This window comes from Saccharopolyspora karakumensis (assembly GCF_004349225.1).
GTDB lineage: Bacteria > Actinomycetota > Actinomycetes > Mycobacteriales > Pseudonocardiaceae > Saccharopolyspora > Saccharopolyspora endophytica.
Map to the genome: position 1 here is coordinate 1 of NZ_SMLA01000017.1, position 106,423 is coordinate 106,423.

The following is a 106,423-nucleotide window of genomic DNA, read 5'->3' on the forward strand; positions in this document are numbered from 1 at the left end:
GTGCTGGTCAGGGGTGGTGCCTGGACCGGGGGTGCTCCTGGGTCGTGGCCCCTGAGGACCTCGATCCGCTCCGAGCCCGGTCGGGACATCACCCAGCTCGATCCGGTGAGCTGCTTGGCGTAGTGCTTCAGCGGGGCGAGCTTGCTGGACGCCTCGTCGTAGTCGGCGACCGTCTGCGTCGTGCACACCAGCGTGGCCAGCGAGACGGTGATCTCCACGTCGCCCGCGGTGCGGGACGTGCCCAGCACCGAGTCGGCCAGCGTGACCAGGTCGTCCAGGTCGGCGACCAGCAGGAAGTCGTCACCGCCCACGTGACCGACCTGCACCGACGTCAGCGCCGCCGCCGCGTCGGTGAGGCTGCGCCCGATCGAGCGGATCACGTCGTCACCGGCGGAGAACCCGGCCGTGTCGTTGACGGCCTTGAACCCGTCGATGTCCAGCCAGCTCACCGCGAAGATCTCCCCGGCGGCGATCCGCCGGGCCACGTCGCGGGCGATCGCGTCGCTGCCCGGCAGGCGGGTCAGCGGGTTGAGCGCGGCGGCCTCCTCGACCTTCATCTCCGCCATGCCGCGGATCAGGTCACCGGCCCGGACCGCCCCCAGGCAGCGCCCGGCCTCGTCGACCACGATCGCGTCGTCGTACATCCGGTACTGGTCGGAGCGGGTGACCATGCTCAGCGCTTCCATCGCGGTGGTGCCGGTGTTGACCACTCGCGGCTCGTCGGCCAGCCGCGAGGCCGGGCGCTTGGCGTGCAGCGCGTGCCCGTACGGGCCGGTCACCGCCAGCAGGAAGCGGTTCCGGTCGATGGTGTGCCTCGGCCGGTTGTGCTCGTCGACCAGCACGACACCGCTGATCTCGGTGTGGTCGGCCAGCACCTCGCGCACCTTGTCGGCGGTGACGTCCATGGACAGCACCGTCGCGGGCGAGAGGAACTCCGTCACGCGCGGGCCGCTGGCCAGGGTGCTGACCGTCGGCGAGTGCGGGTCGGTGACCTCGGCGGCCACGCCCGGAACGGTGCTCGTCGTCGGAGGCCTGCGGCCGGCCGGCGCGAGCAGGTTGCCCTGCACCAGGCGCACGCCGTTGCGCCGCAGCGCGTTGAGCTGGCGGTCGCTCTCGACGCCCTCGGCGACCAGCTGGCTCTCGGTGGCCTCGCACAGGTGGCGCACGGACTCGACGACGGCGACCCGGGCCGGATCGTCGGGCAGGCCCTGCACGACCCCCCGGTCGAGCTTGATGGTGGCCGGGCCGATGTCACCGATCATCGTCAGCGGGATGTCGCCCTCACCGACCCCGTCGAGGGCGATCTGGAAGCCCTCCGAACGCAGCTTGCCGATGCCCTCCAGCAGCTGATCCGGGTCGATTCGAGCGAACGGCGGCCCGATCTCGAGAGTGATCTCCTGCTCGCGCCTGCCGACCTCGCGCAGCTTCTCGCGCAGCAGCCCCAGCCGGTCGTGGTCGTGGACCACGGTGCCCCCGAAGAGGTTCACGTGCAGGGGGAGCAGTGATTCGTGCTCCGCCGCTGCGTGCACGGCGTTCACCGCCAAGTCCACATCGAGCTCGGTGAGCCGGCGAAGGCGTGCCGCCTCTCGGAAGAGGTCTTGGACGTGCGCGCCTGCCGGCCGGGCCAACGCCTCGATCGCGACGATGGCACCGGTCTTGATGTTGATCAATGGCTGGAACGCGAAGCGCACTTCGTCCACCAGCGCGAGCACGGAGTCGATATTGCCCCGACTCATGCTTCTCCAGCGACCGTGTTCACGATCTGTTCACCGACATCTCAGCTCCTCCTCGTCGGCGGAGCGCCGCCATTCCCGCCGACCAACTTAGCGTGCTTGAGCAGCACGTAACATCAGCCGGACGAACGGCGCGTGGCACCGGGCACCTCATTCCGAGTCTGCCTGATCACACTGCGTAGACAACGGCCAGAGCCTATCGGGTAAAGGCCTGCACGCAGCGTGAACGTTGTGTGAATAGGGCGACTCGAAAAACGGGATTGTGATTTGCGCGTCCCGCGTTCGGCGCAAAAGCGGATGCCAATTCACCGCTTATTCATCGTGAAATTGATGCAGATCAACTTCCGCCGAGACCGTGTTTCGCAGCTGGATGCCCGAACGACATCCCGCCCAGCACGATCCTACGGCGCACGCTCCACGGAACCCGGGCGAACTGCGCCGACATGGCGCGCGCCGTGCCCGCCGAGGTGCCCTCACCCGACAGGAACTCGATCCGGTGCGCCTCGGGCAGCTCGAAGAACGCCTCGAAGAACTCCGGCACCAGCTCCGGCGGCAACGACAGCAGGGCGCGCAACGACCGCTGCCGCAGGACGTGCGCGGCCAGCACGTCCGGCGGCCACAGCACCTGCCAGCCCGCCCGCGCTGCGGTGGCAGGACCCGGCTTCACGCCTGCCAGGCCGCCGGAGAGCGCTGCCGCCAGCCAGGGGGCGCGGCGCAGCGCCCGCGCCACGCTGAACCCGCTGGCCGGGTGCACGAATCCGGCCGCGGCGCCGAACGGCACGACCCGGCCGGGACGGGGCAGCGGATCGTCGACCGGGAACCGCACCCGTTCCTCGCCCAGCCGCGACTCGGGGTCGATCCCGGCGTCTTCCAGGCGGCCGGCGAGCCTGCGCCGCAGCAGGGCCAGCGGCAGCGCGGGACGACGGGCGAGGGAGGTCTCCTCCAGCAGCACCCGGTCGGGTCCCAGCCGCACCGCGTACAGGAACGTCGGCCAGCCGCCCCGGGTGCGCGGCGCCGAACGCCAGTCCATGAACACGCCCTCGCCGGGGCCGCAGAAGGTCTCGGCCGTGGCCGAGTCGACGACCCAGCCCACCGCGGTCTGCTGCGCAGGCGGGTGCGCCGGTCGTCCGCCGGAGAGCGTTCGCGCAGGTCCGGTGGCATCGACGACCACCCCTGCCGCGAGCCGCCTGCCGTCCTTGAGGATCAGCGTGGAGCCCGTCGGGCCGTGCTCGGCGGCGACCGCGCGGCCGGTCACCTCGGTGACGTCGGCGCGCCACAGGTGCTTCCACAGCGCCGTGTTGTCCAGCACCGCGTAGGGCCGCCGCCACACGTGGGAGCTCGTGCCGTGCAGGTGAACGCGGTCCATCACCGTCGACAGCGCGGCGACGTCGGGCGGCAGCTCGTCGGCCCAGGACCCGAAGGTGCTCGCCCAGCCGCTGCGCGGCGCCGGATCGACCAGCGCCACCGCCAAACCGGCATCGCTGCAGGCCGAGGCGGCGGCCCGACCAGCAGGCCCGCCTCCGACGACCACGACATCCGCCACCCGATCATCAGATCACGCCCGCCCTGGGGCCCGCGTGGTGGCCGCCGATACCTTGACCGCATGGAGGAAGTGCAACCACGCGCCGCCCGCCGCAGCGATCGCACCGGGCACACCGTGCCGGGTGACCTGGCCGCGAGCCCGTTCCGCGCGGACCGCGACAGGATCTCCGCCTCTGCCTTCTTCGCGCGGCTCGGCGGCGTCACGCAGGTCGTCAGCCCGTCCGGATCAGGCCTGCTGCTGCACAACCGGCTCACCCACAGCCTCAAGGTCGCCCAGGTCGCCCGCGCCATCGCCGAGCGCCTGCTGGCCGACCCCGTCACCCGGGCCGAGCTCGACGAGCTAGGCGGATGCGACCTGGACGTCGTCGAGGCCGCCGGGCTCGGCCACGACCTCGGGCACCCGCCGTTCGGGCACCTCGGGGAGAGCGTGCTGGACCGGCTCGCGCGCGAGCGCTTCGCGCTGCCCGACGGCTTCGAGGGCAACGCCCAGACCTACCGCGTGGTCACCCGCATCGACGTGCGCGGTGTGGAGGGCAAGGGCCTGGACCTGACCGCCGCCGTGCGCTCGGCGCTGCTGAAGTACCCGTGGACCAGGAACTCGCCGGTTCCCCGCCAGGCGACCGAACTGCCTCGCGGCGCGTCGGAGCCCGCCGGGGCACCGGGCACCGGTGCGGCGAAGTTCTCCGCCTACAGCACCGAGCTCGACGACCTGCTCGACGCGCGCCTGCCGTTCGAGAAGGTCGTGCCGGACTGGCAGCAGACCGTCGAGGCGTCGATCATGGACACCGCCGACGACATCGCCTACGCGATCCACGACCTGGAGGACTTCCACCGCGTCGGCATCCTGCAGTTCACGTCCGTGCACCACGAGCTGCAGGAATGGCTCGGCCACAGCGTGGAGTTCGCCGCAGAGGACCACGTCGCCCCCGGCGACTCGCGGCCCGGCGCCTCGCTGGAGCTGCTGCGCCGCCGCCTGCACGCCAAGGACGGATGGATCGCCGACGACGAGGTGTTCAACGACGCGGTGAAGAAGGTGCGCACCGAATTGGCGGTCGACCTGCTGGAGGTGCCCTTCGACCGCTCCCAGCAGGCGGAGCAGGCCGTGGCCAGGTTCTCCGCGGACTGGACCCGTCGACTGGTGGAGGGCATCCGCGTCGACCGGACGGTCCAGGCCCGCTCCGGCCACGTGGCGCTCGCGCCCGAGCAGTGGCACGAGGTGCAGGTGCTCAAGTTCGTGCACCGGCACTTCGTGCTGCAACGCCCGGACCTCGCCCTGCACCAGCGCGGCCAGGACAGGCTGATCAGCAACCTCGTCGAAGCCCTCGACGAGTGGCTGATCGACGAGGTCGAGGTGGCTCCGCACCGGCTGCGCGACCTGTTCGGCCTGGCCCGCGAGGAGTTCGACGAGCTGCCGCGCGAGATGCTTCCCGAGGGCGCCGACCTGACGACGTTGGCGCGAGGCCGCGCGGTGGTCGACTTCATCGCCTCGCTCACCGACGACCAGGCCGCCGCGCTGCTCGAAGCCCTGTCGGGACGCACCACGCAGCTGTGGAACGACACCTTCGTCTTGTAGTCCTGGTTTGCCCGGCGTGCGGGTGGCGCAACCGCGGCGGTGCCGGCTGCGAGAGTGGTCGGGACAGCTCGCGGCTGCGCCGCTTGCGGTCGATGTGGAACGGAGCTGAGTTGAGCAGGGTTCGCGAACTCGCCGGCGGCGGCCGCGCGGTGGAGGTGGCACCGGGCCGGGTCGCCGGGTGGTTCGAGCGCTTCGCCATCTCCCACGGTGGTGCTGCGAGCACGCTGCTGGAACCGCGAACGGTGCTGGTCACCGCCACCGACGGCGCCACGGCGACGGTGCACGTGCCCTTCGGTCCGCTTCCGGCGCCGCACGGCGAACACCCAGGCCTGGTGGTGTCGTCGCTGGTGGAGCACGTATCGGCGTCCCGCCGGGTCGGCCTGGTGCTGGTGCGGTTGGGCGCGCACAGCATCGGTGTCGCCGTCGACGGCGTCGTGCGGACCTCCACCACCGACCGGCACCTCGTGCACGGCCGGAACAAGGCGGGCGGCTGGTCCCAGCAGCGCTTCGCGCGCCGCCGCGAGGGGCAGTCGGCGCGCTCGCTGGCCTCGGCCGCCGACGCGGTCGCCAAGGCCCTGCTGCCGGTGGCCGCCGAGCTCGACGCGCTCGTCCTCGGCGGCGACCGGCAGGCGCTGCAGGCGTTGCGCGAGGACACCCGGCTGACCGCGCTGTTCGACCGCGCTGAGCAGCGCGTCCTCGACGTGCCCGAACCGCGCCGCGCAATCCTCGACGAAGCCGCCAAGCGGGCGGTCGCGGTCGAGATCGAGGTCCGGGACCCGCAGTGAGGTTGAACGCAGGCGAAATCCGCTGGATCCCGACCGGTAGACTCGACTCCGTGGTCAGCAAGCGAATCCTGGTGCGTTCCCGCGCCACTCCGCGCGTCGATTAGCTCCGCGCCCGCACGCCCACCCGTTCGTCGCCGGTGGGCGCACTCATGCCACGCAGACCACCTATTACCCGGAGTTCTCCTTGATCTCAGCCACTGGCCTGGAACTGCGCGCCGGTTCCCGCATCCTGCTCGCCGACGCCACCCTGCGCGTCCAGCCCGGCGACCGAGTAGGCCTGGTCGGCCGCAACGGAGCGGGCAAGACCACGACGTTGAAGGTCCTCGCCGGTGAGGGGCAGCCGCACGCCGGCGACCTCACCCGCCGGGGCGAGATCGGGTACCTGCCGCAGGACCCGCGTGAAGGCGATCTGACCGTGACCGCCCAGGACCGGGTGCTCTCGGCGCGCGGCCTCGACAAGCTGCTGCGCGACATGGAGAAGGCGCAGACCGCGATGGCCGAGCTCGTCGACGAGAAGGAACGCGACAAGGCCATCAACCGGTACGGCCGCCTGGAGGAGCGCTTCGGCGCCCGCGGCGGGTACGCGGCCGAGAGCGAAGCCGGCCGCATCTGCAGCAACCTGGGGCTTCCGGGCAGGGTGCTCAACCAGCCGCTGAGCACGCTCTCCGGTGGTCAGCGCCGCCGCGTCGAGCTCGCGCGCATCCTGTTCGCCGCGTCCGAGGCCGGTCCCGGTGGCCGTTCGGCGACGACGCTGCTGCTCGACGAGCCCACGAACCACCTCGACGCCGACTCCATCAACTGGCTGCGCGACTTCCTGAAGAACCACGACGGCGGACTCGTCGTCATCAGCCACGACATCGATCTGCTGTCGGCCGTGGTCAACAAGGTGTGGTTCCTCGACGCCATCCGCGGCGAGGCCGACGTCTACAACATGGACTGGACCCGCTACCAGGACGCCCGCGCCGCCGACGAGAAGCGGCGCCGCCGGGAGCGCGCCAACGCCGAGAAGAAGGCGTCCGCGCTGATGACGCAGGCCGACAAGATGCGGGCCAAGGCCACCAAGGCCGTCGCCGCGCAGAACATGGCCAAGCGCGCCGAGAAGCTGCTGGCCTCCGCCGAGGCCGAACAGGCCCAGGAGAAGGTCGCCAAGATCCGCTTCCCGGACCCCGCCTCGTGCGGCAAGACGCCGCTGACCGCCGACGGCCTGTCCAAGTCCTACGGCTCGCTGGAGATCTTCAGCGGGGTGGACCTGGCCGTGGACCGCGGATCCAAGGTCGTCGTGCTCGGCCTCAACGGTGCGGGCAAGACCACGCTGCTGCGATTGCTCGGTGGCCAGGAAGAAGCCGACTCCGGTGCCGTCGTCCCAGGTCACGGCCTGCGCATCGGTTACTTCGCCCAGGAGCACGAAACCCTCGACCACGACGCCACGGTCTGGGAGAACGTGCGCTCGGCCGCGCCCGACGCCCCCGAGCAGCAGCTGCGCAACCTGCTGGGCACGTTCCTGTTCCAGGGCGAGCAGCTGCAGCAACCGGCGGGCACCCTCTCCGGCGGCGAGAAGACCCGGCTCGCTCTGGCGGGGCTGGTCTCCAGCCAGGCCAACGTGCTTCTGCTGGACGAGCCGACGAACAACCTCGACCCCGCCAGCCGCGAGCAGGTGCTCGACGCGCTGCGCAGCTTCAGCGGCGCGGTCGTGCTGGTCACGCACGATCCCGGCGCGGTGGAAGCGCTGGAGCCCGAACGGGTCATCCTGCTGCCGGACGGCACCGAGGACCACTGGTCAGCCGAATACCTGGATCTGGTCCAGTTGGCGTAGCGCTCCGTATACCACCACGGCGGGCTACTACGGATGGATTAGTGCATTCCGGTGATCGCCGCGTGCCCATCTCGACCGATGGCCGATCTTTTTTCCATGATCGCCTGGCGTTCGGGCCTTTCCTGTTCGATCATTGCGCTGACAGGGGTCGCGAGGCCCGACCTGCTCAGAGGGAAGGCGGGGACACCGTGGCTGAGCTGAAGAAGGGCGCGCGCATTACGGGAAGCGCGCGCGACAAGCTGGCCAGTGATCTGAGAAAGAAGTACGAGAAGGGGGCGAGCATCCGCGCACTGGCGGAGTCGACCGGTCGGTCCTACGGCTTCGTGCACCGGGTTCTGAGCGAATCAGGCGTGCAGTTGCGTGGTCGTGGCGGCGCGACGCGGTCCAAGAAGAAGTGAACTCGACGGCCGGCCGTTCCCGGTCGTGCCGTCAAGCCTGGAGGTCCGCTTGGCGGAGTCGGTAGTGGACGCCGACCTGTTGGATCGTGGCGGTGTGGGGCTCACGATCCACGGGCGGCGTGCCACCATCACGCTGGACCGCCCGGACAAGCTCAACGCGCAAACCCCGCACACCTGGCAGGCGCTGCGGGAAATCGGCCGGTCGTTGAGCGCGGAGATCCGGGTTGTCGTGCTGCGCGGAGCCGGCCGGGCTTTCTCGGCCGGACTGGACCGGAGGATGTTCAGCCCGGAAGGGGTTGACGGCGCTCCGGGCCTGGCGGCGCTGGCCGAGCGCCCCACCGAGCAGTCCGATGCCGAGATCGCCGGCTACCAGCAGGCGTTCAGCTGGTTGCGGGAACCGGAACGGGTCACGATCGCTGCCGTGCGGGGTCATGCGATCGGAGCCGGGTTCCAGCTGGCGCTCGCCTGCGACATGAGGGTGCTGGCCACCGACGCGCGGCTGCGGATGGCCGAGACCGGGCTCGGGTTGGTGCCCGATCTCGGCGGGACGCTGCCTCTGGTGCGCGCGGTCGGTTACGCGCGCGCGGTGGAGATCTGCGTGACCGGGCGTGAGGTCACCGCCGAGGAAGCGATGCGGATCGGCCTGGCCAACCAGGTCGTCGACCCGGACGGGCTGGACGCCGCGGTCGACGCCCTGGTCGAGTCGGTGTCGGCTCCGCCGGAGGGCGCGGTCCGCGAGACGTTGTCGCTGCTGGCGCTGGCCGACGAGGCCGTTGATCCGGAGCAGCAGCTCGCGGCCGAGCGGGCCGCGCAGCTGCGCCGCATCACCGAGCTCGCCCAGCAGCTCGGCGTGGTCCGATGATCACCCGTTGCTGATCATCGACTCGTAATAGCGCTCTGCGCTGCAACACCCCCGCGTGCCCTCGCACCACCGCTGTGGTGTCGGGGATACGATCTTGCTCAACTCGAGCGAGATCTAGGGGATGCATGACGCAGCGAGGAAACCGTCGGGAACTGCTCGCCGATGCCGCCATCGAGGTGCTCGCGCGTGACGGCGGCCGCGGGCTGACCCATCGCGCGATCGACCGCGAGGCGCGGGTCCCGGAGGGCACCACCAAGAACTACTACCCGACGCGCAACGCCCTGTTCGAGGCCATTGCGCACTACCTCGCCGAACGGCACGTCGCCGCGCTCGAAGCGCTCTGCGCCCACATCCCCGAGGACGTGTGCCCCGACGACATCACAGCGCTGTACGCGGCGATGCTGAGCCGCATGTCGGGCAACGCCCGCTCCCAGTTCCTCGCGCTGTTCGAGCTGCACCTGGAAGCCGTCCGCAACCCCGAGGTGCGCGCCGCGCTCGGCGAGATCAGCCGGGCCAGCGTCGACACGGCCGTCCAGCTGCACGCCGCGGTCGGTCGCCGGATCGGCAGGCGCGGCGCGGGTCTGCTCGACGCGGGCATGCTCGGCGTGGCGTTGTCGACCCTCAGCCTGCCGGGTGAACTCGTCGGCGACCTCGGGCTCGACGACGCCGAGGGGCTCACCCGCGCGTTGCTGACCCTCGGCGCCACCCGCGACGAACAGGCGCTGGAAGTGCTGCGCGATTGGGCGGGTTGATCCGTTCGGAGATCAACCGGATGCGCTGCGGGACCGAGAGATGACTCGCGGTAGCCTCACTGTGAACGAGCTGCGCCTGGGGTGCCCTCGCTGGTACCCGTGATCGAAGTGGATGCAGGGAAGGCATGTCGAATCCAGCACAGGACGAGCCCGACCCGCACGCACCGCTGGAACCGCCCGCGGTGGTTTTCGCGCGTCTGACCGATGTCCCGGTCGATGCCCTGGACAAGCTGATCGAAGACACCCGCGCCGTCTACGACGACCTCAACAAGGTCCTCGGCCACCCGTACTGGGGTGACCTGGTGTACCACCAGGGGGCAGCGATGAGGGCGTTGACCGAGGCCAAGACCTGCCTGGAAGGTCTGCGGGCCGAGGCCGTCGGTGCCCGCAACACCGAACTCGGCGTCACCGTCACCACCGCGGTCATCGACGGCGAGCGGCACTACGCCCAGAACGAGGACGACAAGGCCGAACTCGTCGACAAGCTGCTGCGCTCGCCCGGTGAGGGCGCCGGGCACATCTACGTCTGGGACCGGCCGCACGCCGACCCCGAAGCGCCCGGTCCGTACGAGCAGATCCGGATCGTCACCGATGCCGAGAGCGAGCTCGGGGTCCTCAACTTCACCGAAGAGGACGTCGAAGGCGACATGATCTCCTGGCACACCTGCAACCCGCAGCCGTCGGGGGACGCGCCAGCGCTGCCCTTCGACGCGGGCAGCACGCTGAAGTTCCCGCGCAACGCCGTGCTGTCGTTCCGCGAACTCCGCGCCGCGCTGGACGAATTCACCCGGACCGGCGCCAAGCCGGAATGCGTGCAGTGGCAACCGGCCCGGTGGGGTGACCTGTAAACCGAGTTCTCGCGGTCGTTCTCCGCCGGTGCGGGTAGCGGAACTCGTGCGGCGCGACGTGCCCGAACGCGCGATCGCGCCGCCCTCGCGGGTCCGCCCGCCGACCGGGTCGACCGCCCGCTCTGCGGCGTTCGGGTCACGGTTTCGTGCCCGCGCGTGACGCGGGTTCGCGACAACCCGCGGTTAAGCATTGACTAACAGCAGGAAAAGGTGGTTCCTTCTTTCCATTCGCGCGAGGATGAAGGGGGCCACACGTGCGTAGACGACTCGTCGCGCTGGGGGCCGCGTTGCTGGTCGGCTCGTTGCTGCCCGCACCGGCGTCGGCACAGGAGAACGGGGACCGTCCGCAGGGCGCCACGCTGCGCGTCGGACTGCAGCAGCAGATCGACTCGCTCAACCCGTTCCTGGGTTACACGTTGGCCGCCACGGACATCTTCCGGGCGATCTACCCGACTCTGACCACCTACAGCACCCAGGACTTCGGCGTGGAACCGGAGCTGGCGGAGCGGTGGGAGTCCACACCGGACAAGCTCACCTGGACCTTCCACATCCTGCCCGGGGTCACGTGGTCCGACGGTCAGCCGGTGACCGCCCGGGACGCCGCCTACACCTACAACCGGATGATGACCGACCCCGCCGCGGCCACCGCCAACGGCAACTTCGTGGAGAACTTCGAGCAGGTCTCCGCCCCGGACGACTCCACGCTGGTCATCCGCACCAAGACGCCGCAGGCCACGATGCTGGCCATCGATGCGCCGATCGTGCCCGAACACGTGTGGTCCAAGGTCGCCGACGTCGAGAACTTCGCCAACGACCAGATGCCGGTCGTCGGCAGCGGTCCCTACGTGCTCACCGGTTACCGGCCGGAGCAGGACGTCACGCTCACCGCCAACCCGAACTTCTGGCGGGGCGCGCCGAAGGTCTCCGAGGTGCAGTTCACCCAGTTCAAGAACAGCGACGCCGCCGTGCAGGCGCTGCGCAAGGGCGACCTCGACGTGGTCCAGAAGCTCACCCCCGCGCAGTTCGACGCGCTGGCGGGCGAGCCCGACATCAAGCAGGTCAAGGGCCAGGGCCGCCGGTTCTACGAGATGATCCTCAACCCCGGCGCCACCAACAGCGAGAACCAGCCGATCGGCAGCGGGCACCCCGCGCTCGCCGACGTCCGGGTCCGCCAGGCCATCGATCTCGCCATCGACCGGAAGGCCCTCGTCGACCGGGTTCTCGGCGGCTACGGGCAGGTCGGCGGGGGATACCTGCCGCCCATCTTCGGCGACTACCACTGGACACCGCCGCAGCCGCGCGAGTTCGACCCGGCCGCCGCGAACCGCGAGCTCGACGAGGCCGGGTACACCCGCGGGTCCGACGGCATCCGCCGCACGCCGCAGGGCGAACCGCTGAACTTCGACTTCGTGCTGCACGGTGACGAAGCCGCCGACTCGCAGGTCGGCGAGTTCGTCAAGCGCTGGCTCGCCGACCTGGGCATCAACGTCGAGCTGCAGCCCGTGTCGGACAACCAGCTCAACGACCGCACCACCGCCGGTGACTTCGACATGGTCATCAGCGGCTGGTCGGCCAATCCCGACCCGGACTACGTGCTGCGCCTGCAGACCTGCGGCGCCCGCCCGACGCCCGACGGCAACGGCACCCCGGACACGCTTCAGTGCGACCCCGCCTACGACGAGCTGTACGGCAAGCAGCTCGCCGAGTTCGACCCGGCCAAGCGAGTCGACCTGGTCAAGCAGCTGCAGTCCCGGTTCTACGACCAGGCGACAGGGCTGGTGCTGTACTACGCCAACTCGCTGGAGGCTTACCGCACCGACCGGTACAACGGTTTCACGATGCAGCCGGCGGCCGAAGGCGTGATCACCGGCCAGCAGGGCTACTGGGGCTACTACGGCGCCGAGCCCACCGACAAGGCGATCAACGGCTCCGGAGGCACGAACTACACCGCCGTCGCCTGGGGTCTCGGCGGCCTCGTCGTGGTGATCGTGCTGGTGGGAGTGGTGGTCGTCGTGCGGCGTCGCGCCACCGCGGACGACCGGGAGTGACCACGTGTCGGATCTGCTGACCACTGTGGACGACCAGGAACCGGCCACCGGCAACGGTGGCCGGCTCCTGCGCTACGTCGGCGGCAAGATCGGCGGCGGGCTGGTGAGCCTGCTGCTGGTCGCCGTGCTCGGCTTCTTCCTGTTCCGCGTGATGCCCGGAGACCCGGTGCGCACCATGACCCGCGGCGCTCCGATGACGGCGCAGCAGATCGCGGACCTGCGCGAACGGCTCGGTCTCGACCAGCCGCTGTGGAAGCAGTTCCTGGACTTCCTCGGCAACCTGCTGCGCGGTGACCTCGGCACCTCCTACACCTACACCCGGCCGGTGGGCGAGCTGATCCTGCAGCGCATCGGCCCGACCGTGCTGCTGGTCGGCACCGCCACGGTGCTGGCCATCGTGCTCGGCCTGTGGATGGGTTCGCGCGCGGCCTGGAAGCACGGCGGCGCGTTCGACAAGACCACCAGCTCGGTGGCGCTGGCGCTGTGGTCGGTGCCGACGTTCTGGCTGGGCCTGATCGTGCTGATGGCCTTCGGCGTCGGAGTCGGCCCGATCCCGGGACTGTTCCCGGTCGGCGGCATCTCCGACCCCGACACACCACCCGAACTCCTGCCGCAGGTCCTCGACGTCGCGCACCACATGGTGCTGCCGGTGCTGACGATGCTCGCGGTCATCTACGCCGAATACCTGATGGTGATGCGCTCCTCGCTGCTGGAGGAGATGGGCGAGGACTACCTGACCACCGCCCGCGCCAAGGGGCTTCGCGAGGACCTGGTCCGCAGCAGGCACGCCGTGCCCAACGCCCTGCTGCCCACCGTGACGCTGATCTTCCTGCGGCTGGGACTGGTGGTCGCCGGTGCCATCACGGTGGAGACGGTGTTCTCCTGGCCCGGCCTGGGGCTGCTGACCTACGAAGCTCTGCGGGTGCCCGACCTGCCGCTGCTGCAGGGCATCTTCATCGTGCTGGCGGGAAGCGTGGTGGTCATGAACGTGCTGGCAGACCTGCTCTACCGGGTCATCGATCCGCGGGTGCGTGAGTCATGACCGCCCCCACCGCATCCCAGGTCGTGCGCGCCCGGCGGAAGGCGAGCCTCGTCGAGGGCTGGCGGGTCTTCCGCGCCGACCGCGCCGGCCTGGTGGGCCTGGTGCTGCTGGCAGCGATCGTGCTGCTGGCACTGCTGGCGCCGCTGCTCACCGACTCCACCGGGCTGGACGTCACCCGCGCGACCGGTGCCGCGCTGCAGGCGCCCAGCGCCGAATACCCCTTGGGCACCGACGAATCCGGACGATCCGTGCTGCTGCTGACCTGGTGGGGCGCTCGCGTCTCGCTGGTGGTCGGGTTGTCGGCGGCGATCCTGTCGGTGCTCATCGGCGCCCTGGTCGGCGTGGCGGCAGCGCACTTCGGCGGCTGGACCTCGCGAATCCTGCTGCGGTTCACCGACTTCTTCCTGGTGCTGCCCTCGCTGGTGCTGGCCATCGCGCTGTCGACGGTGCTCGAGCGCGGGCTGTGGACGATCGTGCTCGCCATCGGCGTCACCTCCTGGCCGCACACGGCCCGGGTGGTGCGCGCCCAGACGCTGACCATCGAGGCCCGCCCCTACATCGAACGCTCCCGCGCGCTCGGGGCCGGGCACGGGCACGTGATCTTCAAGCACGTGCTGCCCGCCGTGCTGCCGCTGGTGTTCGCGAACACCACCCTGTCGGTGGCCAGTTCGATCATCTCCGAATCCACGCTGTCCTTCCTCGGGCTGGGCGACCCCAGCCGGGTTTCCTGGGGCACGATGCTGAAGTCGGCGATGGACACCGGCGCGGTCACCGGCGGCGCCTGGTGGTACCTGCTGCCACCCGGCCTGGGAATCGTGTTGGTGGTGCTCGGTTTCACGCTGTGCGGCCGGGCGCTGGAAGCGGTGTTCAACCCGAGGCTGCGGGGGCGACGTTGAGTCCGATTCTGCAACTGCGCGACGTGTCGATCACCTACGGCGGCGCGGACGCACCCGCCGTGTCCGGGGTGAACCTGAGCCTGGAAGCGGGCGAAACCCTCGGCCTGGCCGGGGAATCGGGCTGCGGCAAGACGAGCGTGGCGATGTCGGTGCTGCGGTTGCTGCCGCGCACCGCCCGCGTCGACGGCGAGGTGCTGCTCGACGGCGAGGACGTCCGCGAGATGAGCTTCGGCCGGTTGCGCGCGGTCCGCTGGGCCGGTGCCTCGGTGGTGTTCCAGGGGGCGATGCACGCGCTGAACCCGGTGCGCACCATCGGCGAGCAGATCGCCGAGCCGATCCGGCTGCACGGCGGCAAGGGCGATCTGAGCGAGCGGGTCGCCGAGCTGCTCGCCCAGGTCGAACTGCCCGCCGACCGCGCGGGCGCCTATCCGCACGAGCTCTCCGGTGGGCAGAAGCAGCGCGTCATGATCGCCATGGCGCTGGCCTGCGAACCGCGGCTGGTCATCGCCGACGAACCCACCACGGCGCTGGACGTCGTGGTACAGGCGCAGGTGCTGGACCTGCTCAAGCGCCTGGTCGCCGAACGCGGCATCGCACTGGTCATGATCAGTCACGACCTGTCGGTGCTGTCGACGACCTGCTCGCGGCTGGCGGTGATGTACCGGGGCGAGGTCGTCGAGCACGGGCCGACCGAGCAGGTCATGAGCCGGCCGCAGCACGAGCACAGCAGGGCTCTGGCAGATGCGTTCCCGACGGTGGGTGACCCGAGGTTCCGCCTCACCGAGGGCGGTTGCGCTGGTGAGTCGCTGCTGTCCGCCGACGGTGTCGCGGTGACCTTCCGCAGCCGCTCCGGTCAGGCCGTGCGCGCGGTGCGCGGGGTGGACCTCGCGGTCGGCGCCAACGAGATCGTGGCGCTGGTCGGGCAGTCCGGCTCCGGCAAGACCACGCTGGCGCGCACGTTGCTCGGCCTGCAGCGCCCCACCGGCGGTGCGGTCCGGTTCAACGGTGTTCCGCTGCCCACCGGGGCTGCCGCGTTGCGCGACTACCGGCGCAAGGTGCAGCTGGTCCTGCAGGACCCCACAGGTGCCCTCAACCCGCGGCACACCGTCTACGAGGCGGTGGCCGAGGGGCTGCGGATCCACGGCATCACCGACGACGAGGTCGGCCGGGTGTCCGCCGCTCTGGAAGCCGCGGAACTGCGACCGGCGGAGAAGTTCTTCTCCCGCTTCCCGCAGGAGCTCTCGGGCGGTCAGCGCCAGCGCGTCGTCATCGCTGGTGCTCTGGTGCTCGAGCCGGAGGTCCTCATCGCCGACGAGCCGGTCGCGTCGCTGGACGCCACGGTGCGCGGCGAGATCCTCTCGCTGCTGCTTCGGCTGCGCGTGGACAAGGGCCTGTCGACGCTGGTCATCACCCACGACCTCGGTCTCGCCTGGAACATCGCCGACCGCGTCGCGGTCATGTACCGGGGCGAGATCGTCGAGCTCGGCACCGTCGAGCAGGTCCTGCTCGACCCGCAGCACGACTACACCAAGACGCTCCTCGCAGCGGTGCCGACCACGACACGACGCGTGGCGTGAGAACTCCCCGGGCTCGCTCCGCGCGGCGGAACCTGATGCGGTCGGCACCTGGAGCAGCGGCTACCGCCGCTGCTGGTCGAAGCTGTCGATGATCGCCGGCCGGTCGGGGTGGTCGACGCGGACCACGAGGTCGGCCAGCCCGGTGGGATCGACCTCCTCCGCGTAGCGCTCGAACGCGGGCAGCGTCCAGCGCTGGTCCTCCGGAGTGCTGCGGTGGAGCGCGGCGTCGGAGAGCCACAAGTGCACGACGAGGTCGAAGTCGAGCCCGACGCCCTGCAGCAGCGGTCCGTCCACGATGGCCACACCTCGTTCCGGCAGCGCCACGCGGTTCAGGCGAGGGGAGCGGTCCGCCTCCGGATCCCAGAGCGCGGGCAGCACCTGCCCGGTGCCGTTCGCGGCCAGCGGTGTGAGGACCTCGCGGGCCAGCCCCGTGGTGTCGAACCAGGACAGGTAGTAGGAATCCGGGTCGTGGTGGCCGTGCTCCAGGCGTACCGAGGCCGGGCGAAGGTAGTCCGTCGCACGCACCCGGACCGCTGCGCGGCCGCGTTCCCTCAGCGGGGAGACCAGGCGATCGGCGAGATCACCGGTGCCCGCGGCCGGAGCACCGTCGACGGCCACCCGGCCCCACCGTCCCGCGAGGGCGTCAACGCGCTCCACCACCTCGTCGACCAGGGCTTGCGGGGAGATCGGCCGGACACGCACAACCCGAAGCTATCAAGCGCGGTCCCGGACTCGTGCTCAGCGCAGCGCCGGCTGGAGGATGGAGAGGCGTTGGGCGTCGGCGTCGAGTTCCGCCGCGACGCCGAGGGGAACCGTGCGCTGGGCTTCGCAGTGGCCGAAACCCAGCTCCCAGAGGATTGGTACTCCGAGGCCGCCCAGCAGGTTCTCCAGCATCGCGTACACCTCGCCCACCGGGCCGCAGTCGGTCCACGAGCCCAGTGCGATCCCGGTGGCGCCCTGGAAGAAACCCGCCCGGAGGAGCTGGATCAGGAAGCGGTCGAGCCGGTAGGGCTCCTCGGTGACGTCCTCCAGCAGGGCGATGCCGCGTTCCGGAGGTCGCGCCGCCACGCCCGCTCCCAGCGAACCCGCGAGCAGGCTCAGGTTGCCGCCGTAGGTCACGCCCAGCGCGCGGCCGGGAACCATGGTCTGCGCGCTGCGACCGGTCAGTATGGTCACGCCCTGCGGCTCGAACAGGGTGCGCCGCAGGTGGCCGCGCGCCTTCTCGTCGTGCGCGAAGGCCTTGGTCGCCACCATCGGGGCGAAGATCGTGACCAGCCCCAGCTCGGCGGCGAAGACCTCGTGCAGCGCGGTGACGTCGCTGGAACCGACCAGGACCTTCGGGCCCGCCTTGGCCAGCTCGGCGAAGTCCAAGTGGTCGATCATGCGGAGGCAGCCGTAGCCGCCGCGGGCGCAGAACACCGCCGAGACCTGCGGGTCGCACCACGCTTCCTGCAGGTCGGCGGCCCGGTCCGCGTCGGTGCCCGCCAGGTAGTCCAGGCGGGGGTGGCGGTCCAGGACGTGCTTGCCGACGCGGACGTCGAGCTCCCAGGCGCGCAGCTGGGCGAGCCCTGCTTCCAGCAGCTCCTCGGGCACCGGTCCGGCCGGGGCGACCAGCGCCACCGTGTCACCCCGCTGCAGCCTCGGCGGCCGGGTCAGTTCGCGCATGCTCATCGGCGTGCTCCATCCGAGTCCGTTCGAACACCCCTGATCTTGCCGCGAGCGTATCGGCAGTCAGTGCGCCGCGCCGCAGTTCACCTACAGCGAACACGGCGGGAACGTCGTCCCGCCGGGACTGTTCGTCGCAGGTCACCGCGTTGTGCCGAAAGGTGATGTACAAAACGGGGGCCAGCCGCGCAGGACGCGCACTCGGTGGCCTAATGTCGGAGGGGTCATGGCTCGTGTCATCCACGTCTTCCGCCAACCCGACCGATTCGTCGCCGGAACGGTCGGGGAACCCGGTGAGCGCACCTTCTACCTGCAGGCGTCCGAGGACGTCCGCACGGTGAGCGTGCAATTGGAAAAGCAACAGGTCTCGGTACTCGCCGAGCGGATCGGCGCGCTCCTCGACGAGGTGCAGCGCCGGTTCGACGCTGACCTGCCCGGTCACACGCCCGAGGACCTCGTCGACACCGAACCGCTCGCGGTGCCGGTCGACGAGGAGTTCCGCGTCGGCACGATGGGGCTGGGCTGGGACGCCGAGTCCGAGGCCGTCGTCGTCGAACTGCTCGCGGTCACCGAAGAGGAGATCGACGAGTCCGTGGTGCTCGACGACACCGAGGAGGGGCCCGACGCGCTGCGCGTGTTCCTCAGCCCGGTGCACGCCCGGGCCTTCGCCGAACGCGCCGAACGGGTCATCAACGCCGGCCGCAAGCCCTGCCCGCTGTGCAGCGAACCGCTCGACCCGGCCGGGCACATCTGTCCCCGCCAGAACGGCTACCGCCGCTCGGAAGAGGTCTGAGGCACGTGGCCGTCGAGGAGCCCGCGAACTGCGAGCTGCTGCGGCACGGGGATCTGGAGATCCAGGGCCGCCTCGTGGAGGCGTCCAACGCGACGCTGCTCTGCTCGGTCGAGCTCGACGGCGTCTCCGAAGAGTGCGTCTACAAGCCGGTGCGCGGCGAGCGCCCGCTGTGGGACTTCCCGGACGGCACGCTGGCCGGCCGCGAGGTGTCGGCCTACCTGCTGTCGGAGGCCACCGGCTGGGACCTGATCCCGCCGACGCTGCTGCGCAACGGGCCGTTCGGGCCTGGCATGGTGCAGCTGTGGATCGACGAGGTCACCGACGAGGACGCGCAGCTGGTCGACATCACGCACCCGAGCGAAGTGCGCGAGGGCTGGCGGCAGGTGCTGCGGGCGCAGGACCCCGACGGTGATCCGGTGGTGCTCGCCCACGCCGACCACGAGCAGCTGCGACGGCTGGCCGTGCTCGACATCGTGATCAACAACGCCGATCGCAAGGGCGGCCACATCCTGCGGGCCCCCGACGGCCGCGTGCTCGGCGTCGACCACGGCATCAGCCTCAACACCGACGACAAGCTGCGCACCGTGCTGTGGGGCTGGATCGGCGAGGCCGTTCCGGAAGCCGAGCTCGAGCGGCTTGGCGAGGTCCGCGCCCTCATGGAGGGCGACCTCGCCGAACGGCTCTCCGAACACCTCACGTTCAAGGAAGTGCAGGCGATCAGCACCCGAATCGACCGGTTCCTCGACGCAGGAGTCTTCCCAGAACCCTCCGGAGACTGGCCCGCGATACCCTGGCCTGCCTTCTAATCCGTGGTCGTTCTGCGTGGCGGTAGTCGCTGCCTCAGGTGCGGGACTCCGCTGGCACCGCTGCGGGTTCTGACACGTCTTCTGGCGAGCACGCCGCGTGGACATACATCAGTCGTGGCGCACGGAGTCCAGAAGGCCGTGTCAGGTTCCGCCACTCGCACCCCTGAGCAAAGCAACCACTGGAAATGACGTTCCTCAGTCCACCAAGGCTTGGTAGACGAGTTGGTGCAGGTAGGGCCTGATCGGGTGGGTGCTGGAGGGCATCAGCTGGGTCAGGAACAGGACCGTGAGGTCTTCGGCCGGGTCGACCCAGAAGGCCGTGCTGGCCAGGCCTCCCCAGGCGAATTCGCCCTTCGAGCTGAGCACCTTGGCCGCGAGCGGGTCATCGACCACCGAGAACCCGAGGCCGAAGCCCTTGCCCGCGTTGGCGACCTCGGAGAACGAGCCCATGGCCAGCGTCTCCAGGTCGGCGCCGCCGGGCAGGTGGTTGCGGGTCATGAAGTCGACCGTGCGCGCGCCGAGCAGCCGCACGCCGTCCAGTTCCCCGCGACGCAGCAGCATCTGCGTGAAGCGGTGGTAGTCCCGGGCGGAGGAGAACAGCCCGCCGCCCCCGGAGGGCGCCTTGGGCGGCTGGAACGCGGTGTCGTACATCTGCTCGTGCTTGGGGTGCAGCCGCGCCTTGCCCTGCGGGTCGGCCGCGTACAGCGAGGCCAGCCGGTCGGCGTCGGAAGCGGCGACCTGGAAGCCGGTGTCGGCCATGCCCAGCGGATCCAGGATGCGGGTGCGGAAGAACTCATCGAGGGGCTGCCCGGACGCGACCTCCACGACCCGGCCCAGCACGTCGGTGGCCACCGAGTAGTTCCAGCGGGTGCCCGGGTCGAACAGCAGCGGGATCTCGGCCCACGCGTCGCAGCACGCCGCCAGGTCGAGGTCGGGGGCCATGCCGAACTCGAATCCGGCCCGGCGGTGCAGCTCGTCGAGCGGGTGCAGGTAGTTGAACGCGTAGGTGAGGCCCGCGGTGTGGGTGAGCAGGTGCCAGATCCGCATCGGCTCGGTGGCCGGCCGGGTCTGCGGGTTGCGCGCCGACCCACCGGTGTAGACGCTCAGGTCGGCGAACGACGGGATGAAGTCGCTGACCGGATCGGTGAGCTCGAAAGCGCCTTCCTCGTAGAGCATCATGGCCGCGACCGAGGTGATCGGCTTGGTCATCGAGTAGATGCGGAAGAGCGTGTCCGTCTCAACCGGTTTGCCGCTTTCGACGTCGCGCATGCCGTGCGTGGACAGGTGCGCGATCTTGCCCCGGCGCGCGACGAGCGCCAGCCAGCCGGGCAGCTTGCCCGTCGTGACGTAGTTCTCGAAGTGCTGATCGATCCGCTGCAGCCGGGCCGGGTCGAAGCCGACCTCGCCGGGATCCACCTCGATTTCCAAAGCCACCAGGGCCTCCTACCGCGTTGTGCGACATGACGTTACCTGGAGTTTTCTACTCCTCCGGTCCAACATTCGAAATCCTGGGCGCAGTGGCGGCGTTCACGTTTCCTGCGGAGTAGCGTCGTAGGCGTGACGAATCCGACCCCACCTCCAGGGCTGCCCCGCACGGCGGGGGAGCTGCGGAACAGCGGCCACGAACCTCGCAGCATCAAGGCGGAGATGCGCGCGAACCTGCTGACCTCGCTGCGCTCCGGGCAGGCCCTCTGGCCCGGCATCGTCGGTTTCGACCGGACCGTCCTGCCGCAGCTGGAACGCGCCCTGATCGCAGGGCACGACGTGGTGCTGCTCGGTGAGCGCGGCCAGGGCAAGACCCGGCTGCTGCGCGGTCTGCACGCGTTGCTGGACGAATGGACCCCGGTCATCGAGGGTTCCGAGCTGGGCGAGCATCCGCTGCAGCCGATCACGCCCGCGTCGCTGCGCCGCGCAGCCGAACTGGGCGACGAGCTGCCGGTGACCTGGCGGCACCGCGATGATCGCTACGTCGAGAAGCTGGCCACTCCGGACACCTCGGTCGGTGACCTGGTCGGCGACGTCGACCCGGTCAAGGTCGCCGAGGGGCGGTCGCTGGGCGACCCCGAGACCATCCACTATGGACTCGTGCCGCGTGCGCACCGCGGCATCGTGACGGTCAACGAGCTCCCTGACCTGGCCGAGCGGATCCAGGTCGCGCTGCTGAACGTGATGGAGGAGCGCGACATCCAGATCCGCGGCTACAGCTTGCGGCTGCCGCTGGACGTACTGCTGGTCGCCACCGCGAACCCCGAGGACTACACCAACCGCGGGCGCATCATCACCCCGCTCAAGGACCGCTTCGGTGCCGAGATCCGCACGCACTACCCGATGGAGATCGACGACGAGGTGTCGTTGATGCGCCAGGAGGCGGACCTGCCCGCCGAGGTCGGTGACCACCTGCTGGAGGTGCTGGCCCGATTCGTGGACCACCTGCGCGAATCCAGCGCGGTGGACCAGCGCTCGGGCGTTTCCGCTCGATTCGCCATCGCCGCGGCCGAGACCGTCGCTGCCGCCGCCCTGCACCGGTCGGCGCTGACCGGGGAGGAGCCGGCCGTAGCGCGACCGGTCGACCTCGCGGCGGTGCCCGCCGTGCTGCGCGGCAAGATCGAGTTCGAGGCCGGTGAGGAGGGCCGCGAGGACGAGCTGCTGGGCTACCTGCTGCGCCGGTCCGTCGCCGACACCGCGCGGGGGCTGTTCGCAGGACTGGACCTGCAGTCGCTGGCCGATGCCGTGGTGGACGGCCACCCGGTGGCCACCGGCGAGCAGATCGCGGGCAAGGACGTGCTCACCGCGCTCCCGGAACTCCCGGTGCTGCACCAGGTCGCCGAACGCGCCGGTGTGCGCGCGGGGGACCCGCCCGGTCGCATCGCCAGCGCGGTGGAGCTGGCCCTGGAATCGCTGTACCTGGCCAAGCGGCTGGGCAAGGACTCCGACGACGACCGCTCGGTGTACAGCTGATGAGTCCCCGCTACCGGTACTCGGCGTGGCACGGCGGGCCGGACCCGTTGCAGCCACCGGTCGACCTGCGCGAGGCGCTCGACCAGATCGGCCGCGACGTGATGGAAGGCGCTTCTCCGCGCTCGGCGCTGGAGGAGCTGCTGCGCACCGGCACCCGGGATTCGGCGGGCCTGGACGAGCTGACCCGCCGGTTGTGGCAGCGCCGCAGCGAGATGCAGCGCAGGCACCGGCTGGACGGCACGATCTCCGAGGTCCGCAGGATGCTGGACCGCGCCCTGGAGCAGGAGCGGCTGGCGCTGTCGGCCGACACGAGCGAGGATGCCCGGTTCCGCGAACTGCAGTTGAGCGCCCTGCCGCCGGACGTGGCCGGTCAGGTCCACGAGCTGTCCGAGTACGACTGGCGTTCCTCCGAGGCCCGCGAGACCTTCGAGGAGATCCGGCAGATGCTGGGCACCGAAGTCTTCGAACAGCGCTTCGAGGGCATGAAGGAGGCCATGCAGCAGGTCTCGCCGGAGGACGTCGAGCGGGTGCGCGCGATGCTCGACGACCTGTCGAACCTGCTCGCCGCGCACGCCCGCGGCGATGAGGACATCCAGGCGAAGTTCGACGAGTTCATGGCTCGGCACGGCGAGTTCTTCCCGGAGAACCCGCGTGATGTCGACGAGCTGATCGATGCCCTGGCGGCCCGGTCGGCGGCCGCGCAGCGGATGCTCAACTCGATGAGCGAGCAGCAGCGCGACGAGCTGATGGCCTTGACCCAGCAGGCTTTCGGCGATCCCCGCATCGCGCAGGTGTTGCAGCAGATCGACCGCCAGCTGCAGGGGCTGCGCCCCGGCGAGGACTGGAACGGCCGGGCCCGCTTCCGCGGCGACCAGCCGATGGGCATGGCCGAGGCCACCGCGGCGATGGCCGAGCTGGGCGAGATGGATCGACTGGCCGAGCAGCTGGGCCAGTCCTACCCGGGTGCGAGCTTGGAGGACATCGACCTGGAGGCCCTCCAGCGGCAGCTCGGCCCGCAGGCCGTGGTCGACGCCCAGCGCCTGTCCGACATCGAGCGCCAGCTGCGCGATCAGGGGCTGCTGCAGCGCGCTCCGGACGGCAGCCTGCGGTTGAGCCCCCGCGCGATGCGCAGGCTCGGCGAGAACGCCCTGCGAACGGTCGTCTCGCAGCTGCGGACCCGCAAGGGAGAGCGCGACACCGACCGCGCAGGCGCTGCCGGGGAGCTGACGGGTACGACCCGGCCGTGGACCTACGGCGACGCGGAGCCGTGGGACGCGGTCCGCACGGTCCGCAACGCGGTGCTGCGCCGCGCGGCCGAGGGCGAGAGCTCACCGATGCTCGACCTCTCCGACCTGGAGGTCTCCGAGACCGAGCAGCGCTCCCGCTCGGCGGTGGTGCTGTGCGTGGACACCTCGTGGTCGATGGTGCAGGACGGCCGGTGGGTGCCGATGAAGCGCACCGCCCTGGCGCTGCACCACCTGGTCGCGACGCGGTTCCGCTCGGACGCCCTGCAGCTGGTCACCTTCGGTCGCTACGCGTCCACCGTGGACGTCGGCGAGCTCGCGGCCCTGGAAGGCGTGTGGGAGCAGGGCACGAACCTGCACCACGCGCTGCTGCTGGCCGGCCGGCACCTGCGCAGGCACTCGGACGCGCAGCCGGTGGTGCTGGTGATCACCGACGGCGAACCGACCGCGCACCTGGAACCCGATGGCGAAGCGGTGTTCCAGTACCCGCCGAGCCCGCACACGCTCAGCGTCACGTTGTCCGAAGTGGACGCGTTGCAGCGGTTGGGCACCACCCTGAGCGTGTTCATGCTGGGGGAGGACCCCAGCCTCGCCGCGTTCGTCGACGTCGTCGCCAAGCGCGGCGGAGGCCGGGTCCTCGCCCCGGAAGCCGACGGGCTCGGTGCGGCGGTGGTCGGCGACTACCTCCGCACCAAGCGCCGTCGTTGAGCGGTCGCTGGTTTTCCCACTCTGGAGTTATCAAAGAACAAGCGCCGCTAGGGCATGTTGGGGCGACCGGCGGCATCGGCCACCGGTTGTCGAACACCGGCCGCGATCAGGCTGGCTCCGGTTCTCCGTCGTTTCGTCGTGGGACGAGGCGCCGGATCGTCGCTCGGGCGTTTCTGGGCTGGGGCGTCCTTTTCGAACTCATGTTTCAATGGTGCACCCAGCGATTCGAAAACGCGAGCGAATCGCCATCGCACGATCCGGTGATCGTCGGTGAAAGCCGCTGCGATCCAGCGCTGTTCACGGGCTGCGGCGGGAGCGGCTGGGAAGTGAGAGCCGAGTGCGACCGGCCTTTCCTCCCGCGGCCCGCGCCCGCCGCAGGTGATCACCGCGAGCGAGTGGCCGGCGGGAAGTTCCCACCGGCCACCGAGAAGCGGTGCCTCAGCCCGCGAACGACCTGATCACCTCCGGGTTCGCGTCGGCCCACTTCTTCGCCGCCGCCTGCTCCTGGCCCTTGGCCGCGCTGTTGATCTCGTTCTCCAGGCTCGCCAGCTGCTGGTCGGTGAGCTTGAACTTCTTGACCATGTCGGTGACCTCGGGGAAGTCCTGGCTGAAGCCCTTGCGCCCGATGGCGTGGATCTGCTCGGCCGCGCCCATCGCGCCCAACGGGTCCTGCAGGTCCTTGATGGGGTAGCGGGCGTAGGCCCAGTGCGGGTGCCACAGCGTCACGACGATCGGCTTCCGCTCGTCGGTCGCCTTCTGCAAGGCGGCGAGCATCGCCGTGGTCGAGGAGGTCTGCAAGGTGAACTCGCCCTGCAGGCCGTACGCCGGCAGCGCCTCCTTGGTGGTGCGGCTCAGCCCGGCGCCGGGGTCGATCCCGGTGACGGTCCCGCCCAGCTCGGCGCCCTTGCCCTTGAGATCGGCGATCGAGTTGACGTCGGTCATGTAGTTGGGCACGGCGATGTTGAGCGTGGCCTGGTCGTACCACACACCCAGGTCCTCCAGCTGCGGGCCGTACTGCTTCCAGTAGTCCTCGTGCGTGGCCGGCAGCCACCCGTCCAGGAACAGGTCCGGGTTGCCCTGCGCCAGACCGGCGTAGATGGGGCCCGCTTCCAGCTCGGTCGCCTTGACCGCGTACCCGCGGCGTTCGAGGAGTTCCTTGTAGAGGTAGGTGACCGCGATGTCCTCGTCCCACGCGATGTACCCGATGTTGATCTGCTTGGCCTCTTGCCCTGTCTGCGCCTCCCGCCCGCCGCAACCGGCGGCCAGGGACAACGTCGCGGCCACCGCGGCCAACAGCGCCAAGAGCCGTCTGGTCCTGCTGTGCGACATCATCAACCTGCCCTTCTGGTCAAGGCCGGGGCTCATCCGGTCTTGGCCGCCTTCCGCTCCGCCCGCGCGACCGGCGAGCGGTCCGACAGCACCGCGGTGATCCGGTCCAGGTAGACGGCGAGGATCACCACCGACAAACCGGCCTCGAAACCCTGTCCCAGCTGGACCCGGGTGACGGCCTCGTAGATGTTGGTGCCCAGTCCGGGAGCCCCGACCATGCCCGCGATGACCACCATCGACAGCGACAGCATGATCACCTGGTTGATGCCGGCCATGATCGACGGCATCGCCAGCGGCAGCTGGATCCCGGTGAGGATCTGACCGGTTCGCGCGCCGAACGCCTCACCCGCTTCCACGACCTCGGAGTCGACCTGGCGGATGCCGAGCTCGGTGAGCCGGACTCCCGGCGGCAGCGAGAAGATCACCGTCGCCACCACGCCGGGCACGACCCCGATGTTGAAGAACACGATGACCGGCACCAGGTACACGAACGCGGGCAAGGTCTGCATCAGGTCCAGCACCGGCCGCACGACATGGCTGACCTTCTGGTTGCGCGCGGCCAGGATCCCGATCGGGATGCCGATCAGCACCGCCAGCGCGCTGGAGACCAGCACCAACCCCAGGGTCTCCATCGCCGGGTCGAACTCCTCGATGCTGGCGATCAGGCCGAACCCGATGAGGCTGAACAGGGCGAAGCGCCAGCTGCGCAACCACCACGCCAGCGCGGTGAACACCAGCACCATGACCAGGTCCGGCAGCCAGGTCAGCGCGGCGGTCAGGCCGGCGACAGCACCGCTGACCACCAGCTCGATGAAGTCGAAGACCGGGCCGATGTTGTTGTTCAGCCACTCCACGACGGCCTGGAACGCGTCGCCGAGCGGCACCCTGGGCAGCTGGGCGAGCAGAACCGGATCAAGCATCGGAGGACTCCTCCCGGTGGCTCAGCGCCGCGAACACCGCGCCGGGGGTGACCACTCCCAGCGGCCGCCGCTCCTCGTCGACCACCAGCAGCGGTTCGGCGCGGTCGCTCATCGGCGCGAACAGGTCCTTCAGCGGGGTCGTCCCGGGGACTTCGACGGCTCCGTCGGCAGGCGTGGCGTTCGGGTCGGCGATGGCGGCCGCGGTGAGCACGCGGCTGCGGTCGACGTCCTGGACGAACTCGGCCACGTAGTCGTCGGCCGGCGCGCGCAGGATCTCCTCGGAGGTGCCGATCTGCACGATCCGGCCCGCGCGCATCACCGCGATCCGGTCGCCCAGCCGCATCGCCTCGTTGAGGTCGTGGGTGATGAAGATGATGGTCTTGGCCAGTTGCGCGTTGAGCTCCAGCAGCTGGTCCTGCATCTCGCGCTTGATCAGCGGGTCCAGGGCGCTGAACGCCTCGTCCATCAGCAGCACGTCGGTGCCGGTGGCCAGCGCGCGGGCCAGCCCGACGCGCTGGCGCATCCCGCCGGAGAGCTGCTGCGGGTACCGCTGCTCCCAGCCCTGGAGCCCGACCAGTCGCAGCGCCTCGCCCGCGCGCTCGGTGATCTCCCGCTCGTCGGTGCCCCGCACGCGCAGGCCGTAGCCGGCGTTGTCGAGCACCGTGCGGTGCGGGAACAGCGCGAAGTGCTGGAAGACCATGCTCATCTTCTGCTGCCGCACGGTGCGCAGGTCGCGGGTGCTCATCGCGGTGACGTCGACGTCGTCGACGAACACCGCGCCGTCGGTGGGCGCGAGCAGCCCGTTGACCATGCGGATGAGCGTCGACTTGCCCGAACCGGACAGGCCCATCACCACGAAGGTCTCGCCCTCGGCGACGGAGAAGGTGGCGTCCACGACGGCGGCCGTCGCCCCTCCGGCCACGAGATCGGCCGGATCGGAGCCCTGCTTCAGGAGCCGGACCTTCTCGGCCGGTTGCGGCCCGAAAATCTTGTACAGCCGTTCCACGCGTACCGAACTCACCGATCGCCTCCAGCGTTCGGGATCGGCGAAAAACGTCGATTCCGCTTGTGCCGCGCTCTGCTTCCCAGGTTCCCTCGTGGGGCTCGTGTTGCCCGCTTGACCTGGAAAAATCGGCTACTTCAGAAAAGATAGACCCATTTGCAGCCAGGCGTGCGGGTGGCCGCGGGAAGCGAATCCGAGGAATCGTTCCAGCTGGTCGAAACCCGGCGGGACCGGGAGGAGGAAACGGAATGGCGGTATTTCCGGGGAAGATCTGCTCCCCGGGGCGTCCCAGCATGTGACACGGGTGATGCCCCGGATGGAGGCGGCGCCTCGTCCCGGACGTTTAAGGTCGGATACATGCAACCCTGGTCATCGGTTTCCGTCCCCGAGGTGGAAGGCACCCCACGTCCACTTCAGCTGTTCGACACGTCCGCCGCTGAGATCAGGCCCACCGAGCCCGGGCCCGAAGCGCGGATGTACGTCTGCGGCATCACCCCGTACGACGCCACCCACCTCGGCCACGCCGCGACCTACCTGGCGTTCGACCTGATCCACCGGGTGTGGCTGGACAACGGTCACCAGGTCCACTACGTGCAGAACGTCACCGACATCGACGACCCGCTGCTGGAGCGGGCCGAGCGGGACAACGAGGACTGGGTCGTCCTCGCGATGCGCGAGACCGCGCTGTTCCGGGAGGACATGGAGGCGCTGCGGGTTCTGCCGCCCGCGGACTTCATCGGTGCCGTGGAGTCCATCCCGGAGATCGTCGAGGCCGTGGGGAAGCTGCTGGCCTCCGGTGCCGCCTACCGGGCCGATGACGCCGAGTACCCGGACATCTACTTCCGGCACCAGGCCACCGGCCGGTTCGGCTCCGAGTCGAACTACGACGAGGCCACCATGAACACCTTCTTCGCCGAGCGCGGCGGAGACCCGGACCGGCCGGGCAAGGAGCACCCGCTGGACGCGCTGCTGTGGCGGATGGCCCGGCCGGGCGAGCCGTCCTGGGACTCCGAGCTGGGTGCGGGCCGTCCCGGCTGGCACCTGGAGTGCTCGGTGATCGCGCTGAACCGTCTCGGTCTCGGGTTCGACGTGCAGGGCGGCGGCTCGGACCTGATCTTCCCGCACCACGAGTTCAGCGCCGCGCACGCCGAAGCGCTCTCCGGCGACTTCCCGTTCGCCAAGCACTACGTGCACTCCGGCATGATCGGGCTGGACGGCGAGAAGATGTCCAAGTCGCGCGGGAACCTGGTGTTCGTCTCGCGGCTGCGGGGGGACCGGGTGGATCCGATGGCGATCCGGCTGGCGCTGCTGGACGGCCACTACCGCCAGGACCGCTCCTGGACCGCCGATGCGCTCACCGCGGGTGCCGCGCGGTTGGCCCGCTGGCGGGAGGCGGTCGCGCTGACCTCCGGCCCGGCGGCGGCCGAGGCGGTCGTGGGGCTGCGCGCCGCGCTGTCGGCCGACCTGGACACCGCGGGCGCGCTCCGCGCGGTCGACGCCTGGGTGGAGTCGGCGCTGGTGTCCGGCGGGGACGACCAGGGCGCGCCGGCCCTGATCCGCACCGCGGTGGACGCCCTGCTCGGAGTTGAGCTTTAACCTTCTACGACATCAGCGAAGGGTGATCGGGAAGTCCGTCGAGGGCTCCCGGTCACCCTTCTTCGCGTTTTCGGGCCGCTCTGGCAAAAACGGCAATTGAACAGGGCGGGAGCGTTGAGCTGCGCTTGGCCAAAGCGAGTTCCGGCGTCCGTGGACAGGTCCGAACGGGTTTGATTTGATCATCGCGTCATCACGGGGAGCGACGGCGTTCGTCCGGAATGTCGCCGTGGGCCCAGATTTCGAAGATGAGGACACTCGAAAGGTGGCCGGGGAAACATGCGGAGAGTCCTGATTGTCGGAGCCGGGCAGGCAGGGCTGCAGCTGGCGCTCACGCTGCAGGCCGAGCGCTACGACGTCACGTTGATCGCGGCGCGGACGCCGGAGCAGATCCGGAACGGGCGCGTCATGTCCACGCAGTCGATGTACTACCAGACGCTGGAGATCGAAAGGCGGCACGGACTGGGCCTCTGGGACGACACCGCGCCCCGGCTCACCGGCCTGCGCGTGTCGGTCGCGAGCCCGGAAGGCGAGCGGGTCATCGACTGGATGGCGCCGCTGAAGGACTACGCGCTGTCGATCGACCAGCGCGTGAAGATGCCCGCCTGGCTCGAACTGTTCGCCGAGCGCGGCGGCACGATCGACTACCGCGCGCTCTCGGTGGCCGACCTGGACGAGATCGCGCCCGGCTTCGACCTCGTCGTGGTCGCGGCGGGCAAGGGCGAGCTCGGTTCGCTGTTCGAGCGCGACGCGCAACGCTCGCCCTACGCCGAACCGCAGCGCGAGCTCTCGGTCGCCTACGTGCGCGGCACGCGCAGCGCCAGCGACCCGGACGACTCCTCGGCCGCCCGCTTCAGCGCGCTCGCCGGCATCGGCGAGGTCATCAGCTACCCCGCGCACACGCTCGACGGCGCCTGCGAGATCCTGCTGCTGGAAGGCGTTCCCGGCGGTCCGCTGGACGCCTTCGGCGACCGGCCGGAACCGCAGCGGCAGTGGGAGCGGATGCTCGGCCTGCTGCGCGAGCACTGCCCGTGGGAGCACGAGCGGTTCGCCGACGCCGAGCTCACCGACGAGGGCGGCACGCTGGCCGGCGCGGTGACGCCGACGGTCAGCAAGCCGATCGGGCAGCTGCCCTCGGGGCGCCTGGTGCTCGGGCTCGGTGACAGCGTGGTGCTCAACGACCCGGTCACCGGGCAGGGCGCCAACGCCGCCTGCCAGAGCGCGCAGATCTACCGGGAGAGCATCCTCGCCCGCGGTGACGGCGCCTTCGACCGGGGATGGATGCAGGGCACCTTCGACCGCTACTGGGACTTCGCCCGGCACGTCACCTCGTGGGCCAACGCCGCGCTGCAGCCGCCGCCCCCGCACGTGCTCACCATCTTCGGGGCGGCCGCGCAGCTGCCCGCGGTCGGCGAGCGCTTCGCCGACGGCTTCGCCAACCCCGACGACATGGCCTCGTGGTTCCTGGACCCGAACGCCGCCGACGCCTTCCTCGCCGAGTGCGCCGCCGCCTGAACGAAAAACGGTCGACCGCGATCGGGTGATCGCGGTCGACCGTCGGTGGATCAGGTGCTCAGCCCGGTCCGGGACCGAGCGGGCCCTTGCCGCCCGGGCCGCGGCGGCGCAGGTAGCGCTCGAACTCGGCGGCGATCGCGTCGCCGCTGGCCTCGGTCAGCCGGACCTCCGCGTCACCGCGCTCCTCGAGGGCGCGGACGTAGTTGCGCACGTCCTCGTCCTCCTCGGCCATCTCGCTGACCGTTTCCTCCCACTCCTCGGCCTGGTCCGGGAGGTTGCCCAGCGGGACCTCCACGTCCAGCGCCTCCTCGACGCGGTGCAGCAGCGCCAGCGTCGCCTTCGGCGAGGGCGGTTGCGAGACGTAGTGGGGCACCGCCGCCCAGAACGAGATCGCCGGGATGCCGGCCTGCACGCACGCGTCCTGGAAGATCCCCACGATCCCGGTCGGGCCCTCGTAGCGGGTGCGCTCCAGGCCGAACGTCGCCGCCGAGTCCTCGTCGTAGGCCGTGCCGCTGACCGGGACCGGACGCGTGTGCGGCGCATCGGCGAGCAGCGCGCCCAAGGTCACCACCGTGCGCGCCCCGAGCTTCTCGAGCTTCTCGACCAGCTCTGCGGAGAAGGCCCGCCACCGCATGTTCGGCTCGATGCCGTGCACCAGGATCACGTCGTGCTCGGCGCCCGGCGGGCGGCACACCGTCAGCCGGGTCGTCGGCCAGGTGACCTGCCGGGTGACGCCGTCGACGAGCTTGACCGTCGGACGCGTGACTTGGAAGTCGTAGTACGGGTCCGGGTCGAGCTCGCTGAGCGACTCGGCGTCCCAGATGAGCTGCAGGTGCTCGATCGCGGAGCTGGCTGCGTCCCCGGCGTCGTTCCATCCTTCGAACGCGCAGACCACGATCGGGTCCGTCAACCGCGGCAGGTCGGCGTTCGGTTCGGGCGTCTGTTCGCGATCGGTCACTGCGCAAGCCTACGACCTAAGCCCTCCCCGAGCGCTACCTCCTCGCCTATTTCATGATCACGTGCCCGGCCGGTGCGGAGGCGCCGGTTTGACGGTTCCTCCCGCTGGTCCGAGGCTTGGCAGACCAGTCTGTGTGGAGCAGGTGCCCGTGGAGCGGAGTCCGTCAGCGCCCAGTGGGGGAACCGGTGTCTCCCCGCGTTCGCGTTTGCGGCTGTCCATCGGCCGCCACCCCGGTGACCTGGGCAAACTAGCTCTGGTCGCGGGGCTTCTGGTGCTGAGCGCGTTGCTGGTGCTGATCCCGGCGAACCCGGTGGAGATCGCTGTTCACCAACAGCTGATCGCTCTCCCGCGCGTCGCCGACCCCTTCTGGGTGGTGTTGACCTGGATCGGGTCGTGGGTGGGCATCGTCGGCGTGGTCGTGGCGACGTCCTACCTGGGCTGGATCCGGGTGGCGCTGCTGTGCGGCGGCTCCGGTGCGCTGACCTGGCTGGTCGCGATGCTCATGCACCAGCTGCTGGAGGGGCCCGGCGGTCGCCCCTTCCCGTCCGAGGAGGTCGCGCTGGTGACCGTGCTGGCCGTGGTCGCCACCCCGTACTTCGGCCGGGTCGCGCGCTACCTGGGCTGGGGACTGGTCCTGCTGACCGGGGTCGCCGTCGTGCACCTCGACCTGCACCTGCCGCTGGGCGCCGTCGGCGGAGCGCTGCTCGGGTGGGGCGTCGGGCTGCTGTGCCACCTGGTGTGGGGCGCTCCGGGGCGGAAGGTCTCGGAGCTGGTGGTCTTCGACGAGCTCGAACAGGCGGGGCTGGCGCCGGTGTCGATCAGCGCGCTCCGGCACCGGCTGCTGCAACCGCGCGAGTTCGCGGTCGACACCGTGGACGGGCCGCCGCTGCGGGTCAAGGTGGTGCGCAGGCTCAGCCGGCGAGCCGGTGCCTGGTACAAGCTCAAGCGCCTGCTGATGCTGCTCGACGTGCAGGACGAGCCGAGCCTGTCCACCCCGCACCACGAGGTCGAGCACGAGGCGTACGCGGCGTTGCTCGCCGCCCGCGCCGGGGTGCGCACTCCCGAGGTGGTCCTGGCCGGCGACGTCCCCTACGCGCCCGCGCTGCTGGTGATGCGGGAGGTCCCCGGCAGGCGGCTGACGGAGCTGTCGCCGGAGGAGATCGACGACGAACTGCTGGCGGGCGTGTGGGAGCAGGTCGCGCTGCTGGCCGAGGCCCGCATCGCCCACCACGACCTGCGGGCCAAGAACATCCTGGTGGACGAGCGCGGGCGGCCGTGGCTGCTGTCGTTCACCTTCAGCCACCCCGGCGCCGACGACGCCCGCTGCGCTCAGGACCTGGCCGAAGCGCTGGTGTCGGTGGCCGCCGTCGTCGGTACCGAAAGGGCCGTGACCAGCGCGATTGCCGCGCTTCCCGTCGAATCGCTGGCCGCGGCGCTGGGCAGCGTGGTGCCGCTGGCGCTGCCGCGCCGGATCCGCGCGCAGGTCCAGCGCGGCCGGTACTTCCTCGCCGAGCTGCGCGAGAGCCTCGCCGATCGGCTCGGCCTGCCCATCCCCGGTTTCCGCTCACCCGTGCGACCCACGACCGTGCTGAGCCTGCTGCTGGTCGGTGCGGCCGTCTACCTGCTGATCCCCGAGCTGTCCAACACCCGGGACGTGATCGGGGCGCTGCGCCACGCCCACTGGGGCTGGCTGGCGGTGTCGGTGGTGACCGGGTTCGCCGCCGTGGTGCTGTCGTCGATCTCGGTGCAGGGCTCGAGCCGGATCCCCCTGCCGTTCTGGCTGACCCTGCAGGTCCAGGTCGCCGCGGCGTTCACCGGGCGCACCACCCCGGGTGGTGCCGGGTTCTTCGGCATCAACGTCGTCTACCTGGAACGACTCGGGTTGCGCAGGCCGCTGGCGGTGGGGGTGACGCTGCTCAACCAGGCCGGAACCGGGGCGGTGGCGTTCGTGGTGTCGGTGATCGGGGTGTTCGCGGTCGGGCTGTCGGGCACCTTCACCAACCTCTCGCTGCCCGGCTGGCAGCTGATGGTCGTCGTCGCGGCCGCGGTGCTGGTCGCGGTGCTGGTGGTGCTGTCCCCGCCGGGTCGGCGGCGGATCATGCCGTCGGTGCGGGAGGTGAGCCGGGAGCTGCTGGAGACGCTGCGGCACCCGGTGCGCGCGCTGCAGCTGTTCGGCGGGGCGCTCGGCTACCTGGTGGTCTCCGGGCTCGGGCTGGCGACGTCGCTGGCCGCGCTGCACCCGAACTTCTCCTGGACCGCGGTGACCGTCGTGTTCGTCGTCGGCAACACCCTGGGCCACCTGGTGCCCTCGCCCGGTGGGCTCGGCGCGGTCGAGGCCGTCCTGCTCGCGGGCCTGGGTGCCATGGGAGTCCCGCCCACCGCCGCCGTCGCCGCCGTGCTGCTGTCGCGGCTGCTCACCTACTGGATCCCGGTGCTGCCCGGCATCCTCATGTTCCGCTACCTGCAGCACCGCAACGTCATCTGAGGAGGCTTCGGACACTTTGGGTAGGAATCGGTACAGAGGGTCGTGTGTACTGAAGGTGGTCCTTCCACCTCATTGAACGGAGTGTTCGCGTGGCTCAGCCCGCCGCCGTGCTGTTCGACATGGACGGCACGCTCGTCGATTCCGAGAAGCTCTGGACCATCGCGCTCGACGACTACGCGGCGCATCGAGGCGGGAGCCTCTCGCAGCAGACCCGCGAGGACATGGTCGGCTCCAACATGACGCGCAGCATGCGGCTGCTGCTCCTCGACCTGGGCCTGCCCGACGGGAACTCCGAGATCGCGGGTGCCGCCAGCTGGGTCGCGCGCCGCATGACCGAGCTGTTCGGCGAGGGCCTGCCCTGGCGGCCGGGAGCCGAGGAGGCGCTGCGCCGCGCCAAGGAGCTGGGGCTGCGCACCGCGCTGGTGACCTCCACGATCCGCCCGCTCACCGACTTGGCGCTGGACACCCTGGGTCACGACTCCTTCGACGTCACGGTCTGCGGCGACGAGGTCGACGGCAAGAACAAGCCCGATCCCGAGCCGTACCTCAAGGCCGCTCGCCTGCTCGGCGTCGACCCCGCCGACTGCGTCGCGGTCGAGGACTCGCCCACCGGCGTGGCCTCCGCGGAAGCCGCGGGCTGCGCGGTGCTGGCGATCCCGTGCGAGGTGCCGCTGACACCCGGTCCCCGCCGCACGCTGCGCGACTCGCTGGCCGAGGTCGACGTCGCAGCGCTGGGCGAGCTGCTCGCACCGGCCGCGTGAGCGGTCCGATCCCGATCGTGCTGGCCGGCCGCGGGCCGGTCGGCCGGGCCTACGCCGACCTCGTCGCCGAACGCGGGCGGGAGCACGGCCTGGACCTGCGGGTGGTGGCCGTGCGCGGCCGGGAACGCCAGCGCGAAGCGGGGGAGTGGGGACCGCTCACCGACCTGCCAGAGCTGCTGGAACGCACCGGTGCGCGGGTGTTCGCCCAGGCCGTGCCCTCCGACGGCGACGGCCGTGCCGCGCGGGAGGCGCTGCAGGCGCTGAACGCGGGTGCGCACGTGGTCACCGCGACCAAGTCGCACCTGCTCACGCACTGGAGCGAGCTGGCCGCAGCGGCGGAGGCCGCCGGTCGGTCGGTGCGCGTCTCGGGCGCCACGGGCGCCGCGATGCCCGCCGGTGACCTGGCGCGGTCGGTGCTGCGGGGCTTCGACGTGCGCGCGGTCTCCGGCTGCGTGAACGGCACCGCCACCTTCGTGCTCGACCGGCTCGCCGACGGCGCGGACCTGGACGGCGCCGTCGCCGAGGCGCAGCGCGCGGGCATCGCCGAGGCCGACCCGAGCAACGACCTCTCCGGGAGCGACGCGGCCACCAAGCTCCGGCTGCTCAGCGCGCTGCTGTGGGGCTGGGACCCGGCGGAGACCCGGGTCTCCGCCGAGCCGATCGCTCCTCCGCTGCCCTCGGTTCCCGCAGGCCACCGGCTTCGGCAGGTCGCGAGGGCGGCGCGCGGGGAGCCCGGCGTGGTCCGGGTGGTGTTGTCGCCGGAGCCGGAGGCCTCCGCGCTGGGCGCGCTGCGCGGACCGGAGAAGGCGGTGCGCTACGACTGCGGTGAGGCCGGCCAGGTGGTGGTCTCCGGAGGCCGCTCCAGTCCGCACGGGGCCGCGCTTGCGATGATCAAGGACACGCTCGGCGCGGTCCTGGAAGCCACCACCGGCTTCCGCTGATCGGCCGTGATCGAGCCCGCAAACGGACGGGTCCGATGTGAACCCGCCCAGGACGGATGCAAGGATCGAGGACTGTGAAGACCTTCGACGAGTTGTTCGCCGAGCTGCAGGAACGTGCCCGGACCCGCCCCGAGGGCTCCTCGACGGTGGCCGCGCTCGAATCCGGTGTGCACGCCCAGGGCAAGAAGGTCCTGGAGGAGGCCGGCGAAGTCTGGCTGGCCGCCGAGCACGAGTCCGATGAGGAACTCGCCGAGGAGATCTCGCAGCTGCTCTACCGGCTGCAGGTCATCATGCTGGGTCGCGGACTGTCCCTAGAGGACGTCTACCGCTACCTGTAGATCAACACCGAACACGAGGAGAACAGGTTCAATGCTGCGCGTTGCAGTGCCCAACAAGGGCACGCTTGCCGGTCCCGCGTCCGAGATGCTCGCGGAAGCCGGGTACCGGCAGCGCCATGAGCAGCGGGACCTGACCGTGATCGACAACGCCAACGAGGTCGAGTTCTTCTTCCTCCGGCCCAAGGACATCGCCATCTACGTCGGCTCCGGCGAGCTCGACCTCGGTCTGACCGGCCGCGACCTGTCGCTGGACTCCGGGGCTCCGGTCGACGAGCGGCTGGCGCTGGGCTTCGGCGGATCGACCTTCCGCTACGCGGCCCCCGCCGATGCCGGTGAGTGGACCGTGGCCGAACTGCAGGGCAAGCGGATCGCCACCTCCTACCCGCGGCTGGTCTCCGACGACCTGGCCCGGTACGGGGTGACGGCCGAGGTCATCCGGCTGGACGGGGCGGTGGAGATCTCCATCCAGCTCGGCGTCGCCGACGCGATCGCCGACGTCGTCGGCTCGGGCCGCACACTGCGCCAGCACGGTCTGGTGGCCTTCGGCGACCCGATCTGCAAGTCCGAGGCCGTGGTCATCGAGCGCCGCGACTCCGACCAGGTGCAGGCGAAGAACCAGCTGATCGCGCGGCTGCAGGGCGTGGTGTTCGCGCAGCAGTACGTGATGCTGGACTACAACTGCCCCAAGGACCTGCTCGACGACGCCACGAAGATGACTCCGGGTCTGGAGTCGCCGACCATGGCACCGCTGGCCGATGAGCGCTGGGTCGCGGTCCGCGCCATGGTCTCCCGCAAGGACGCCCCCGCGATCATGGACCGCCTCGCGGCCGTGGGGGCGAAGGCGATCCTGTCCTCGGACATCCGGGCCTGCCGCCTCTGACGGGGAGGTCAGAACCGGCGCCGCTCGCGGGCGGTTCGGACCAGAACCCCCTCGGTGCTCCATTCGGGCGAACCGTTCTCCCGATCGTGTTCACCTCGCCCTCGCCGAGAGAGGCTGGGCGAGGTGAGCGCGAGTTCGTCCGGCGCCTCCACGGTTGTCACACCTGCGGGGTAGTTTCGAACGTGACGATCTTGGACGACGCCCATGGGGGTTGGCACGCATATGGCAGTAGTGGTCCCGGGGAAGACGCCTCCGCAGTGGCAGCTCTACGCAGGGATGCCCTGCTGGATCGAGCTGATCACCACCAACCTGGACAGGGCGCGGGAGTTCTACGCGAACCTGTTCGACTGGGAGTACGAGACCCACTCCGACCCGGCTTCCGGGGAGCACATCATCGCCCTGCGCGACGGGTTCCCGGTGGCGAGCCTGCGCGCGGCCTCCGGTGACCAGTCGATGTGGCGGATCTACCTCGCGGCCGCGGACTGCGCCGAGAAGGTCGCCGAGGCCGAGGAGCGAGGCGCGGTGCAGACCGTCCCGCTGAACTCGGTGCCCAAGGTGGGCCGCAAGGCCGTGCTGGTCGGCCCCTCCGACGCGGAGTTCGGCCTGCTGGAGCCGGAGGAGTCCTGGCAGTTCGACGTCGGTCTGCCGGGCACGCTGATGTGGGCCGAGCTGGTCACCATCAAGGCGCAGACCGCCGACAACTTCTTCCAGGAGCTCTTCGGCTACACCGCGGAGCAGTTCGGCACCGAGCACCGCTCGGACTACTCGGTCTGGTACCTGGGCGAGGAGTCGGTGCTGGCGCGGGTCAGCATGATCCGCGACTTCATCACCGAGTCCACGCAGCCGCACTGGCTGCTGTACCTGGGCGTGGACGCCGAGATCGGCACCGACGAACTGGTCCGCACGGCCATCGCCAACGGCGGTCGCGTCCGCGTCGACCCGTACGACTCCAGCATCGGCCGCATGGCCGTCCTCCGGGACCCCACCGGGGCTCGCTTCGCGGTCATCGACCCGAGCCAGGCAGGCGACTTCGGCACCGCTGCCAATTACGACCCGTACGAGGACTGAAGAACTCATTCTGCTCAGCGGTGCGGGTGGCGGAACCTGACACGCCTTCTGGGTCCGGGACCCGAGACTGAAGTATGACCAATACACGGCTCTAGGGCTGTCCTCCCCAGAAGACGTGTCAGAACCCGCGGCGGTGCCGGTTTCTCAGGTGGTGTACTGAGAAAGCGCCTGCGGCGCTTGCCTGACGGTGGGGCGCCGGGGTTTCTCCGCTGCCGTCAGTCGGTTCGGTCCAGGATGGACTCTTCGTTGGTGGTCGGGTCTTCCGGCCAGCCCGGGTAGGGGGGTGGGGTTCCGCCGAACGCCGGGCAGAGGGCCTTGTGATCGCAGTAGTCGCAGAGCTTGCTCGGATTCGGCCGGAAGTCCCCGGTCTTGCCCGCGCGCAGGATCGCCTGCCAGATCGCCTCGAGAGTCCGCTCGAAGCGGCGCAACTCGTCCTCGTCGGGGGCGTAGGCGAGCTTCTGCTTGTTCGCCAGGTACATCAGCAGCAGCTGGCGGGGGATCTCGCCGCGCAACCGCCACAGCACCAAGGCGTAGAACTTCATCTGGAACATCGCCTTGGCTTCGCCGATCTCGCGCGGCGCGTTGCCGGTCTTGTAGTCCACCAAGCGGATCTCACCGGTCGGCGCGACGTCCACCCGGTCGATGAAGCCGCGCAGCAGCACGCCCGAGGGGAGCTCGGTCTCCACCCGCAGCTCGCACGCCTCCGGCTGCAGCCGCTGCGGGTCCTCCATCTCGAAGTAGGCGTCGAGCAGGCCGCTCGCGGACTTCAGCCACTTGGCCAGCTCCGGGTCGTCCGGGCCCTCGAAGAGCTCCGCCAGCTCCGGCTGCTCGGCGAGGATCTCCTCCCACGCCGGCGTCAGCAGGTCCCCGGCCTTCTGCCGGTCGCGCTGCTCGGTGGGCAGGCCGTAGAGCCGTTCCAGCACCGAGTGCACCACCGTGCCGCGCACCTGCGCGCGCGTGGCCTTCTCCGGCAGACGGTCCACCGCGCGGAAGCGGTAGAGCAGCGGGCACTGCTTGAAATCCCCCGCCCGCGACGGCGAAAGCGCCGGACGCCGGCGGGTCGCCTGCTCGGGTTCCTGCTGCGCGGTCTCAGCCATGAGCACTGACCCTAACGAAACCCCCTGACAGGAGATCGGCACGGGAGGGGCGCGGTCGCGAAATCCGCGAGAACTCCGATGGCGCGACCCGGGCATCACAGCTCTCTCACCTCCGACCTACTACCCTTCGCACATGCCGCCGACCGCTTCCTCGCCCGTCCGGCCCAGGCTCAACGACGGGGGGCTGCTGTTGTGCCGGGTGGCCGGAGTGCCGGTGCTGCTGTCCACCTCGTGGTGGCTCGGCGCCGCGCTCATCGTGCTGCTCTACACGCCGATGGTGGGCCGCATCCTGCCGGGCGCGGGGGTGTGGGAGAGCGCCGTGCTGGCAGCGGTGTTCACGGTGCTGCTGGCGGCGTCGGTGCTGCTGCACGAACTCGGCCACTGCATCGTCGCGCTGCGGATGGGACTGCCCGTGCGCCGCGTGCGGCTGTTTCTGCTCGGCGGGCTCTCCGAGATCTCCCGCACGCCCCCCAAGCCCGCGCAGGAGGGGCTGATCGCCGCTGCCGGGCCGGCGGTGTCGCTGGTGCTGGCGGGTGCGAACGGCATCGCCTGGTACGCCATGACGCCGGGCGGCGCGATCTGGCTGCTGGTCGCCCAGACCTGCGTGGCCAACCTCGCCGTCGGCGTGTTCAACCTGCTGCCGGGCCTGCCGCTGGACGGCGGGCGGATGCTGCGCGCGCTGCTGTGGCGGATCACCGGTCGTCGCGTTGCGGGCACCACCGCCGGTGTCGTGGGTGCCGGAGCCGTCGCCGTCGCACTGCTGGTCTACGCGGTGATCGGGTTGTTCAACGGAGCCGCCGATCAGTGGCTGCGGCTCGGCGTGTGCGTGCTCATGGCCTGGTTCGTCGTGGCCGGGGCCAGCGCCGAGCACCAGGCCGAGCAGCGTCGCCGGTGGCCCAGCGGCCTGGAGCTGTCGGACCTGGTGCGCCCGGTGCTCCAGCTGCCCGCCGAGAGCCCCGTCGGCGACGCGCTGATGGCCGCCGCCGGGCGCGGCGTCGTGCTGGTGCGCGCCGACGGCATCGCGGTCGGCCTGCTCGACCAGACCGCCGCCGAGCGGCTGGCCACGCACGCCCCGCACGAACCGGCCGAGCGCGCCGCGGAGCCCGTCGAGGCGGACACGATCCTGCTGGACAGCGAGTCGCCGGACGCCGTGCTGGAACGGGTCCAGACGGTGCTCGCCTGGCAGTTCCTGGTCATCGACGAGGAGGGCAGGCCCAGCGGAGTCCTCCGCCGCGAGGACCTGCGCTCGGCACTGCGCTCCCGCCGGGGGTAGAGGCCTGCCCATCTGCGACGATGGTTCGCCGTGCATCGAGCACGTCAGGCGAGCGTGGAGAAGGTAGGCAGCACTTGAGCAGCACCGTCAGCGGTGAGTTCCAGCCCGGCGACCGGGTCCAGTTGACCGACCCCAAGGGGCGCAAGTACACGGTCGTGCTGGAAAAGGGAGGGGAGTACCACACCCACCGCGGCGCGCTCGCGCACGACGACCTGATCGGGCAGCCGGAGGGCTCGGTGGTGGTCTCCGCAGGCGGCACCTCGTTCCTGGCGCTGCGCCCGCTGCTGGCCGACTACGTGCTGTCGATGCCGCGCGGCGCCCAGGTCATCTACCCCAAGGACGCCGCCCAGATCCTCATGTGGGGCGACATCCGGCCGGGCGCGAAGGTGCTGGAGGCCGGTGCCGGATCCGGCGCGCTGAGCTGCTCGCTGCTGCGCGCGGTCGGCCCGGAGGGCAGCGTCACCTCCTACGAGGTGCGCGAGGACCACCACGAGCACGCCGAGCGCAACGTCAAGCGCTTCTTCGGCGAGATCCCGGAGAACTGGGACCTGCGGCTCGGCGACCTGCTGGAGTACGACGGCGAGCCCGTCGACCGCATCGTGCTGGACATGCTGGCGCCCTGGGACGTGCTGGAGCTGGTCAAGGAGAAGCTCCTTCCCGGTGGCGTGCTGATCGTCTACGTGGCCACCACGACCCAGCTCTCCCGGGTCACCGAGGCGATCCGCGAGCAGCAGAACTGGACCGAGCCGCAGGCCTGGGAGACGCTGCTGCGCCCCTGGCACGTGGTCGGCATGGCCGTCCGCCCCGAGCACCGCATGGTCGCCCACACCGCGTTCCTGCTCACCAGCCGCCGCCTCGCCGACGGCGTCACGCCCCCGCGCGTCCAGCGCCGCCCCAGCAAGGGCTGACACGATGCCGAACGGCCCGCCCCGGAGGAGTCCGGAGCGGGCCGTTTCGACTGTTCATCGCGTCAGCAGATCTTCCAGTCGCCGCTTTCGACGACCATCTTGAAGTCCTGGTCCAGCGGGGTCGGCGGCATCTGGCTGAGGTCTCGGCCCATGATGTGGCCGGTCAGGCGCATCTCGCCGGAGATCTTCGCCTTGGCGGTGTTGTCGCCGTTGTCCTTGACCTCGCCGAGCTGCACCTGGAACGTCATCCCGTCGATGAACTTCTTGACGTCGGCGTCGGTGAGCCCGAACTCCTTCAGCTGGGCGACGTCGCCGCCCTTGCCTTCCATCGTGTCGATGACCTCTTGCAGGCCCGCCCGCTCCTTCTTGCAGCTGACGCCCTGCAGCCCGGCGAAGTCCTTGGCGTTCATCATGTCCACGGCCTGCTGCGCGACCGGGCGAGGATCGCCCGGTCCGCCGGCGAAGGCGAGGACGATGGTCACGCCGATGACGACGAGGCCGCCGACGCCGCCGAGGATCCACGGCAGCGGGGACTTCGTCTTCGGCGGCTGACCGCCGTAGCCGGGCTGGCCGTACGGGCTCGGGTACGGCTGCTGCGGGTACTGCTGGCCCCCGCTGGGCGGGTAGGCGCCGCCGGGCTGCGGGTACTGCTGCCCGGCGCTGGGCGGGTATTGCCCGCCGGGTTGCTGCGGGTACTGGCCACCGGGCTGCTGCCCCCATCCGCCCTGGCCGGGCGGCTGCTGCGGTGGGTACGTCACTGGTGTTCCCCCTGAATCTTTTCTGTTGTTCCCCTCGATGCGCCCCGGCTACTGGCCGAGGTCGCAGACCTTCCACTCGCCGTTCTCGACGACCAGGCCCATGGTCTGGTCCACCGGCTGGGACGCCCCGTCGGCCTCGTAGGTTCCGGTCAGATCCGCCGAAGCCTTGTCACCGTTGCGGGTGACCTCGCCGAGGCGGACGTCGAACTTCCACTGCTTGAGCTGGCCGATGGCGGTGTCGAGCTGGGTCTTGTTGGACTCGCAGAACAGCTCGCCGACGGTGCCGAAGTCGCCCGCGTTGACCTTGGCCACGACCTCCTGGGCCACCGGACGCGGTTCGCCCGGGCCGCTGCCGAGCCAGAAGTAGGCGCCGACGCCCGCTCCGGCGAGCACCAGCACGGCCGCGACGATCCCGAGGACCACCGGCAGCTTCGACTTCTGCGGTGCCGGCGGTTCGACGTCGCCGAAGCCGCCCGGCTCCTTCAGCCATGAACCAGGGCCGTACTCGCTGCCCCACTGCGGTGGCATCGGCTGGCCGGCCTGCGGCGGCTGCGCGGGCTGCGGCTGACCCGGGTGCATCTGGCCGGGTTGTCCCTGCTCCGGGCCCTGCTGGCCCCAACCGGTGTGCTGGTTGCCGTACCAGTTGGGTTGCTGCTGCGGGGCGCCGGAAGGCTGAGGGGGGAATCCGTTCCCCGTGGGTTGCTGCCCCCACCCGCCCTGTCCAGGCTGCTGCGGCGGATAGGTCATGGACTCCTCCCAGGAGTGTTCATGCGGCATTCGACGCCGGTTGTGCGTTAGCGGCGGTAAGTAGACCAGAGCCCTTGGGCCCGCGGGTGCGGAGTATCGGGATTACAACCTCCATGACCGCCCCGGCGGAGTCCGGAATGTCCGGTCGCCCGAAGTTGTTCCAAATGATGGGAGAAGTCCGGCGGCTCCGGACGAAAAATGCCACCCGGTTGCCGGAGTCCTTAACCCGGATGATCGCAGAGCGCACACGGGCGCTGTGGCGCAACGGAAAAACCCGTGGTCGCGGCGATTCCGCGGGGGTGTCGGAAGGTTGTCCGGGAGTATCGAACGGACCATGATCGACAACCCACCGTATCCGCCCCGACCAGCCAGGATGCAACGCGCCGGGAACAAACGTCTTTAGACCGTGTGTATTCGGAGATTTCTGTGGCACGCTGGGCGATCCGGCGGACACCTCACGACGCCGCCGTCGTCGGTGATCGCCGGTACCGTGGTGGTACGAGCACGGGAGGAGGGTGCCGATATGCAGCACGACCGTCCCGGCAGCCGGCCTGAGGAGGGCGACGGCGAGCAGGGTGCGGGCTCCGCGGAGCTCCGCAGCCAGATCCGTCTTCTCGAAGACGAGGTCGCACTGCTTCGCCGCAGGCTCAACGAGTCTCCTCAACAGGCGCGCCTGCTGGAAAAGCGGCTGGCCGAGGCATCCGAGAGAGTGAGCCAGCTCACCGAACGGAACGCCAAACTCACCGAGACCCTGAAGGAAGCGCGGGGCCAGCTGATGGCGCTGCGCGAGGAGGTCGACCGCCTCGCCCAACCCCCGAGCGGGTACGGCGTGTTCCTGCACGCCTACGAGGACAGCACGGTCGACGTGTTCACCTCCGGTCGCAAGATGCGGGTGGCGGTGTCGCCGAACGTCGAGACCGGGGACCTGCGGTTGGGGCAGTCTGTGCGCCTCAACGAGGCCCTGACCGTGGTCGAGGCGGGTGCGTTCGAGCAGACCGGTGAGGTGTGCACCTTCCGGGAGGTCCTGTCCTACGCCGAGGGCGAGAGCCCGCGCGCGCTGGTGATGGGGCACACCGACGAGGAACGCGTCGTGTGGCTGACCGAACCTCTGGCCGACTCCGGGCTGAAGGCCGGCGATTCGCTGCTGGTCGACAGCAAGGCCGGCTACGCCTACGACGTGGTGCCCAAGGCCGAGGTCGAGGACCTCACCCTCGAGGAGGTGCCGGACGTCGGCTACCGGGACATCGGTGGCCTGGCCGGGCAGATCGAGCAGATCCGCGACGCCGTGGAGCTGCCGTTCCTGCACTCCGACCTCTACGTGCAGTACCAGCTGCGCCCGCCCAAGGGCGTCCTGCTCTACGGGCCGCCGGGCTGCGGGAAGACGCTCATCGCCAAGGCGGTGGCGAACTCCCTGGCCAAGAAGGTGGCCGCGGCGCGGGGTGACGACGATGGTCAGGCGAAGTCCTACTTCCTGAACATCAAGGGTCCCGAGCTGCTCAACAAGTTCGTCGGCGAGACCGAACGGCACATCCGGATGATCTTCCAGCGCGCTCGGGAGAAGGCCTCCGAGGGCACGCCGGTGATCGTGTTCTTCGACGAGATGGACTCGATCTTCCGGACCCGCGGCAGCGGCGTGTCCTCCGACGTGGAGACCACCATCGTCCCGCAGCTGCTGAGCGAGATCGACGGTGTGGAAGGCCTGGAGAACGTCATCGTCATCGGTGCCTCCAACCGCGAGGACATGATCGACCCGGCGATCCTGCGCCCCGGCCGGCTCGACGTGAAGATCAAGATCGAGCGTCCGGACGCCGAATCGGCCAAGGACATCTTCTCCAAGTACCTCACCACCGAACTGCCGATCCACGAGGAGGACCTCAAGGAGTTCGGCGGCGACAACGCCGCGTGCCTGGACGCGATGATCCAGGCCACGGTGGAGCGGATGTACGCCGAAACCGACGAGAACCGGTTCCTGGAGGTCACCTACGCCAACGGTGACAAGGAAGTCCTGTACTTCAAGGACTTCAACTCCGGCGCGATGATCCAGAACATCGTGGACAGGGCCAAGAAGGCGGCGATCAAGTCGGTGCTGGAGACCAACCAGCCGGGCCTGCGGGTGCAGCACCTGCAGGACGCCATCATCGACGAGTTCGCCGAGAACGAGGACCTGCCCAACACCACCAACCCGGACGACTGGGCCCGCATCTCCGGCAAGAAGGGCGAGCGGATCGTCTACATCCGCACCCTGGTCAGCGGGAAGAACCAGGAATCCGGCCGAGCGATCGACACCGCCACCAACACGGGCCAGTACCTGTAATTCAGGTGCCGCGCTCGCACGCGTGGTCGAGCGGTCGTCGAGACGACGGTGATCCGGGGCCGCCATCCCTCCTTCCGGGATGGCGGCCCCGAGCCGTGCGGGCGGCTCGGCGGCGGGATACGTTGCTGGGCATGATCCCCGCGCAGAACCCGGTGCAGCGGCTGGGACTCGGGCTGGCCGCTCTGGGCAGGCCCGCCTACATCAACGTCGGCCGCGCCGACGTGCTTCCCCAGCAGCGCACGACCCAGGCCATGAAGGAGCGCACCCGCTCCGTCCTGGACGCCGCCTACGCCCACGGCATCCGATGGGTCGACACCGCCCGCTCCTACGGCAGCGCCGAGCAGTTCCTGGCCGACTGGCTGGGGGAGCGGGGCCACGAGGACGTCACCGTCTCCAGCAAGTGGGGCTACGCCTACGTCGCCGAGTGGCGCATCGAGACCGAGGTCCACGAGGTCAAGGAGCACTCGCTGGAGCGGTTGCGCACCCAGTGGGCGGAGACCCGCACGCTGCTGGGCGATCGCATCGATCTCTACCAGGTGCACTCGCTGACCGGTGACAGCCCGCTGTTCGAGGACATGGAGCTGCAGCACGAGCTGGCCCGCATCCGCGACGCCGGCGTGCGGCTCGGCTTCTCCACCAGCGGTGCCGCGCAGCCCGAGACCATCGAGCGGGCGTGGGAGCTGGAGATCGGCGGGACGCAGCTGTTCAGCGCCGTGCAGTCCACCTGGAACACCGCCGAGCCCTCGGTCGGCCGCACCCTCAACGAGGTGCACACCGGCGGGTGGCGGGTGCTGCTCAAGGAGACCATGGCCAACGGGCGGCTGGCGCTGAAACCGCCGGACGAGTTCGCCGCCATCGCCTCCCGCCACGACGTCGGGCCGGACGCCATCGCCGTCGCCCACGCGCTGGCCCAGCCGTGGGCGGACGTGGTGCTGCTCGGCCCGGCCAGCGTGGAGCAGCTGGAGACCAACCTCGCGGCCCTGCGCGTCGAGCTCGACGACCGGGACCTGGCCACCCTCCGGTCGCTGGCCACCGACGCGGCGACCTACTGGGGCGAGCGCTCCCAGCTGCCGTGGCACTGAGCGCCGCTCAGGCGCGCGCAGCGCGCTCCCGCAGCCATCGCCGCGTGAACTGACGCCCGTCGGGCACGAACGGCCACAGCGGGTCGTCGAGGCGCTCGCGCAGCTCGGAGACGGGCATCCACCAGCCCTCGGCGACCTCCTCGGGCTGGTGCACCACCGGTCCGTCCCAGCGGGCTTCGAACACGAAGCCGTGGTAGCGGACGGTGTCGTGCTCGAAGACCTCGCGGAACAGGAACTCCGGTTCGGTGCGCACGCCGAGCTCCTCGGCCAGCTCCCGGCGGGCGGCGTCGAACGGGTCCTCTCCGGCGACGACCACGCCTCCGGCGGTGCAGTCGTGCAGGCCCGGGTAGACGTCCTTGGTGTCGGTGCGGCGGTGCACGTAGACGTGCTGCTCATCGCCGGAGAGCAGCAGCACGGAGGTCGCCGCGTGCCACAGCCCCCTCTCGCGCATCTCGCGCCTCGACGCCCGGCCCACGACACGCCCGGCCGCGTCGTACAGCGCGACCTGCTCCTCACCCATGCCCACACCACGATCGTGCCACCCGGTCGGCGCAACGCCGGAAGGCACGATCGGCGAACCTGTGGCTTCAAGCACTCTGCTCCGCCGCCGATACCCCGTACTCTGCGAGGTATGCGGCGGATCATGGGAACCGAGGTGGAGTACGGCATCGTCGTACCTGGCGATTCCAGCGCCAATCCGGTGCTGACCTCCACCCACATCGTGCTGGCGTACGCGGCGGCGGCCGAGATCCCGAGAGCCAGACGGGCTCGCTGGGACTACGAGGTCGAGTCGCCGCTGCGCGATGCGCGCGGGTTCGACCTGAGCTCGGCGGCGCAGCAGTCCAACGGTTCGGACGGCGACGACCTCGGCGCGGCCAACGTCATCCTCACCAACGGCGCGCGCCTCTACGTCGACCACGCGCACCCCGAGTACTCCGCGCCCGAGGTCACCAACCCGCGCGACGCGGTCATCTGGGACAAGGCGGGCGAACGCGTGATGGAGGAGGCCGCGTTGCGCGCGGCCAGCGTGCCCGGCACCGCGCCCATACAGCTCTACAAGAACAACGTCGACGGCAAGGGCGCGAGCTACGGCACCCACGAGAACTACCTGATGGCCCGCAACACCCCGTTCACCTCGGTGATCGGCGGCCTGACGCCGTTCTTCGCCTCCCGGCAGGTGATGTGCGGGTCCGGCCGGGTCGGCATCGGCCAGTCGGGTGAGAAGCCCGGTTTCCAGCTCTCCCAGCGCTCCGACTACATCGAGGTCGAGGTCGGCCTGGAGACCACCCTCAAGCGCGGCATCATCAACACCCGCGACGAACCGCACGCCGATGCCGACAAGTACCGGCGGCTGCACGTCATCATCGGCGACGCCAACCTCGCCGAGACCTCGACCTACCTCAAGCTCGGCACCGCTGCGCTGGTGCTGGACATGATCGAGGGCGGGCTGCGGTTCGACGACCTCAAGCTGGCCGACCCGGTGCAGGCGGTGCACCTGATCAGCCACGACCCCACCCTCAAGCAGTCCGTGGAGCTCGCCGACGGTCGCCGGTTCACCGGTCTGGACCTCCAGCGCGCCTACCACGAGCGGGCCTCGGAGTTCCTCGACGCCAACGGCGCCGAGCGGGCCTCGCGCGACGTGCTCAACACCTGGGGCGAGGTGCTCGACATGCTCGGCAACGACCCCATGTCCTGCGCCGACAGGCTCGACTGGCCGGCGAAGCTGCGGCTGTTGGAGAGCTATCGCAGCCGCGACGGCCTGGGCTGGGCCTCGCCCCGGCTGCACATGATCGACCTGCAGTACTCCGACGTGCGGCTGGACAAGGGCCTCTACAACCGGCTGGTCACCCGAGGTTCGATGAAACGCCTGGTCAGCGAGGAAGAGGTCCAGGAAGCCGTGGCCACCCCGCCGGAGGACACCCGCGCCTACTTCCGCGGTCGCTGCCTGGAGCGCTACCCGTCGGAGGTGGCCGCCGCGTCCTGGGACTCGGTCATCTTCGACCTCGGCCGGGAATCCCTGGTGCGCATCCCGACGTTGGAACCGCTGCGCGGCACCAAGGCCCACGTCGGCGCCCTGCTGGAGGCCAGCAACAGCGCCGAGGAACTGGTGGACTCGCTGACGAAGGGGTGACCCGCGACGACCACGTTTCGCGCACGTCAGGTAGTCGGAAAGATCGTCAAAGACGCCCGGCTGGGCGTGGGCGAACGAGTGGTCGGATAGGTAGTGTTCAAGGCAGGACGCCCCCGATTCCGGGGGAGTTCGGGACTTCAACCCACCGGGAGGCGAGATGTCTCAGGAGAAGGCTCAGCGGCAGGGCGGCGGCGACGGCGAGGAAGAGAACGAACCGGAGGCCGCCGGTCAGGAACGTCGCGAAAAGCTCGGCGAGGACGTCGACGCCATCCTGGACGAGATCGACGACGTCCTGGAGGAGAACGCCGAGGACTTCGTGCGCGCCTACGTGCAGAAGGGCGGCCAGTAGGCCCCGACCGCCGGTGCGCCCAGGCGGTGATCCTGCGAGAACCGGTCACCGGGCCGGAGAAACACCGGCCCGGTGCCGCTCGCTGCGCACTCGATCATGACTAAAGTGCATCCTGTCGCAGGAGTCCTGTGAGAACGGAGACGATGTCGCTGATGGACCAGAGCTCGGCCCAGTTCCCCGGGCAGGCGCTTCCCGCCGCCTACTTGACCCCCGGATCCTCGTCGTTCACCGACTTCCTCCAAGCCGCCGCACCGGAACTGCTGCCGGGCGGGCGCAGGGCGCCCGAGGGCACCGTGCAGGCGCCGCACGGCACCACCATCGTCGCGGTGACCTTCCGCGGAGGCGTGCTGCTGGCGGGTGACCGCAGGGCGACGATGGGCAACGTCATCGCGCAGCGGGACATGGAGAAGCTCTTCGTCACCGACGCCTACTCGGCGGTGGGCATCGCCGGAACGGCCGGTGTGGCGCAGGAACTCGTGAAGCTCTACGCGGTCGAGCTGGAGCACTACGAGAAGCTCGAAGGCATCTCGCTGTCGCTGGACGGCAAGTCCAACAAGCTGGCCACGATGCTGCGCGGCAACCTGTCCGCGGCCATGCAGGGTCTGGCGGTCGTACCGCTGTTCGCCGGTTACGACACCGACGCCGAAGACCCCGACCGCGCGGGCCGGATCGTGTCCTACGACGTCGTCGGCGGTCGCTACAACGAGGCCGGCGGCTACCACGCGGTCGGTTCCGGCTCGCAGTTCGCCAAGTCGGCGCTGAAGAAGCGCTTCGACCCGGACGCCGACCTGGACACCGCCGCGCGCGCCGCGGTGGAAGCGCTCTACGACGCTGCGGACGACGACAGCGCCACCGGTGGCCCGGACGTGTCCCGGCGGATCTACCCGTCGGTCATCACCATCACCGCGGCCGAGGGCGCGGTGCGGCTGACCGAGGAGCAGACCTCCGAGATCGCCACCGCCGTGGTCAACGGACGCCTGGAGAACCCGGGCGGCTGACCAGCGCCGTCCCACGATCCCGCCTGCCACAGCGAGCAGATTCAGGAGTGCAGAAGCCGTGACGATGCCGTTCTACACCTCCCCCGAGCAGTTGATGCGGGAGCGGTCCGAGCTCGCCCGCAAGGGCATCGCCCGGGGCCGCAGCGTGGTGGTGCTCAAGTACGCCGGTGGGGTGCTGTTCGTCGCCGAGAACCCGTCTCCGACCTTGCACAAGGTCTCCGAGATCTACGACCGCATCGGCTTCGCCGCGGTGGGCCGCTACAGCGAGTTCGAGGCCCTGCGGGTCGCCGGTGTGCGCATCGCCGACGTGCGCGGTTACTCCTACGACCGGCGCGACGTGACCGGGCGGTCGCTGGCCAACACCTACGCCCAGCACCTGGGTGCGATCTTCACCGAGCAGATCAAGCCGTTCGAGGTCGAGATCTGCGTTGCGGAGGTCGGCGCGACCGCCGAGTCCGACCAGCTGTACCGGCTCACCTACGACGGGTCCATCGTGGACGAGCCGCAGTACGTGGTGATGGGCGGTCAGGCGGACACGATCACCAGCTCGCTGAAGGATTCCTTCAGCGATGGAATGGAATTGGGCGACGCCATCCGGGTCGCCGTCAAGGGACTTTCGTCCAGTGGGGACTCCGCGCGCGAACTGGGCACCAAGGCCCTGGAGGTCGCGGTCCTCGACCGCGCCCGTCCCAACCGGACCTTCCGCCGCATCCAGGGCGCCGCGCTGACGGCCCTGCTGCCGGCGTCGACTGAGGACTCCGACAAGTCCGAGGACGGCGAGGAAACCCAGTCCGGCAAGTGACCCGCCCGAGAGCTCATCGCTCCCGCACCCGCCTCGGGTGCGGGAGCGATGTCGTTCGGGGTGGGACGGGCGGCCCACATCCCGGGAAATCGTACGGATGTACGGCGATTCCGGCTGCTCCGTGCGGGGGCGTGCGCAACGGGGTGAGTGACGGCCTGCTACCAAAATCAGCCGAACTCATTTCGACAGTTGCCCGAACGGCGGACCGCCGCGAGGGCGGTTTTGCGCCTAGTGTGGAGACATGCAGAGGCGGATCTTCGGCATCGAAACCGAGTTCGGGGTCACCTGCACGTTCCACGGGCAGCGCAGACTGTCCCCGGACGAGGTGGCCAGGTACCTGTTCCGGCGGGTCGTGTCGTGGGGAAGGTCGTCGAACGTCTTCCTGCGCAACGGTGCCCGCCTCTACCTCGACGTGGGTTCCCACCCCGAGTACGCCACCGCCGAGTGCGACGACCTCACGCAGCTGGTCACGCACGACAAGGCCGGTGAGCGCATCCTCGAAGACCTGCTCATCGATGCCGAACGCCGGCTCTCCGACGAGGGCATCGGCGGGGACATCTTCCTGTTCAAGAACAACACCGACTCAGCGGGCAACTCCTACGGCTGCCACGAGAACTACCTGGTCGGGCGCTCCGGCGAGTTCTCCCGCATCGCCGACGTGCTGCTGCCGTTCCTGGTGACCCGCCAGCTCATCTGCGGTGCCGGGAAGGTCCTGCAGACCCCGCGCGGCGCCGTGTACTGCCTGTCCCAGCGCGCCGAGCACATCTGGGAGGGCGTCTCCAGCGCCACCACCCGGTCCCGGCCGATCATCAACACCCGCGACGAGCCGCACGCCGACGCCGAGCGCTACCGGCGGCTGCACGTCATCGTCGGCGACTCCAACATGTCCGAGGTGACCACCCTGCTCAAGGTCGGGGCGGCGAACCTGGTGCTGGAGATGGTCGAGCAGGGCGTGCAGTTCCGGGACTTCAGCCTGGACAACCCGATCCGGGCGATCCGCGAGATCAGCCACGACCTCACCGGGCGCCGCACGGTGCGGCTGGCCGGCGGCCGGGAGGCCTCGGCGCTGGACATCCAGCGCGAGTACCACAGCCGGGCCGTCGACCACGTCGCGCGGCGCGGCTCGGACCCGATGTCCGAGCGCATCTTGGAGCTGTGGGGCCGCACCCTCGACGCCGTCGAGCAGGAGGACTACTCGCTGATCGACCGCGAGGTCGACTGGGCGATCAAGCTCCGCCTGCTGGAGCGCTACCGCAGCAAGCACGGTCTGGAGCTGTCCAGCCCGCGCATCGCGCAGCTCGACCTCGCCTACCACGACATCCGGCGCGGACGCGGTCTGTTCGACATGCTGCAGCGCAAGGACCTGGTGGATCGGGCGACCGAGGACGGCGAGATCGAGGCCGCCAAGGACACCCCGCCGCAGAGCACCCGGGCCAAGCTGCGCGGTGACTTCATCGCCGCTGCTCAGGCCGCCGGGCGGGACTTCACCGTCGACTGGGTGCACCTCAAGCTCAACGATCAGGCCCAGCGGACCGTGCTGTGCAAGGACCCGTTCCGGGCGGTCGACGAGCGGGTCGAGCGGTTGATCAACTCGCTGTAGGGCCGTTCGGCTCCCGCAGGAGCGGGCGGCGCTGCGGCCGGGCCTGCGCCCGCCGCAGCGCCGCTCTCGGCTTCAGCTGTGGGGCGCTTGGCCGGTCGGGCGGATCGTCAGCTCGTTGACGTCGACCGCTGCCGGTTGCGCCAGGGCGTAGAGGATGCCCCGGGCGATGTCCTCCGGGACCAGCTTCGGGACGTCCGTCCGGTCCGCGGTCATGTCCGTGTCGACCATGCCCGGTTGCACGAGGGTGACCCTGACGCCGGTGCCCACGCACTCCGCGCGGATGTTCTGCGCCATGCCGGTGACCGCCCACTTGGTGGCGGAGTAGAGGTTGCCGGGCCGGATCCCGCGACCGGCGTTGGAGCCGGTGAGCACGAGGTGGCCGCTGCTGCGCACCAGCGCGGGCAGGGCGGCGCGGGCGGTGATCGCCGCGCCGTAGACGTTGGTGAGCACCATGTCGCGCCACTGCTCGGGTTCGGCGCCGTCGTTGCCGAGGAACGAGGTCGGCACGCTCATCCCGGCGTTGGCCAGGACGGCGTCCACACGGCCGTAGCGCTGCTCGGTCGCGGCCACGGCGTCGGACAGGCTGGTGTGGTCGGTGACGTCGCAGGGCAGCGCGACGGCGGTGTCCGACCCCAGTTCCTCGACCAGGCCGGACAGGGCGTCGGTGTCGCGGGCCAGCAGGGCCAGCCGGTAGCCCTCGGCGGCGGCGAGGCGGGCGGTGGCGGCGCCGATGCCGCGCGAGGCGCCGGTGATCATCAGAGCAGGCATGTCCTCGAGGGTAGGAACGCGAACGCTTCGTGAACGGCTTTCGCATCAACGATGAGTTCAGTGATCGCCGAAACCGGTCGTCGATCGAATGGGTGTTCTGCGAAGACACGCCGATACCCGAACTCATGATCGAATACTTTGGCGCTAGAGTTTCGGAGTGGCCACTGTGCGTGCTGAACGCTTGGTGAACTTGGTGCTCTGCCTGCTGTCGACCCGCCAGTACCTCACCGCAGAGCGGATCCGTCATATCGTCGCGGGGTACGCGGACGCGCCCTCCGACGAGGCGTTCTTCCGGACCTTCGAGCGGGACAAGGCCGAGCTGCGAGACCTGGGGATCCCGCTGGAGACCGGCCGCAACTCGGCGTTCGACAGCGCCGACGGGTACCGCATCGCCCGGCGCGACTACGAGCTCGGCGACATCGACCTCGAACCCGACGAAGCCGCCGCCGTCGCGCTGGCCGTCCGGCTGTGGGACTCCCCGGAGTTCACCTCCGCCGCCCAGGGCGCGCTGCTCAAGCTCCGCGCCGCCGGCGTCGACGTGGACGAACGCGCCTCGGCCGCGGTCGAACCGAAGGTGCGCACCAGCGAACCCGCTTTCGGCGCGCTGCACTCGGCGGTCCAGTCCGGCCGCGTCGTGGAGTTCGACTACCGGCGACCCAGCAGCGCCGAGGTCCGGCACCGCACCGTCGAGCCGTGGGGCGTGGTGTCCTGGCGCGGGCGCTGGTACGTCGTCGGCCACGATCGCGACCGGCAGGCGCCGCGCTGCTTCCGTCTCTCCCGCATCCAGGGCCCGGTCAGCGCGGTCGGCAAGAGCGGAGTCGTGCAGCGGCCGCAGGAGGTCGACCTGCTGCGGATGGTCGCGGGCGAGCAGCGCGAGCCACCGCCGCCGACGCCGTCCCGCGTGTGGGTCGCCGACGGACGCGCGCACGGGGTGCGGCGCATCGGCAAGGTCGTCGAGAGCAGGGAGTTCGACGGCGACCCCGGCGAGGTGCTGGAGCTGGACGTGAAGTACCCGGAATCCGCGGCGAGCTGGCTCGCCGGGTACGGGCCCGACGTCGCCGTCCTGCAGCCGGACACCCTGCGCAAGGCGGTCAACGAGATCCACCTGGACGCGGCGGGGGAGGGGCGGCGATGACCAGCGCGACGCAACGCCTGCCCAGGCTGCTGGCCCTGGTTCCCTACCTGCTCAGCCGGCCCGGCATTCCCATCGCCGACGCCGCCGCCGACTTCGGGGTCACCCCGCAGCAGCTGCGCAAGGACCTGGAGCTGCTGTGGATGTGCGGGCTGCCCGGCTACGGGCCCGGTGATCTGATCGACCTGTCCTTCGACAGCGACTCGATCACCGTCACCTACGACGCCGGCATGCGGCGGCCGCTGCGGCTGACCGCCTCCGAGGCGACGTCGCTGCTGGTGGCGCTGCGGGCGCTCGCCGACACCCCGGGCGTTCCCGACTCCGACGCGGTGCAGCGCACGCTGGCGAAGGTGGAGAACGCGGTCGGTCAAGCCCGCCCGTCCGGGGTGGTGATCGGTCTCGGCGCGGAGGATTCGGTCGACTCGGAAGTGCGTCGAACGGTCCAATCCGCCGTCACCGGCGGCAAAGCGTTGCGCATCCGTTACTACACGGCATCGCGCGACGAGATCAGCGAGCGAACGGTCGACCCGATGCGGTTGCTGCTGGTCGACGGCCGCAGCTACCTGGAGGCCTGGTGCCGCAGTGCGCACGGCGTCCGGATGTTCCGGCTGGACCGCATCGATGCGGCCCAGCGGCTCGACGAGCCCGCCGAGCCGCCGTCGGAAGCCGAGCCGACGGACGTTTCCGCAGGTCTGTTCCAACCCGCGCCCGACCAGCGGGTGGCCGAGATCGAACTGGAACCGGACGCCCGGTGGGTCGCCGAGTACTACCAGGTCGACGAGGTCGAAGAGCTCCCCGGCGGCCGGGCCCGGGTGCGGATGCGCTACGCCGACAGCGCGTGGATGACCAGGCTGCTGCTCGGCCTCGGCGGCCAGGTGACGGTGCTCAGCCCCGAGGAGTTGGGGAGTGACGTGCGTCAACGAGCCCATGCCGCGTTGAGGCGGACCCGTCACCTTCCGTCCACCTGAGCCCGATACGGTGAACAGCGTGCCGTTCGTGTGGACTCTCGTGCTGCTGGCCGTAGGCCTCGTCCTGCTGGTGTTCCTGCTGGTCAGGACCTTGATGGAGGTGCGTCGCTTTCGGCGCGTGCAGCGAGGGGTGGCCCACGATCTCGCTGACCGCAGCGGAATGGTCAAAGCGCGGGCAGCGGGCCTCAAGGTCGCGCTCTCGCAGCGCCGCCGCGGTTGACGAGAAGCAGAAACGGCCCTATTTGCCGACCCCTGCCCCGCGTACCATTGGCGCCTAGCAGGGACATCACGAAAGGTTGTGTACGGATGGGTTTGCCAGGTGGCTGGGAGCTGGTCCTCATCGTCTTGGTTCTGGTGCTGCTCTTCGGCGCCACCAAGCTCCCGCAGATGGCCCGTTCTCTGGGGCAGTCCGCTCGGGTGTTCAAGGCTGAGGCGCGAGGCATGAAGGCCGACGAAGAGGCTGCGAAGAAGGCTCAGTCGGAGAAGGAGCAGAAGCCGGAGCTGACGGCCGGTGAGCCGAGCACTCCGCCGGCGACCTCGCCGGTCGAGGACAAGCAGCAGCAGAACGAACAGAAGAACTGACTGAGGACGGGGCTAGCGAAGTGGGTGACAGTCCACTGCGTCGCCTGAACCCGTTCCGCAATGATCGCCGTCGGTGGGGACGCAGGCACAACCCCGACGGCACCATGACGATCATCGATCACCTCTTCGAGCTGCGTTACCGGCTCGGGGTGGCGATGACGGCAGTGGTCATCGGAGCCATCCTCGGGTTCATCTGGTTTTCCACCGCGCCGTTCGGCTGGCCGACGCTCGGTGACGTCCTGCTCGGGCCGTACTGCGCGCTCCCCGTGGAGCAGCGGCTGAGCCCGAACGGGACCTGCCAGCTGTTGCAGACCGAACCGTTCGAGATCTTCATGCTGCGCATGAAGGTGGGTCTGTCGGTCGGCGCGATCCTGTTCAGCCCGGTGTGGCTGTACCAGCTGTGGGCGTTCATCACGCCCGGGCTCTACACCCAGGAGCGCAAGTTCGCCCGGACCTTCGTGTTCTTCGCGACGATCCTGTTCGTCGCGGGCGCGGTTCTGGCGTACTTCATCGTTCCCGAGGCGCTGAGCTTCATGGCGGGCTTCGGCGGCGAGGCGTTCTTCACCGCGCTCACCGGTGGCAAGTACATCAACTTCATGCTGCTGCTGCTGGTGATCTTCGGTGTGAGCTTCGAGCTCCCGCTGATCCTGGTGATGCTCAACCGCGCGGGTGTCGTCACCTACGAGAAGCTGCGCAGGTGGTGGCGGGGACTGGTGTTCGCGCTGTTCGTGTTCGCCGCGATCGCCACGCCCGGGCAGGACCCCTTCTCGATGCTGGCGCTGTCGGCGGCGCTGTCGCTGCTGTTCTTGTTCGCCGCGCTGATCTGCCGTTCGCACGACCGGCGCAAGGCCAAGAAGATGGAGGCCGAGGGCCTGACCGGCGTCGGCCTCGACGAGGCGTCCGACATCGATCCGTTCGCGTCCAAGCTGGACACGACACCGTCGGCACCGCAGAAGCACGACGACATCACCTGACGGTCACAACCCGTCGAACCCTGGCCAACGGGGACGCGAGTGGGATTAGATGCATCCTCATGCGTTGCGTCCTGGTGATCAACCCCGCGGCCGGTGGTGGTCTTTCCGCGAAGGTGGTCGGTGAACTCACCGACCACCTTCGTGCTGTGTGCGAGGTGCGGACGGTCATCGCCACCGACACGTCCGGCACCGAATCCGCCGTGCGGCGCGCGGTGGAGGACCAGGCCGACGTGCTGGCCGTGGTCGGCGGCGACGGCATCGCGCACCTGGCCGTGCAGGCGTGCGCGGAGTCGTCGACCTCGCTGGCGATCATCCCCGCGGGCACCGGCAACGACCTCGCCCGGAGCCTGGGCATCCCGCGCGAGCCGGTGGCGGCCGCGCGCGCCGCGGCCAAGGCCATCTCCGCTGGTGCGCGGCGGCGCATCGACCTCGGCAAGGTCGCGGGCACCGGGTGGTTCGCGACCGTGCTGTGCGCCGGCTTCGACGCGAAGGTCAACGCCAGGGCGAACCGGATGCGCTGGCCGCGCGGTCAACGCCGCTACGACTTCGCGCTGCTGCGGGAACTGCTGGGGCTGCGGGCCAGGCCGGTGCGGTTGGAGACGGAGCGCGGAGTGCTCGACGTCGAGGCCACGCTCATCGCGGTGGGCAACACCGGTTGGTACGGCGGGGGCATCCCGATCTGCCCCGACGCGCTCGACGACGACGGTCTGTTCGACGTGACCGTGGTCGGCCGGGTGCCGCGCCGGGAGCTGGTGCGGATCTTGCCGAGGCTGCGCACCGGACGCCACGTCGACCACCCGGCGGTGACGACGCTGCGCGCCAAGTCGGTCCGGCTGGGCGGGGACAACGGCTGGCTGGCCTACGCCGACGGCGAACCCCAGGCCCGGTTGCCGCTGACGATCCGCTGCACGCCAGATGCGCTCAGCGTGGCGTGTGGCGCAAGCCACGTGTGAACATCTGGCTCCTCCCGCCTTGCCCTGCGGTGCTGGTGAGAAGCCTCCAGGACGCCGATGCGGGGCGTCGCGGCGCACTGGCCAGGCGGGAGGCGCCGCGGCGCGAGCGGCGGTGGTGGGCCGCGGCTCGCGGCATCGCGGCTGGCAGGAGACTCCGAAGCGAGCGTTGTGAGACACCGGTCGGGGTGATGTGAAAACCTTGGTACGTGGCTGCCAGCCGTTCCAACCCGACCAAGCTCTCGCCGGCCGACGCGTACGCGGCGCACTCCCGCCGCAGCGCCCATCCGAAACTGGCCGAGTTCATCGCGGAGCTGTCCTTCGAACTAGACCCCTTCCAGCTCACCGGATGTCAGGCGCTGGAGGCCGGGAGGAGCGTGCTGGTGTGCGCGCCGACCGGTGCGGGCAAGACCGTGGTGGGCGAGTTCGCCGTGCACCTGGCGTTGTCGGAGGGGCGCCGCTGCTTCTACACCACGCCGATCAAGGCGTTGTCCAACCAGAAGTTCGCCGACCTGTGCGAGCGGTACGGCAACGACGCGGTGGGGCTGCTGACCGGCGACACCTCGATCAACGGTGACGCGCAGGTGGTCGTGATGACCACCGAGGTGCTGCGCAACATGCTCTACGCGGGTTCGCGCGGGCTGGACCAGCTCGGCTACGTGGTGATGGACGAGGTCCACTACCTGGCCGACCGGTTCCGGGGCGCGGTGTGGGAGGAAGTGATCCTGCACCTGCCGGATTACGTGCAGCTCGCGAGCCTGTCGGCGACGGTCAGCAACGCCGAGGAGTTCGGCGAGTGGCTGCAGGAGGTGCGCGGGGAGACCACGGTCGTGGTGGACGAGCACCGGCCGGTGCCGCTGTGGCAGCACATGCAGGTCGGGCCGCGGATGTTCGACCTGTTCGGCGGCGAGACCGATGATCACGAGCTGACGATGAACCCGCAGCTGCTGCGGCACACCCAGCAGCTGGCGCGCACCCACATGCCCTACGGGGGCCGTCGCGGTGGCCCGCCGAACAAGCGCAAGGGGCCGCGTCCGCCCCGGTTCTCGCCCCCGTCCCGGCTGGAGATGCTGACCAGCCTCGACGCCGCTGGGCTGCTGCCGGCGATCGTGTTCATCTTCAGCCGCAACGGTTGCGATCAGGCGGTGGCGCAGTGCGTGCGGGCGGGGTTGCGCCTGACCGACGAGTCCGAGGTCGAGGAGATCCGCGAGGTCATCGACGAGCGGACCGCGAACCTGCCCGACGCCGACCTGGGCGTGCTGGGGTTCTGGGAGTGGCGGGAGGCGTTGGAGCGGGGCGTGGCCGCGCACCACGCCGGGTTGCTTCCGGCGTTCAAGGAGACCGTCGAGGAGCTGTTCGTGCGCGGCCTGGTCAAGGCCGTGTTCGCGACCGAGACGCTGGCCCTGGGCATCAACATGCCCGCTCGCACGGTCGTGCTGGAACGGCTGGTGAAGTTCAACGGCGAGTCGCACGTGGACCTCAGCCCGGGGGAGTACACGCAGCTCACCGGCCGTGCCGGGCGGCGCGGCATCGACATCGAGGGCCATGCGGTGGTGGTCTGGCAGCCCGGTGTCGACCCCAAGCAGGTGGCGGGTCTGGCCTCGACGCGCACGTATCCGCTGCGCTCGTCGTTCCGGCCCGGATACAACATGGCGGTCAACCTGGTGCAGCGAGTCGGCCAGGACTCGGCGCGGGACCTGCTGGAGCAGTCGTTCGCGCAGTTCCAGGCCGACCGGTCGGTGGTGGGCCTCTCGCGCCGGGTCGATCGCAACGCCGAGGCGCTGACGGGCTACACCGAGGCGATGGAGTGCCACCTGGGCGACTTCGCCGAGTACTTCGACCTGCGGCGCCGGATCTCCGAGCGGGAGAAGGCGCTGGCCAGGCAGAACCGGCAGTCGCGGCGCGCCGAGGCGGCCAAGTCGCTGGAGAAGCTGCGCAAGGGCGATGTGATCTCGGTGCCCGCCGGGCGCCGGTCCGGGCTGGCGGTGGTGATCGACCCCGGTCTGGAGCCGATGGGCGAGCCGCGTCCGCTGGTGGTGACCGAGGACCGCTGGTCGGGACGCCTGTCGGTCGCCGACTTCACCTCGCCGGTGGAGGCGCTGGGCAAGCTCAAGCTGCCCAAGCACGTCGACACCCGCTCGCCGAAGTCCCGCCGGGATCTGGCGTCGTCGCTGCGCAGCACGGGGCTGAGCTCCTCGGGCGGTCGCGGACGGAAGCGCTCGGACGCCACCGACGACGCCGAGCTGGCGAGCCTGCGGCGGGCGTTGAAGGCGCACCCGTGCCACGGCTGCGACGAGCGGGAGGCGCACGCCCGCTGGGCGGAGCGCTACGAGCGGTTGCGCGGCGAGAACGAGAACCTGCGTCGCAAGGTCAACAGCACGACGCACTCGCTGGCCCGCTCGTTCGACCGGATCGTGGCGCTGCTGACCGAGCGCGACTACCTGCCCGCCCCGGACGGCAAGCCCGGTGACGACGCAGACGAGGTGGAGACGCAGGCGGGGCAGGTCACCGAGCACGGCCGGCGGCTGTCCAGGCTCTACAGCGAGTCCGATCTGCTGGCCGCGGAGTGCCTGCGGGTGGGGACCTGGAACGGGCTCGGCCCGGCCGAGCTGGCGGCAGTGGTGTCCTCGCTGGTCTACGAGTCGCGGCGGGAAGGGCCTGCGCCGCAGGTCCCGGCCGGGCCGATCACCGACGCGCTGACCTCGACCTGGCAGTTGTGGGCGGAGCTGGAGGACGACGAGCGCCGTCACAAGCTCGACCGCACCCGCGAGCCCGATGCGGGGTTCGCCTGGCCGGTGTTCCGGTGGGCGCGCGGCGAGTCGCTGGAGAAGGTGCTCACCGCCGCCGAGTCCGCCGGTAACGAGCTCTCGGCAGGCGACTTCGTGCGCTGGTGCCGCCAGGTGATCGACCTGCTGGACCAGGTCCGCGACGTGATGGGCACCAAGGACCCGGTCGGCTCGGCGGCGGCGAAGGCCGTGACCGCGATCCGCCGGGGTGTGGTGGCCGCCGGTGGTGTGTGACCCGGCTGTGGTTGGATCACTGGCAGTCGGCCGCGCCAGCTGAAGTCATCCGGAGGTGTAGATGTCGTCCCCCTACGGCCCGCCAGGGGGTTACCCCCAGTGGGGGCAACCGCAGGGGCCTGGGATGCAGCCGGGCCATCCGCAGCCGGGTGGCTACGCGGGTCAGCAGTACCCCGCGCAACCGGTGCAGCAGCAGCCGATCCAGCAGCCCCAGTACGCGCAGCCCTACGGCTACGGGTACGGCCAGCCGCAGCCGTACTACCCGTCGCCGAGCGGTTTCGGCTTCCCGCAGGTGCCGCAGAAGCAGAAGCGGTCGATGCTGCCGTGGATCCTCGGCGGCTCGGGCGTGCTCGTGGTGCTCGCCGTGGTGCTGGTGCTGGGTTTCGTCGCTCCCGGGTTCTTCGTGCGCTCGGTGTTCGACGCGGCCAGCGTGGAGAAGGGCGTCACGCAGACGCTCAAGGGCTCCTACAACATCGCCGGCGTCGGTGCGGTGACCTGCCCGGACGGTGAGCCGGTGGAGGTCCGGCACCGGTTCGACTGCCAGGTGCGGATCAACGGCGCCGACAAGGTCGTCACGGTCACGGTCAAGAACGACGAGGGCGTCTACGAGGTCGGGCACCCGAAGTAATCGGTGGACTGCGCGGTCGGGGTCGGCGACGATCGCTGCCGTGGGTGAGACCGAAATCCGGGTGCTGTCCGAGTCCGAGTACCGCGATGCCAACGAGCTGTTCCGGCGGGCGCTGCTGGTCCCGCTGGCCGATGACGAGCAGTGGGCGTCGAGCTCGCAGTGCCTCGAACCGGGCCGGGTGCTCGGTGCCTTCCTCGACGGGGAGCTGGCGGGCACGGCTTGGTCGATGACCAGCTCGCTGACGGTTCCCGGTGGCGCCGAGCTGCCCGCGGCGGCGGTGACCGGGGTGGCGGTGCGAGCCGATTCGACCCGGCGCGGCCTGCTGACCGGGATGATGCGGTTCCAGCTCGACGACGCCGCCCGGCGCGGTGAGGTCGTGGCGATGCTGCACGCCAGCGAGGCCGGGATCTACGAGCGCTTCGGCTACGGCGTCGCCAGCAGGGTCCGGAACGTGGAGGTCGACCGCTCGCGGGCGCGGATGCGCCGCACGGTCCCGCGCGGCGGCCGGGTCCGCCTGGTCTCGCAGGAGCAGGCGGCGCAGCTGATGCCCGCCCTGTACCCGAAGTGCGCGCGGGACCGGGCGGGCTGGATGCACCGCCCCGACGGGTGGTGGCCGGGCCGGAGCGCCGTGATGAACAAGAGCCAGGCGGTCGCCGTGCACGCCGACGAGTCCGGGACGGACGACGGCTTCGCCGTGTACCAGCCGCGCGGGGATTCCTCCACTGTGGACGTGTGGGACCTGGTGGCGGCCAACGACGTCGCGGCGATCGAGCTGTGGCGCTTCCTGCTCGACATCGACCTCGTGACGACCGTCGCGGGCTTCGAACGCCCGGTGGACGAGCCGGTCGAGTGGTGGCTGACCGATCGTCGCGCCTGCCGCACCACGGGGGTGAGCGACGACCTGTGGGTCCGCCTCGTCGACGTCCTCGCCGCCCTGCGGGCCCGCACCTACGGTCGCGGGGAATCGTTGGTCCTGGAGGTCGTCGACGAGTTCCGGCCCGCCAACACCGGCTGCTACCGCATCAGCCCGGACGGGGTCACGACCTGCGACGACGCTCCGCAGCTGACGCTGGACGCCGCGGCCCTGGCGGCGCTCTACCTGGGCGATCAGACGGCCTCGGCCCTCGCCACGGCCGGACTCGTCCAGGCCCACGATCCGCAGGCGTTGACCAACGCCGACCTGCTGTTCCCGCTGCAGCGGCCACCGTGGTGCGGCACCGGCTTCTAGTGGGCGCGACCGGGTTCGATCTGACCTGCCGGGCGCGGTGAGGATTCCCCACCGCGCTCGCCGAACTTGTTGTGGTGCCTAGTGTTCGAGGGCTGCGATGAGGCGGTCGATGCTGGCTCCGAGGCCCCAGGTGGACTGGAGCGCGCGCAGCCGGTCGAGGTCCGGCTCGGCGGGCATGGTGTCGGACTCGCGGTCCATGACGACCGGTGCGTTCCTGACCACGTTGACCACGGCCGGGGCCGCCGCCAGGTACTCGGCGGACTCGGTGAGCTTGGTGCGGATCCGCGAGGTCAGCCGGGCGTCGCCTTCGGCGGCCGCCCGCACCAGGTCGTCGAGGGAACCGAACTGCGTGATCAGCTTCGCCGCGGTCTTCTCGCCGATGCCCGCCACGCCGGGCAACCCGTCGGAGGGGTCTCCGCGCAGCACCGCCATCTCCGCGTAGTCCGCACCCGCCCGCTCCTCGGACAGCGCGTACTTCTCGGCGAGTTCGCCGGGGCCGAAGTCCTGGGCCTTGGCCAGGCCCGCGCCGATGTAGATCACCCGCACCTGCGGTTCGGCGCGGACCAGCTGGAACAGGTCCCGGTCGCCGGTGACGACCTCCACCGGGTCGGTGCGCTCGCGGTCGGCCAGCGCGCCGATGACGTCGTCGGCCTCGAAGCCCTCGGCCTCGGCGGTGGTGATGCCGGCGGCGTCGAGGACCTCCAGGATCACCGGGATCTGCGGCGAGAGCGTGTCGGGCACCTCTTCCGCCTCGGGGTCTTCCACGGCCACCCGGTGCGTCTTGTACGACGGCAGCGCGTCGACCCTGAACTGCGGGCGCCAGTCGTTGTCCAAGCAGGCCACCAGCCGTGACGGCCGGCGACCGGTGATCAGCTTCGCCAGCATGTCGCAGAAGCCGCGCACCGAGTTCACCGGCGTGCCATCAGGGGCGGTCAGCGAGTCGGGCAGCGCGTAGAACGAGCGAAACCACAACCCGGCCGAATCGACGAGCATGAGAGGTCCGGTCACGCGCCCAGCTTGTCATGTCCGGCCCGCACGACGCGCCCGACCTGCCGATCCGCTCAGCCGTCCAGGGCGGCCCGGGCTCGTTCGCGCGCCTGGACGCGGTCTGCCGCGGACACCGCCCGCTCGGCGGCCGCCCGCCACTCCGGCAGCGAACGACCGGCCAGCGCTTCGCCCACCGCGGGCAGTGCCGCCGAGGTCATCGACAGACTGCTGACCCCCAGGCCGACCAGGACGCCCGCCAGCAGCGGGTCGGCCGCCGCCTCGCCGCACACGCCCACCGGCTTGCCCTGCGACGCGGACGCACGACCCAGCAGGGCGATCAGCCGGAGCAGCGCGGGCTGCCACGGGTCGTTGAGGGCGGCCAGCGCGCCGGTCATCCGGTCCGCGGCGCAGGTGTACTGGGCGAGGTCGTTGGTACCGATGCTGGCGAAGTCCACTTCGGCCAGCAGCTCCTCGGCGCACAGCGCGGCGGCCGGGGTTTCCACCATGACCCCGACGCGGCCGACGCCGGCGGCGCGGGCGCGTTCGGCGAACCACGCCGCCTCGGCCGGGGTCGCCACCATGGGAGCCATCACCGACACCTCGGCGCCGGTGTCCTCGGTGGCGGCGACGATCGCGGCGAGCTGCCGGTCCAGCACGCCCGGGCGGTCGAACGCGACGCGGAGCCCCCGCACGCCCAGCGCGGGATTGGGCTCGGCGGCGATGTCCAGGAACGGCAGCGGTTTGTCCGCTCCCGCGTCGAGAGTGCGCACCACGACTGGCTTTCCTGCGAAGGGCCGAAGAACGTCGGCGTAGGACGCGCGCTGGGTCTCGGTGGACGGTTCGCCGGTGGCGTCCAGGAAGCAGAACTCCGTGCGGAACAGCCCCGAGCCCTCCGCGCCCGCATCGATGGCGTTCGCGGCGTCGCCGGAGGAGCCGACGTTGGCCAGCAGCTTCACCGGACGGCCGTCGGCGGTCTGGCCCGATCCGCGCCACCGCGTTTCGGATCGGGTGGACGCCTCGGCGGTGACGGGCTCGGCGACGAGCTCGACCGTGCCCGCCGCACCGTCCACGCGCGCACCGGCGGCTCCCGACGCCAGTGCGCCGCGCGCGGCGACCACGGCCGGGATGCCCAGCGCCCGGGCCAGGATCGCGGTGTGGCTGGTCGGGCCGCCCTCCTCGGTCACCAGGGCCAAGACCATCGAGGGGTCGAGATCGGCGGTGTCGGCCGGGGCCAGGTCCCGCGAGATCAGCACGCTCGGTTCGGCGGGCTCGGGCACTCCCGGTGCGGCGGTCCCCGACAGCTCGGCGACGATCCGGTCCCGCACGTCCTGGACGTCGCGGACGCGTTCGGCCAGGTAGCCGCCCGCCGCCGCCAGCGCGTCCGAGAACTGCTCGGAGGCCTCGAAAACCGCGCGCGGGGCGGGCAGCCGCCGACCGGTGACCGACTGCTCGGCTGCCGAGAGCAGACCGGGATCGGTGGCCATCGCGGCCGTCACCTCCAGGACGGACCGGGCCTCGCCGTCGGTGGCCGCCGCCCGCTTCCGCAGGTGCCGGGCGACCGCCTGCGCGGCGGGACGGATCCGCGCGGCCTCGGCCGTCGGGTCGGCGGGCTCGGGCCCGCGATCGGGCTCGGGCAACCGGTCATGAACCAACAAGACCGGGCCGGCCGCTCTGCCAGGGCTGACACCGACTCCCCGCAGCGTGGACATGCACCACTCCCTACCGTGCCGAGGTTTCTGCTCGTGTTCTCGAAGCCTTGACAATATGACAACAAGGGGCACAATCAGGCAACACCAAACAACAACCGGAGGAAAACGGGCATGTACGGGGCGGAGCGCCAGCAGCTGCTGGCGCAGCGGGCACGGCGCGACGGACGCATCGACGTCACCGACGCAGCGGCCGAGTTCGAGGTGGCACCCGAAACGATCCGCCGCGACCTCGCCGCGCTGGAACGGCAAGGACTGCTGCGACGCGTCTACGGCGGAGCCATCGCCATCGACCGGCTCGACTTCGAACCCGAGGTCTCGCTGCGGGACCAGACCAACGCCGAGAAGAAGGAGCGCATCGCCAAGGCCGCCCTGGACCAGGTGCCGGCACGCGGAACCGTGCTGCTCGACGGCGGGACCACCACCGCCAGGCTCGCCGGGCTGCTGCCCGCCGACCGCGAGCTGACCGTGGTCACCAACTCGCTGCCCGCGGCGAACCAGCTGGCCACCAGGAACGGTTTCAACGTGCACCTGCTCGGTGGACGGGTGCGCGGCACGACCCTGGCCACCGTCGAATCCTGGGCCCTGGACGTGCTGCGGCTGCTGACCGTGGACGTCGGTTTCTTCGGCACCAACGGCTTCTCCGCGGCGCGGGGCTGCACCACACCGGACCCCGCCGAATCGGCGGTGAAGTCGGCGATGGTGGCCGCCAGCCGCAAGCGGGTGCTGCTGGCCGACCACAGCAAGTACGGCGACGACCAGTTCAGCCGCTTCGCCGAGCTCTCCGAGATCGACCTGATCATCACCGACGACGGGCTGGACGCCGCCGCCGTCGACGAGCTCGAGGCCACCGAGGCGGAGGTGGTGCTGGCGTGATCGTGACCGTGACCCCCAACCCCAGCCTCGACCGCACCGTTCAGGTCGATCAGGTCACGCCCGGTGCCGTGCACCGCGCGAAGCAGGTGCGCCTCGATCCCGGTGGCAAGGGCGTGAACGTCGCCCGCGCGCTGGCCGCGGCCGGAGTACCCACCCTCGCGGTGCTGCCCTCCGGCGGCGCCGAAGGGGCTCGGCTCGCCGAACTGCTCGCACCCGAAGCCGTCCCGGTCGTCGAGGTCCCGGTGCACGCGCCCACCCGCAGCAACATCGCGGTCGTGGAAGCCGACGGGACCACCAGCAAGTTCAACGAGCCCGGCCCGCGGCTCAGCGAGTCCGAGGTGGCGGCGCTGGAGACCTCGGTGATCGAGTTCGCCGGGCGGGCCGAGTGGTTGGTGACCTGCGGCAGCCTGCCCGACGGATGCCCGCAGGACCTGCACGCCCGCATCGTCGGCTGCGCCCGGGCCGCGGGCACCCGGGTCGCGGTGGACGCCTCCGGGCTCCCCCTCGAACTGGCCTGCCGGGCGGCACCCGATTTGATCAAACCGAACCTCGCCGAACTCGCCGAACTGGCGGGCGACCCGCTGCGCGACCTCGGGGACGTGCTCGACGTCGCCCACCGGTTGCGGGCCGGTGGGGTGGGTACCGTGCTGGTCAGCCTCGGCGGGCTCGGCGCGGTGCTGGTGAGCGGAACCGGCGCGTGGCACGCGACGAGCGACGCCGCCGAGGTGCGCAGCACCGTCGGAGCCGGAGACGCGATGCTCGCCGGATTCCTGCGCGCGAGCGCATCCGGGGCGACGGCGCTGCGCAGCGCCGTCGCCTACGGCACGGCCGCGGTCGGGCTCGCGGGAAGCCGCATGCCCGGCCTGGACGACGTCCACCCGCAGCGGGTGCGGGTGGACTCAGTGGACCCAACAGTGAGCCTCAGCGGAGTGGCTGCATGACTACCGAACTGATCACCCAGAACCTCGTCGAGCTGGAAGTGCCCGGCACCGACCGGAAAGCCGTGGTCCGCGAGCTGGCGCAGCGCCTGGTCGAGGCCGGACGGGTCACCGACCTGGACACCTTCCTGGCCGACATCGACGCCCGCGAGGCGCAGATGCCCACCGGGCTGGAAGGCGGCATCGGCATCCCGCACTGCCGCTCGGCGGCGGTGACCACGCCGTCGCTGGCCTTCGGCCGCAGCAGCGCCGGCGTCGACTTCGGGGCCGAGGACGGCCCCGCCACGCTGATCTTCCTGATCGCCGCACCGGAGGGCGGCGGCGAGGAGCACATGACCGTGCTCGCCGCGCTCGCCCGGCGACTGGTGCGCGCGGAGTTCAAGAAGACGCTCACCGAAGCCACCGATCCGGCGGAGCTGGCCGCCTACATCCGCGAGGAGGTCTCGCCGTGAAGTACGTGGCCATCACCGCCTGCCCGACCGGGATCGCGCACACCTACATGGCGGCCGAAGCGCTCGAACAGGCCGCCAAGGACGCGGGCGACGAGCTCAAGGTCGAGACCCAGGGCTCGGCCGGGTCGACCCCGCTGTCGGCAGAGGACATCCAGGCCGCCGACGCGGTGATCTTCGCCGTGGACGTCGGCGTGCGGGACCGGGAGCGCTTCGCGGGCAAGCCCGTCGTCGAGGTCCCCGTCAAGCAGGCCATCAACGACGCCGCCGCGCTGCTGGAACGAGCCGCGGACGCCGCCCGGCGGCACGTCGCCGAGCCCGGGCGGCCGGCCGATTCCGAACCCGCGCTGGACAGCAAGGTCACCGCGGGAGCCGGGTTCGGCAGCCGGTTGCGGCAGTGGTTGATGACCGGCGTCAGCTACATGATCCCGTTCGTCGCCGCGGGCGGTCTGCTGATCGCGCTGAGCTTCGCGCTCGGCGGGTACCAGATCACCGACGCGCCACCGGTCACCGACCAGTTCGACGCGGGCAGCCTGGTCTCCTGGGCCGCCCTGGCCAACCAGATCGGGTCCGCCGCTTTCGAGTTCCTGGTTCCGGTGCTGGCCGGGTTCATCGCCTTCGCCATCGCCGACCGGCCCGCCATCGCACCCGGTTTCGTCGGCGGCGCCATCGCCGTGACCGTCGGCGCCGGATTCCTCGGCGGACTGGTCGCCGGACTGCTCGCCGGTGCCGTGATCGCCGGGCTCAAGGCGATCAAGGTCCCGCGCGGGCTCGCCGGGATCATGCCCGTCGTGGTGCTGCCGCTGCTCGGCACGCTGGTGGTCGGTGCGCTGATGTTCGTGGTCGTCGGCAAGCCGATCGCGCTGGCCATGACGGCGCTCACCGGCTGGCTCACCGGGCTGTCCGGGGCCAACGCCGCGCTGCTGGGCGCGCTGCTGGGCGCGATGATCGCGTTCGACATGGGCGGGCCCATCAACAAGGTCGCCTACACCTTCGCCGTCGGCGGCCTGAGCATCGGCGGCACGACGTCGCTGGAGATCATGGCCGCGGTGATGGCGGCCGGCATGGTTCCGCCGCTGGCGCTCGCGCTGGCCGCGGCCGTGCGCGGCAGCCTGTTCACCCCGGCGGAGCGGGCCAACGGACGCACCGCGTGGCTGCTCGGCGCCTCGTTCATCACCGAAGGCGCGATCCCCTTCGCCGCGGCCGACCCGCTGCGCATCATCCCGTCCACCGTGATCGGCGCGGCCACCACGGGTGCGCTGTCGATGAGCTTCGGCGCCACGCTGCGCGCCCCGCACGGCGGAATCTTCGTGACGCCGCTGGTGGGCAACCCGCTGCCGTACCTCGCGGCGATCGTGGTCGGCGTCGTGGTCTCCGCCGCCGCGGTGCTGGTGGCCAAGCAGATCGGCCGCCCGTCCGGAGAGCCCGCCGCCGAGTCCACCACCGAGCAGGCCGCCGCAGTCGCCGCCTGAACCCGCGAAGAACCGTTCACCGCACCAACTCCCGAGAGGAACTCCGCATGCAACGCCGCGTCCGCATCGCCGCCTCCGTCGGCCTGCACGCCCGCCCCGCCGCCCTGTTCGCCCAAGCCGCTGCCGCTCAGAACGAATCCGTGCGGATCGCGAAGGTCGTCGACGGCGTGGCCGGTGAACCCGTCGACGCCGCCAGCGTCCTGGGCGTGATGGGCCTCGGCGCGCACCACGGCGAAGAGGTCGAGCTGACCTGCGCCGACGAGACCTCGCTCGACGAGCTCGCCGCGCTGCTGGAGCAGGACCTGGACAAGACGCCGGCCTGACCGGCTCATCGGCCCAGGGCTTTCGAAGGTCAACGGGAACTGGAGCAAAGGAGCGCCAGTGCAGCCACGCCAGCACATCCGAACCGCATTGCCACGTCGCCGATTCCTCGCCGCTACCGGAGCCCTGCTGGGCTGGGGCGCGCTCGGAGGCCTGACCGCGCCCGGTCGGGCCTTCGCGGAGGAGACTCCGCACTGGCGCCCGGCGGTGCGCTTCGCACCCGCCCGCAACTGGATCAACGACCCCAACGGTCTGGTGTTCTTCGAGGGCGAGTACCACCTGTTCTGCCAGCACAACCCGCACGGCGACCAGTGGGGCAACATGTCCTGGGCGCACGCGGTGAGCCCCGACCTGGTGCGCTGGGAGGAGTTACCCGTCGCGCTCGAACCCGATGAGCTCGGCGACATCTTCTCCGGCAGCGCCGTGGTCGACCACCACGACACCAGCGGTTTCTTCGGCGGGCAGCCAGGTCTGGTGGCGATCTACACCAGCGCGGGGGAGAGCCAGCAGCAGAGCATCGCCTACAGCACCGACCGCGGCCGCACCTGGACCAAGCACGCAGGCAACCCGGTGATCCCGAACCCCGGCATCGCGGACTTCCGCGATCCCAAGGTCTTCTGGCACGAGGGGACCGCTCGCTGGATCCTGCTGGTCGCCGCCGGCGACCGCATCCAGGTCCACGGCTCGGCGAACCTCCGGGACTGGGAACTGCTCAGCGAGTTCGGCGCCGACCACGGCTCGCACGGCGGTGTGTGGGAGTGCCCCGACCTGTTCGAGCTGCCCGTGGACGGCGATCCCGCCCGCACCAGGTGGGTTCTCGTCGTCAGCATCAACCCGGGCGGGCCCGCCGGTGGATCGGCGACCCAGTACTTCACCGGCGATTTCGACGGCACCCGGTTCACCGCCGACGGCTCACCCGAGGCGGTTCGCTGGGTCGATCGGGGTGCGGACTTCTACGCTCCGCAGTCGTTCTCCGACGTGCCCGACGGCCGCCGGTTGTGGTTGGGCTGGACCAGCAACTGGAACTACGCCGACAAGATCCCCACCGACCCGTGGCGGGGAATGATGAGCACACCGCGCCGACTGGGCCTCGCCACCGGGGCCGACGGCGGTGTGGTGCTCGTGCAGCAGCCGGTCGAGGAACTCGCCGGAGTCCGCGCCAACCCGCGGGCCTGGAGCGGTCCTCTCACCGAGGGCGGCGGCGCGGAGTTCCGGGGGAGCGCGGTCGACGTCGTCGGCCGGTTCCAGCTCGGTGCGGCCTCGGCCGTGGGCTTGGACGTCTTCGCCGGACCCGGCGGCCGGACCCGGGTCGGCTACGACGTCGCGGCCGGGGAGCTGTTCGTCGACCGGACCGGTGCCGGGAGCGCGCAGGTCAGCGCCGAGTTCCCGGCCCGCCACAGCACCCCGCTGGCCGTCGAGGGTGAGGTCGTCGAGCTGCGGATCATCGCCGACCGCAGCTGCGTCGAGGTGTTCGCCGACGGTGGCCGCGCCGTGCTGACCGACCTGGTGTTCCCAGACGAGGGAAGCGACCGGATCTCCGCCTTCGCCGAGGGCACCGGAGCCCACGCCGAGCTGGAGGTCTTCGATCTCGCCCCGTGACGGCCGCCGGGGGAACCGCCGGGCACGGCTCGGCGGTTCCCCGCGGGCGCGGCACGCCTGGACGGTGCGGTCAGCGTCGTCTTGCTGCGGGATTAGGCTTGGACCATGGCCACTGTCTCGCTGAAGCAGGATCCCGCCGTGCTCGCGGCTCGCCTGACCCGTGCCGCGCAGACCGCAGCAGCGTCCGACCTCGACGCGCTGCTGATCACGCCCGGATCCGACCTGCAGTACCTGCTGGGCGCAGGGGGAGAGTCGCACGAGCGGCTGACCTGCCTGGTGCTGCCGGCCCAGGGCTCACCCGCGCTGGTGGTGCCCAAGCTCGAAGCGCCCGGATACGCCGACGTTCCGCTGGACGACCTCGGCATCGAGGTCGTGACCTGGGTCGACGGTCAGGACTCGCACGGCATGGTGGCCGATCTGCTGGGCACGCCTTCGCGCGTCGCGCTGGCCGACGCGATGCCCGCGCTCCACACCTTGCCGCTGCGCGCCAAGCTGCCCGGCGCCGAGCAGGTGCTGGCCTCCCCGGTGCTGCGCGAGCTGCGGATGCGCAAGGACGCCGCCGAACTGCAGGCGCTGCGCGACGCCGGCGCGGCGATCGACCGCGTGCACGCGCGGATGGCCGAGTTCCTCAAGCCCGGCCGAACCGAAGCCGATGTCGGCGCCGACATCGGCGAGGCCATCCTCGCCGAAGGCCACACCGAGGCCGCCTTCATCATCGTCGGTTCCGCCGCCAACGGCGCCAGCCCGCACCACTCGGTGTCGGACCGCGTCATCGAGCGCGGCGACGTGGTCGTCATCGACATCGGCGGGCCGATCGCCAGCGGTTACAACTCCGACTGCACCCGCACCTACTCCATCGGCGAGCCGGCGCAGGCGGGCGTGCGCGAGACCTACGCGGTGCTGCAGGCCGCGCAGCGGGCCGCCGTGGACGCCGTCCGGCCCGGTGTCACCGCCGAGTCCATCGACGCCGCCGCCCGCGAGCCGATCGCCGCGGCCGGGTTCGGTGAGAACTTCGTGCACCGCACCGGTCACGGCATCGGGCTCGACGTGCACGAGGAGCCCTACATCGTCGGCGGCAACCAGCTGGTCCTGGAACCGGGCATGGTCTTCAGCGTCGAACCCGGCATCTACCAGCAGGGTCAGTGGGGCGCGCGGATCGAGGACATCGTGATCGTCACTGACGACGGTGCGGAGAGCGTGAACAACCAACCGCACGAGCTGGTGGTGCTGCCGGCGTGAGCGAGAGGACAACCGGCCCGGGCGCTCTGGAGAGCACCGACCGGGCGATTCTGCGAGAGCTCGCGCGCGACGGCCGGTGCAGCTTCACCGAGCTGGCCGAGCGCGTCGGGCTGAGCGTCTCGGCCGTGCACCAGCGCGTCCGGCGCTTGGAGCAGCGCGGGGCGCTGCAGGGCTACACGGCCAAAGTGGACGGTGAGCAGATCGGTCTGCCGCTGACCGCGTTCATCTCGCTGACGCCGATCGATCCGGCCGCGCCGGACGACTACCCGCAGCGGCTGCAGCACCTGCCGGAGATCGAGTCCTGCTACTCGGTCGCCGGCGACGAGTCCTACATCCTCCAGGTCCGGGTAGCCTCGCCGCTGGGGCTGGAGGAACTGCTGCGCCAGATCCGCGAAGCCGCCAAGGTCTCGACCCGCACCACCGTCGTGCTGTCGACCCCGTTCGAGAACCGGCCGCCCGCGATCTGAGCGGTCAGCGGTGGGCGTCGGACAGCGGGACGGCGGTGAGGTTCCCGCGCTCGTCCGGCAGGCATGCGGCGCCGGGGTCGGTGGTGGCCATGAACTGGCCGAGGCAGCGGGCCAGCTGGGCGTGACCGGTGGCGTTGGCGTGGAAGGACTCCTGCATCGCGTGCGGTGCGCGCTGCTCGTCCTTCAGCGCCTCCCAGTCGACCGTGAGGCGGGTGAACCACTCGCCGCTCGCGGTCTTGGGGTCACCGGTGCACGCCTCGTGGCCCGCGCCCGCGCGGGAGAGGTCGAGGAACCGGGCGTCCGCCTCGCGCGCCACCTCGGCGAGCCCGGCGGAGAGCTGCGGCACACCGACGTCCCGGATCCAGGCGAGGTCGGCGGGCTGGAACGGGCAGCCGGACAGGCCCTGCAGCTCCGGCCGCACCTCCGGCGCGACCGGGGAGGCGTAGGACTGCATGATCAGCTGGTAGCTGCTGGGCGTGTAGCCGGCGCTGTCCATCGCCGCGCGGATGTCGCGCACCGCCGCCAGCGCCTTCGGCTGCATCCGGTCGATGCGCTCCTCCCACACCCCGTCGTCCAGCCGAGTCGAGCACCCCTCCGGGGCACGGCGCGCCCACGCCTCCACGCACTGGTTGACGACCTCGGAGAAGCCCGGATCGTCGTTCGCGCCGATCTGCACCACCACGCTGGTGATGCGGTAGCGCTGCGCCAACTCCGCCAGGTGCACCGCCTGCGACTTCTCCACGCCCACGAACTCCGGCTCCGCCCGCAGCGACTCGGTGCGGGCGCCCGAGCAGGCCAGGTTGATCCGCGTCACGTCCGGCGGCAGTCGCAGCTGGTTCACCGGGGCGGCGGTTGAGCGGTGGCACCAGTTGTCGCCCTCGCCGTTGGTGCCCGCGACGTAGTTGCCGCCGCCCTCTCCGGACAGCGTTGAGTCACCGACCGTCACCACGGCGGCCGGTAGTTGCTTGGGCTGCATCGGCAGACCCGGGAGGTACTGATCGCTGATCAACACCACGAGTGCCACCAGGCAGCCCGCGAGCAGGAGGATGAGCGATTTCGACTTGTGCGCCCGCATCACCAGGCAGTCTACGAAGTTGTCGGCGACGTCTGATCAGCACCGCCGTGTTGAGCGCCGGTTCCCACGCTCGTGTCGCACGTCGTGCGCGCGGCGGCGGCCTCCGAACGGGGGAGGGCGATGGGGTTCGCGAACCACCGGAGCCGCTGCCTGTGGCCCATTACACGGTGTTGCGACGGTCGCCATCGGAGCGGCCGGGCAGGATCTGAGGTTCGCCCGAAATGTTCTGATGCGGGATGGGAGAATTTTCAGCCTCCCGTTCGTTGGGCGGGGGAGAAGGCTTTACCACTGGAGGTCCTGGGTGCCGATCCTCGTGCTGCTCCTCGTCGCCGGAGTCGCCGAACTCGCCGTGCTGGTCGCGTTGGGTCAGGCGATCGGGTTGCTGCCCACGATCGGCCTGCTGGTGCTGGCCGCGGTCCTGGGCAGCTGGTTGCTGCGCCGGGAGGGCCGCCGCACCCTGGGCGAGGTCCGCGAGGCCGCCCGGATGCGCAGGTCCGCGGACCGCGAGATCTCCGACGGCATGCTCATCGCCGCCGGTGGGCTGCTGATCGTGCTGCCCGGATTCCTCAGCGACATCGCGGGTCTCCTGCTGCTCCTGCCGCCGACCCGGGCGTTGGTGCGCAAGCGCATGATGCGCGCGGCCGAGAAGCGGGCCAAGCAGATGCAGGACCAGGTGTGGCTGCACCAGCAGCGGTTCAACCGCTCCGGCGGCCGTCCGGGCGACTTCATCGACGGCGAGGTCATCGACGAGGACGGCGGTCCCTCCCCCGGGCCCGCCGCGGGCACGCCGATCATCCTTCCTCCGCAGTCGGTGCGCGCGGAACGCCTCGACGAGCCCCCGCAGCGCTGACGCGCTGTGAACGCGCCGATCGGCTGCGGTGAGCCTGAGCTTCGCGTTCGCGCTAAGCGCGACAGGTTCAAGGCCGGGTGTTTAGTGCGGGTAAGCTCGTCAGAACGATCGTTGCCGGGGCGGATCGGGGGCTGAGTTCGATCACGGGATCGGGCGCCTTTGAGCCGCCCGGACGAGAGCGAACTGCGCAGTTGAGCCCCCGGAACGCGGAAAGCACGAAGGACATGCCCGAGACCACGTTGTTGCTCGGCGGCCGAATCCACTCGCCCGCCGACGCCGCCGCCACCGCGATGGCCGTCACCGATGGCGTCATCTCGTGGCTCGGCGCCGACGAGGTCGGCCGTGCGCTGCACCCCGATGCCGAGATCATCGACCTCGAAGGCGCGTTCGTCGCGCCCGCCTTCGTCGACGCCCACGTGCACGCCACCTCCACCGGACTGCTGCTGCGCGGCCTGGACCTGACCGGGTGCGCCTCGCTGACCGAGTTCCTGCACGCGCTGCGCGACCACGTGGCCGAATACCCGGGCGCGCTGGTGTGGGGTCACGGGTGGGACGAGACCTGGTGGCCCGAGCGCCGGCCTCCGACACGCGAGGAGATCGACACCGCCTCCGGTGGTGCCCCGGTCTACCTCTCCCGCATCGACGTGCACTCCGCGCTGGTGTCCAACGCACTGGTCAACCTCGCGCCGCTGGCGCGCAGCGCCGAGGGCTGGAGCGACGAAGGGCCGCTGACCCGCGTCGCCCACCACCACGTGCGCCGCGCCGCCCGCGACGCGCTCGGTTCGGGGCAGCGCAAGGAAGCGCAGCTGGCGTTCCTGCAGCAGGCCGCCGCCCGAGGGGTCGCCTGCGTCCACGAATGCGCCGGACCGGACATCTCCGGGGCGGACGATCTCGTCGAACTGCTGGCGCTGTCCGAACAGGGCGGTGTGCCGGAGGTCGTCGGGTACTGGGGCGAGCTCGGCGCAGTCGAACGCGCCCGCGTCCTCGGTGCCCGGGGGCTGGCCGGTGACCTGTTCGTCGACGGCGCCGTCGGCTCCCGCACCGCAGCGCTGCGCGAGGCCTACACCGACGATCCGGGCACAGCCGGTGTGCTCTACCTCGACGCCGATGCCGTTGCCGAGCACCTGGTGACCTGCACGCGGGCCGGCCTGCAGGCCGGGTTCCACGCCATCGGTGATGCCGGGGTCGCCGAGGTGTGCGCCGGGTTCCGCAAGGCCGCCGAGATCGTGGGCGTGCCCGCGCTGGCGAGCATGCGGCACCGGCTGGAGCACCTGGAGATGATCGACGAGGGTCAGGCCGCCGAGCTCGGTTCCTTCGGCGTGGTCGCGTCGGTGCAGCCGGGTTTCGACGCCTCCTGGGGCGGTACCGGCGACATGTACGCCCGCCGGCTCGGGCTTCCCCGGGGTACCCAGCTCAACCCGTTCTCCCAGCTGGCCGCCAACGGCGTGCTGCTGGCGCTGGGCTCGGACGCACCGGTGACGCCGGTGGACCCGTGGCGTTCCGTGCAGGCCGCGGTCAACCACCGCACCGACGGCTTCGGCATCTCGCCGCGCGCCGCGTTCACCGCGCACACCCGCGGTGGCTGGCGCGCCGCCGGTGTGGACGACGGCGTGACCGGCACGCTGGTGCCCGGTGCTCCCGCCACCTACGCGGTGTGGGACGCCGGTGAGCTCGTGGTGGCCGGGACCGATTCGCGCGTCCAGCGCTGGTCGACCGATCCGCGCTCCGGCGTGCCGCCGCTGCCGGACCTCTCGCCGCAGGCGCCGATGCCGCGCTGCCTGCGCACGGTCCTGCGCGGTAAGACGATCTTCAAGCACAACCCCGAAGACGACGAACTCGTCTGATCCGGGGCGTTGATGGAGTTCCCCGATCTCCCCGTCCGCCCGGTCCTGGGTGAGGTCACCTCCGCGCTGACCGGGCACGGCACCGCCGTTCTCGTCGCGCCACCCGGAACCGGCAAGACCACGCTCGTGCCCTTGGCGCTGGCCGAGGCCGGGCTGCGGGTCGTCGTCGCCGAACCGCGCAGGCTCGCTACTCGCGCCGCGGCCGGCAGGATGGCCGAACTGCTGGGCGAGCAGGTCGGTCGGCGCGTCGGCTACTCGGTGCGCGGCGACAGGCGGCGCGGCAAGGACACGGTCGTCGAGGTGGTGACCTCGGGCTTGCTGGTGCGTCGCCTGCAGGCAGACCCGGAGCTGTCCGGGGTGGACGTGGTCGTGCTCGACGAGTGCCACGAGCGCCACCTGGACGCCGATCTGCTGCTCGCGCTGCTGCTGGACGCCCGCGAGGGGCTGCGCCCCGATCTGAAGGTGCTGGCCACCTCGGCGACCGTGGCCGCCGAACGCGTGGCCGATCTGCTCGACGGTGCACCGGTGCTGCACGCCCGTGCCCGCACGCACCCGGTCGAGGTGACGCACCTGGCGCCGCGGCGCGGGGAGCGGACCGAGTCGGTGGTGTCCCGCGCGACCCGCGCGGCGCTGTCCGAACAGGACGGTGACGTGCTGGTCTTCCTGCCGGGTGCTGGGGAGATCCGCCGCGTCGCCGAGCAGCTCGCCGATCTGTCCGATGTGGACGTCATGCCGCTGCACGGCCGGTTGGCGCACGCCCAGCAGGACAACGCGCTGCGGCAGGGCGACCGGCGACGGGTCGTGCTGGCCACCGCGGTGGCCGAATCCAGCCTGACCGTGCCGGGGGTGCGCGCCGTGGTCGACTCCGGGCTCGCCCGGGTCTCCCGGATGGACACCCGGCGCGGCTTGTCCGGCCTGGCGACGGTGCGCGTGTCGGCCGCCGTCGCCGAGCAGCGCGCCGGTCGAGCCGGTCGGCAGGGCCCCGGTCTGGTGTACCGCTGCTGGCCGGAGCACGAGCACTCGACGCTTCCCGCCTACCCCGAACCGGAGATCCGCACCGCCGAGCTCACCCGGCTGGCGTTGGAACTGGCCTGCTGGGGCACTCCCGACGGCTCGGCGCTGTCGTGGTGGGACGCGCCGCCGGGCGGAGCCCTGGCCGCCGGTCGCGAGGTGCTGCGGGGGCTCGGGGCGCTCGACGAGGCCGGAACCGTCACCGAACGAGGGCGGCGGATGGCCGGGTTCGGCCTGCACCCGCGGCTCGCCCGAGCTCTGCTCGACGGCGCCGACAGCGCGGGCGGCGAACTCGCGGCCGAGGTCGTCGCGCTGCTCGACAACGACGGCCTGACCGGTGATACCGACGTGGCCGGTGCGCTGTCGAAGCTGCGCGGCGGTGGTCCCGGCGCGAAGCGGTGGCGCGAGGAGGCCCGCAGGCTCGCGACCCAGGTGCCCGGCACGCCGCGTCGCGGCGGGGGCGAGGCGTTGGTGGTGGCGCTGGCCCAGCCGGAGCGGTTGGCGAGGCGTCGCGGTGAGGACTCGGCCACCTACCTGATGGCCTCGGGCACGGCCGTCGAGCTACCGGCGGGCTCCGGGCTGCGCGGTTCGGAATGGCTCGCGGTGGCCGTTGCCGACCGCTCTCCCGGGCGTTCCGCCGGGGTCGTCCGGCTCGCCGCGAGCGCGGACGAGGAACTCGCTCGCCGCGCCGCACCGGCACTGCTCAGCAGCGACGACGAGATCGCCTGGGCGGACGGGGACGTGCGCGCGGTGCGCGTGGACCGACTCGGCGCGATCGCGCTGGCCACCCGGCCGCTGCGCGACCCCGATCCGGCGCGCGTCCGCGAGGCGCTGCTCGACGGGCTGCGGGCGGAATCCCTCGGTCTCCTCCGCTGGAGCGACGACGCCCACCGGTTGCGGCAGCGCCTGGCCTTCCTGCACGGGGCTCTCGGCGAGCCCTGGCCGGCCACCGACGACGAATCCCTGCTCGCGGTGGCCGACCAGTGGCTGGAACCGGAGCTCTCCCAGGCGCGTCGACGTGCGGACCTGCGGCTGACCGCCGCGGAGGCGCTGCGGCGGCTGATCCCGTGGTCGCAGGCCGGCCGCTTGGACCAGCTGGCTCCCGATCGCATCGAAGTGCCCACCGGATCGCACATCCGGGTCGACTACAGCGCCGAACAACCCGCCCTGCCCGTCAAGCTGCAGGAGGTCTTCGGGTGGCGGCAGGCGCCGCGCATCGCCGACGGGGCGGTTCCGGTGGTGCTGCACCTGCTGTCGCCCGCTGGGCGCCCGGCCGCGGTCACCGGCGACCTCGAGTCGTTCTGGCAGAGCGGTTATCCGCAGGTCCGGGCGGAGCTTCGCGGCCGCTACCCGAAGCACCCGTGGCCCGAAGACCCCACCGACGCGACGCCGACGCGCGGCACGAACCGCCGCCGATGAGCTCGTCCGGGTGCTTCCGAGGGGCGAGAACGGTGCTTTGACCGGGCGTGAACGCCGCCCTATGTTTGCTCCGCCAGGCCGTTCTTCCCGGGTGGTGCCCGGGCGAGACCCGAGGCCGGAACCGCTGCGGAGGGGACGACGTGAGCGAGCACGAAGGCATCGGCACCTGGATCACCCGCCGCGCACTGATGACACCGGGCCGCACCGCCGTGGTGTTCGGCGAGCGGGCGCTGACCTACGCGGAGCTGGCGGACCGGGTCGCGCGGCTGGCGAACCGGTTGCGCGCCGTCGGGGTGCGTCCCGGGAGCCGGGTCGCCTACCTCGGAACCAACCATCCCTCGTTCGTCGAGACGATGTTCGCCACCCACCAGCTCGGCGCGATCCTCGTGCCCCTGAACTTCCGCCTGGCGCCGCCAGAAATCGCCTACATGCTCGAGGACTCCGGTTCCGAGGTGCTGGTCTACGGTCCCGGAGCGCGCGAGGTGGTGCGCTCGATCGCCGACCCGCCGGGCGTGGTGGTCGCGCTGGAGGATCCCGAAGGCGGAGAGCTCGACTACGAGACGTGGTTGAACGAGGGCGATACCGCGCCTGCGGACGTGCAGGTCAGCGGCGAGGAGATCGCGCTGATCCTCTACACCTCCGGCACCACCGGGCGCCCCAAGGGCGCCATGCTCAGCCACGCCAACCTGGTGTGGAACGCCTACAACCTGCTGGTGTGCGTGGACATCACCAGCGAGGAGCGAACGCTGGTCAGCGCTCCGCTGTTCCACGTGGCCGCGCTCGACCAGTGCCTGCTGCCGACGCTGCTCAAGGGCGGGTGCGCGGTGATCACGCCGGGCTGGGACGTGGAGCGGGCCTTCGACCTGATCGAGCGGAGGCGGATCACGCTGCTGTTCGGAGTGACCACCATGTTCGCCGGGATGGCCGCCTCTCCCCGGTGGGCGGAGGCGGACCTGTCCTCGGTGCGGACGGTGATGACCGGTGGTGCAGCGGTGCCGGAGACGCTCATCCGCACCTTCCAGGAACGCGGCCTGGTGTTCTGCCAGGGGTACGGGATGACCGAAACAGCGCCGGGCGCAACCTTCCTGGAGGCGAGCGAGAGCACGCGGAAGGTCGGTTCGGCAGGCGTGCCGACCATGTTCACCAGCGTCCGCGTGGTGCGCGACGACGGCAGCGACACGGCGCCGGGCGAACCGGGCGAGGTGCTGATCAAGGGACCCAACGTGAGCCCGGGTTACTGGCGCAAGCCCGAGGCCACCGCGGCATCGCGCACCGATGACGGGTGGTTCCGCTCCGGGGACGTGGCGAAGCTGGACGACGAGGGCCATCTCCACGTCGTGGACAGGGTCAAGGACATGTTCATCTCCGGTGGCGAGAACGTGTATCCCGCCGAGGTGGAGAACGCGATCTTCGCCCACCCCTCGGTGATCGAGGTGGCGGTGATCGGGGTCCCCGACCCCACGTGGGGAGAGGTCGGGTGCGCGTACGTGGTGTGCGAGCCGGGTGGCGGGCTGACGTGGGACGAACTGCGGGAGTTCCTGACCCCGGGACTGGCGAACTACAAGATCCCGCGGGAACTCCGCGTCGTGGACGGATTGCCGAAGACGGGTTCGGGGAAGGTGCGGAAAGCACGGCTGCGCTCCTCTCGTGGTGCGTGAAACGGTGTGCGATGAGCGGTGACGGTCGTCCTCGCTCGTCCCCGGAGCGGTCCGGGCGTTGATTTCCCACTGTGGAGTTGTCAAGGAACAGGTTCGCTTCGAACTGGTGTGCCCATTGTGCCGTGCGGTCGAACAACAATGCGACCGAAAATCGACGCACGATCAGGTGGATCCGATCGCTACTCCGCGAAACCTGGTGCAAAACGCGCGGTTGAGTGACCACGATGGACGAATCCACAGGTCGCAACGGTGTTTCGAGGTCGGCTCGCCGGACGTGGACAGCCACCCGATATTCCGAACCGGAGTCGGCCGTAGATCGTTAGCATGAGATTCGGAGGACCGGCTCAGCGATCCGCGCACGCTGCGGCAGGCCATCGGTACATCGGCCACGGAGGTTCGATGGACAGCACCCCGGCACCGGCACGACCCTGGCGCACCGCGCTCCTCGCCGGAATGGCCTCGTTCCTCGACTCCAGCGCCCTGGTGACCGCCGGGATCGTCGTCGGCACGCTCTACGCCGACGGCATGGGCCTGTCGGACGGGCAGATCGGGCTGGTCCTGGGTCTGCAGACCACGGCGTTCGCGGTCGGAGCGCTCTTCGGCGGACGGCTGGGGGACCGCTTCGGCCGCCGCCGGGTGTTCACCTGGTCATTGGTGGTCTACGCGGTCGGTGCCGGGCTGTTCGTCGTGGCGGGCGGGCCGGCATCGCTGATCATCGGCGCAGTGGCCATCGGGCTGGCGATCGGAGCCGACCTCCCGGTGTCGCTGGCCTTGATCAACGAGCAGGCGCCGGAGGGGAAGAAGGCCGCCCTCGTCGTGTTCTCCTCGGTGCTGTGGAACATCGGTATCGCGGTGACCATGCTGCTCAGCGCCGTGCTCTCCGGTCTCGGCGCCACGGGAGGGCGGGTGCTGTTCGGCTACCTCGTCGTGGTCGCGCTCGTCGTGCTCGGGCTGCGGCTGACGATGCGGGAGTCCGCCGAGTGGCAGGCCGCGCGGCAGGCGGTCGAGGTCGGCGAAGCGGTGCGGTTCCGCGACCTCGCCCAGCTCGTGCGGCCACCGCTGCTCATCGGCCTGCTTGCCACCGGCCTGTACTACGCGATGTGGAACGTCGGGGCGAACACCATGGGCCAGTTCGGCTCGTTCCTCCACGTCAACGTCGGTGGTGGGGACGTGGCGACGTACTCGCTGGTGAGCACGATCGGGCTCGGCGTCGGGCTGGTCGCCGGGTTCGTGTTCATGCGCTTGGTCGACACCGCCGCGCGACCGCGCATGTTCGCCGCCGGTTCGGCGATCATCGTGCTCGCCTGGATCGTCCCCCTGGTGGCCGGGTTCCACGAGTTCTCGCTGCTGGCAACCCTCCTGCTGTCCGGACTGGGCAGCTCCTTCGCCGGGGAGACCCTCTACAAGGTGTGGTCGCAGGAGCTGTTCCCGACCCTGCTGCGCGGAACGGCCCAAGGGGCCACCATCGCCTTCGGCCGCATCGCGGCAGCGCTGGTCGGCTTCGGCACACCGGCGTTGGCGTCGGCCAGCCCCGCGCTGACCTTCACCGGTGTCGCACTCCTGGCGGTCCTCGCCGGTGCCATCGGCCTGTTCTGGATACCCCGGATACCGGGTGCGCGACAGCTCACGGCCGCCGAACGCTGACCAGTCGTGGAGAGGAACTCGTGGAACCGCACACCCCAGAAGGAATCAGCCGCTCCGCGTCCTGGATCGGCAGGTGGACCGACCCGGCCCACCGCATCCGGCGCTCGATCGACTCCGACGCGATCGCCTGGATCGGGCCGGGGGAGTGGCTGGGGCAGACCTTCACCACGCCGGGCAGGTTCACGGCGGTCTGCGCGGACCTCGTCTGCGAGGGCGAACCGCGCGGCCGGTGGGAGCTGTGCGACGCGGCGGGCGAGGTCCTGGCGAGCGCGGCGATCGAGGTCGGCGGCTTCCGGTGGGACCGCTTCGCGCACCACCTCGAACTCGCCGAACCCGCAGCACCGGGCGACTACCTGGTCGGGCTGAGCCTGGAATCCGGGCGGGTCGGCTGGCGGACCCGCACCGCACCCGCGCCGCCGTTCGCGGACGACGGCGTGTCGCCGCTGCCGGTCGAGGGCGTCGCGCTGCGCGACGGAGTCCCCGAACCCGGGACTCGCGCGATCGGTGTGGAAACCGTCCCCGCCCCGAACCCGGTCTTCCGCGCGGTCTTCGACGTTCCCGGCGGGGCGCGCGACGCACGGCTGACCGCAGTGGGGCTGGGCTACGGCGTGTTCCGGATCAACGGGCATGCGGTGACCGAGGACGTCCTCGAACCCGCCCAGACCGCCTACGACAGGACCGTCCTGCACCGCACCTACGACGTCACGTCGCTGTTGGCAGCCGGTCGGAACACGATCACCGCCGAGCTCGGACGCGGCTTCTACGCGGCTCGCGGGGCCAACACCTGGGGCTGGAACCTGGCTCCGTGGCACCGGGAACCGGTGCTGCTCGCGCACCTGGAACACCGCGATTCCGCAGGGACCGGCCACGTGATCGCCTCGGGGCCGGACTGGGAGGCGGCAGCGGGGCCGACCACTGAAGACCTGCTCTACACGGGCGAAACGGTCGACGCGACGTCCGAAACGCGCTGGGAGCCGGCGATCGTCGTACCGCCACCCGGCGGACGGCTGCGCGAGGCCACCGCACCACCCGTCCGCCGCACCGAAACCCGCAGCTCGCAACGGGAAACGACCGTCGGCGACACCACCGTCCACGACTTCGGCACCGTCCTCACCGGACGCGTGCGCTGCGCGATCAGCGGTGAACCGGGTGCCGAGGTCGTCGTGCGCTACGCCGAGCAGCTGGCCGACGACGGTTCGGTGCGCTGCGACAACGTCCTGGCCGCGGGTGAGGCCCAGGTCGACCGGTACGTGCTCGGATCGGAGCCGGTGACGTGGGAACCGCAGTTCGGCTACAAGGGTTTCCGCTACCTGAGCGTGCAGGTCCGGGGCGAGGCCTCGGTCAGCGAGGTGCGGGCGGTGCGGCTGGCCACCACCGTCGAGCGAACCGGGTCCTTCGTCTGCGAGGACGAGACGCTGAGCTGGATCGACGCGGCCACCGCGCGCACGTTCCTGAACAACCTGCACGGCGTGCCCACCGACACGCCGGTGTACGAGAAGAACGGATGGACCGCCGACGCCCACCTGGGCACCGAAGCCGTGCTGCACCACTTCGACCTGCGGGATTCGCTGGTCAAGTGGCTCGACGACCACGTCGACGCGCGCGACGAGACGGGCATGGTGCCGATGATCGTGCCCACGCCGGGGTGGGGACGCGAACCCGATCCCGCGTGGAGCGCCTCGATGGTGCTCATCCCGTGGAACCTCTACTGGGAGCACGGGGACCTGGCGCTGCTGGAGCGCTACGGCGATCCGATCCGCGCCTACACCGACCGCCTGCTGGAGCTCGCCGAAGGCGGGCTGTGGCGCGGGGACAGCTGGGGTGACTGGCTCTCACCCGGGCACTGGCATGCGCCCGAGGGCCCCGAACCGACGGCGACGATGATGCTCCACCGCGTCACCACCCGCACCGCCGAGATCTGCCACGCGCTGGGCGCGGACGGCGAGGCCGAGCGCTACCGCGACGCAGCGCGCAGCATCGCCGCCGCGTACCACGCGAAGTTCTTCGACGAGCTCAGCGGGACCTACCGCTCACCCGAGGCGGGGTTCCGGCAGTCGATGAACGTGCTGCCGCTCGCCTTCGGCGCCGTTCCGGGCTACATCGCCGGAGCCGTGGGGGCCGGTCTCGTCGATGACATCGAGGAGCGCACTCACGGGCATCTCGACTGCGGGGCGGTGGCCGCCAAGCACCTGCTCGGGGTGCTGGCCGACGTCGGTCGCGCCGACCTCGCGGTGACCGTGGCGACCCGGCCCGACCGGCCCGGCTGGGGGATCTGGCACCGGCTGGGGATGGAAACCCTGATGGAGGCGTGGGACGACACCGCTCGTTCGCACAACCACTACTTCCTCGGCGCGGCCTCGGCCTGGATCCAGCAGCGCGTCGGCGGGTTGCGCTCCACCGGTCCCGGCTGGCGGACCTTCGACATCGCGCCCGTGCAGGACGACCGCGTCACCTGGGCCGACGTCCGGCACGTCACCCCGCAGGGGCCTGCCGGGGTGGCCTGGCGGCGGCGCGACGACAACTGGGAGTTCGAGGTGGAGGTGCCCGAGGGCAGCGTCGCCACGCTGCGGCTGCCCGGACAGCCGCCCGCCCGGCTGCCGGCCGGGCGGCACGGGCTCAACCGGCCGGCCACGCCCGGGGCGGGTCGCTAGGCGGGCAGATGTGGGCGGGCGCACCCGCGGCCTCGGTTCGCGGGGTCCTGCGCAAGAGCGCCCGCAGCAGCGAGGCCAGGGAGTACCGCGTCAGGTCCCGGGTCCTGCTGGCCACCCACGGCACTCCCTTGATCAGCAGCCACCGGACGTGGTCCAGGCGCGTCACCGGCACACCGCCCGAGCAGGTCAGCGACACCTCCGAGGGGACGGTCAGGCCCTGCTCGGCCAGGCCCGTCGCGAAGGCCGCCGCCAGCATCCGGTGGCCCAGCTCGGAGGGGTGCAGCCGGTCCACGCTCCACGCGGCGGGGTGGTAGGCGCCGGGCAGCCGGTCCAGGTCCACGATCGCCGCGCCGTGGGCTTCGGCGACCGAGGTGAGGATGCGGTTGAGGGCGTCGATGCGCCGGTTCAGCAAGCGCCGCAGCGGCGCTGGCAGCCGGAACACCCTGGCGTGATCGTGGTACCGGATCGTCACCACCGCCGCGCCCGCCGCGACCAGCGAGCACATCACGTGGTTGAGCTGCTGCCACAGCAGCTCGGCGTTGAAGTCCGAGCGCATCGTGTCGTTCATGCCGATCATCACGATCGCCGCGTCCGGTTCCACGCGCAGCGCGTCGGGCAGCTGGGTGTGCCGGACCTCGGCGACGCGGGCACCGCTGGTGGCGAGGTTGGTGAAGCGGGCGGCCTCGACCGCGTCGGCGAGCAGGGGCGCGAAACCTCGCCACCGGCCGCCCGGAACCGGGTCGCCCATGCCCGCGGCGACGGAGTCGCCGAGGACCGCGAGGCTGCGTACTCGTCGCGAGCCGGGGAGCCCGGTGGTCATCGCGTTGTGCACCCGATCATCGTGAGCCCGGCGGTTCCTCGCGGGGTAAGGCGAGGGTGAAGCCGGAACGACCCTTCGGCGAAAACTCCGGTGGTGCCCTCCGGGCGGTGCGGTCCTGGTCCGGACCGAGGTCCGATTCGTCCGGTCGGTTCAGACCGGAACCGCTCGGTGCCGGCGTGATCAGCGGTTCCGCACGGCGTCGGCGAGGTTCAGGACGATGCGTTCGAGGATCGGGCGCGGGGTGGCGAAGTTGAGGCGCGCGTGTCCGCGTCCCTCCTCACCGCACGCGGGTCCGTCGGTGAGCACGACGCCCGCGTTGTCGCGGAAGAACTCGCCGGGGTGGTCGCCGAGTTCGAGCGCGCGGAAGTCCAGCCACGCCAGGTAGGTGCCCTCGGGATGCCGGTAGCCGACCTCCGGCAGGTGTTCGGCCAGCAACGAGGTGACGGCTCGGCGGTTTCCGTCGAGGTAGTCCAGCACCTCGTCGAGCCACGGCTGCCCCGAGTCGTAGGCGGCGGTGTTGGCGATGAGCCCGAGGTTGGAGGCCCCGTCGGTGGTGTGCGGACCCAACGCCTCCAGCGCGGCCGCGTCGGCGTCGTTGGAGATGATCAGCTGCGCGCACTTCAGGCCCGGCAGGTTCCACGCCTTGGACGCCGAGGTCGCGGTGATCGTGTGGCCGGCGGCGGTGTCCGACAGCGACGCGTACGGGACGTGCCGGTGACCTCGGTAGACCAACGGGGCGTGGATCTCGTCGGAGAACACCCGGCCGCCGTTGCGGTCGACGACCTCGCAGACCGCGGTCAGCTCGTCCGGGGTGAACACCCGGCCCAGCGGGTTGTACGGGTTGCACAGGATCAGCAGGTTGCCGCCCGACTTGAACGCGGCGTCCAGCCCGTCGAGGTCGAACGCGTACCCGTCCCCGTCCTGAACCATCGGAACGGTGATCAGCTGCCGGTCCATCCCGCCGGGGACCTTCAGGAACGGCATGTAGGCCGGCGTGGGCAGGATGACCTTGCTGCCGGGGGCGCTGAAGTGCTCGATGGTGATCGTCAGCGCGCGGATCACGTCGGGGATCGCGTGCACGCGATCGGGGGACGGCCGCCAGTCGTGGTGCGCTGCCTGGTACTCGGTGCAGGCCCGGGACATCTCGTCGGCCAGTCGGGGCGGCTGGTAGCCGAAGTTCAGCGAGTCGACCCCGGAGTGCAGGGCGTCCAGCACGGCCGGTGCCGTGCCGAAGTCCATCTCCGCGACGAACGCCCCGATCGCGTCGCCGTGCAGCGTCCACTTGAGACCGCCCCGCGCGCGCAGGTCATCGATGGTCACGGCGTCGAAAGCGTTGCCCAACACTCATCCTCTCCACAGGTGCTTCTCGAACCAGTGTGAGGCGTAGGGGGCGTCGTTGTAAGCCGGGATTTCGACGTAACCGCGCTTGGCGTACAGCCCGCGGGCTTCGACCAGATCGGAGCGGGTGTCCAATCGGATCGCGTGGTAGCCGAGCGCGGTGGCGTGCTCCTCGACGCCGTCGAGCAGCACGCCACCGAGCCCTCGTGCCCGCATCCCCGGCCGGACGTACATCCGCTTGAGCTCGGCGACGCCGGGCGTCAGCTCGCGGATCCCCGCGCAACCGAGGAGGTCCGGTCCCTCGCGGGCGACCAGGAAGACCCCCGCCGGCGGGTGCAACCCGTCGTCGGGGTCCTCGGCGATCGCCTCGTCCACTTCGGCCTCGGTGGCCGGGCGGTCGTAGTAGCGGCTGGCCATCTCGTCGGTGTACTCGCGCAGCAGGGCCCGGACGAGCGGTTCGTCGACCGCCACCGGGAGGACCTTCACATCCGTGGGCACCCGATGATTGTCACCGCCTTGTCCAACGAATATCAGCCGAACTCGACGCCGAAGACGTTGAGCAGGCCGTAGATGCCCAGCAGCGTGATGGCGATGCTGCTGACGAGCAGGACGAGGTTGAACCAGCGTCCGCCGTGCAGTTCCGGGTCGACCTGGGTCTTGCGCAGGTACCAGGTCGCGATCACCACCGCGGGCAGGAAGATGCCGGTGGCCACGCCGCCGATCTGCACCATCACCACCGGGGAGGAGATCGACAGGTACGTCGCGCCCCACAGGATCGGCAGCACCACGATGCACCCGCGGACCCACTTCTCGCGGGCCTCCCGGTTGTTCCAGTCGAGCACGCCGAGGGTGGCCAGCACGTTGGTGTACATCCGCGACCAGCTGGGGATCGACGCCCACAGGGTGGAACCGAGCACCGCGATCGCGCCGATCAGGAAGCCGATGGCCGCCCACTCGCCGATGACGTCGGTGTACATCTGCGAGAGCGTGGTGATCATCTCGTTGCCCTCGAGCACCAGGCCCTGCGGGTTGAGCACCGCCGCGCCCATGATGAAGAACGCCAGCGTGCCGACGGTGTAGATGATCCACGAGACGAAGACGTCCTTGTACATCACGCGGATCCAGCCCTGCGCGCGCGCCTTCCACTCCGGGCTGCCGTCGTTCGGGCCGACCCAGCGGGCGTAGCCCTTCTCCACGCACCAGTAGGTGTAGAAGGTGATCTCGTCGGCTCCGACGCCGGTGATGCCGAACATCGCCACCGCGGCTCCGATCGCGCCCGCCGGGATGGTGAAGGTCAGGCCGCTGAGCACGTCGTCGCCGCCGTAGCTGAACGGCGTGAACGGCAGTCCCAGGGCGATGACCACGGTGGCGATCGAGAACACCACGACCAGCGCGAACGCGCCGCGTTCGATGAGGTTGTAGCTGTTGGAGTACAGCAGCGCGATGCTGCCTGCCACGACGATGACCGTCCACACGCCCAGCGAGGTGGCGCTCAGGGGTTCGCCGCCGACCGGGATCAGCATGCTCAGGGCCGAGGCGGTGCCGCCGACGATGCCGCCGATCTGCAGGAACTTCGACAGCGCCATGAGGATCCACAGCACGTTGATCCAGCCGATCCGGCCGATCTTGGGCGGTACCTCGTTGAAACCGGTCAGCGCCGGTTTGCCGGTGAGGATGGTCCAGCGGGCGAGTTCGGCCTGCACGGCGACCTTCACGGCGGTGGACAGGATCACCATCCACAGCAGTACGAATCCGACCTTCGCGCCGAGGGCGGTGGTGGCGATGAGTTCGCCGGATCCGACGATCGAGGCGCTGACGATCAGCCCGGGGCCGAGATAGCGCAGGCTCCCGGCCCATCCGGTGGGCGGCTCCTTGATGCCGTCCGCGGTGAGGAGGTAGGGATCGGCGTTGGCGCTCGCGACCTTGGTTCCCATCGGGCACTCCCTTGTGCCTAGAGGTGAGGTAAGAGGCGTCAATTTTCACGTGTGTGAAAGTTTTTGTGAGGTTGTGAAAAGCTACCCACGCGAACAGGGCTGGTCAATCGATGTCGCCAGTCGGGGAATTTTCCTTCCGCTTGCTCGGTTGATCACCTGTCGGCGCCGCGGTTTTCGACCGCTGCCGGTGTTCGTCCGGAGGGATAGGGTTTTTCGCATGGTGGGTTCATTGCTGGGGACCGAGGTTCAGCGCGTCGAAGATCCGGATCTGCTGCGCGGCCGGGGCACCTACATCGGCAACCTCGGGGTGGAAGGGCTGCTGCACATCGGTTTCGTGCGCTCCCACCTCGCGCACGCCGAGATCGCCGGGATCGACGTCTCCGCAGCCGCCGAGGCGCCGGGTGTCGTCGGTGCCTACACGGCCGCCGACCTGGACCTCCCGGTGCCCGCGCCGTTCGTGGAGGTCAACCCGAAGGCCGTCCGGCGGCCGCTGGCCACCGATCGGGTGCGCTTCGTCGGAGAGCCGGTCGCGGTCATCGTGGGCGAGTCGGCCGCGGCCGTCGCCGACGCGATCGAGCTCGTCGACGTCGACTACCGCGCACTGCCGGTGGTCGCCGACCCGGAACGCGCGCTGGACGACGACGCCGAGAGGCAGTTCCCCGACCTCGGTTCGAACATCGCCGCCGGATACCGCGACGCAGCGGGGGACTCGGTGCTCGACGGCGCGGACGTGGTGGTGCGGGCCCGCATCGAGAACCAGCGCGTCGCCGTCGTCCCGCTGGAGGGCAACGCCGTCGCCGTGCAACCGGGCGGGCCCGACGCGGACCACGACATCACGGTGCACGTCTCGACCCAGATGCCGCACGGCGTGCGCAGCGGCCTGGCCAAGGCCTTCGGGTTCGACGACGAGCGCGTGCGGGTGATCTCGCCGCACGTAGGCGGCGGTTTCGGCGGCAAGGCCGGGGCGATCTCCGAGCACGTGGTGGCCGTCGGACTCGCGCTGAAGCTGCAACGCCCCGTCCGCTGGGTCGAGGGTCGCTCGGAGAACATGCAGGGAATGCCGCACGGACGCGGCCAGGTGCAGTACGTGGAGCTGGGACTGCGCCGCGACGGCTCGATCGTCGGGATGCGCTGCCGGGTCGTCGGGGACTGCGGCGCCTACGCCGGTTTCGGCGGATCGCTGGCGCTGGGCCCGACGCGGACCATGGCGCAGGCCGTCTACGACATCCCGAAGATCAGCTACGACGGCATCGCCTCGCTGACCAACACCACGCCCGTCGGTGCCTTCCGCGGCGCCGGGCGTCCCGAGGCCGCGGCGATGGTGGAGCGGATCATGGACCTGGCCGCCGCGGAACTGGGCGTGGACACGGTCGCGTTGCGGCGCAAGAACTTCCTGGTCCCGGAGAGCTTCCCCTACAAGACGCTGACCGGAGCCACCTACGACAGCGGCGAGTACGCGGTGCCGTTCGACGAGGCGCTGCGGCTGGCCGGTTACGAGGAGCTGCGCGCCGAGCAGGCCCGCCGCATCGAGGCCGGTGAGCACCGGCTGCTGGGCATCGGGGTCAGCGCCTACGTCGAGATCACCGGTGGCGGCGCCGGCGAGTACGCCGAGGTCGAGGTGCACGCCGAGGGCGCCCGCATCCGGGTCGGCACCTCCGCGCACGGCCAGGGGCACGCGACGGCGTTCGCGATGATCGTCAACGACACGCTCGGCATCCCGATGGACGCGATCGAGTTCGTGCAGTCCGACACCGCCGAGGTGCCGCGCGGTGGTGGCACCGGCGGGTCCCGCTCGCTGCAGATCGGCGGCAGCGCGGTGCGCGAAGCGGGCACGGAGGTGCTGCGGCGGGCCAAGGAGATCGCGGCCTCGAAGCTGGAGGCCGACGTGGACGACATCGAGGTCACCGACGGCGGTGCGCTGGGCGTGGCCGGTGTGCCGAGCGCGACCGTGGCCTGGGCCGAGCTGGTCGAGGCCGCGGAGCAGGAGGGCGAGCGGCTGGCGGCCAACGTCGACTTCGCCCCGGGCGGGGCGACCTTCCCGTTCGGCGGGCACGTCTCGGTCGTCGAGGTCGACGTCGAGACCGGGCAGGTCACGCCGCTGCGGCACATCGCCGTCGACGACTGCGGCCGGGTCCTCAACCCGATGCTGGTGCGCGGCCAGCAGCACGGCGGCGCCGCGCAGGGCATCGCCCAGGCGCTGTGGGAGGAGGTCACCTTCGACGCCGACGGCAACCCGGAGACCGCGACCCTGGCCGACTACGCGATCCCCTCGGCGGCGGACCTGCCGTCCTTCGAGGTGTCCAACACCGAGACGCTGACGCCGCTGAACCCGCTGGGCGCCAAGGGGATCGGTGAATCGGCGACGGTCGGCTCCACCCCGGCGGTGCAGAACGCCGTCGTGGACGCCGTCAAGCACCTGGGCGTGCGCCACATCGACATGCCCACCACGCCCGAACGGGTCTGGCAGGCGATCCGCGAAGGTGCCGCGGCGACGTACTGGCAGGAGCCGCCCGCGGTCTTCGGGACCCTGCCGGTCCGCGGCGACGACACGCCGGACGAGGAGGAAGCGGTCGTCTGAGGCGCGGTTCAGGCTCTGATTCGAATTTCGCGCGAAATTCGAATCGCGCTGGTCAGGGGTGCGATGACTGCGGAGGTCTTGATGAGCTGGGAACTCGCCGAGGTGTACGAGTCGCCGCACGGGAAGGTGCGGTGGGACAGCTTCGGGGAGGGGGAGACCGTCGTGCTGATGCACGGAACGCCCTTCTCCTCCTTCGTGTGGCGGGACGTGGCCAACGCCCTGAGCGCCCGGTACCGCGTGCACCTGTGGGACATGCCCGGCTACGGCGGCTCGGCGAAGTTCGAGGGGCAGGACGTGTCGCTGGCCGCGCAGCAGGCGGTCTTCACCGGGTGGCTGCGGCACTGCGGGCTCAACGAGCCCTCGGTGATCGCCCACGACTTCGGCGGCGCGGTGGCGCTGCGCAGCGCCCTGCTGGACGGGGTGCGGTACCGGCGGCTGGCGCTGCTGGACGCGGTGAGCGTCCGGCCCTGGGGTTCGGAGTTCTTCCGCCTGGTCAACGCCAACGCCGAGGTCTTCGCCGCGCTGCCGCCGCACCTGCACGAGTCGCTGGTCCGCGGGTACCTGACCACCGCCGCGCACCGCGAGCTCAGGCCCGACGTGCTGGACCGGATGGTGGCGCCGTGGCTCGGCGAGGACGGGCAGCCCGCCTTCTACCGGCAGATCGCCCAGGCCGATGAGCGCTACACCCGCGAGGTCGAGGACCGCTACGGCGATCTGGAGTGCCCGGTGCTCGTCGGCTGGGGCGAGCACGACACGTGGCTGCCGGCGGATCGGGCCCGGGAGTTGGCGCGGCGCATCCCGCACGCCCGGCTGGAGTGGATCCCACAGGCCGGACACCTCGTCCAGGAGGACAACCCGGCGCGGGTGACCGCGCTGATCATGGAGTTCCTCGCCTCCTGACTGTCCAGCATGCGGGAACCCCGTCTCGGGACGTGGTCGCCGAAGGTTTAGAGTGTCGTTCGTCCGTTCGTGTGAATCAGGAGGTTCGGCGCTATGGCTGTCGGCCACGCCTCGCAGGCGCGGGGTTCCGGGGATCCGGGGTCCAAGACCCCACGCAACTCGACCCGACAGGTCGTGCTCGCCAGCCTCGTGGGCACCTCGATCGAGTTCTACGACTTCTACGTCTACGCCACGGCCGCGGTGCTGATCTTCCCGAAGCTGTTCTTCCCGGCGGGTGACGAGACGGCGGCCACGCTGAACTCGCTGGCGACCTTCGGCATCGCCTTCGTCGCCCGGCCGGTGGGTTCGGCGCTGTTCGGCCACTTCGGCGACCGCATCGGACGCAAGGCGACGCTGGTGGCGTCGCTGCTGACCATGGGCATCTCCACGGTGCTGATCGGCTTGCTGCCCGGGTACGCGCAGATCGGCATCGTGGCGCCGCTGCTGCTGGCGCTGTGCCGGTTCGGGCAGGGCCTGGGCCTCGGTGGCGAGTGGGGTGGCGCCGCGCTGCTGGCCACCGAGAACGCGCCGCCGCGCAAGCGGGCGCTGTTCGGGACGTTCCCGCAGCTGGGCGCGCCGATCGGGTTCTTCTTCGCCAACGGCCTGTTCCTGATCCTCTCCGGCGTCATGTCCGATGCCGCGTTCGCCTCGTGGGGCTGGCGGATCCCGTTCCTGGTCTCCGCGGCGCTGGTGATCGTCGGCCTGTGGGTGCGGCTGAGCCTGAGCGAGACCCCGGCGTTCGCGAAGGTGCTGGAGAAGAACGAGCGCGCCAAGGTCCCGTTCGTGCAGGTCTTCCGCACCGACTTCAAGGCGCTGGTGCTGGGCACGTTCATCATGCTGGCGACCTACGTGCTGTTCTACCTGATGACGGTGTTCTCGCTGTCCTACGGCACGTCCGAATCGGGCCTGGGCTACGAGCGCTCGACCTTCCTGGTGATGCTGCTGGTCGGCGTGGTGTTCTTCGGCCTGACGGTGCCGGTGGCCGGGCTGCTGGCCGACCGCTACGGCCGGCGTCCCACGCTGGTGGTCACCACCCTCGCGATCATCGTGTTCGGCCTGCTGATGGGCCCGTGGTTCGGCACCCACTCGACCACGGCCACGGTGCTGTTCCTGGTGGTCGGTCTCGGCCTGATGGGCATGACCTTCGGTCCGATGGGCGCGCTGCTGCCCGAGCTGTTCCCGACCGCGGTGCGCTACACCGGCGCCTCGGTGTCCTACAACGTGGCCAGCCTGCTGGGCGCCTCGGTCGCTCCCTACATCGCCACCTGGCTCGCCGGTTCCTACGGACTGGGCTGGGTCGGCGTCTACCTGGCGGTGGCCGGCGCGGTCACCCTGGTCGCGCTGCTGGCCAGCCGCGAGACGCGGGAGAAGTCGCTCGACGCCTGAGAAACCGGCTGATGAAGCCCCGTCCGGCTACGTCCGGGCGGGGCTTCCATGCTCGCCGACCCGGAGGCCGGACGCGGAATACGGCCGTAATCAGGTGGCGGAGTACCGGAGCAATCCGGGTATCGCGGCGGGGTCGGCGGGGTCGAGTCCCCGGTTCGGGATCACGGGGTGAGGTGGGCGAGGAGGCGGTCGACGAAGGGGGCCTGGGCGGGGTTGAGCTTGGTGCGGGCGGTGTCGAGATCGCACCACAGGGCGCGGTCGACCTCGGGGAAGGCCTGGCGGCGGCCGGAGCGGGGTGGCCATTCGAGGTCGAAGGTGTTGCTGCGCAGGGCCTCCACGTCGAAGTCACGCTCGGCCGCCCACGCCTGGATGACCTTGCCGCTGCGCATCCGGACCTCGCCCAGGGCCACCAGGTCGTGGTCGGGCAGGGCCATGCCGGTCTCCTCGGTGAACTCGCGCAGGGCCGCGGCCTTCGGGTCTTCGTCGGGCTCGTACTCGCCCTTGGGCAGGCTCCAGGCCCCGATGTCCTTGTTCTTGAAGAACGGACCGCCGGGGTGGACGATCAGCACGCTCGGGCCGTCGAGGCGGTACAGCAGGATCCCGGCGCTTCGCTTGCTCACCACGACAGTCTCGCGCATCGGCGCGGGACCTGGCGCGAGCGGGCGTTTCCGACGATGCTGACCGGCGTGGAACGGGTGGTGCTGCACATCGATCTCGACCAGTTCATCGTCGCCGTGGAACTGCTGCGGTACCCCGAGCTGGTCGGCACACCGGTGCTGGTCGGCGGCTCGGGCGATCCGACCCAGCGCGGTGTGGTCGCCGGCGCCTCCTACGAGGCCCGGGCCCAGGGCGTGAAGTCGGGAACGCCGCTGCGCACGGCGGCGGCGCGATGCCCGGAGGCGGTGTTCCTGCCCGCCGACCGCGAGACCTACCTGGCCGCCTCCGCCGACGTGATGACCGCGCTCGGCGAGCTGGGCGGGGTCCTGGAGGTCATCGGCTGGGACGAGGCGTTCATGCTCGTCGACACCGAGGACGCCGTCGACACCGCCCGCTACGTCCAGCGCTTCGTGCGCGAGCGCACCGCGCTGAACTGCTCGATCGGCATCGGCGACAACAAGTTGCGGGCGAAACTGGCTTCCGGCATGGGAAAACCCGCCGGGGTCTTCCGGCTGGACGTGACCAACTGGGTCGAGGTGATGGCCGACAAGCCCACCGACGCGCTGCAAGGAGTGGGCGCCAAGACCGCCAAGAAGCTCGCCGCCCGCGGCATCGCCACCGTGGCCGAGCTGGCCCGCACGCCGATGGCGGACCTGGCGGGCGAGTTCGGCCCCAACATCGGACCGTGGCTGGTGGCGCTCGCGCACGGCTACGACTCCACACCGGTCAGCGACGAGCCGTTCCGCGCCCGCTCGCACGGTCGTGAGGTCACCTTCCAGCGCGACCTGCGCGAGGTCGAGCCGATGCGCGCCGAGATCACCCGCCTGTCCCGCCAGGTCTCCGAGGACCTGGCCGCCGACGACACGCTGGCCCGCCGAGTGGTGGTCAAGGTCCGCGACTCCCGCTTCGCCACCCACACCCACGGCGTCACGCTCGCCGAACCCACCAGGGCCTTCGAACCCATCGACGTCGCGGCGCAGCAGGCGCTGGCCCGGTTCCCGCTGGACCGCCCGGTGCGGCTACTGGGCGTCAGGGCGGAGCTTGTCCGCGAGTAGCGGGGTCAGGCGGAAGTCGACGAGAGTGCGCATGGCCAGCGAGAAGCTGGTGCGCTCGACACCCGGTGTGTCGAGGATGCGCCCGGCGATGCGGTAGAGCTGGTCGGCGTCGGTGGCGACCACGCGCACCAGAAGGTCCGAGTCGCCGGTGAGGCCGAAAACCTCCACCACCTCCGGGATCTCGGCCAGCGCGCCGGCCAGCCGGTCGAGGTGCTGCTGGGTGACCTGGACGGTGATGAACGCGGTCAGCGGGTAGCCGAGGGTCGCCGGGTCGATGCGGCGTTCGAACGAACCGAGTTTCGGTTCCAGCTTCGCCAGCCGCGCCTGAACCGTGTTGCGGGACAGCCCGACTCGGTCGGCCAGCGCGACCACGGTCGCCCGCGGTTCCTCGCGCAGGGCCAGCAGCAGCCGGATGTCGATGTCGTCGAGCGGCTCGGCGGTGGGCAATATGTTCACCTCGTCGGTCGTTGCGGCCCGACCCGGTGAGCAGATTGCTCGATTCGCCGGCCGGGTCTTGTGCAGTGATTCTGGTCTTGGTGTTCTTCTGGGCGCAATGTGGCAACGCGAGGAGGCGTGATGACGAGCCTGGTACCGGCGCGCACCGAGACGGCGGACCTGCGTGAGGTCGAGCAGCGGGTGCTGTGGCTGGCGACCGCGATGATCGACCACGCCAACAGGGTGCGGCCGAACAACTCCGGGCTCAAGGTCGGCGGGCACCAGGCGTCCTGCGCCTCGATGGTCTCGATCATGACCGCGCTGTACTTCGAACACCTCACCGCAGCCGACCGCGTGTCGGTCAAACCGCACGCCTCGCCGGTGCTGCACGCGATCAACTACCTGCTCGGCTCGCTCGACGAGAAGCATCTCACGACGCTGCGCTCCTACGGCGGTGTGCAGAGCTACCCGAGCCGCACCAAGGACCCCGACCCGGCCGACTACTCCACCGGTTCGGTCGGCATCGGCGCCACCGCGCCGATCTGGGGCGCGGTGGCCCGCCGCTACGTCGACACCCACGGCGGAGGGGCGGGCACCGGACGCCAGTACTCGCTGCTCGGCGACGCGGAGCTCGACGAAGGTGCCTGCTGGGAGGCGATCCTCGACCCGACCGTCGCCGACCTGGGCGAGGTCGTCTGGATCGTCGACCTCAACCGGCAGTCGCTGGACCGCGTCGTGCCCAACATCGCCGCGAACCGGCTGCAGGGCATGTTCACCGCCGCGGGCTGGCAGGTCATCACCCTCAAGTACGGGCAGGTGCTGGAGGAGCTGTTCACCCGTCCCGGCGGCGAGGCCCTGCGCGAACGCATCGACGGCATGAGCAACCCCGAGTACCAGCGCCTGCTGCGCTGCACGCCGCCGCAGCTGCGGGAGCGGATTCCCGGCGGGGACGCCGCGATCGAGCGACTGCTGTCCGATGTGGACGACGAGACGCTGGCGGTGGCCATCCGCAACCTGGGCGGGCACGACCTGGACGCGCTGGACTCGGCGTTCAAGGCCATCGACGACACCCGGCCCACGGTCATCTTCGCCTACACCATCAAGGGCTACGGCCTGGCGACCGAGGGACACCCGCAGAACCACGGTTCGCTGCTGGGCGAGGAGCAGATGCGGCAGCTGGCCGGTCAGGTCGGCGCCGACCTCGACGACCCGTGGCACCGCTTCGCCGACGACAGCCCGGCCGGGAAGCGCTGCGCGGAAACGGCTTCCCGGTTGCGCCGCCGCGAACGCGCCCGAGTCAAGCCGCCGAAGCTGCCCACCGACATCGGGCGCACGCCGAGCGGGACGACCACGACGCAGGCGGCGCTGGGACGCACGCTGCTGGACCTGACCCGCGAGTCGCCGGAGGCCGCCGAGCGGATCGTGACGCTGGCACCCGACGTCAGCTCGACCACCAACCTCGGTGGCTGGCTGAACAAGGTCGGCGTGTGGTCCCCGTCCGAGCGCGTCGACTGGTTCGCCGACGACGCCGAGACCATTCTGCACTGGCGGGAACGGCCCGCCGGCCAGCACATCGAACTGGGCATCGCCGAGACGAACCTGGTCAGCCTGCTCGGCGAGCTCGGGTCGACCTGGAGCCGGTGGGGTCAGCCGCTGCTGCCGATCGGCGTGGTCTACGACTGCTTCCTGGGTCGCGCGCTCGAACCGTGGTCGTTCGGCCTCTACGCCGGGGGTCAGTCGATCCTGGTCGGCACGCCCTCCGGGGTGAGCCTGGCGCCGGAGGGCGGGGCGCACCAGTCGGTCGGAACGCCCTCGATCGGGCTGGAGCAGCCCGGCGTGACCAGCTACGAGCCCGCGTTCGCCGTCGACACCGAGTGGTGCCTGCTGGGGGCCATGTCGGAGCTCGGCAAGCCCGGCGGATCCTCGTCCTACCTGCGGCTGTCGACGCGTCCGGTGGACCAGGCGCTGGCGTCGGTGCCCGCCGATCCGGCGGCGCGCGAACGCCGCCGCAGGCAGGTCGTCGGAGGCGCCTACGCGCTGCGGCGCGACGCCGACCCGCAGGTGACGCTGGTGGGCATGGGCGCGCTGATGACCGAGACGCTGGCCGCGGCCGACCGGCTGGCCGACCAGGGGATCGGCGCCGACGTCGTGTGCGTGACCAGCGCGGACCTGCTGTTCCGGGCCCATCGGGGTGATGCGGACCGGAGCGTGCTGGACCAGGTCTTCCCGGCGGATCGGGCGCGCCCGATGGTCACCGTCCTGGATGGACACCCGCACGCGCTGGCGTTCCTGGCCGGTGTCAACCGGATTCCCGCGGTCCACTTGGGCGTCACGGGCTTCGGCCAGTCCGGATCGCTCGACGAGGTCTACCGCCACCACGGTCTCGACACCGGCACCATCATCCGGGCCGCCCTCGACGTGACGCATCGCTGACGTGGGCTCCCCCACTTGGCCAGGAGCGTCGGTCCTGGTTGGGTGATGGGAGTTCCAGGGGCGGAGGTCGTGGTGGGTTCTTTCGAGGTTCGGGCCGAGGCGGGCAGCGTCGTCGACGTGTTCAGCCGGGACACCGCGCCGGTGCTCACCGTGGAGGCAGGGGACGTCGTGACGGTGGAGTCGCTGGATTCCAGCGGCTTCCTGCGGCGCCACGAGGTGCCGGGGGATCAGCAGCCCGTCATGCTCGCCGAGCGGCGGGGACATTGCCTGACCGGCCCGGTCGCCGTGCGCGGCGCCAAGCCCGGGATGGTGCTCGCGGTGCACTTCGAGGAGCTCACCCCCGCCGGGTGGGGGTGGACGGCGACCGCGGGCAAGGACGACTGGCTGATGCGCCGGCTGCGCGTGGACCACGCCGAGCGGACCTGGTTGCTGTGGGAGCTCGACGGCGGGACGGGCACCGACCAGCACGGGCACACCGTGCGGCTCGCGCCGTTCCTCGGCGTGGTCGGCATGCCGCCGGAGGAACCGGGTGAGCACTCGACGATCCCGCCGCGTTCCGAAGGCGGCGGCAACATCGACTGCCGCGAGCTCGTCGCGGGATCGACCCTGTACCTGCCGGTCACGGTTCCGGACGCGTTGCTGCTGCTCGGCGACGGCCACGCCCGGCAGGGCGACGGCGAGGTCGGGGGCACGGCCATCGAGTGCGGCATGACGACCCGGGTGCGGCTGGACCTGGTCGTGGATCGCCCGGTTCCCGGCATCCACGCCGAAACCCCCGCCGGCCTGGTCACGTTCGGCTTCGACGCCGACCTCAACGAGGCCACCGCCACCGCGTTGAGCGCCATGGTCGACTGGCTGCAGATCGAGCAGGCCCTCGACCGCGGTGCGGCGCTGGCGCTGGCCAGCGCGACGGTCGACATGCGCATCACCCAGATCGCCAACCAGGCCTGGGGCGTGCACGCGGTCCTGCCGACCGGCGTCTTGGGGTGACCCGGGTTCGCCTCGCCGTCGCCCTCATGTCCTCCGCGTGAGCTCGGCTGCGCCGTTCGAGTGTTGTTTCCCGGGCTTTCACCTGAACTGAGGTGTTCCGCATCCGCCAAACATGAAAGATTTTCTGATCAGTTCCGGCGCGATCAGAGGACTGGGTATGGCGGACTTGAGCAGGCGCGGCTTCATGCTGGCCGCGGGCATCACGGGCGTGGCACTGGGCGTCGGCTCCGCTTCAGCGAGCCCCCGGCCGGCTCGGACGACCTTGGAGACGGCCGCGCAACCCGCTGCCGGCGAGGGCTACCGGCGGCTGCTCGCCGGGCCGGGCTGGCCGCAGGTCGTGCGCACCGAGCTCGCGGTGGCCGACCCGGGCAGGATCGACCGGCGCGTTCCGATCACCGCGTTCACCCAGTTCACCGACCTGCACGTGACCGACGCGCAGAGCCCCGCGCGCTTCGAGTACCTGCACCCGCTGGCCGGTGGGGCGTTCCGGCCCCAGGAGACGCTGGGCGCGCTGGCCGCCGCGCACCTGGTGCAGCGGGTCAACGAGCTGCGCACCGGCCCGGTCACCGGGGCGCCGATGGACTTCATGATCACCACCGGTGACAGCACCGACAACCACGAGCTCGCCGAGCTCGACTGGTACTTCGCCGTCCTCAACGGCGGGCGGATCGCGCAGAACACCGGCGCCGCCCACTACGAAGGGGTCCAGGCCTCCGGCGACCCGCTGTACTGGCACCCCGAAGGCGGCGTCGAGGACCACTTCCGCGAGGCCGGGTTCCCCGTGCTTCCCGGGCTGCTCGCCGACGCGCTCCGGCCCTTCGCCAGCCCCGGCCTGGACATCCCCTGGTACGCGGTGTTCGGAAACCACGACAACAGCGTCATGGGAACCCTCGCCGACCAGGTCATCCCGCGCGTCAACGACTGGTACACGGGCGACCGCAAGATCATCGGGCGCGATGAGCGGGAAGCCGCCGCCGTCGCCGAGATGCTGCACGGCACGCGGGAGGCGTCGGGCCAGATGGTGCTCGGCGGCAACACCATCGTGCGCACCGTGACGCCCGACGAGCGGCGGCACCCCTTCACCACCGAGCAGTTCATCACCGCCCACCTCGACGAGGCCAACACCGGGCCGGGCCCGATCGGCCACGGGTTCGACTCCGCGGACCCCAAGCCCTACTACACCTTCCGCATCGCCCCGGGCGTCACCGGAATCGCCATGGACAGCACCAACACCGCCGGTCTGGCGGAGGGCTCGATCGGTCTGAGCCAGTACCGGTGGCTGCAGGACGTGCTGACCCGGGGCAGCTCCACCTACTACGACGAGCTCGGCCGCAAGCAGAGCCGACACGCCACGGACGAGCTCTTCGTGCTGTTCAGCCACCACACCTCGGACACGATGACGGCGCTGTGGCCCGACTTCCGCTCGCCCGGCGAGGCCCGCGTGGGCGGGGACGGCGTGGTCCGGCTGCTCCAGCGGTTCCCCAACGTGCTGGCCTGGGTCAACGGCCACACCCATCGCAACACCATCACCCCGCACGCCGCCGACGAGCCCGAACGCGGGTTCTGGGAGATCAACACCGCCTCGCACGTCGACTTCCCGCAGCTGGCCAGGACCATCGAGATCGCCGACAACCGCGACGGCACGGTGTCGCTGTTCACGACCTTGATCGAGGCCGACAGCCCGTACCAGGCCGACTACGACGACCGCTCGCCCGCCGGGCTCGCGGCGCTGTACCGGGAGCTGTCGTTCAACGACCCGCACACCGACCTGAGTCAGCTCGGCGCCTACACCGATCGCAACACCGAACTGCTCGTCCCGGGTCACCTGCCGGTCTGACCCGGGAGGCGCGTCGCGCCCCGGTCGACGACCCTGGGAGGGGACGACCGGGGAGGCCGTGATGAACGTCGTGGTGGGAGTCGACGGCTCGGCGGTGGCGCGCAACGCCGCGGCCTGGGCGGCGCGCGAGGCGGCGCGGCGCGGCTGCGGCCTGCGGATCGTCTACGCCGACCCGACCGCACATCCGGGCGAGGCGCACGTGCGCGCGCAGGTCGCCCACTGGCTCTCCGACGCCGCCGAGCGCGTCCGGTCCGAGCAGCCCGACGTCGAGGTGACCTCGGCGGCGATCCCGGGGCCGCCCGAGCGGGTGCTCGTCGCCGAGTCCGCCGCCGCCGAACTGCTGGTGGTCGGCGACCGGGGCTTCGGCGGGTTCACCGGCCTGCTGGCGGGCGCGGTCGCGGTCAAGGTCGCCGCGCACGCGCTCGGCTCGGTCGCGGTCGTGCCCGACGTCGGCGATCCGCCCACGTTCCCGGACGCGGGCCCGGTCGTGGCCGGTGTGGACGACGCCGAATCCGCCGCGCCGGTGCTCGCGCAGGCCTTCCGGCTGGCCGACATGCTCGGCGAACCGCTGCACGTGGTGCACACCTGGGAGGTCGTCGGCCTCGACCTGAGGTGGTTGCGCAGCAGGCTGCCGAGCGAGGAGGTCGCCGAGCAGGCGCAGCGCTTCCTCGCCGAGGTCATGGCCGGGTGGCGGGAGCGGTTCCCCGGCGTCGAGGTCGAGCGGATCGTGGGGCGCGGTTCCCCCGTGGCGGCGCTGATCAACCACGCGACCGAGGCACAACTGGTGGTCGTGGGCGCGCACGGACGCGGTGGTGTCGCGGGCGCCCACCTGGGCTCGACCAGCCACAAGCTGATCCACCACACACCGGCACCGCTGCTGATCGTTCGATCGCGGCATTGACTTCGGTGTGACCGGGTTCTCATTCTCGGATGCGCATGTTCTTCCGCACTCGACGAGGAGTGGATATGAAGACGAAGGCCGCGATCTTGCACGAGCCGGGCAAGGACTGGGAAGTCGAAGAGATCGAACTGGGCGATCCGATCGAGGGCGAAGTGCAGGTGAGGCTCGCGGCCTCGGGCCTGTGCCACTCGGACGAGCACCTGCGGACCGGCGCCACCCCGATGGCGATCTACCCGGCCGTCGGTGGGCACGAAGGTGCCGGTGTGGTCACCAAGGTGGGTGCCGGGGTCACCGGGATCGAGGAAGGCGACCACGTGGTGCTGACCTTCATCCCGGGCTGCGGCCGGTGTCGTGCGTGCGCGAAGGGGATGCAGAACCTCTGCGACGCGGGCGCGGGCCTGCTGTCCGGAGAGGCGATCTCCGGCGGCCACCGCATCTCCTACCAGGGCAAACCCGCCGCTCCGATGTGCCTGCTGGGCACCTTCGCGCCGTACGTGACGGTCAACCAGGCATCGGTGCTCACCATCGAGAAGGACATCCCGCTGGAGAAGGCCGCGCTGCTGGGCTGCGGCGTGTCGACCGGCTGGGGGACCGCCACCGAGATCGGCGAGACCCGCACCGGTGACACCGTGGTCGTCGTGGGCTGCGGCGGCGTCGGCATCAACGCCGTGCAGGGAGCCGCTGCGGCGGGTGCGCGCTACGTCGTGGCGGTGGACCCGGTGCAGTTCAAGCGGACCAAGGCCGAGGAGCTCGGCGCCACGCACTCCTTCGCCTCGATGGCCGAGGCGCACGAAGCGGTCGGGGAGCTGACCTGGGGTCAGCTGGCCGACGGCGTGCTGATCTGCATCGGCGAGACCACCGGTGAGCACCTGCAGCCGGCGTTGTCGATGACCAAGAAGGGCGGTCAGGTCGTGGTGACCGGCATGGGCCGGGCCGATCAGATCGACGCCCAGGTGAGCCTGTTCGAGCTCACCCTGCTGCAGAAGCGGTTGCAGGGCGCGATCTTCGGCGGGGTCAGCCCGCGCACGCAGATCCCACGGCTGCTGGAGCACTACCGCAACGGCACTCTCAAGCTCGACGAGCTGATCACCACCGAGTACAAGCTGGAGGACATCAACACCGGCTACGCGGACATGATGGCCGGCAAGAACCTGCGCGGCCTGATCCGCTACACCGAAGCCGACTACTGAGAGACCCGGTAGTGGTCGTTCTGCTCGATCGACGACTACTGAGCGGCGTGCGCGCGCGCGAGCTCGCGCATCGCCGTGTCGAGCAGGCCCGAGAGGTCCTGCTCGGGATGATCCAGCCAGTGCTGGTACGCCGACAGCGCCACGCCCAGCGTCGCGTGCGCGATGGTCTGCGGGGTCAGCGCGGTTGACGACTGGCCGAGGCGGTGGCCGACGTATTCGGCCACCACCTCGCGCCAGGCCTCGAAGCGCAGCGTCGAATGCGCTTGCAGCGCGGGCACTCCCAGGATCAGCCGCATGCGCCTGCGGTGGTCGGGGGCCTTCTCGTCCGGGACCCGGTTGAACTCCACCAGGCAGTGCCGCACGGCGTCCATCAGCGGGAGGTCGTCCGGCAGCGCGCGGAACTCGGCGCGCATCCGCTCCAGGCCCGCGTCGAAGTCGCCCCACGGGATGTCGTTCTTCGACGGGAAGTAGTGGAAGAACGTGCGCCGCGCGATGCCCGCGGCGGCCGCGATGTCGGTGACCGTGGTGCGCTCGAAGCCCTGCTCGTCGAAGAGGTCGAAGGCGACCTGCTCCAGTTCCGCTGCGCTGGTGACCTTCCGGCGCCCACCCGTTCGCTGTACTCCAGATGTGTCATGCCGCAACGGATCCCGCTCCACGTCTTGTAAAAATGCACTCGGTGCAAATACCGTGTCGATGGTAGCTCGACACTGTGAGGAGCATCGCATGGCTGACCAGCAGATCGAACAGAGCACCGGAAACGAGCCCGTCGTCGAGGAAGAACTCCTGGTCGAGGAAGTCTCCATCGACGGGATGTGCGGGGTCTACTGATCGTGGCCGCCGCGGAGTTCGACATCAGCTGCGGCTACCGGTTGAATCCGCAGGTCGCGTTGCGCCCCGAACCCTTCGGGGCGCTCGCGTACCACTTCGGCAACCGGAAGCTGTCGTTCCTGAAGGTTCCCGAACTGGTGGAACTGGTCCGCGAGCTCGACGAGCACGCCAGCGTCGAAGAGGCGCTGGCGCGCATCCCCGAGCAGCGCCGCCCGCAGTTCCGCGCAGCACTGGCCTCCCTGGCCGCATCCGACATGATCCGCCCGCAGGAGTGAGGTTCGTCGAAGCGGTGCCGGCTGAGCCCTGCACCTGAGACGGCGGCTTCGCCGCGTTGAGAAAACACTTGCCACCCAATGCAGACGACGAAGTCCCGTTGGAAGTGAGCCTGCAATGACCACCACAGCACCGGTTCCCGCGCTCGTGGAGCAGTTCAAGGGCGGACTCGACGCCCCGATCTGCCTGACGTGGGAGTGGACCTACGCCTGCAACCTGGCCTGCGAGCACTGCCTGTCCTCCTCCGGGCGGCGGGACCCGAACGAGCTCTCCACCGCCGAGATGAAGGCGGTCATCGACGAGCTGCAACGCATGCAGGTCTTCTACGTCAACGTCGGCGGCGGTGAACCCACCGTGCGCCCCGACTTCTGGGAACTCCTCGACTACGCCATCGACCACCAGGTCGGGGTCAAGTTCTCCACCAACGGGCTGCGCATCGACGCCGAACGCGCGCGCCGCCTGGCCGCCACCGACTACGTCGACGTGCAGATCTCCCTCGACGGCGCGACCCGCGAGGTCAACGACGCGGTGCGCGGGCCCGGATCGTTCGACATGGCGATGACCGCGCTTGAGAACCTCTCCGACGCGGGCATGCGCGACTTCAAGATCTCGGTGGTGATGACCAGCCAGAACGTCGACCAGCTCGACGACTTCAAGGTCATCGCCGACCGGTTCGGCGCGCAGCTGCGCATCACCCGGCTGCGGCCGTCCGGGCGCGGCGCCGACGTGTGGGACGAGCTGCACCCCTCCGACGCGCAGCAGCGGCAGATCTACGACTGGCTGGTCGCCCGCGGCGACCAGGTGCTCACCGGAGACTCGTTCTTCCACCTCAACGCGCTGGGATCGACCCCGCTGCCGGGCCTGAACCTGTGCGGCGCGGGCCGGGTGGTGTGCCTGATCGACCCGGTCGGCGACGTCTACGCGTGCCCGTTCGCCATCCACGACGTGTTCAAGGGCGGGAACGTCCGCGAGGAGGGCGGTTTCGCCCGCGTGTGGCGGGAATCGGAGCTGTTCAACGATCTACGGCAGCCGCAGTCGGCGGGGGCGTGCGCGTCCTGCTCGCACTACGACGCCTGCCAGGGCGGCTGCATGGCGGCGAAGTTCTTCACCGGACTCCCGCTGGACGGACCCGACCCCGAGTGCGTGCAGGGGCACGGGCAGTCCGCGCTGTCCATCGTGGACAAGAGCGAGCTGCCCAAGGCGACGCAGGACCACTCGCGTTCCTCGCGGCGCAAGGTCGGGCTCGGCATGCCCGCCGTCCCGGCGAAGCCCTGCGACTCGTCTCCGCTGGTGAGCGGGTTGTGAAGCTCGTCGACCCCGTCCGGATCGGCCGGAGCACCGCACCCTCGCGGGTCCTGTTCGGACCGCACGATACCAACCTCGGGCGCGATCGCGACATCTCGGACCGGCACGTCGGCTACTACGCGGCGCGCGCCGCCGGTGGAGCCGGTGTGCTGGTCACCGAGATCGCGAGCGCGCACGACTCGGACTGGCCCTACGAACGCGCTCCGCTGGCGTCGCGCTGCGGTCCTGGCTGGGCCGCGGTGGCCGAGGCGTGCCGCCCGCACGGGACCGTGGTGCTCGCCGGGCTCGGGCACTCCGGGTCGCAGGGTTCCTCGGCGTTCTCGCAGCGCGTGCTGTGGGCGCCCTCGCGGGTGCCCGACGTCGCCGGCCGCGAGATGCCGATGGAGCTGGAGCAGGCCGAGATCGACGCGCTGGTGGTGGGTTTCGCCTCGGCCTCGCGCGAGGCGATGCGCAGCGGATTGCACGGGGTCGAGCTCAACGCCGGGCAGTTCTCGCTGCTGCGGCAGTTCCTGTCCGCGCTGACCAACCAGCGATCCGACGACTACGGCACCGACCGCACCCGCCTGCTGCGCGAGGTCCTCGCCGCGGTGCGCGAGGAGGTCGGGGAGGGCGTGGTCGGACTGCGGTTGTCCTGCGATGAGCTCGCGCCGTGGGCCGGCATCACGCCGGAGGCCGCGGTCGGCGTCGTCGAATCGGTCCGCGACGCGGTCGACTACCTGGTGGTGGTCCGCGGCTCGGCGATGGGCACCTCCGCCACCCGTCCCGACCTGCACACCGAGCCCGGCTTCAACATCGACCTCTGCAAGGGGATCCGCGAAGCCGCCGGAGGAACGCCGGTCGTGCTGCAAGGCAGCGTCGTCGACCCGGACCAGGCTCAGCGAGCCCTCGACGACCGCGTGGCGGACCTGGTCGAGATGACCCGGGCGCAGATCGCCGATCCCGACCTCGTCGCCGAGGTCCGCGAGGGCAGACCGGTCCGCCCCTGCGTGCTGTGCAACCAGAAGTGCAACGTCCGCGACAACCGGAACCCCCTCGTCAGCTGCATCGTCAACCCCTCCGCGGGCCACGAGACCGATGAGCCCCCGATTCCCACCGAAACCCATCCCCAGACCCCCACCGCAACCGACCACAAGACCTCCACTGAAGTCGGGCACCGGATTTCCACTGAAGTTGGG

Annotated in this window: 92 protein-coding genes; 68 read left to right on the top strand and 24 right to left on the bottom strand. The window is 70.7% G+C overall.

From position 1 onward, the window contains the following. A partial coding sequence (locus E1202_RS13770; protein WP_132683453.1) for a GGDEF domain-containing protein occupies positions 1-1,736 on the bottom strand: 1,736 nt, incomplete at its 3' end. Between the two features lie 334 nt (positions 1,737-2,070). Further along, on the bottom strand, positions 2,071-3,276 hold the full coding sequence (locus E1202_RS13775) for a lycopene cyclase family protein (protein ID WP_132683454.1): 1,206 nt from the start codon (positions 3,274-3,276) through the stop codon (positions 2,071-2,073). Positions 3,277-3,336: 60 nt separating this feature from the next. Here E1202_RS13775 and E1202_RS13780 point away from each other — a divergent pair, with 60 nt between their 5' ends. From E1202_RS13780 to nikE, 11 genes are all read left to right on the top strand, one after another. After that, positions 3,337-4,848 carry a deoxyguanosinetriphosphate triphosphohydrolase family protein gene (locus E1202_RS13780; RefSeq protein WP_132683455.1) on the top strand — a complete coding sequence of 504 codons (1,512 nt, stop codon included), beginning with the start codon at positions 3,337-3,339 and terminating at the stop codon, positions 4,846-4,848. 110 nt (positions 4,849-4,958) lie between these two features. Then, positions 4,959-5,633, top strand: coding sequence for an acVLRF1 family peptidyl-tRNA hydrolase (locus E1202_RS13785; RefSeq protein ID WP_132683456.1), 675 nt, complete (start codon positions 4,959-4,961; stop codon positions 5,631-5,633). A gap of 184 nt (positions 5,634-5,817) precedes the next feature. Continuing rightward, a complete protein-coding gene (locus E1202_RS13790; RefSeq protein ID WP_132683457.1) occupies positions 5,818-7,446 on the top strand; it encodes an ABC-F family ATP-binding cassette domain-containing protein in 1,629 nt (542 codons plus the stop codon). A 188-nt stretch (positions 7,447-7,634) separates the two neighbouring features. Further along, complete coding sequence (locus tag E1202_RS13795) at positions 7,635-7,844, top strand: helix-turn-helix domain-containing protein (protein ID WP_093260265.1); 210 nt, start codon at positions 7,635-7,637, stop codon at positions 7,842-7,844. A 49-nt stretch (positions 7,845-7,893) separates the two neighbouring features. After that, positions 7,894-8,706, top strand: a complete 813-nt coding sequence (locus E1202_RS13800) for an enoyl-CoA hydratase/isomerase family protein (protein WP_132673804.1) — start codon at positions 7,894-7,896, stop codon at positions 8,704-8,706. Positions 8,707-8,831: 125 nt separating this feature from the next. Next, a complete protein-coding gene (locus E1202_RS13805; protein WP_132683458.1) occupies positions 8,832-9,458 on the top strand; it encodes a TetR/AcrR family transcriptional regulator in 627 nt (208 codons plus the stop codon). 125 nt (positions 9,459-9,583) lie between these two features. Next, complete coding sequence (locus tag E1202_RS13810) at positions 9,584-10,306, top strand: Imm1 family immunity protein (RefSeq protein WP_132673788.1); 723 nt, start codon at positions 9,584-9,586, stop codon at positions 10,304-10,306. 254 nt (positions 10,307-10,560) lie between these two features. Beyond that, entirely contained in the window at positions 10,561-12,354 is a 1,794-nt protein-coding gene (locus E1202_RS13815) for an ABC transporter substrate-binding protein (protein ID WP_132683459.1), read from the top strand. Positions 12,355-12,358: 4 nt separating this feature from the next. Beyond that, positions 12,359-13,396: an ABC transporter permease gene (locus E1202_RS13820; RefSeq protein ID WP_132683460.1), complete on the top strand. Its 1,038-nt coding sequence runs from the start codon at positions 12,359-12,361 to the stop codon at positions 13,394-13,396. Further along, positions 13,393-14,292 (top strand): ABC transporter permease, encoded by a 900-nt coding sequence (locus E1202_RS13825; RefSeq protein ID WP_132683461.1) that lies wholly within the window; start codon positions 13,393-13,395, stop codon positions 14,290-14,292. Before E1202_RS13820 ends, E1202_RS13825 begins: the two co-directional genes overlap by 4 nt. Beyond that, positions 14,289-15,869, top strand: coding sequence for a nickel ABC transporter ATP-binding protein NikE (nikE, locus tag E1202_RS13830; protein ID WP_132683462.1), 1,581 nt, complete (start codon positions 14,289-14,291; stop codon positions 15,867-15,869). Before E1202_RS13825 ends, nikE begins: the two co-directional genes overlap by 4 nt. Positions 15,870-15,929: 60 nt before the next feature. Here the strand turns inward: nikE and E1202_RS13835 are convergent, their stop codons facing one another. Together E1202_RS13835 and E1202_RS13840 are read right to left on the bottom strand one after the other, a co-directional pair. Further along, complete coding sequence (locus E1202_RS13835; protein ID WP_132683463.1) at positions 15,930-16,571, bottom strand: nucleoside/nucleotide kinase family protein; 642 nt, start codon at positions 16,569-16,571, stop codon at positions 15,930-15,932. Between the two features lie 36 nt (positions 16,572-16,607). Further along, entirely contained in the window at positions 16,608-17,540 is a 933-nt protein-coding gene (locus tag E1202_RS13840) for a S66 peptidase family protein (protein WP_132683464.1), read from the bottom strand. Positions 17,541-17,760: 220 nt separating this feature from the next. On the opposite strand from E1202_RS13840, the gene E1202_RS13845 reads away from it, so the two are divergent. Together E1202_RS13845 and E1202_RS13850 are read left to right on the top strand one after the other, a co-directional pair. Continuing rightward, the gene (locus E1202_RS13845) at positions 17,761-18,327 is read left to right on the top strand and encodes a DUF3090 domain-containing protein (RefSeq protein WP_132683465.1); all 567 of its coding nucleotides are present in this window, start codon (positions 17,761-17,763) and stop codon (positions 18,325-18,327) included. Positions 18,328-18,332: 5 nt separating this feature from the next. Then, positions 18,333-19,133 carry an SCO1664 family protein gene (locus tag E1202_RS13850; protein ID WP_132683466.1) on the top strand — a complete coding sequence of 267 codons (801 nt, stop codon included), beginning with the start codon at positions 18,333-18,335 and terminating at the stop codon, positions 19,131-19,133. 195 nt (positions 19,134-19,328) lie between these two features. Here E1202_RS13850 and E1202_RS13855 read toward each other — a convergent pair whose 3' ends face one another. Next, positions 19,329-20,570 carry a serine hydrolase domain-containing protein gene (locus E1202_RS13855; protein ID WP_132683467.1) on the bottom strand — a complete coding sequence of 414 codons (1,242 nt, stop codon included), beginning with the start codon at positions 20,568-20,570 and terminating at the stop codon, positions 19,329-19,331. 120 nt (positions 20,571-20,690) lie between these two features. Between E1202_RS13855 and E1202_RS13860 the strand changes: the two genes are divergently transcribed. Both E1202_RS13860 and E1202_RS13865 read left to right on the top strand, forming a co-directional pair. Beyond that, entirely contained in the window at positions 20,691-22,091 is a 1,401-nt protein-coding gene (locus tag E1202_RS13860) for an ATP-binding protein (RefSeq protein ID WP_132683468.1), read from the top strand. Further along, positions 22,091-24,043, top strand: coding sequence for a vWA domain-containing protein (locus E1202_RS13865; RefSeq protein WP_132683469.1), 1,953 nt, complete (start codon positions 22,091-22,093; stop codon positions 24,041-24,043). The genes E1202_RS13860 and E1202_RS13865 overlap by 1 nt, the downstream gene beginning before the upstream one ends. Before the next feature lie 438 nt (positions 24,044-24,481). Here E1202_RS13865 and E1202_RS13870 read toward each other — a convergent pair whose 3' ends face one another. Genes E1202_RS13870 through E1202_RS13880 form a run of 3 tightly spaced genes read right to left on the bottom strand, consistent with a single transcriptional unit; the run spans position 24,482 to position 27,313 of the window. Next, positions 24,482-25,408, bottom strand: coding sequence for a glycine betaine ABC transporter substrate-binding protein (locus E1202_RS13870; RefSeq protein WP_235878296.1), 927 nt, complete (start codon positions 25,406-25,408; stop codon positions 24,482-24,484). Next, positions 25,405-26,292 carry an ABC transporter permease gene (locus E1202_RS13875; RefSeq protein WP_132683470.1) on the bottom strand — a complete coding sequence of 296 codons (888 nt, stop codon included), beginning with the start codon at positions 26,290-26,292 and terminating at the stop codon, positions 25,405-25,407. Before E1202_RS13875 ends, E1202_RS13870 begins: the two co-directional genes overlap by 4 nt. Continuing rightward, a complete protein-coding gene (locus E1202_RS13880; RefSeq protein WP_132683471.1) occupies positions 26,285-27,313 on the bottom strand; it encodes a quaternary amine ABC transporter ATP-binding protein in 1,029 nt (342 codons plus the stop codon). Before E1202_RS13880 ends, E1202_RS13875 begins: the two co-directional genes overlap by 8 nt. A gap of 339 nt (positions 27,314-27,652) precedes the next feature. Here E1202_RS13880 and mshC point away from each other — a divergent pair, with 339 nt between their 5' ends. Together mshC and E1202_RS13890 are read left to right on the top strand one after the other, a co-directional pair. Then, positions 27,653-28,891, top strand: a complete 1,239-nt coding sequence (gene mshC, locus E1202_RS13885) for a cysteine--1-D-myo-inosityl 2-amino-2-deoxy-alpha-D-glucopyranoside ligase (RefSeq protein ID WP_132683472.1) — start codon at positions 27,653-27,655, stop codon at positions 28,889-28,891. A gap of 276 nt (positions 28,892-29,167) precedes the next feature. After that, the gene (locus E1202_RS13890) at positions 29,168-30,403 is read left to right on the top strand and encodes a styrene monooxygenase/indole monooxygenase family protein (RefSeq protein ID WP_132683473.1); all 1,236 of its coding nucleotides are present in this window, start codon (positions 29,168-29,170) and stop codon (positions 30,401-30,403) included. Positions 30,404-30,461: 58 nt separating this feature from the next. Here E1202_RS13890 and E1202_RS13895 read toward each other — a convergent pair whose 3' ends face one another. Beyond that, positions 30,462-31,361, bottom strand: a complete 900-nt coding sequence (locus tag E1202_RS13895) for a PAC2 family protein (RefSeq protein ID WP_132683474.1) — start codon at positions 31,359-31,361, stop codon at positions 30,462-30,464. A 205-nt stretch (positions 31,362-31,566) separates the two neighbouring features. On the opposite strand from E1202_RS13895, the gene E1202_RS13900 reads away from it, so the two are divergent. The 6 genes from E1202_RS13900 (at position 31,567) to E1202_RS13925 (ending at position 37,834) form a co-directional block, all read left to right on the top strand. Next, positions 31,567-33,846, top strand: coding sequence for a lysylphosphatidylglycerol synthase transmembrane domain-containing protein (locus tag E1202_RS13900; protein WP_132683475.1), 2,280 nt, complete (start codon positions 31,567-31,569; stop codon positions 33,844-33,846). Positions 33,847-33,935: 89 nt separating this feature from the next. Continuing rightward, a complete protein-coding gene (locus E1202_RS13905) occupies positions 33,936-34,607 on the top strand; it encodes an HAD family hydrolase (protein ID WP_268952321.1) in 672 nt (223 codons plus the stop codon). Next, the gene (locus tag E1202_RS13910; protein WP_235878298.1) at positions 34,604-35,548 is read left to right on the top strand and encodes a homoserine dehydrogenase; all 945 of its coding nucleotides are present in this window, start codon (positions 34,604-34,606) and stop codon (positions 35,546-35,548) included. The genes E1202_RS13905 and E1202_RS13910 overlap by 4 nt, the downstream gene beginning before the upstream one ends. Before the next feature lie 74 nt (positions 35,549-35,622). Next, positions 35,623-35,886, top strand: a complete 264-nt coding sequence (locus E1202_RS13915; protein ID WP_132622409.1) for a phosphoribosyl-ATP diphosphatase — start codon at positions 35,623-35,625, stop codon at positions 35,884-35,886. A gap of 31 nt (positions 35,887-35,917) precedes the next feature. Next, on the top strand, positions 35,918-36,766 hold the full coding sequence (gene hisG / locus E1202_RS13920; protein WP_132683476.1) for an ATP phosphoribosyltransferase: 849 nt from the start codon (positions 35,918-35,920) through the stop codon (positions 36,764-36,766). A 222-nt stretch (positions 36,767-36,988) separates the two neighbouring features. Further along, positions 36,989-37,834: a VOC family protein gene (locus E1202_RS13925; protein WP_132683477.1), complete on the top strand. Its 846-nt coding sequence runs from the start codon at positions 36,989-36,991 to the stop codon at positions 37,832-37,834. 215 nt (positions 37,835-38,049) lie between these two features. On the opposite strand, the gene E1202_RS13930 is transcribed toward E1202_RS13925, so the two are convergent. Continuing rightward, positions 38,050-38,931, bottom strand: a complete 882-nt coding sequence (locus tag E1202_RS13930; RefSeq protein WP_132683478.1) for a RecB family exonuclease — start codon at positions 38,929-38,931, stop codon at positions 38,050-38,052. A 133-nt stretch (positions 38,932-39,064) separates the two neighbouring features. On the opposite strand from E1202_RS13930, the gene E1202_RS13935 reads away from it, so the two are divergent. Continuing rightward, complete coding sequence (locus E1202_RS13935) at positions 39,065-40,204, top strand: site-2 protease family protein (protein ID WP_132683479.1); 1,140 nt, start codon at positions 39,065-39,067, stop codon at positions 40,202-40,204. A 20-nt stretch (positions 40,205-40,224) separates the two neighbouring features. Then, complete coding sequence (locus tag E1202_RS13940; RefSeq protein WP_132683480.1) at positions 40,225-41,112, top strand: tRNA (adenine-N1)-methyltransferase; 888 nt, start codon at positions 40,225-40,227, stop codon at positions 41,110-41,112. A 62-nt stretch (positions 41,113-41,174) separates the two neighbouring features. On the opposite strand, the gene E1202_RS32175 is transcribed toward E1202_RS13940, so the two are convergent. Next, positions 41,175-41,870 carry a hypothetical protein gene (locus tag E1202_RS32175; protein ID WP_235878319.1) on the bottom strand — a complete coding sequence of 232 codons (696 nt, stop codon included), beginning with the start codon at positions 41,868-41,870 and terminating at the stop codon, positions 41,175-41,177. Between the two features lie 48 nt (positions 41,871-41,918). Further along, on the bottom strand, positions 41,919-42,617 hold the full coding sequence (locus E1202_RS13950) for an Rv0361 family membrane protein (RefSeq protein WP_132683481.1): 699 nt from the start codon (positions 42,615-42,617) through the stop codon (positions 41,919-41,921). Positions 42,618-43,140: 523 nt separating this feature from the next. On the opposite strand from E1202_RS13950, the gene arc reads away from it, so the two are divergent. Both arc and E1202_RS13960 read left to right on the top strand, forming a co-directional pair. Continuing rightward, entirely contained in the window at positions 43,141-44,931 is a 1,791-nt protein-coding gene (gene arc, locus E1202_RS13955; RefSeq protein ID WP_132673762.1) for a proteasome ATPase, read from the top strand. A 131-nt stretch (positions 44,932-45,062) separates the two neighbouring features. After that, a complete protein-coding gene (locus E1202_RS13960) occupies positions 45,063-46,013 on the top strand; it encodes an aldo/keto reductase (RefSeq protein ID WP_132683482.1) in 951 nt (316 codons plus the stop codon). A gap of 7 nt (positions 46,014-46,020) precedes the next feature. Here E1202_RS13960 and E1202_RS13965 read toward each other — a convergent pair whose 3' ends face one another. Beyond that, positions 46,021-46,533 (bottom strand): NUDIX hydrolase, encoded by a 513-nt coding sequence (locus E1202_RS13965; RefSeq protein ID WP_235878320.1) that lies wholly within the window; start codon positions 46,531-46,533, stop codon positions 46,021-46,023. A gap of 111 nt (positions 46,534-46,644) precedes the next feature. Between E1202_RS13965 and dop the strand changes: the two genes are divergently transcribed. The 5 genes from dop to pafA all read left to right on the top strand — a co-directional run bounded on the left by dop (position 46,645) and on the right by pafA (position 51,893). Next, entirely contained in the window at positions 46,645-48,144 is a 1,500-nt protein-coding gene (gene dop, locus E1202_RS13970; protein WP_132683483.1) for a depupylase/deamidase Dop, read from the top strand. A 157-nt stretch (positions 48,145-48,301) separates the two neighbouring features. Beyond that, positions 48,302-48,493 carry a ubiquitin-like protein Pup gene (locus E1202_RS13975; RefSeq protein ID WP_132622389.1) on the top strand — a complete coding sequence of 64 codons (192 nt, stop codon included), beginning with the start codon at positions 48,302-48,304 and terminating at the stop codon, positions 48,491-48,493. Between the two features lie 152 nt (positions 48,494-48,645). After that, a complete protein-coding gene (gene prcB, locus E1202_RS13980) occupies positions 48,646-49,491 on the top strand; it encodes a proteasome subunit beta (RefSeq protein ID WP_132683528.1) in 846 nt (281 codons plus the stop codon). A gap of 58 nt (positions 49,492-49,549) precedes the next feature. Then, positions 49,550-50,293 (top strand): proteasome subunit alpha, encoded by a 744-nt coding sequence (gene prcA, locus E1202_RS13985; protein WP_132683484.1) that lies wholly within the window; start codon positions 49,550-49,552, stop codon positions 50,291-50,293. A gap of 241 nt (positions 50,294-50,534) precedes the next feature. Continuing rightward, positions 50,535-51,893 (top strand): Pup--protein ligase, encoded by a 1,359-nt coding sequence (gene pafA / locus E1202_RS13990; protein WP_132683485.1) that lies wholly within the window; start codon positions 50,535-50,537, stop codon positions 51,891-51,893. Between the two features lie 72 nt (positions 51,894-51,965). On the opposite strand, the gene E1202_RS13995 is transcribed toward pafA, so the two are convergent. Next, complete coding sequence (locus E1202_RS13995; RefSeq protein ID WP_132683486.1) at positions 51,966-52,661, bottom strand: SDR family oxidoreductase; 696 nt, start codon at positions 52,659-52,661, stop codon at positions 51,966-51,968. 157 nt (positions 52,662-52,818) lie between these two features. Between E1202_RS13995 and E1202_RS14000 the strand changes: the two genes are divergently transcribed. From E1202_RS14000 to E1202_RS14040, 9 genes are all read left to right on the top strand, one after another. Beyond that, positions 52,819-53,796 (top strand): helix-turn-helix transcriptional regulator, encoded by a 978-nt coding sequence (locus E1202_RS14000; RefSeq protein WP_132683487.1) that lies wholly within the window; start codon positions 52,819-52,821, stop codon positions 53,794-53,796. After that, the gene (locus E1202_RS14005; RefSeq protein WP_132683488.1) at positions 53,793-54,761 is read left to right on the top strand and encodes a helix-turn-helix transcriptional regulator; all 969 of its coding nucleotides are present in this window, start codon (positions 53,793-53,795) and stop codon (positions 54,759-54,761) included. The genes E1202_RS14000 and E1202_RS14005 overlap by 4 nt, the downstream gene beginning before the upstream one ends. A gap of 19 nt (positions 54,762-54,780) precedes the next feature. Further along, positions 54,781-54,981 carry a bacteriophage holin gene (locus tag E1202_RS14010; RefSeq protein ID WP_132683489.1) on the top strand — a complete coding sequence of 67 codons (201 nt, stop codon included), beginning with the start codon at positions 54,781-54,783 and terminating at the stop codon, positions 54,979-54,981. A gap of 86 nt (positions 54,982-55,067) precedes the next feature. Next, a complete protein-coding gene (gene tatA / locus E1202_RS14015; protein ID WP_132683490.1) occupies positions 55,068-55,343 on the top strand; it encodes a Sec-independent protein translocase subunit TatA in 276 nt (91 codons plus the stop codon). Between the two features lie 20 nt (positions 55,344-55,363). Beyond that, complete coding sequence (tatC, locus tag E1202_RS14020) at positions 55,364-56,317, top strand: twin-arginine translocase subunit TatC (RefSeq protein WP_235878329.1); 954 nt, start codon at positions 55,364-55,366, stop codon at positions 56,315-56,317. 59 nt (positions 56,318-56,376) lie between these two features. After that, positions 56,377-57,270, top strand: coding sequence for a diacylglycerol/lipid kinase family protein (locus E1202_RS14025; RefSeq protein WP_132683492.1), 894 nt, complete (start codon positions 56,377-56,379; stop codon positions 57,268-57,270). Between the two features lie 206 nt (positions 57,271-57,476). Next, complete coding sequence (locus tag E1202_RS14030; RefSeq protein WP_132683493.1) at positions 57,477-60,287, top strand: DEAD/DEAH box helicase; 2,811 nt, start codon at positions 57,477-57,479, stop codon at positions 60,285-60,287. A 124-nt stretch (positions 60,288-60,411) separates the two neighbouring features. Then, a complete protein-coding gene (locus E1202_RS14035; RefSeq protein ID WP_235878331.1) occupies positions 60,412-60,915 on the top strand; it encodes a DUF4333 domain-containing protein in 504 nt (167 codons plus the stop codon). Between the two features lie 40 nt (positions 60,916-60,955). Continuing rightward, a complete protein-coding gene (locus E1202_RS14040; protein WP_132683495.1) occupies positions 60,956-62,143 on the top strand; it encodes a GNAT family N-acetyltransferase in 1,188 nt (395 codons plus the stop codon). A 78-nt stretch (positions 62,144-62,221) separates the two neighbouring features. On the opposite strand, the gene E1202_RS14045 is transcribed toward E1202_RS14040, so the two are convergent. Continuing rightward, positions 62,222-63,136 (bottom strand): 5'-3' exonuclease, encoded by a 915-nt coding sequence (locus tag E1202_RS14045; protein ID WP_132683529.1) that lies wholly within the window; start codon positions 63,134-63,136, stop codon positions 62,222-62,224. A gap of 68 nt (positions 63,137-63,204) precedes the next feature. Then, positions 63,205-64,839 carry a phosphoenolpyruvate--protein phosphotransferase gene (locus E1202_RS14050; RefSeq protein ID WP_132683496.1) on the bottom strand — a complete coding sequence of 545 codons (1,635 nt, stop codon included), beginning with the start codon at positions 64,837-64,839 and terminating at the stop codon, positions 63,205-63,207. Between the two features lie 111 nt (positions 64,840-64,950). Here E1202_RS14050 and E1202_RS14055 point away from each other — a divergent pair, with 111 nt between their 5' ends. From E1202_RS14055 to E1202_RS14090, 8 genes are all read left to right on the top strand, one after another. Beyond that, positions 64,951-65,712 (top strand): DeoR/GlpR family DNA-binding transcription regulator, encoded by a 762-nt coding sequence (locus E1202_RS14055; RefSeq protein WP_132683497.1) that lies wholly within the window; start codon positions 64,951-64,953, stop codon positions 65,710-65,712. Continuing rightward, positions 65,709-66,653 carry a 1-phosphofructokinase gene (gene pfkB, locus E1202_RS14060; RefSeq protein ID WP_132683498.1) on the top strand — a complete coding sequence of 315 codons (945 nt, stop codon included), beginning with the start codon at positions 65,709-65,711 and terminating at the stop codon, positions 66,651-66,653. The genes E1202_RS14055 and pfkB overlap by 4 nt, the downstream gene beginning before the upstream one ends. Further along, the gene (locus E1202_RS14065; protein WP_132683499.1) at positions 66,650-67,102 is read left to right on the top strand and encodes a PTS sugar transporter subunit IIA; all 453 of its coding nucleotides are present in this window, start codon (positions 66,650-66,652) and stop codon (positions 67,100-67,102) included. Before pfkB ends, E1202_RS14065 begins: the two co-directional genes overlap by 4 nt. Beyond that, entirely contained in the window at positions 67,099-68,571 is a 1,473-nt protein-coding gene (locus E1202_RS14070) for a PTS fructose transporter subunit IIC (protein ID WP_132683500.1), read from the top strand. Before E1202_RS14065 ends, E1202_RS14070 begins: the two co-directional genes overlap by 4 nt. Positions 68,572-68,618: 47 nt before the next feature. Beyond that, positions 68,619-68,894, top strand: coding sequence for an HPr family phosphocarrier protein (locus E1202_RS14075; RefSeq protein WP_132683501.1), 276 nt, complete (start codon positions 68,619-68,621; stop codon positions 68,892-68,894). Between the two features lie 58 nt (positions 68,895-68,952). After that, a complete protein-coding gene (locus tag E1202_RS14080; protein WP_132683502.1) occupies positions 68,953-70,491 on the top strand; it encodes a glycoside hydrolase family 32 protein in 1,539 nt (512 codons plus the stop codon). Between the two features lie 105 nt (positions 70,492-70,596). Further along, positions 70,597-71,730 (top strand): M24 family metallopeptidase, encoded by a 1,134-nt coding sequence (locus E1202_RS14085; RefSeq protein WP_132683503.1) that lies wholly within the window; start codon positions 70,597-70,599, stop codon positions 71,728-71,730. Then, positions 71,727-72,197, top strand: a complete 471-nt coding sequence (locus E1202_RS14090) for an Lrp/AsnC family transcriptional regulator (protein WP_235878333.1) — start codon at positions 71,727-71,729, stop codon at positions 72,195-72,197. The genes E1202_RS14085 and E1202_RS14090 overlap by 4 nt, the downstream gene beginning before the upstream one ends. A gap of 4 nt (positions 72,198-72,201) precedes the next feature. Here the strand turns inward: E1202_RS14090 and E1202_RS14095 are convergent, their stop codons facing one another. After that, positions 72,202-73,272 (bottom strand): GDSL-type esterase/lipase family protein, encoded by a 1,071-nt coding sequence (locus E1202_RS14095; RefSeq protein WP_132683504.1) that lies wholly within the window; start codon positions 73,270-73,272, stop codon positions 72,202-72,204. A 301-nt stretch (positions 73,273-73,573) separates the two neighbouring features. Here E1202_RS14095 and E1202_RS14100 point away from each other — a divergent pair, with 301 nt between their 5' ends. From E1202_RS14100 to E1202_RS14125, 6 genes are all read left to right on the top strand, one after another. Continuing rightward, positions 73,574-74,122: an FxsA family protein gene (locus E1202_RS14100; protein WP_132683505.1), complete on the top strand. Its 549-nt coding sequence runs from the start codon at positions 73,574-73,576 to the stop codon at positions 74,120-74,122. Positions 74,123-74,346: 224 nt separating this feature from the next. Continuing rightward, positions 74,347-75,966 (top strand): amidohydrolase, encoded by a 1,620-nt coding sequence (locus tag E1202_RS14105; RefSeq protein ID WP_132683506.1) that lies wholly within the window; start codon positions 74,347-74,349, stop codon positions 75,964-75,966. Between the two features lie 12 nt (positions 75,967-75,978). Then, positions 75,979-78,396 carry an ATP-dependent helicase HrpB gene (hrpB, locus tag E1202_RS14110; protein WP_207918624.1) on the top strand — a complete coding sequence of 806 codons (2,418 nt, stop codon included), beginning with the start codon at positions 75,979-75,981 and terminating at the stop codon, positions 78,394-78,396. Positions 78,397-78,536: 140 nt separating this feature from the next. Then, on the top strand, positions 78,537-80,054 hold the full coding sequence (locus E1202_RS14115; RefSeq protein WP_132683508.1) for an acyl-CoA synthetase: 1,518 nt from the start codon (positions 78,537-78,539) through the stop codon (positions 80,052-80,054). A gap of 399 nt (positions 80,055-80,453) precedes the next feature. After that, positions 80,454-81,698, top strand: a complete 1,245-nt coding sequence (locus tag E1202_RS14120; RefSeq protein WP_165943854.1) for an MFS transporter — start codon at positions 80,454-80,456, stop codon at positions 81,696-81,698. A 20-nt stretch (positions 81,699-81,718) separates the two neighbouring features. After that, on the top strand, positions 81,719-84,349 hold the full coding sequence (locus E1202_RS14125; RefSeq protein WP_165943855.1) for a family 78 glycoside hydrolase catalytic domain: 2,631 nt from the start codon (positions 81,719-81,721) through the stop codon (positions 84,347-84,349). On the opposite strand, the gene E1202_RS14130 is transcribed toward E1202_RS14125, so the two are convergent. The 4 genes from E1202_RS14130 to E1202_RS14145 all read right to left on the bottom strand — a co-directional run bounded on the left by E1202_RS14130 (position 84,315) and on the right by E1202_RS14145 (position 88,441). Then, positions 84,315-85,181, bottom strand: coding sequence for an SGNH/GDSL hydrolase family protein (locus E1202_RS14130; protein WP_235878335.1), 867 nt, complete (start codon positions 85,179-85,181; stop codon positions 84,315-84,317). The two genes, E1202_RS14125 and E1202_RS14130, sit on opposite strands and share 35 nt — an antisense overlap. 168 nt (positions 85,182-85,349) lie before the next feature. Then, on the bottom strand, positions 85,350-86,513 hold the full coding sequence (locus E1202_RS14135; protein WP_235878337.1) for a MalY/PatB family protein: 1,164 nt from the start codon (positions 86,511-86,513) through the stop codon (positions 85,350-85,352). Beyond that, positions 86,514-87,005, bottom strand: coding sequence for a GNAT family N-acetyltransferase (locus E1202_RS14140; RefSeq protein ID WP_235878340.1), 492 nt, complete (start codon positions 87,003-87,005; stop codon positions 86,514-86,516). A 32-nt stretch (positions 87,006-87,037) separates the two neighbouring features. After that, a complete protein-coding gene (locus E1202_RS14145; RefSeq protein WP_132683511.1) occupies positions 87,038-88,441 on the bottom strand; it encodes an Nramp family divalent metal transporter in 1,404 nt (467 codons plus the stop codon). Between the two features lie 217 nt (positions 88,442-88,658). Here E1202_RS14145 and E1202_RS14150 point away from each other — a divergent pair, with 217 nt between their 5' ends. From E1202_RS14150 to E1202_RS14160, 3 genes are all read left to right on the top strand, one after another. Continuing rightward, positions 88,659-91,019, top strand: coding sequence for a xanthine dehydrogenase family protein molybdopterin-binding subunit (locus E1202_RS14150; RefSeq protein ID WP_132683512.1), 2,361 nt, complete (start codon positions 88,659-88,661; stop codon positions 91,017-91,019). 63 nt (positions 91,020-91,082) lie between these two features. Then, positions 91,083-91,919 (top strand): alpha/beta fold hydrolase, encoded by an 837-nt coding sequence (locus tag E1202_RS14155; RefSeq protein ID WP_132683513.1) that lies wholly within the window; start codon positions 91,083-91,085, stop codon positions 91,917-91,919. A 93-nt stretch (positions 91,920-92,012) separates the two neighbouring features. Continuing rightward, the gene (locus tag E1202_RS14160) at positions 92,013-93,344 is read left to right on the top strand and encodes an MFS transporter (RefSeq protein WP_207918625.1); all 1,332 of its coding nucleotides are present in this window, start codon (positions 92,013-92,015) and stop codon (positions 93,342-93,344) included. A 161-nt stretch (positions 93,345-93,505) separates the two neighbouring features. On the opposite strand, the gene E1202_RS14165 is transcribed toward E1202_RS14160, so the two are convergent. Continuing rightward, positions 93,506-93,967 carry an NUDIX domain-containing protein gene (locus E1202_RS14165; RefSeq protein ID WP_235878352.1) on the bottom strand — a complete coding sequence of 154 codons (462 nt, stop codon included), beginning with the start codon at positions 93,965-93,967 and terminating at the stop codon, positions 93,506-93,508. A gap of 63 nt (positions 93,968-94,030) precedes the next feature. On the opposite strand from E1202_RS14165, the gene E1202_RS14170 reads away from it, so the two are divergent. Continuing rightward, complete coding sequence (locus E1202_RS14170) at positions 94,031-95,056, top strand: DNA polymerase IV (protein WP_165943856.1); 1,026 nt, start codon at positions 94,031-94,033, stop codon at positions 95,054-95,056. Here E1202_RS14170 and E1202_RS14175 read toward each other — a convergent pair. Next, a complete protein-coding gene (locus E1202_RS14175; protein WP_132673726.1) occupies positions 95,021-95,503 on the bottom strand; it encodes an Lrp/AsnC family transcriptional regulator in 483 nt (160 codons plus the stop codon). The genes E1202_RS14170 and E1202_RS14175 overlap by 36 nt on opposite strands. 129 nt (positions 95,504-95,632) lie before the next feature. Between E1202_RS14175 and E1202_RS14180 the strand changes: the two genes are divergently transcribed. The 5 genes from E1202_RS14180 (at position 95,633) to E1202_RS14200 (ending at position 102,842) form a co-directional block, all read left to right on the top strand. Further along, positions 95,633-97,924: a transketolase-like TK C-terminal-containing protein gene (locus tag E1202_RS14180; RefSeq protein WP_132683516.1), complete on the top strand. Its 2,292-nt coding sequence runs from the start codon at positions 95,633-95,635 to the stop codon at positions 97,922-97,924. Between the two features lie 72 nt (positions 97,925-97,996). Further along, a complete protein-coding gene (locus E1202_RS14185) occupies positions 97,997-98,914 on the top strand; it encodes an acetamidase/formamidase family protein (protein ID WP_235878343.1) in 918 nt (305 codons plus the stop codon). A 157-nt stretch (positions 98,915-99,071) separates the two neighbouring features. After that, positions 99,072-100,751: a TIGR03767 family metallophosphoesterase gene (locus tag E1202_RS14190; protein WP_132683518.1), complete on the top strand. Its 1,680-nt coding sequence runs from the start codon at positions 99,072-99,074 to the stop codon at positions 100,749-100,751. Positions 100,752-100,812: 61 nt separating this feature from the next. Beyond that, positions 100,813-101,652 (top strand): universal stress protein, encoded by an 840-nt coding sequence (locus tag E1202_RS14195; protein ID WP_132683519.1) that lies wholly within the window; start codon positions 100,813-100,815, stop codon positions 101,650-101,652. 65 nt (positions 101,653-101,717) lie between these two features. Continuing rightward, positions 101,718-102,842 carry an NDMA-dependent alcohol dehydrogenase gene (locus E1202_RS14200; RefSeq protein ID WP_132683520.1) on the top strand — a complete coding sequence of 375 codons (1,125 nt, stop codon included), beginning with the start codon at positions 101,718-101,720 and terminating at the stop codon, positions 102,840-102,842. A gap of 35 nt (positions 102,843-102,877) precedes the next feature. Here E1202_RS14200 and mftR read toward each other — a convergent pair whose 3' ends face one another. Continuing rightward, the gene (gene mftR, locus E1202_RS14205; protein WP_235878345.1) at positions 102,878-103,483 is read right to left on the bottom strand and encodes a mycofactocin system transcriptional regulator; all 606 of its coding nucleotides are present in this window, start codon (positions 103,481-103,483) and stop codon (positions 102,878-102,880) included. 82 nt (positions 103,484-103,565) lie between these two features. Here mftR and mftA point away from each other — a divergent pair, with 82 nt between their 5' ends. The 4 genes from mftA to E1202_RS14225 all read left to right on the top strand — a co-directional run. After that, the gene (mftA, locus tag E1202_RS14210) at positions 103,566-103,670 is read left to right on the top strand and encodes a mycofactocin precursor MftA (protein ID WP_132673720.1); all 105 of its coding nucleotides are present in this window, start codon (positions 103,566-103,568) and stop codon (positions 103,668-103,670) included. Between the two features lie 2 nt (positions 103,671-103,672). Further along, positions 103,673-103,945 carry a mycofactocin biosynthesis chaperone MftB gene (gene mftB / locus E1202_RS14215; protein ID WP_132683522.1) on the top strand — a complete coding sequence of 91 codons (273 nt, stop codon included), beginning with the start codon at positions 103,673-103,675 and terminating at the stop codon, positions 103,943-103,945. Between the two features lie 115 nt (positions 103,946-104,060). After that, on the top strand, positions 104,061-105,248 hold the full coding sequence (mftC, locus tag E1202_RS14220; protein WP_132683523.1) for a mycofactocin radical SAM maturase: 1,188 nt from the start codon (positions 104,061-104,063) through the stop codon (positions 105,246-105,248). Then, positions 105,245-106,423, top strand: a 1,179-nt coding sequence (locus tag E1202_RS14225) for an oxidoreductase (RefSeq protein WP_456238807.1), incomplete at its 3' end; no start/stop codon positions are given. The genes mftC and E1202_RS14225, both read left to right, overlap by 4 nt.

Excerpts from the sequence above, each read along its gene's own strand:
- E1202_RS14155 (WP_132683513.1), top strand. The coding sequence starts at position 91,083 with ATGACTGCGGAGGTCTTGATGAGCTGGGAACTCGCCGAGGTGTACGAG.
- E1202_RS13960 (WP_132683482.1), top strand. The coding sequence starts at position 45,063 with ATGATCCCCGCGCAGAACCCGGTGCAGCGGCTGGGACTCGGGCTGGCC.
- E1202_RS13870 (WP_235878296.1), bottom strand. The coding sequence starts at position 25,408 with ATGAGCCCCGGCCTTGACCAGAAGGGCAGGTTGATGATGTCGCACAGC.
- E1202_RS13890 (WP_132683473.1), top strand. The coding sequence starts at position 29,168 with ATGCGGAGAGTCCTGATTGTCGGAGCCGGGCAGGCAGGGCTGCAGCTG.
- E1202_RS14005 (WP_132683488.1), top strand. The coding sequence starts at position 53,793 with ATGACCAGCGCGACGCAACGCCTGCCCAGGCTGCTGGCCCTGGTTCCC.
- E1202_RS14065 (WP_132683499.1), top strand. The coding sequence starts at position 66,650 with ATGACTACCGAACTGATCACCCAGAACCTCGTCGAGCTGGAAGTGCCC.
- E1202_RS14190 (WP_132683518.1), top strand. The coding sequence starts at position 99,072 with ATGGCGGACTTGAGCAGGCGCGGCTTCATGCTGGCCGCGGGCATCACG.
- prcB (WP_132683528.1), top strand. The coding sequence starts at position 48,646 with ATGGACCAGAGCTCGGCCCAGTTCCCCGGGCAGGCGCTTCCCGCCGCC.
- E1202_RS14045 (WP_132683529.1), bottom strand. The coding sequence starts at position 63,136 with ATGCTCGTCGATTCGGCCGGGTTGTGGTTTCGCTCGTTCTACGCGCTG.
- mshC (WP_132683472.1), top strand. The coding sequence starts at position 27,653 with ATGCAACCCTGGTCATCGGTTTCCGTCCCCGAGGTGGAAGGCACCCCA.
- E1202_RS14095 (WP_132683504.1), bottom strand. The coding sequence starts at position 73,272 with ATGCGGGCGCACAAGTCGAAATCGCTCATCCTCCTGCTCGCGGGCTGC.
- E1202_RS13975 (WP_132622389.1), top strand. The coding sequence starts at position 48,302 with ATGTCTCAGGAGAAGGCTCAGCGGCAGGGCGGCGGCGACGGCGAGGAA.
- E1202_RS14055 (WP_132683497.1), top strand. The coding sequence starts at position 64,951 with ATGTACGGGGCGGAGCGCCAGCAGCTGCTGGCGCAGCGGGCACGGCGC.
- E1202_RS13840 (WP_132683464.1), bottom strand. The coding sequence starts at position 17,540 with ATGAGCATGCGCGAACTGACCCGGCCGCCGAGGCTGCAGCGGGGTGAC.
- E1202_RS13865 (WP_132683469.1), top strand. The coding sequence starts at position 22,091 with ATGAGTCCCCGCTACCGGTACTCGGCGTGGCACGGCGGGCCGGACCCG.
- E1202_RS13940 (WP_132683480.1), top strand. The coding sequence starts at position 40,225 with ATGGTTCGCCGTGCATCGAGCACGTCAGGCGAGCGTGGAGAAGGTAGG.
- E1202_RS13825 (WP_132683461.1), top strand. The coding sequence starts at position 13,393 with ATGACCGCCCCCACCGCATCCCAGGTCGTGCGCGCCCGGCGGAAGGCG.
- E1202_RS13925 (WP_132683477.1), top strand. The coding sequence starts at position 36,989 with ATGGCAGTAGTGGTCCCGGGGAAGACGCCTCCGCAGTGGCAGCTCTAC.
- tatA (WP_132683490.1), top strand. The coding sequence starts at position 55,068 with ATGGGTTTGCCAGGTGGCTGGGAGCTGGTCCTCATCGTCTTGGTTCTG.
- E1202_RS14200 (WP_132683520.1), top strand. The coding sequence starts at position 101,718 with ATGAAGACGAAGGCCGCGATCTTGCACGAGCCGGGCAAGGACTGGGAA.
- E1202_RS14180 (WP_132683516.1), top strand. The coding sequence starts at position 95,633 with ATGACGAGCCTGGTACCGGCGCGCACCGAGACGGCGGACCTGCGTGAG.
- E1202_RS14120 (WP_165943854.1), top strand. The coding sequence starts at position 80,454 with ATGGACAGCACCCCGGCACCGGCACGACCCTGGCGCACCGCGCTCCTC.
- E1202_RS14145 (WP_132683511.1), bottom strand. The coding sequence starts at position 88,441 with ATGGGAACCAAGGTCGCGAGCGCCAACGCCGATCCCTACCTCCTCACC.
- E1202_RS13935 (WP_132683479.1), top strand. The coding sequence starts at position 39,065 with ATGCCGCCGACCGCTTCCTCGCCCGTCCGGCCCAGGCTCAACGACGGG.
- E1202_RS13845 (WP_132683465.1), top strand. The coding sequence starts at position 17,761 with ATGGCTCGTGTCATCCACGTCTTCCGCCAACCCGACCGATTCGTCGCC.
- E1202_RS14050 (WP_132683496.1), bottom strand. The coding sequence starts at position 64,839 with ATGTCCACGCTGCGGGGAGTCGGTGTCAGCCCTGGCAGAGCGGCCGGC.
- E1202_RS14105 (WP_132683506.1), top strand. The coding sequence starts at position 74,347 with ATGCCCGAGACCACGTTGTTGCTCGGCGGCCGAATCCACTCGCCCGCC.
- mftC (WP_132683523.1), top strand. The coding sequence starts at position 104,061 with ATGACCACCACAGCACCGGTTCCCGCGCTCGTGGAGCAGTTCAAGGGC.
- hisG (WP_132683476.1), top strand. The coding sequence starts at position 35,918 with ATGCTGCGCGTTGCAGTGCCCAACAAGGGCACGCTTGCCGGTCCCGCG.
- E1202_RS14085 (WP_132683503.1), top strand. The coding sequence starts at position 70,597 with ATGGCCACTGTCTCGCTGAAGCAGGATCCCGCCGTGCTCGCGGCTCGC.
- pafA (WP_132683485.1), top strand. The coding sequence starts at position 50,535 with ATGCAGAGGCGGATCTTCGGCATCGAAACCGAGTTCGGGGTCACCTGC.
- arc (WP_132673762.1), top strand. The coding sequence starts at position 43,141 with ATGCAGCACGACCGTCCCGGCAGCCGGCCTGAGGAGGGCGACGGCGAG.
- E1202_RS13995 (WP_132683486.1), bottom strand. The coding sequence starts at position 52,661 with ATGCCTGCTCTGATGATCACCGGCGCCTCGCGCGGCATCGGCGCCGCC.
- E1202_RS14150 (WP_132683512.1), top strand. The coding sequence starts at position 88,659 with ATGGTGGGTTCATTGCTGGGGACCGAGGTTCAGCGCGTCGAAGATCCG.
- E1202_RS13810 (WP_132673788.1), top strand. The coding sequence starts at position 9,584 with ATGTCGAATCCAGCACAGGACGAGCCCGACCCGCACGCACCGCTGGAA.
- E1202_RS14025 (WP_132683492.1), top strand. The coding sequence starts at position 56,377 with ATGCGTTGCGTCCTGGTGATCAACCCCGCGGCCGGTGGTGGTCTTTCC.
- dop (WP_132683483.1), top strand. The coding sequence starts at position 46,645 with ATGCGGCGGATCATGGGAACCGAGGTGGAGTACGGCATCGTCGTACCT.
- E1202_RS13805 (WP_132683458.1), top strand. The coding sequence starts at position 8,832 with ATGACGCAGCGAGGAAACCGTCGGGAACTGCTCGCCGATGCCGCCATC.
- E1202_RS14160 (WP_207918625.1), top strand. The coding sequence starts at position 92,013 with ATGGCTGTCGGCCACGCCTCGCAGGCGCGGGGTTCCGGGGATCCGGGG.
- E1202_RS13950 (WP_132683481.1), bottom strand. The coding sequence starts at position 42,617 with ATGACCTATCCGCCGCAGCAGCCTGGACAGGGCGGGTGGGGGCAGCAA.
- E1202_RS14035 (WP_235878331.1), top strand. The coding sequence starts at position 60,412 with ATGCAGCCGGGCCATCCGCAGCCGGGTGGCTACGCGGGTCAGCAGTAC.
- E1202_RS13965 (WP_235878320.1), bottom strand. The coding sequence starts at position 46,533 with ATGGGTGAGGAGCAGGTCGCGCTGTACGACGCGGCCGGGCGTGTCGTG.
- E1202_RS14075 (WP_132683501.1), top strand. The coding sequence starts at position 68,619 with ATGCAACGCCGCGTCCGCATCGCCGCCTCCGTCGGCCTGCACGCCCGC.
- E1202_RS14195 (WP_132683519.1), top strand. The coding sequence starts at position 100,813 with ATGAACGTCGTGGTGGGAGTCGACGGCTCGGCGGTGGCGCGCAACGCC.
- hrpB (WP_207918624.1), top strand. The coding sequence starts at position 75,979 with ATGGAGTTCCCCGATCTCCCCGTCCGCCCGGTCCTGGGTGAGGTCACC.
- E1202_RS13780 (WP_132683455.1), top strand. The coding sequence starts at position 3,337 with ATGGAGGAAGTGCAACCACGCGCCGCCCGCCGCAGCGATCGCACCGGG.
- E1202_RS13930 (WP_132683478.1), bottom strand. The coding sequence starts at position 38,931 with ATGGCTGAGACCGCGCAGCAGGAACCCGAGCAGGCGACCCGCCGGCGT.
- mftA (WP_132673720.1), top strand. The coding sequence starts at position 103,566 with ATGGCTGACCAGCAGATCGAACAGAGCACCGGAAACGAGCCCGTCGTC.
- E1202_RS13875 (WP_132683470.1), bottom strand. The coding sequence starts at position 26,292 with ATGCTTGATCCGGTTCTGCTCGCCCAGCTGCCCAGGGTGCCGCTCGGC.